The organism is Paenibacillus castaneae, from assembly GCF_002884445.1.
Lineage (GTDB): Bacteria > Bacillota > Bacilli > Paenibacillales > Paenibacillaceae > Pristimantibacillus > Pristimantibacillus castaneae.
The window spans coordinates 2,890,894-3,006,236 of record NZ_KZ614144.1 but is presented as its reverse complement, the minus strand read 5'-3'; the positions used below and the strand labels follow the sequence as shown (position 1 = coordinate 3,006,236).

The following is a 115,343-nucleotide window of genomic DNA, read 5'->3' as shown; positions in this document are numbered from 1 at the left end:
AATCACTTGCTTGCCACTTCGCTACCGAGGGATCCGCTACAACGAATACAAATCGCGATTGCAGTAATTGACGAAGAGCCTGAGGCTCTTCCCACTTTCCTGAAAGATCAATTACTTGAACCATTCCATTAATTAGTCGGACCATTTGTTCATATTTCTGTTCTTGATTTGCTTCGTTGGCCATTTCATGCGGTTTGAGCGCCAGCCAATTCGATTTGCTATTATCGTCCTTGTAATGATCGTAACGCTCATCTATTACCGTTGCTGAATATGGATTAACGACAGCCCTCTTCGTATGCTGAGGAAGCCAGGCATGCCATTCAGGACGAAGTCCCGCATATTCAATTGCAGTAACGGGTACGTCTTGCTTGCTTAACAAAGCAGCCACCGAAAGCGCCAAGAAGGTAGCACCTGAACCTGGTGACAACGACAGAAAGCATACACGGATTTGATGGGATGAATGCAGCTGAGGAGTCTTTAACTGAGTCATCGAAGCATGTTTGTCCTCAGCTGAATGAACGAAGCTTTGCAAGACAGAATCCACCTCCAGCATAGAGCGATAGCGGTACTGCGGATTTGTTTGGAGCATGCGCTCAAGTGCAAGGATGAACGGCTTAGGGACGACTCGCTGCAAAGCTTTAAGAGATTGGTTAGCAGCACCAATTGTCTCATTTGGTCGATAAACTTCTCCGCCGCTTGCTAAATAATAAAGCAAGGCGCCTAGTCCATAGACGTCCGTTCTCTCGTCGCTTTGTCCCCCGCCAGCCTGTTCCGGTGCGGCGTAGCCCACCGTCCCAAGCTGAACGGTATCCTGCTGCTGTCCCTCTTTGAACTGTCTGGATATTCCAAAGTCAATCAACTTGACATGGCCCATATGATCAATCATCACGTTGGATGGCTTCAAATCACGATGAATAATAGGCGGAATCTGGCTGTGCAAATAAATGAGAGCAGAGCAAAGCTGTCTAGCGACCGTTATCATTTCGGGAAAGCTAATGCCCATGCTTCTACTCTCTATCCATTCTTTTAGCGTAAGCCCATTGATATAATCCATTACTAGAACCTCGAAGCTTCCTTCGGAGGGTGGAAAGTAATCAACTATTAATGGCAAATGAGGATGGTTCAGCTTTATTAATGTAGAAGCCTCATCATTATATCTTCCGCTTCTGTCTGGCAATGGAACCGTTACCTTCATTGCTCTTAGTGTTCCCTCCAGCTTCAAGTCCTCGACAGCATAAACAACGCTCATTCCACCGTTTCCCAGCAGCCCTGCAATACGGTAGCGATCGTTATACACCTCGCCTTTCCGAAAAGGAGTAAATGACAAATGTGATGCTTCCATATTATTTCCCCCTACAATATCCTCGTTAACATCCCAATGAACAGAAAAAAGCATCCTGATTCCGCTTGTAAAAAACAAGAAGAATCAGGATGCTTTCCCGAAAAATATGTTATTAGTGAAACTTTAGCACAAGAGCGGCTGTTTCATCAACCATTATTATTAAAATACTCGTTTTTGGGATTTAAGCAGCTCTGCTAAGAAAGCAAGCGCAAGTCCTTGACCCCAGCCTTGTACACGTTTATGTGCTACATCGCGATAACCTTGCAAATCATTCATGACAGCCGTACCAGCTGATACGTTCAGTACAGAGCCGTCTTCCGTAATTTGACTCAAGATGCCATCGATGGAACGTTGAATATATTTATTGTAGAGCGAACCGAAAGCGAACAAACCAGTTGCAATGCCGGCTGAGCCCGAAGTCTCATAATAAGAGGTATCATCATTCAGAACCGTATGCCACAGCCCATTATCCGCTTGCAATCGGACTAGTGTGCTAAGCTGATCACGCATCGATCCTTCTATGATCATAAATGCGGGATGCTGCACAGCGATATGCGGCAAAGCCTTTGCCATTGTGAGCGCAGCCCATGAATTTCCACGCGCCCAGAAGATGGAGGACATATGATTCTGAGCAATATTATCCCAGCCATGATAATACAGGTTCGTTACTGGATCCTGTAAGAAATTCTCATGTCCGTGATACTGCTTTATGCCATCCTCTAAATAATCGTTGCGGTCCAGCAAATGTCCCATACGAACGAGGAAATAGCCAGCCATCATCATCGTATCCACCCAAGCTTGCTCTGGGAAATTATACGTTTCGGAATTCACAGTATGCTGGAATATCCCATCTGCGAAACGTACAGCATCATGCTTTAAGTACTCCGCCATTTGAATAGCAACATCTAAATATTTCTGGTCATTGGTAGCTTTATAGAGCGAGATCAGTGAATGTCCAATCGATACCCCATTAACGGATAGCTTAGGCAGGCCATCCTCCAGCTTCTCATCTATCCATTCCTTAAGCAGATCAATATAGCGCTCATTGCCTGTCGCTTCATAAGCTTCAGCAACACCGTAGAAAGCGACACCGCCCGGCCAGTCCCAACTAAAGTCCATTCTAAATGTACGGTCAACAACACGATCGATTACGTCACGAATATGATTTTCGTCAAATTGAAGCTGCGGCATATCCAAATCCCTCTCCCTCTCTTTGCGATTCTACTATTTTAAACCACTAGTGCTAATTCCTTCAACAATATACTTCTGAAAAGCGAAAAATACACCCAGCACCGGAAGCAAGCTTACAATCGACATCGCGAACATGGCACCCCAGTTCGATACGGTATCACTGTCGAGGAACATCTTAAGTCCCATAGATACCGGGTACAAGCTTGGACGGTTCAAGTATAGCACCGGTCCGAGCAAGTCCTCCCACCGCCAGTAGAATGAGAAAATGGCAGCAGTAGCAAGTGCAGGCACGACCAATGGCAAAATGATTCTAAAAAATAAACGGAATTTTCCGCATCCGTCAATCGTAGCTGCCTCATCAAGCTCTGAAGGGATCGTTCTAATAAACTGAATAAGCAGGAAAATGAAAAATGGGATTCCAAAATATTGCGGAATAACGATAGGCTTAATGGAATTAAGCCAGTGAAGCTTAGCGAACAAAATATATTGCGGAACAAGCACCACATCATGCGGTAGCATGAGTGTAACCATCATAATCCCAAACCAAAACGTTTTGCCCTTGAAATTCAGCCTTGCAAATCCAAAAGCGATGAAAGCTGAAGATAATACCGCTCCGATGGTTGCGATAACGACGATTTCAAGAGAATTCATAATAAAGTGACCAAAGGATTGACCTGCAATTCCAATCCAGCCGATTTTATAATTTTCCCAAACCCAAGGCTGAGGAATAAGGGAATCTGCTGTTGCGAATATAAGATTGCTCTGCTTGAAGGAACTCATTAACAGCCACAATACAGGATAAACCATTCCTATTGCGAGTATAGTAACAAAGGTATGGTAAATCGGCCACTTCAGCTTTTTCATTACCATAATTAATGGCCACCTTTCGACTCGTAATGAACCCATTTCTTAGATGTTGCAAATAGAATGCCTGTTAAAATGGCGACAATGATGAGCATGACCCAAGCCATTGCAGAGGCGTAGCCCATATTGAAATATACGAAGGCTTGCCGGAACAAGTAGAGTGAATAAAGAAGTGTACCGTCTAATGGACCGCCCTCACCCTTGGAAATGATATACGCCGGAACGAAGGTCATAAATGCGCCGATCGTCTGCATGATGGTGTTGAACAAAATAATCGGACTTAGCATCGGCAGCGTAATTTTGAAAAAACGAACGACGGGACCGGCACCATCAACATTGGAAGCTTCATATAATTCAGGCGGAATGTTTTTGAGTCCAGCTAGAAAAATGAGCATTGAAGAACCAAACTGCCAAACAGATAAAGTAATGAGCATCCAAAGCGCGGCTGCAGGTTCTGCAAACCATCTCACGCTATCTAAACCGAGTGCATTCAGAAAAATGTTTATAACTCCTTGATCACCATACAGATTGCGCCACATAATTGAAACTGCAACGCTCCCGCCGATAATGGAAGGAAGATAATAAACGGTCCGATATAACCCGATTGCTTTCGAAGCTGTATTTAAGATCATGGCAATAAACAAGGCAAATGCTAAACGAAGCGGTACACCGATGAATACATACAAAAATGTTACTTTTAGAGAAGTTCCAAACTTGGAATCACTGGTGAACATTGACGTGTAATTTTCCATCCCAATTAAGGAAGGAGTCGATAATAAATCATAATCCGTAATCGAAAAATATAAGGATGCTATCGCAGGTACTAAGGTGAACAATAAAAACCCGATAACAAAAGGCCCGATAAACGTATAACCAATCAAGTTATTTTTAAGTGATTGCGATTTCATCTTATCCAACTCCTATACGAAGTCTTACTTTCCAGGAATGAAAGAGCGATGGCCGATCTAAGGACCAGCCATCGCATCTGCTTAAACAATGTTACTTGTTTTTCTTAAGAATGGAGGTAGCTTCGTCTCTAAATTTCTTAGCTGCGTCTTCAGGCTTAATTTTGTTGTAGTTCATTTGTTCTGCAAGGCTAGTCAATGATTTGAACACTTCAGCTGAACCAATCGGATCTGGTGGATCCATTGGGGAGCTGTTCGTTTCAGCCCATGCAACATAGTCATATACTTGAACTTGAGCTTCTGTGGAAACTTCTTTTAATGCTTCTTTAACTTTAGAGGAAACCGGAACACCCCGATCACCTAGAATCAATTTGTTAGCTTCAATATCGTTAACGAAGAAGCTGATAAATTTAGCTGCCTCTTCTTTTACTTTGGAATGCTCAGAAACAGAGAAGAACATACTTGGCTTCAAGAACAAGCCTTTTGTCATATTCGGACCAACCATTGGAGCGAGTGCAAGCGGACGGTTTGCAACCTGCTGCAAGCCCACATATTGGTTGGACCATTGCCATACGCCGATACCTTGATTTAATACAAGATGGCTGTCTTCAGCGCCTTTAATTTGTGCAAGTACGTCTGGTGAAGGTACTGCGCCATCAATAACTAATTTGGACAGCATACCGAAGAAATCTGTAAATAATTGATCGTCTTCATAACCAAGTCCAGTGCCTTCAGCATTGAACAACGTTTTATCATGAGTACGCAAGTAATATCCGAAGAACACTTCCGCACGCATACCGCTATCGAAGAATAGGCCTGCTGCTTTTGCTTTAGCTGCCATCGCTACATAATCATCCCACGTCCAATTTTCTGGAATGGAGTCGATACCTGCTTTTTTCAGAAGAGCTGGATCATAGTTTAGTCCAAGCGCGTTTACACCAAGGTTGATACCATACAGCTTGTCGCCCATTTTACCGCCGTCGATCGCATTTTGTGCGATATCAGATACGTCAATTTGGTTATTTAAGTAAGGAGTCAGATCAGCCAGCTGATTTCTGCCGGCATATTGGGAGTAGTTCTGAGTATCGATTTGGATAATATCCGGAAGCTCGTTAGCTGCTGCTTGAGGAGCAAGCTTCTTCCAGTAATCATCATAGTTCGCATATTCCATTTCAATCGTTACGTTTGGATTTTTCTCTTTGTACATTTCAATAACCTTCATCGTGTAATCATGGCGCGGCTGTCCACCCCACCATGCGATGCGAAGCGTTACCGGTTTAGCTTCCGCTGGTTTTTCTGTAACTTCTGTACCGGTGTTCGAATTGTTAGGTGTGTTAGTAGCCTTGTCGCTGCTGTTAGAATTCCCGCTTCCGCAAGCGCTTACGAGAACAAGTGCAAAAGCCATGAGCATCAAAAGCATTTTCTTTGGTGCTTTCATTTGTTACGCCCCTTCCAGACTCTTTAATGTTGTTTACAAGGTTTATTATAAGATGGATGTCGAAATGTCGGAATTAAAAAAACCGCTTTCTTTGTTAAAAAAACAGAGGTCGCCATTATGGCGACCTTTTGTATTCGGAGGGCGTAAAGCCCGTATATTTCTTGAATACCTGGCTGAAGTATTGCGGATTATCTCCGAATCCGAGCCTCTCGGCAAGCTCGAACACCTTTACATCACCTGTCTTCTCGATTTCCTCCATCGCTTTTTCCATACGAAGCTTTACAACATAATTAGAAAACTTTTCTCCCGTTTCCTTCTTGAACAGCTTACCTAAATAATCAGCATTCATATATAGGATTTCACTTGCCACCCAGTTGAGCGATAAGTCCGGATTAGAAATATGCTCTTTGATTATTCCAATCATTTTATGTATGATGCATGAATGCTTTTTCGTTTGCATTTGGTAATTATTCAAACAAATCTGCTGCGCATTTTCTGTCACGAACTGCTCTATTGTACGTAGAGTATGAAATTGATCGAAGCTGGCGATTTTCTTTAAATAATCATTTATTTCATCTGGCTTTCCTTGCCTGACAATGGATACATAAAGCGGAATTACATAGGATTTGCTCAAATGAGTATCCATGCGGCTGTCAGCCAGCATTTCGAAATAGTTCCTCAGCTCGGCGCCGACATATTCCCAATCTCCTGATTTGACGTGCATGCAGATCGGTTCTTCATCATAGATAAAGGGCTTAACTATACCAACTTCATCATGCTCGATGTCCTTTTTCGTAATGATGCTGCCTTCGCCTAAATAAAATTGATAGTTCAAGCATTCCAACGTTTCTCGGTACATTTTGCGTGCATGAATAATCTGTCCGGCATCGCTAACGGCAACAGTCGCATCCAGCTTATAATAGGAGGTAAACGTATTTTTAATTTCTTTCAGCTGCGTGAATAATGATTCGGTTTCTGTCTCCTGTGTATCCTTAATGAGCAGCAGCACATGCTTTCCAATCGTTGTGCTAAGCAGCATAATCGATTGCCCCAGCACGTCCTCTGCTATATTCTTAATAGCAAACATATGCTCAAACTCAAACTTCCCTTCAAGCTGAAACAAGAGAAGACGAATTTTATCATTATCGATCGTAATCCGGAAAAGCCGGCCATAATCGTCCCAATCCCGCTGCCCGTAAGTCTTATTCGTTACAAGCTCCTTGAGAAATTGTTCCTTCGCATGAGGCAATACCTTTGACAATTCCTTCTGCATATTATGCATGAAGGTCTCTTGCGAATGACGTTTCTCCAGCTCTTCAATAACTTCGCTCATCGCTTCCGTAATGGAATTTTCGTTGCAAGGCTTTAGCAAATAATGCTTCACGCCAAATTGCATCGCAGTTCGCGCATAATCAAACTCACTGAAGCCAGACAACAGAATAAATGATATATGCGGATATTTCTCATATACCTTCTCGACTAGCTGCAGACCGTTCATACCAGGCATCTTAATATCGGAAATAACGATATCCGGCATATCTCTCTCGATCATAGATAGCGCTTCCAAGCCATGCCTGGCTGTACCAATCAACTCGGTATTATACGCATTCCAGTTTACCGTGCGCGATATGCCCTCCACGATTATTTTCTCATCATCAACTAACAGCACTTTATACATGGATATCCCTCATTTCATAAGGAAGCATCAACGTGACCTTCGTTCCTTTGTTTGGTTCGCTCTCAACCATCAATCCGTAGGCCTCGCCATAAAGGAGCTTAATGCGATCCTCTATATTTTTTAATCCTAGACCAGAGCCTTTCGTCTTCACTTCACCATTCAATAATTGAACAACCATTTGCTGTTCCATGCCTGGTCCATTGTCTTCGACAGAAACGAACAATAGATCATCCTTAATATAAGAATGAATTTTTATCGTGCAGGTGTCAATCATTTGCTCAAGGCCATAATTAATAGCGTTCTCAACAAGAGGCTGCAAGGAAAGCTTAGGAATGCTGCAAAAAAGCACTTTATCCGGCACATCAAGTTGGAAATCGAGCCGTTCATCAAAACGGAATTTTTGTATCGTCACATAATGGCTAATAATGTCCAGCTCTTTGCCAAGTGGAATGAGCGGCTCCTTCAAGTTAATCGATGTCCGGAGCAAAGAACCTAGCGCTTCAACCATTTGAGAAATTCGGGTTTGATTGCTGAGCTTTGCTGTCCAGTTAATCGATTCCAATGTATTGTACAAAAAATGAGGATTAATCTGCGCTTGTAGCGCTTTGAATTCGGTATCGCGAATCGTTAACTGCTTGACGTAATTTTCATGGATTAGCTCATTGATCCGCTCCACCATAATGCGGAAATTACGATGCATCTGGCCAACTTCATCCATGGCTAACGCACGCTCGTTAGGCTCCTCAATATATTCGAAATGGCCAAGCTGAACGCGTTTCATTTTTGAATTCAATCGTTCAATCGGCTCTGTTATTCCATTCGCGAATGAAACTGTAATGAGTAGAATCGAAACGAACAACACAATGAAAATAATAAGAATCGTTTTTTTCACTTTCTCGATTCGTTGAAAAATCTCATCAAACGGGATCAAGGTATAGTACGTCCATTCCATTTTTGGAGAAGCCATAAACGTAACGAAATATTGCTTTCCCTCCGATCGGATGATCTTGTACCCTTCATCACCCTTCAGCTCGGCAAGACGATCAATCGGAAACTCAGACGCTTCAGGGTAAACAGATTGCTTATTTTTCATGATGATCAGCTTTGCGTCATTACTGTTCATTCCTTTGGCGAAATCACTGAACAGCTTCTTCATATCAATACGTATGGCTAAGGTACCGATATAGTCGAGATTAAGCTTCTCGAAGGAGCGCACCTCCCGCGCAGCGATCAAGGAGTTATCCGTCGTATCCGGCGCAATCCACGAATTACCGCCTTTATTTACACTCGTTAACAGCTTGTATTCATTTAACCGCCCTTGATTGACTGTTACCGAGTTTGCGCCCACCGCATATTCATTGTTGTTTACATCGTAAAGCTGAGTAGACAATACATATTTATCAAGTGCTCCGATATTAACCATTCTCTCTCGTACCGTCAGTTGCACCACATAGTTGTCATAATCGGATAAACCGCTTTTGATCGATCTTAAATAATGCTGAATCGTCGAATCGGTCGCGATCATGAATGAAAGCTTCTCCATCTTCATCAATTCATTCTCTATACTGAGCGAGGACAAGCTGAGCGCTTTGGAGGATTGCTCGTAAATTTCCCGGTCATAGAAATCGAATATATACTGCTGCACAATAACGCCCAGCAAAGCAATAACAAGCATAATGATTGAAATGAGTACGAACATTTTGTGTTTGATGCGCAAATTCGTATAAAGCGCTTTCATTTTAAGCATTGCATATGCCCCCATCTCTGAAAAGAGAGCCCTTTCTAATTAGAAAGGGCTGATCGCGTTATTTTTTCTGCAAATAGAGCGTAATTTCCTCGCGGTTATGGAACAGCTGCTTCGCTTTCAGCAGCACAAATTCCGTCGATAATCGAGAAATAACATCTCTAATCGTTTGAAGCGGCTTGCGATGCATAAGCTTAACCGTAATGATCGCCGCAGCACCCTGTTTCAGTGCAGGCTCCAGATCAAGCACCAGTTTGCACATTAGCATCGGACTCCAGCTCATATCGCATACTAATAAGTCGAACGTGTCTGCACCCAATTTAACCTCTGATGCATTCCGCTTTAAATAAGTTAGCGTTGGATATTCCATTAAGGAAGGGTGCAGCTCAGCCGGATCAATTGCAGTAACACGCAATCCTCGTTCCAGCAAAAGCGATGTCCATCCTCCTGGCGCTGCTCCAACATCTAGAGCATTCCGAAACTGTGCATATTGAAGCCCAAACTGACGCTCCGCCTCCAGCAGCTTGAATTTAGCACGAGACACTTGTCCTTCTTCACGCTGGAAACGCACTGCGCCGCCCGGCCAGTCAGATAGCATGTCCGATGGAGTCCCAAACCCGACATATAATTCATTCACAGCCGCGTAAATGGCGATAATAACATCCGGCTGTTGAACGACCGGCTCAGCGCCAATCTCATCCAGCACCGCATCAAGCACCGCTTTCGTATCCGCAGCTGAGTAAACAAACTCCGATTTTGGCGTTCTTCTAATATGAACCGCGACCCGTTTATGTTGAAATGTCAGTACAGCATTGCGAACCATATCTGACAATTGCTCCAAATCATTCGCATTGCCGGTTATTCCAATCATTCGATCAACCGGCTGCACATGCCGTAAAAATATCGGCTCCTGCCCGTGTATAGCCTGCAGCGTCTCTTCACGCCCCTGTGGACTGTTCATCAAAAACACTTCGCCTGCAGATAGCTGTGTGAAGGACACTCCTTCAATAAGACGCCGAAGCTCTTCCATTGCATATGGCGCATAACTTTGATTAGCTGTTCCGATCCATTGACTCACTGTTATGCTCCTTTGATTGGGTGGCGGTTGGGTCCGCCTTGCCCCCATAATATTATCCCCTTGTCCCCTAGGGGACTTTTCACCCAGACCCTTAAGGGCTTTCGAACCCACCCAAACCCTCAAGACATTTACACCCAAGCCCTCAAGGGCGCTCGAACCCACCCATACCCTCAAGGAATTACACCCAGACCCTCAAGGGCGCTCGAACCCACCCAAACCCTCCCTTCCAAGGGAGGGCCCCAAGGGTTGCACCCTCTGGACTCCGGCAATTAAGCCACGTTGCAGTGAAAGAGGCGGGTGTGAGATCCATTTGTTCTAGGCTCGCTTTCGTCCCTTCGGGACACGCTTAAATGTTACACCCAAGCCCTCAAGGAATTACACCCAGACCCTTAAGGGCTTTTCGAACCCACCCAAACCCTCCCTTCCAAGGGAGGGCCCCAAGGGTTGCACCCTCTGGACTCCCGCAATTAAGCCACGTTGCAGTGAAAGAGGCGGGTGTGAGATCCATTCGTTCTAGGCTCGCTTTCGTCCCTTCGGGACACGCTTAACATGCGAGCGTAGTGGTTACTTTGAGAAATTGTTAATATTAACTTCATTACTTGAAATTAATATCACGAAATCAGGCTTTAAGGCACAATTAACTTCATTAATTGAAACTAATCCATGTATTTCCTTGAAACCTAACCGATTACAGCAATTTAGTTTCAAATTGTGAAACTAAACGAACCCATACTTAGAAATAATTCAAATTAGTTTCACAAAATGAAACTAATTGAACGCCACTCTAACTTCCCCCGTCCAACTTCTCTCGTTCGCCTACACGTTTATAACAAACTAGCCTTCTCACATCTCAGCCTACTCAGAATGAATTCTCGGCAATGAAAACGCCAGAATAACGGTGGAGATAGAAAAACGGGTATGAGCTCCATTTGTCTTAGGCTCGTTTGTCCCTTTGGGACACGCTTAAATTTAGAGTGTACTGGTTACTTTGAAACAGTTTGAATTTTAATCTCATTATATGAAATTAAAAGGACGAATGCATTCATTTTCGCTGAATTAGCATCATTTGGTGAAACTAAACTAACTTTTGTATTCATTTATTTCCAATTAAGTCCATTTAATTTCAAATCATGAAACTAAACGCCCCAATTCTAAGAACTAACTCAAATTAGTTTCACTAAATGCAACTAATTGAAAGCTACAATGCTTTCTCCGCCCAACTTCACTCTACCACCCAAAGGTTTCTAACAAACTAGCCTTCTCCGATCTCGCATGAGAGCGTGTCCCAAAGGGACGAAAGCGTTCCCCGTACTCCCAAACTCATGAGCGCCTGTCCAACTGCAACGTTTTTCCAATCGCAGGTGTCCAGAGGGTGCAACCCTTGGGGCCCTCCCTTGGAAGGGAGGGTTTGGGTGGGTTCGAAAGCCCTGAGGGTTTGGGTGGGTTCGTACGCCTTTAGGTTGGGGTTAAAGCCCTTGAGGGTTTGGGTAATGGCCCTTGAGGGTTTGGGTGAAAGCCCTTGAGGGCTTGGGTGTCAAGAAAAATGACTTGCGACCTCCGTTATTACCGCATCCGTCATGGGGCCGTTGAACAGCTTCATATCAGCGGGACCGTTAGTCGAGAGCAAATGATACATTTGCATTCTTCCTGCAATGCTTGATGTGTGGAGATATATTTGCTTTGGGTAACGTCCGGTATCTACAATGTGACGCACAACTTCGTATCCAGTTGGCTCGTTCCAGCCTAAATCATAGTCAAGCGAGAGGATATCAATTGATTCGAGATCAAGAAGCTGCTTGCATTCTTCGGCATTGCTTGCTAGAACGAATCCTTTCGGACACGCTCGGTAATCATCTAAATACACATGAATCATGATTGAACCCTCCGCTCATACTGTAGATTCAAAAGCTGCTTATCACTGTGCCTTCTGGGAGCCAGGGCTTACGAAAGCTTTCCGTCCGGATACATCTATTTTCTCAATCAATTCTCCACTCCGTGAGCTGATTTGACCTTCACGATTATAGACTTGAAAATGGTTGCTATAACCGCCTGTAAACGTATCATCTGCTGCAAAAGGCTGTTCTCCCGCGCCTCCGTGTGAAATCGCTTCCTTTAACACACTATGCATCGAATCATAAAGCCGTTCCCAAGTTTCTTGCTCAATAACAGGAATTTTTGCATCTGGACGCAAGCCTGCGGCATAGCAAATCTCATCCGAATAAACAGTTCCAATTCCCGATATCACATTTTGATCCATTAAGGCTGTTTTGATGGAGCTGCGTTTTTTGGCGAACCGTTCTATGAAATGCTCTAATGTTAAACGTTTCTCAAAGGGGTCTGGTCCAATATTTTTTAATTGATCGATAACTTCTTTTACTGAAAGCAGCTGCAATTCATTAGTTCGCAGCCCAACCAAATATAACACTCGCTCACCAAAGCGGATCTTCACCTGTGCCGCGCGATCTGGTTGATCCTCTTCACTGCCGTTATACAAATAAGCGCCTTGGCTTAAAGTTAGCAAAAGTCGCTTGCCATTATCTAAATGGAAAAGCAAATGCTTCCCACGTCGTTCAACAAACCAAATTATTTTGCCGACAACGTCGCGCTGCAGTTGTTCCTCACCAGCTTGTAATACTTTAATATTGCTTACCTCAATACCGGTAATCTGGGCTCCTGCGAATTGCTCCGCCAACAAAGTCCGATATACGTCTAGCTCCGGCAGTTCATGCATGAAAGCTCTCTTCCTTCCTATGGCTCTCGATTCGTTTATTTTATAAACCGGTACGGTTAGAAATGTACGAACGAAGCTCTTCTAGATGCTTGCAAATGATGTCCGGCTTACAACCGGCCTGTTCCATATAATAATCCATATTTTGTTCGTTTGTGAGTCCTGTCAGAACTAGAATCGTACCACAGCCTGCCGCTTTGCCGAAAGCGATATCCGTTGCCATATTGTCGCCGACCACCCAAGTTTCCTGTGCACTCAAACCGATTTCGCGCAAGGAATAATCCATTAATATGGATGATGGCTTGCCAATCAGCACAGGCTCCTTTCCCCCTGCTGCTTTCAGCATAGCGCCAATTGATCCGGCGCCAGGAATGAGGCCATCACTCGATGGCAGCAGAAGATCTGGGTTTGTCAGAACAAAGAGAGCCCCTCCATGTATAAACCGAACGGCTTTGGTTAATCGCTCATAGGTGAATGAACGATCTATCCCTTGCAATACGTAGTCTGGCTGCTCCTCTGTGAGCTGCAAGCCCGCTTCAAGCACAGCAGACTTAAGTCCAGCTTCTCCGACAACAAACACTGATGCTCCCGGTGATAGATTGGCGATATAGCCTGCTGCAGCCTGTGCGGATGTGCACACATCTCTCGCTTCTGCTGGGATGCCCATGTTCATTAACCGGTCAGCTACTTCATCTGGAGTAGCTGAAGAATTATTAGTCACGAAACGATACGGCAGCTTTGTCTCTTTCAAATAGGAAATAAGAGGCTCTGCCCCTTCGATGACATGCGTGCCGTGATACAATGTTCCATCTAAATCAATGAGTAAACCGCGCATTTCAGGCAGTTTGTCTGACATATGTGTGAACCTCCAAAGCGTAAACAGCATATTCCGTCCTCTTGGCGGGCAGTTTACGTTTCTGTTGTCATCTATTTTCATTCATTTCATTATTGAATTTGCTTCATCGACTTCCGCTTCAGCCTTGCAATTCGATTGCGCAGCGAATCCAGCTCCGCTCGCATCTTTGCATCCCGTCGCTGCAGCATGGAATGGTTCAAAGCATGCTCAAAAGCAGTGCTGGCATGTCCCAATGCTGCATCGAAATCTTTCAGCTTATGCTCATAGTACATAGCTAACTCCACGCTTGCTTCATGTGCTGCTGCTCCAAAATTGGAGGAAGATTGTATAATTGCCTTCTGCCACAATAACACAGCACGCATCCAATTTCCAGCCTTCTTATCATGTGCGGCAAGCATAATTAAAGTAGAGGGTTTAACCTCTTTCGCATTAATCGCCATATCGAACAAAAGCTGGGATAATCCTGTTTTCCCCATACGTTCCAGCCAAAGCCCTGTTCGCACCATTTCCTCAGGCTCATCCGGAAGCGGAATATAATCACGTATATTCTCGTTCAATAAATGTCCGAATCGAATAGCTAAGCAAGCGAGCGAGAGCATATCCGTTTCATTATGTCGAAAAACGCCTTCAAGAGGAGCAGGATCGCCATTCGCCAAATATTGAAAGTAAAGCTGAGGTGCCAGCGATCCCGGCACATCATCCTCACGATGAATTCCAAGTCGTTCCTCTTCCACATGGCTTAATTTACAGGACACTAATGTATTTCTCCATATGGACCTTGCTGGATGAAGGAAATCGAGATGCTTCGGCTCCCAAAGGTTCCGAACAAGCCCATTCATGATGAACCGATTTATTACAAGCGGCCAGTCAAAGGTTTTGCCATTATATGTGGCGAGATACGTATAGTTTTGCAGCTTTTCAGCTAAATAGGCCAGCATGGCTCTCTCTTCAGCTGGATGTCTTATTAATGTCTGCTCGATGACAAATTGATGATTCGACATATATCCTATGCCAACCATGAATGGAATGTTCCCCGTTCCTACACCAAGCCCAGTCGTCTCCAAATCCAGAAACAGCACTTTCTCCGCTGCAGATGATTGCAAAGGGTGAAAAGAAGACAAGCCAGGCGCCGCCGCATGCAGTTCCTCAATTGCATGATGTCCATGTCGGAAATCGCTCGGATAAACGATTTTACGCAGCAGAAAGCTTCCAACATCGTTTTTATGCAGCTTAACGCCAAACGTATCCCATACAGGTGAAATCCACTCCGGATCCGCTTCATCATTAGACTCCTCTTCAATAGAAGTCAAAGCTTCAGCTAGGCTTTCATCCTCATTAGCCCCCTCGGCAAGCGATACTTCAGATTGCTTGTCCTTCTCCCGGCTTTCACCACGCAAACGATTCATGCGATCACGTAATCCGCTCATTGTACACCTCCTGCTTCACAAAACCTCGTCTCATAAATCCTCCAACAACTGAATGCTTTTGATCTTCGCGTTAATTCCCTCAATTTCAGTACCGATACATGAAGGGCAACCGTCTTCACATGGGCATTTGCGTATCAATTTTTTTGCTGCGGCGATCACTTCATCGAATCTTTTAAACACATCTTCAGCTAAACCAATTCCGCCTGGATAATGATCATACATAAAAATAGTCGGTAACTGCGTATGAGCCGCTCTTATTTGAGAAACGACGTGAATATCATTTCTATCGCACATCACATGAATAGGAACAATATGTTTGAGTACATTTGCAATGCCTAATAACAGCTGCTCCAGCGTCTTCGTTCCGATTTCTGAATCAACTTCTTTTAACTCAATCCATGTTGCGCTCGTGTGCAGCTCTTCTTCCGGCAAGGAAATCGGACCATATCCTACATTCTCAAATGTAGTCAGCTTGATTTTCTTGAAAATCGTAGGCAGCATATTTACTGCGACATCTCCGTAATTGACTGCTGTTGTTCTTCTGCTGATCGTCTTGTCGATGACCATAACCTTCAGTTGAACGGCTAGGTTCGCATCGGTATAATACTCCACATCGACTTGTCTTACATATGCTTTCTTATGCTCCCAATCTAGTTTCTCTACTTGGAACTGAACTCCTTCATGCAAATATATAGCTTCATCATGCAGTAGTGTCATCGCACTGAACCGATCCATTTCTCCGATAATTTTCACGTTCGCAACATCGGATTGATCAACAATAACTACATTCTCTTGTGAAGCCGATCGAAGACTAATATTGCTGGCAGGGAAGGATTGATTCGCCCAATAGAACGTATTCTCATGCTGGTGCAAAATCTTCTCTTCAACTAAATACTCCATTATATCTGTTACATCCAAGGGACCGAATTCCTCATCCTTTTGAAATGGTATTTCGTACGCGGCACATCTTAAATGATCCACTAGAATTAATAAGTTTTCAGGGTTAATTCGGGCTGACTCCGGCGATCTATCAAAAAAGTATTCTGGATTTTGAACGATATATTGGTCAATAGGTGTAGAACTCGCAACCATTAATACGAGAGCTTCACCATGTCTTCTGCCAGCTCGTCCAGCTTGCTGCCAAGTACTTGCTACACTGCCAGGGTACCCCGTCATCACACACACCTGCAGTTGACCGATATCAACACCCAGCTCCAAAGCATTTGTACTTACTACGCCAATTATTTCGCCATCACGCAGTCCTTTCTCGATCTCTCTCCGCTGCTTCGGAAGATAACCCCCGCGATAGCCTCTAATGGAGTTTGACCCGATTTCTTTTTTCACCAATTCCTGCAAGTGGCTCAAAATAATTTCAACTCTAACCCGGCTTCGCGCAAATACAATTGTTTGAATTTTGTTTTTCAGAAATTCCATTGCCAAGTTATTTACTTCTACTGTTGCACTTTTTCTTATATTGAGCGGTTTGTTTACAATCGGCGGGTTATAGAAAACAAAATGCTTTCTTCCTCTTGGCGCCCCATTGTCATCTATTAGCCTCATAGGATTACCCGTCAGCTGTTCAGCTAATTCTCTCGGATTCGCAATAGTAGCCGATGTGCAAATAAAAATCGGATTACTTCCATAAAATTTACATATCCTCTTCAAGCGCCGAATGACATTTGCTACATGGCTTCCGAAAACTCCGCGATATGTATGCAGCTCATCGATTACGATATATTTAAGATTTCCGAATAGGCTAACCCATTTTGTATGATGTGGCAGGATGGCTGAATGCAGCATATCTGGATTAGTAATTACGATATGCCCTGCTTTTCGTACAACTTGCCGGATAGCCGGGGAAGTATCTCCGTCATATGTGAAGCTTTTAATATCTATACCCATTTCATTAATAATTTCATTTAATTCGCTCTTCTGGTCTTGTGCCAAGGCTTTAGTTGGGAACAGGTAAAGTGCCCGACACGAGTCGTCTGCGGCTATAGCCTGCAATACTGGCAAATTATAGCACAGCGTTTTCCCTGAAGCTGTAGGAGTAACGGCTACAATGTTTTCACCCTTTTGCAAAGTTTCGTAGGCACTAAACTGGTGAGTATACAATTCCGTTATTCCTCTCTTATGCAAAGCTGATTTGATTCTAGCATCCACGCTTTCCGGGATCGGCTTAGTTTTGGCATCTTGCGGATCTATTTCATGCCAATTAATAATATTCTCATTGGCTTTTAATTGCTGAATCAGCTCTGAAAGTGATTTCTTTTTGAACATCGCGTTTCACCTCTTTGTATGATATTTTAGCGAATATTTGTTCGCTTTACTAGTCCTTACTTCTGGATATTGACAACAAAAATAAACCCCTCTCTTTATGAGTGGATTCGGATTAATGTATGCCCTTTGACAGCTATCAATGGATTACGTTATAGTGAACATGGATTAGATATTTAGGTAATCTTCTAAATATCTTAAACACAGTGGAATGATCTTGAAAGGAAGAAAAATGTGCTCATTGATTTAGCTTTCAAAGCATTAGCAGATCCGACAAGACGCAAAATTCTCGACTTATTGCGGGAGAGCGATTTAACAGCCGGTGGAATCGCTGACCATTTTCAAATGACGAAGCCCAGCATCTCGCATCATCTTAACCTTCTTAAGCAAGGTGAGCTTGTTACTGATGAGCGTAAGGGGCAGCATATATTTTATTCAATAAACACGGATGTTTTTCGAATAATTAGCAAATGGTTTGTTTCCTTCCAGCAAATCAAGCCTGAAGGGGATGAAGGAAATTGAGTACGAATATCATTTCTTGGCTCTTCATTGCCATAGCAGTTGCGGCAACCATAGTTACCTATTCAGACATGCCGGAACAAATGTCGATTCAATGGGATTTAAACAGTGAAGTGAAGGAATATGCCAACAAAGCGTTTGCTGTGTATCTCTTGCCCGGAGTTATGACACTCTTAACGGTTCTTCTTCCCCGTAATCAAAACTATCAGAAATTCAAATCCAGCCTGCTTATTCTTCAAAATGTATTATTACTCGGCTTGCTTAGTCTTCACGGCGTTATCCTAGCTTCAGGCTACGGACTAGAAGTGGATTTGTCAAAAATCGTTCTGCCTATGGTTGGCATCATCTTTGTAACGGTAGGCATTTACATGCCTAAATTTCCGCCTAATAATTATTTCGGCATTAAGACCGTGTATACTGTTAACAATGAAACGGTTTGGAGACTAACACATCGCGCATCAGCTAAATATTTTATCTTAGGTGGCCTGCTTATGATCGGTACAGCATTCATACCTGCCCCCTATCAAATGATTCTCTTTCTAACGATCGTCGTTATCGTAGTATTGACTTCCGTTTATTTGTCTTATCACTTTGCGAAGCATGAGAAGCAAGCATAAACGGCTGCAGCTCTATAGGTAGCTCCGTTTTATAACGATATGAAAAAAGGAGTGCAAACTAGCAATAGTTCTGCACTCCATTTCTGTTTTATTTCACTATGGGATTTTGATTCGCGATCTATCACTCAATTGCTTTTATTTGCTTTAACGTATTCGGATTGTAGTACCAAATAAATTCAAACCAAGGCGGCGCTATCGATTGGAAATGTTCCCAACTGCCAGGCAATGACTCCGAATCATTGCTTTTGACTTCACAAAAGTAATCAAGAACAAACCCTTCTTTTATTAATCCATTCATTATTCTGCTTAACGTTTGCGTATATTCTTTCGGTTCCTGTATTTTACTAAAGGACTGAGACTGGTCATAAACCCATTCCTGGTCAGGATAAGAAGTTACCGATTCATCATTATAAGGAAGCTTTAATAAGTAACCCTCTCCATTCCAATCATTATGCGTTAATCCTGAGAAAAAAGGATTGGCACACATGAGATGATATAATCCACCCTCTCTAATAATGCGAGATACTTCATGAAATACGACTCGTGAATCGGGAATAAAGGTAAGGGAATACGGATGCCAAATAATATCAAACGAATTACTGTCGAAACAAGACAAATCACGCATGTCCCCTTGATACAAACTTATTTCAACTCCATAATGTTCTGCAGCAGCTTTATCCCGTTCCAACTGGGAGGGAGAAATATCAAACACCGATACAACCGCTCCCAGCAAGGCAAATGCAGCAGACTGTTGCCCACCGCCACTTGCCAAACAAAGAACATTTTTCCCAGTTAAATCTGAGCTTACTCCAAACCGGTCCAATTCTAAGTAATCACGAGCTGACTTTTTATCAAGCTCTAGGTTTGGACGTGTGAATAATGCATTTGCTTTAGCCAGCGCTTCCCACCGTGCATAATTATATAAATAGACTTCATCCTTCATCCTTATCACCAGCCTTTTCAGCATTAATATGGATTATATCACCTTATTTACCTAAATTAACGGTAAAAATTTATTATACTAAATGATACCGCTGTTCTTATAACCGTTGTTTGATAGATGCGATCCAAAGTCATCCTGATTCATCGGGATAAATAAAAGTGGCGGTCTGATTGACCGCCACTTTTATTTATTCCTTATTGGGTTCTAATGCAGACGCACGCTTAATCTCAATCATAAGCAAATCTTGTGCGGCTCTCACCGATTCGAAGCTTAGGGCAGCCTCTGCCTCTAAGAGACTTAAATCCTCATTGCTGTAACGTCCGCTGAAATGAGTCATGACCAGCTGCTTTGCCTTCGCTGCTGCTGCTGTTGCTGCCGCTTCTGCCGTTGTGCTATGACCAAATTCATGCGCCTTCTCTTCCATACCCGCAGCGAATGTTGCCTCGTGCACAAGCAAATCAGCCCCTGCTGCCAGCCTTACAGCATTCTCGCAAGGCTTGGTATCACCTAGCACGGTAACAATTCTGCCAACATGAACAGGACCGGTTACATCCTTCGTATGCACGATCGTTCCATCCGGCGCGGCAACCGATTGGCCTTGTTTAAGTTTTCCGTAAAGTGGACCTGCAGCTATTCCCATTTCTTTCAGCTTATGAACAAGCAGCTTGCCCGGCTGATCATGCTCCGTCACGCGGTATCCGAAGCACTGCACGCGATGATCAAGCTCGCCTATCTCCACTTTTAAATGCTCATTATTATAAATTACGCCTTCATTTCCCGTTACTTCATGAATAATCAGCTCGTAGTCCAGATGCGTACCGCTCACAGCAAATACCGTTTCTATATATTGCTTCAAGCCTGCAGGACCAATGAGCTGAACCGGTGTTACGCCGCCATCAAAGGAGCGGCTGCTCAATAGGCCAGGAAGGCCGTAAATATGGTCGCCATGAAGATGAGTAATAAATATTGCTTCGAGCTTGCTGAGCTTCAGCGGCGAATGCATAAGCTGATGCTGGGTTGCCTCCCCTGCATCAAAGAGCCACCAACTGCAGCTAGGCTCAGGAAGCTGCAGCGCAATTGCTGTAACATTTCGATGCTTATTCGGCCTGCCAGCGCCTGTACCCAAAAACCATATATTCATTTGATCGTCCACCTCGCTATTTAGCAGTTTACCCGGCGCAGCCTGAAAAGAAACGAAGAGCCCTCTCCAGCTTGTTGGGACGAATGCTGGAGGGCTCCTCAAAAACCTATTTATAAGCTACAGCTTCTCAACGTTAAAATATTGTGCTTCTGGATGGGCAAATACCATCGCAGAAACGGACGCTTCCGGCTCCATCATGCAGCCTTCAGTTAATTCTACACCAATATCTTGTGGTCTCATTAAATCGAACAGCGGCTCCTGATCCTCCAGATTCGGACATGCAGGGTAGCCAAACGACACGCGAATACCTTGATAACGAGCGCCATGGCGCTGCTTCATCGTCATATCGGCAGGGTCTGGATAACCGCAAATGTCCCGCATCATATGGTGGACACGTTCAGCCATCCCCTCGGCTACTTCAAGCGCAACGGATTGAAGAGCATGAGAGCGCAAGTAATCGCCATTATCCTTCCATTCGTTGGCCAGATCCCTTATGCCGTGACCAGCGGTTACAACAAGGAAGCCTACATAATCCATTATACCGCTATCTACCGACTTCAAGAAATCAGCCAGGCACAAATACGGCTCTACTTGCTGGCGCGGGAATGTAAAACGTTTGATCTCCTGTCTCGGATCGACTGGATTGTAAATAATGACATCGTCACCCGATGACTGCGCAGGGAAGAAACGATACATGCCGTGTGCTTTAACAATTCCTTCTGTCGCTCCCTTGTGCAGAATCTCATCTACAGTCGCCTTAAGCTGAACGGCCTTCTCATTGCCTTCTTTAAGCAGTTCATCTACTTTACCTTTCAAGCCGAGGTGATGACCGAGCAGCATCTGCATATTCACATAAGGAACGATATGCGGAATAGGCACATCGCGAAGCACATGGCGCTCCAAATCCGGCGGTGTGAATACAGGTGCATCAGGCGATATTTTGGAACGGATTGCTCGAGTTAATGTAGGCATAGCCTTCTTCTCTTCCACTTCCATGCTGCCTGAAGCCTTAAAGGCTGCCATTTCCTCTTCCATAGCTGAGCGATGCGTAGGATCCATCAGCTTATTGGCAATATCGAGTCCGTCCATAGCATCCTTCGCATACAGAACAAGTCCGTCATATTCGGGACCGATTCTCGTTTTTGTAAACTTCCGCGTGAGAGCAGCTCCGCCAACTAGAATTGGCGCGTCAATGCCAGCCGTTCTTAAATCCTGCGCTGTAATGACCATCTGCTGCGCAGATTTAACGAGCAGGCCAGACAGTCCAATCGCATCAACCTTCTCATTTCGATAGGCTTCGATCAGCTTCTCAGGCGGTACCTTTATGCCTAAGTTTATAATTTTGTAACCGTTGTTTGACAAAATAATTTCAACTAGGTTTTTGCCAATGTCATGCACATCGCCTTTTACTGTAGCCAAAATAATTTTGCCTTTTACGGATGATTCGTTCTTCTCCATGAACTGCTCCAAATAATTAACGGATGCTTTCATAACTTCGGCGCTTTGAAGCACCTCTGCTACGATTAGCTCATTCCCGTTGAACAGCCGGCCGACTTCTTCCATCCCGCGCATTAGCGGTCCGTTAATAACGTCCATCGCCGAGTATTTCTTAAGAGCCTCGTCCAAATCAGGAATAAGTCCTTCCTTTGTCCCTTCTACTACGTAGGAGCCTAGACGCTCCTCCAGAGAGAGATTCGACAGCTTCTCTTTCTTCTCCACCTTCTTGTCACGGAATGCGGCAACGAAAGCAGCAAGCGTCTCATCTGTTGTATTGTAAATGAGATCTTCCGCTAAACGGCGCTCACTCTCTGGAATAGAAGCATAACGCTCCAGCTTTTCCGTGTTCACAATCGCATAGTCTAGACCCGCTTTGGTAGCGTGATACAAATAAACCGAGTTAAGCACTTCACGGCCAGCGTCTGGCAAGCCGAAGGAAATATTGCTAAGTCCCAGTATGGTTTTGGCAAGCGGGAACTTTTCCTTGATCATGCGAATGCCTTCAAGCGTCTCCACAGCCGAACCAATATATTGTGGATCTCCTGAGCCGACTGGGAACATATTCGGATCAAAAATAATATCCTGAGGGTTCATCTTGTACTTCTCGGTCAGCAGCTTATAAGAGCGCTCTGCTACTTCCATCTTCGCTTGGCGAGTGACTGCTTGCCCTCGCTCATCAATTAGAATCATAACGACAGCAGCGCCATACCGATGGATAAGCGGCAAAATTTGTTCAAACTTAGACTCGCCATCCTCCAAATTTATGGAGTTAATAATCGCTTTGCCTTGTGAATATTTAAGTCCGAGCTCAATAATATGATCATAGGTGGAATCCAGCATTAAAGGCGCTTTAATTTTCTTTACAACCTGAGGCAAAAATTGATGGACGGCATAGGCTTCATCAATATCGGTATCCTGCAGGTTAATATCAATGACATGTGCTCCGCCTTTTACTTGCGCCCTTGCTATTTCGGATGCTTCATCGAACTTTTCTTCCTTCAGAAGCCGTTTGAATTTGCGAGATCCCGAAATGTTCGTACGCTCGCCGATCATGATCGGACGATTCTCGGGCTCAATAAATACCGTTTCTATACCGGATACAGCATCGGGATGCTCTCCCATCTTCGTGCGCGGCGCAAATTTCGCCATCGTTTCAGCCATAACCCTAATATGCTCAGGTGTCGTTCCACAGCAGCCTCCGGCGATATTAAGCCAGCCTTGCTCAGCGAAAGCTGACATTTTCTTCGCAAGCGATTCTGGAGATTCATGATAATGACCATTCTCATCCGGCAATCCGGCATTTGGGTAACAGCTTATTGCGGCATTCGCAATGTCACTTAATGTCCGCAGGTGGTCCCGCATAAATTCCGGTCCTGTAGCGCAGTTCAGACCGATCGAAATTGGCTTCAAATGCTCCAACGAAATATAGAAGGATTCAATCGTTTGACCAGCCAGCGTTGTACCCATCGGTTCAATTGTGCCAGAGATCATGATCGGAAGCTCTTTGCCCAGCTTATCGAACGCATTGCGAATCCCGATGCTGCCCGCTTTGACGTTTAGCGTATCCTGAGACGTCTCCAGCAGCAGCGCATCAACATCCCCTTCAATTAAAGCTAGCGCTTGCTCGTAGTAGCTCTCTACAAGCTCATCAAACGTAACACCGCCGGTAACCGACAGCGTTTTCGTTGTGGGACCCAGAGCACCTGCAACGTAGCGAGGTTTGTCTGGCGTACTGAATTTATCGCAAGCATCGCGTGCCAGCTTGGCTGCTGCTAGATTCAGCTCTCTCGCCTTCTCTGGAATATCATAATCGGCCAATACAACACTGGTTGCACCGAATGTGTTTGTTTCAATAATATCCGCGCCTGCTTCAAGATATTGCTCATGTATAGATTGAATAACGTCAGGACGAGTTAGAACAAGCATTTCATTGCAGCCGTCCAGCTCTACCCCGCCAAAATCTGCTTCATTTAAGTTAGCCTGCTGAATCATAGTACCCATTGCGCCGTCCAAAATAAGAATGCGTTCTTGCAGCGCTTGTTGAATGGTTGTTTTCGACAAGTTGTTACACCCTTCCCCAAAATCATTAACCAATAGTTTATCAGAATGCCTGATGTGTGAAAAGGTAAATCCATCGACAATCCCTTTTTTTTGATTTATAATAATTATATCATTTAATTTCTATAGGAAAAGAGGGAATGTTCATGGCTGAAATAAGAATTCGAAATACTGAGGAACGGATTCAAGGTGAAGACAATGTCCGTGCATTTCTAGAAAAGCAAGAAGTACTGTATGAGCATTGGAATCCAGCTAAGCTGCCTGAGAGCTTACAACAGAAATTTACTCTCTCCGATGAAGAGAAACAACAAATTTTAGCGACATATGATGAAGAAATTCATGATCTTGCTGTGCGTCGCGGCTATAAAACATGGGATATTATCGCATTGTCAGACGCAACACCGAATCTTGATGAGCTGCTCAAAAAATTCGAAAACGTGCATACGCATACCGAAGATGAGGTTCGAGCAATTACAGCTGGCCGCGGCATCTTCATTATTAAAGGTACAGACGATGTTGGCTACTTTGATGTAGAGCTTGAAGCTGGCGATGTCATTTCCGTACCAGAATACAAACCGCATTTCTTCACCCTAATGGATAATCGCCAGATCGTAGCTGTCCGTCTATTCATTGAAACGGAAGGCTGGATTGCGCATCCATTCGCTGATGAGAAATTCGCATCAAACAAAGCGTAGTATTGATTTAAAACAATGCAAGCCCCTCGATAGCAGCAATTGCTGACTACGAGGGGCTTTTTAGCAGCAAGAACGCTTCAGCTGATTGCGCTTCTGCTTTATTTTACGAATCAAGCAGCTGTAGCAGCTCCTCTAAATGCTTAATTTCATAAGCTGGCACAATCTCATCCGTACGTGTTGCACCGTGGCGATTAATCCAAACGGATGTCATGCCAATCGTGTTCGCACCTAGAATATCTGTCGTGAGCTTATCTCCAACCATTATCCCATGATCGGTCTCCACGCCTAAACGGTCAAGCGCATGCTTGAATATAGCAGAAGCAGGCTTACCTTCGCCAAACTCGCCTGAAATAATAATATGATCGAAATAAGGAAGAAGTTCAGGCACCCCGGCAAGCTTTTCTCTTTGCAAATCAGGCGACCCGTTTGTTAATAGCAATAGCTTATATTTTCCTTTCAATGCGTCAAGCACACGGAAAGTTTCTTCGTATACGATAGGACGCGAACGTCTCTCCGCTGGAAATTGTTCAGCAAGCTTCGCTCCAAGCTCCTCGTCATGAATGCCAAGCACTTGAAGGCCTTGCGTCCAAGCCGCTTTACGATAGCCAGGCGCCAGCTTCTCAAGCTTGCGGAATTCGTCCTGCTCGCCTTCGAGAAAATTAGCCCAGAGGCCCTCGAAAGGATTAATTCCAATCATTTTGGTGAATGGGAACGTTTCATACGATTCATAAAGCGCTCTTGCTTCGCGGCGAACCGCTTCTTCAAGCGCAGCTGGATCAACACCAACTGCGTCTGCTGCTGCTTGACAGGTTGCCGCAAAGGCTTCCTTTACACTGCGGTCATCCCACAGCAATGTATCATCGAGATCAAATAATACTGCTTGTTTAGCCATCGTTGTCGGAACTCTCCTGCCTATTATTTTTGCTGAAAAGCAATTCCGTTCGTTTGTGCGAACTGCTTGAGCTTCTCGCCTATTTCTTCTGTTGGATACCTGTTCGTCAATTTGGAGAATACCCAATTGGCGCCTTTTTGCTGCTCTACGATCACATAACCCTTTTGAACAACAATCCCTTTAATCGCAGCTGCCGACAGCTTTTTGTCGCCTGTCATTTTCCGTGTTTGCACGTAATCCTTGCCAATCGTGATATAAGGTCTGCGGAAGAAGAAAACCATAGCAAGCAAAATATAACAGCCTACCGTTATCCAAAACATCGTATCCATTTGGAATCCGGGCGAGTTTTGCATCAGAATGACGTACACCCCGATGAACAAAATTAATAATATCGGAGCAATAAAATTGCGGCCGACGATTTTATCCGATTTTTCACCATTTAAAACCATTTTACCATTACCTTGCTTCTTGCGCTTTTTGTTGACCTCACTCATATTTTTGCGCACTTTGCGCTCCCAAGAACGTGACAAGCTGACACTCCTCCTAATTATAAACCCTACTAAAACGGCCTGCGAAATTTATCGATAAATCGGTTCGGATAATCCTCAGCCAGAGCGCTCACTTCTTCCAGCCGATTCCAAGCCTCGATTGGCATTTCCCAGCCGATGGCACCCATATTGTCTTCAAACTGTTCCAATGTGCTCGCACCAAATATAGGCGAAGTAATGCCTTCACGCTGCAGCAGCCATCTCAGGGCAACTTGAGCAGGTGTTTTTCCAAGCTCTTCTGCCGCTTCAAGCAATGCGTCCAAAATAACAAAGTTTTTGTCCAGCGCGCGATTAACCCATGCACTCTCGCCGACTTTCGAAGTCAATCGACCCTCTTTCGGCTCATTACGGTCATAACGGCCGGTCAAGAATCCTCCGCCAAGCGGAGCCCAAGGAATAATGCCAACCTTCTCCTCTAAACAAAGCGAAAGCATCTCACGATCCATTTGTCGGCTGACCAAGCTGTATTGAGGCTGAATGGATACAAAACGAACATAGCGGTTTGCATCGCTATATGCGAGTGATTTCATCAGCTGCCAAGCAAAAAAGTTGGAACAGCCTATGTAACGCACCTTGCCAGAGGTTACGAGATCATCCAATGTACGGAGAGTCTCTTCAATGGGTGTAGCATGATCCCATACATGCACCTGATATAAATCAATATAATCCGTTTGGAGACGCTTCAGGCTAGCCTCCACGCCGTCCATAATATGCTTGCGGGACAGCCCTACTCCATTGATATCGTCGGAGGTTTTCATTCTAACCTTCGTAGCCAGTACGACCTCCGAGCGTTTATTCTTGATCGCTTTGCCGACAATTTCCTCCGATCGACCGCTTACATATACGTTCGCCGTATCAAGAAAATTGCCTCCGCGATCCACAAAACGATCGATCATGTCGATGGAAGCCTCTTCACTAATAGAGTTTCCAAAAGTCATTGTGCCAAGACAAAGCTCGGAAACAGCCAGTCCACTTTTGCCTAATAGATTATATTTCATCTAATCACCCTTCCCCTGGATATTAAATGAGAGCCTATTGCGTAAATTTAATGCTTCGTTTCTTCGTCACCGTCTACAATTGTAATGGTTTCTAGCTGCTGGCGAAAGTTACCTTTGAAAATATCTAAATATTGGCGCCTGAGCTCCGCTCTTTCCGTGATTTCAGCATCCGTTAAGCCGGATGTTTTATTTTTACGAGAAAGCTCGTTGATTCGCGCTATAATTTTATCCATTTCCATAACTTAGGTTCACTCCTCTCATGCTGAAAAATACTCTAACCTCTACTTTGACATTTCAACCGTTCAGTTGTCAAGATTATGAGAGGTGAAGAGGCTGTCATGGATGCTCTTTCTTCATTATTGCAGAACAACCTGATCGCCTTCCTTCAAGCCTTCCAGCACTTCCGTAAACTCTGCCGTTTCCATTCCAATCTTAATATCCCGGCGCTCATATTGTCCGTTCCCAAGATCAAACATGACAAAATGCTTGTCCTGCTCACGCGATATGGCAAGTGTAGGAACAACCGTAGCCATCTCCTTACGTTCCGTTTCAATAGCACCATTCAGGCTGAGGCCAGCAATCAAATACTCATTCGGCTCCAGTACAATAACAACTTCAAACTGTGCGGCTTGATCCAGGCTATTTTGATCGGAACCCGTTTTGGCGAATTTCGACACCTTAAGCACTTTGCCCGCAAGATTTAATTGCTTCATGGCATTCATCTTTACTTGAACAGACATTCCTTCCTTTATACGGAAAATATCCTGTTCGCCAACTAATGCGATGAATTGCAGCTTGTTCAAATCGACTACCTTACCAACATATTCATTATTTCCAAGCGCTTGTGGACGTTTATTCGGATTATCAAAAAGAAAAATACCTGTCGCTGGGGACCGATAGACAGATTCATTTAACATTTTCTTCTTCTGCTGAAGCTCCTTTGCTTGAATAGAGTTGGTTACTTCATTAAGCTCTTTCGTTATGCGGTTCATTTCCTTCTCTACTAAAGTCCGCTTTCTTTCTTCCTCTGACGTTTCAAGCGCCTTCGAGTCATCATTCAACTGACTCAAATAATCGCTAAGCTCTCCCTCAAGCTTCGCTTTGCGTAGAACAGCTTCCATTTGAGTAATTTCATTCTGGACCGCTCTTTGATCCATTGTAAACAGAATATCGCCCTTCTTTACCTGCTGTCCATCTACTACAGTCCAGCTTGACACCTCTGAGCCATATGGTGCATACACAAGTGTTTCTTGCTCATACAGTGATTTTCCCTTTACCTCTACCTTATTTACTAGTGTTTCTTTTTTCACTTGAAACGTAATGGGCTGGTTATCGGTTGTGATCGCGACAGGTGCTGATGGATTTCCCAATTTATAAAGACCAAAGCTAATTCCAATTAATATTAGACCGATAATAATCCACTTTATTTTCTTCTTCATTATTATTCTCCCTTTTATTTAGTTTCATTAGTCCCGTCTAATAGCCGTCAAAGCATCGGTTTTTGATGCACTGATAGCGGGATAGATACCGGACAATACACCTGTTGCTATAGCGAACAACATGCCAATCGGAATGGTTGTTATTGGAATGAAGATAATAACCGCATCCTGCTCATCGGAGAATGATCGAATCAACCCGTTCATGCCCCATACGATCCAATAGGAGAATAATACGCCGAGCAAGCCACCTAACAGTCCAAGCAGCGCAGCCTCAACGATGAACATATTTCTAATCTGGCCTAAATTAGCCCCAAGTACCTTCATAATCCCTATTTGACGACGGCGTTGATAGGTAGACATGGTCATCGCAACGACGATGGAAATAGAAGCGATAATAAGAATAAACACGCCGATGCCAAGCGCGGCTGCTTTTATGATTTTGAATTCATTCGCAAGTCTTTCCTTTTGATATAAATTCGTTGAAGTGGATACTGACAGCTTCTTGATCTGATTCTCGATCTTCTCGATATATTTCTGATTCTCTACCTTCACAACGATATGATTGTAAGTCTCGTTCTCATCTTCGCCAAGCCGCAGCTCTTTCTTCAGCATTCTCGCTGTTTCAAGCGAAACATAGCCCTTCTTATCATAAAGCAAGTTTTCCTCACTGGCGCCAGTAGGCTTCTTAAGCACGCCGATAACGCGTAGCGGTCTGCTAATTACTTCCCCTGTCGATGAATAATAGCGCAATTGCACCTGCTTCTGATATAAAGCAGTGAGCATCTTATTCAGATTCTTATACTGCTGGTATAAGGCGTCATCATAAGGGTTTGCATTTATTTGCTCTTGCAAGCTCTTTCTTGTCTCTTCATCGATTAGACCCAGCGTTGCGCCGTAGTTAAGAACAATAGCTCCCGTCAGATCAGAAGGGGCTCCTTGCAGAAACTCATTGCCGAAATCAGTGAGTTTATCTAGATCCGTTCCTATAATTTCGGTCTGGAACTGAGAAGTCAGGTTGTCAAGCGTAAACACTTCCATATAATTAAGCTGCAAATAGAGAGCAGCCGCTTGAACATGCTCGATCTGCCGCATAATATTTAGCTTTTGTTCAGTCAGCTTCCCCTGCTTGAGTGTTTCAGAATCAATGGAGGATGAATCCCCGCCCCTTGAAGCCCCATTGCTGGCAGTAACCGTAATTTCATCCATCTTCAAATAACTGTTCATCTGTTTCTCGATATAAAGCTGAGCGGATTCGCCAATGCTCATGGCTACAATAATTGCGGCGCAGCCAATGGATATTCCTGCTACACATAAAGCGGTTACAACCTTTCGCCTTCTCACTTGATCCCATGATAATCGAGTGATATCACTAACTCTCACTATGTATTCCTCCTATTAGTATAGGTTCAGCAGCCGGCCCCTGATCAGTTACCAAGTAACCATCACGCAGCGTAATAATCTTCTGCGTATGGTCAGCTACCTCCCGCTCATGCGTAACGATGATAAAGGTAGTATCCATCGTTTGGTTCAGACGTTTCAGAATCATAATAATTTCTTCCTCTGTCTTGGTGTCCAAATTTCCTGTAGGCTCATCAGCAAAAATAACAGATGGCTCCGTAATTAATGATCTTGCAATACTTACACGCTGCTGTTGGCCGCCGGATAGCTGAGACGGGTACAGTTCCGCTTTGTCGGGAATACCAACCTGCTCCAACAAGGCCAGCGCTTTATGCTTGCGCAATGCAGGATTAATGGATTGAAACACTAGCGGAAGCTCGACATTCTCCCTAACCGTCAAATTAGCGATAAGCTCATACGCTTGAAAAATAAAGCCGATATGCTTGCGTCGAAACTCAGCTAACTGATTCTCATTCATCGATACGATATTATGGCCTGCAATATAAATATTTCCTTCTGTGGGCTTCATCAAGCCAGCCATCAGATTAAGCAAAGTAGACTTTCCAGATCCAGAACTGCCCAGCAATGCGATCATCTCACCCTTATTTACATGAAAGCTGATCTCTTGCAGTACAACGGTTGATTCATTCCCATTCTTAAAAGAATGAGATAATTGTTCTACACGTAACAATATCGCTCTCTCCTCTCAGTACCCCTCTTAATAGACGTTAATTAAGATTGTAAGCCCTGCAGTTCACACAAAAAAACTTTCTAATTTAGATAGATTAATTACAATCTACCTACTTTAGAAAGCTTATATATGGATTTAACTTATTTATTATATTGTAAATTTGTTCTAATTTATATGGCTGGAATAATAATTTTCTGTCCCGGTTTAATATTAACGGATTCCAGGCCGTTTCTATCTTTAATCATAAATATAATATACCTAATATCATGGCTGTCATCGGAATAGCTGCTCTTGGCAATTCCCCAAAGCGTATCACCTGGATTTACAATTACAACACGCTCATCCGCAGAGGCTTCCATAGGATGGCTGCCCAATGCAACTGTTCCCATAATGAGAAAACTGGTAAATAAAAGGACGAACAAGGCAGAGCTAACTATAATCTTAAGAAGATGCCGTTTAATAAACAGCTTAGCATTACGCTTCATATATACGACCTTGTTATCTTCTTGCTTATGGATCGTTCTATAAAAACTTGGACTAGTTATCATTATCCACACCCCAAACGTTTGTTCTGTTTTTAGAATACACGAACAAACGTTTGGTGTCAACAGAAAATACGAACTTCTGTACTGGAGAACTTATGTTTGTACGAACTCCGGTTCTATGTTATAATTTTCTACAAATCTACTAATGGAGTGATCGCAGTGTCGAAGATTTCTAACCGACAACATTCGATTCTTGAATTTATTAAGAATGAAGTCCGGGAGAAAGGCTATCCACCCTCCGTTCGAGAAATCGGCGAGGCTGTTGGATTATTGTCCAGCTCAACCGTTCATGGTCATTTGGACCGATTGGAAAAGAAAGGTCTTATTCGCCGGGATCCAACCAAGCCTCGCGCTATCGAAATTTTAGATCAAGATGGGGTTAATGGAATTATTACACCATCTGTTGCTAATGTACCGATTGTAGGTAAAGTTACGGCCGGTGTTCCTATTACGGCTACTGAAAATATTGAAGAATATTTCCCGCTCCCCTCCCATATCGTAGGTGACAGCAGCGTGTTTATTTTAAGTGTTATGGGCGAGAGCATGATTGATGCCGGCATTCACGATGGAGATTATGTCATCGTACGTCAGCAGCAAACTGCTAATAACGGAGAAATTGTTGTTGCCATGACCGAAGACGATGAAGCAACGGTGAAAACCTTCTATAAAGAAAAGAATCATATTCGTCTACAACCGGAGAACTCCTCCATGCAGCCGATTCTGCTTCAAAATGTAACTATTTTGGGCAAAGTCATTGGACTTTTCCGCGATATTCATTAGTCGACACTTCGTTTATACATAAAGAAAAGGCTGAATCCATGCATAAGCATTCTGGATTTAGCCTTTTTTTTATTTGCTCTGATCATTAATGCTTTTGAATCCACATTAATCATACATAATTGCTCATAATTTCCTGCTTCTATCCCCCGATTTAATAATGATATCAATAAAACCTGATTGACCGCGCATATTCTGATTATCCGACACCTCAATCATTGTCTCAATTATTATTTGCTTGCGCTCTTTTCCGTTCAGCTTAACCTCATATGGAGCATGGTTGTTCATAAGAGAGACCATCGAATTAATATTGCTGGATTGATTCACAAATTCAACCGTAAATTCAACATCATCGCGGCTGTAATTCTCGAAAGGAAGCTTACATACGCCATAGAGCGTATTATTATTGGACATTTCGAAATCGCATTTACTTAAACGCTGCTCATAGGATATGGCATATATGCCAGTTGCGATGGTCTTCTGGTATGCCTGAATTAAGAATGGCGGAAATAAATTCATGATTACGATAGCAAGCAATATGAAACGAACATGATATTTGCTTAACGATCTTGCAAGAAAATAGAAGCTGATTAATAGTAATATTAAAGAAGCAAGCCCGACGTACTGGATTCCATTAACTGATTTAACGGGTATATTAAAAACGGAAGTAAGGGTTTCGCCATAAGGATTGGAGTTCGGAAATGGAAAGTTGAATACTATAACTACAAGGAAAAGAATGATTGCGGTCGATAATGATTGTTTATCTTTTATCAAATGTGAATCACAGCCCTTCCAACGAATTCATTCCGAAAGCATCACAACGCAATTGATCAATCCGTTCAACTATTGTATAATTTTAACACAAGTTTGGTTATCGTGTTCTCTTTAAATTTTGAAAATTCATACGACAAACGCCTCTGCGAAAGCCGCAGAGGCGTTTGTTTGAAGGAGATGAACTAATAAGTCGGCCATCCGGATGAATCCCAATTCAAGTCGCTAATCAATAATTTAGGTGCGCCATTTGCTTGGGCATCGTAAGCATGTCTCGCAATCACGTTATTATTGTATATATCCTGACCACCCGGGCCTTTCCACCTGCTGTTTCCTGCATCTAATATGGTTCCGCCACCATTTAACATATTGACTCCGTTTTTATCTAAATAAGGACCTGTTATGCTAGTTGACCGTCCATAAGCAATTTTGTATGTGCTGTTAACACCTTGACAGCATGAATCGAAAGATGCGAACAAATAGTAATATCCATTTCGATAAGTAATAGAAGGCGCTTCAATTGCTCCATTGTTATTCGGTCTAGAAGCTATGGAATAAATGGTCCCCGTCGGTTTCATTGTTGTTGGATTTAATTGAGTCAATTTAATTCCGCTCCAGAATGAGCCGAAGGCAAGCCATGGGTTTCCAGAAGCATCAATCGTTAAATTCGGATCAATTGCATTATAGTTATTTGCACTCGTCGTTCGAAGCACCAGCCCATCATCTCTCCAAGAGCCTGCACCAATGCTTGTAGCAGAGGCTAAACCAATTGCAGAAGTGTTGGAACCGAACGTGGAGATTGAATAATACAGCCACACCCTGCCGTTATACAGCTGCACGTCAGGCGCCCATATATCATTTTTAGACTGATTAGGGACATACGTGCTCCACCAAGATAGCGGAGACAAGAATATTTGCGGAGCACTAGTCCAATTCAAACCATCATTAGATCTTTTCACCTGAATTCCTTGTCCAGTTGAAAAGGTATACCAAGTGCTCCCCTCCTTAATAATAGAAGGGTCGTGCACACCAATATCACCAGTCAAATTCCAAAATGCAGCATAAACGGTGCCCATCAAAGCGAACGATAGGACAACAGTAAAAAATGTGATTAAGATCCGTTTTTTCCTCATAATTCCCTCCAATTAATTTGGATTTCGAGCGAAATGACAGCGTTTTCAAAAAGGAAACGAAAACAAATTTGCCCAATCAAAATAGGAGCGCTCCTCCTTTCTTTTTCATAAAAAAGTAAGTTATTACATCTTCTATTTTCATGAATTTTCCCCTTATTTGTCAACGATTAAGTGCTATTGCGGTTGTTTTCAAATGATGTTAAATTGAGGATTATTTCTTGTCATTTGGAAGTGCAATCATGATTTCCACGCCTTTTATTCGGTTTAAATATTCACGTTTGGCTTTATTGTCGGTAATAAGCGTATGTATATTTTCGATTTTGACCGAAGTGGCAATCGAACGTCTGCCGAGCTTTGTATAGTCAACTAAAGCAACTGTTCTTCTAGCATTAGCAGCCATCCTTTTTTTCAGCTCTGCTTCGTATAAGCTAAAGTCAGTCATTCCTTCTTCTATACTGATTCCTTCGGCAGAGGTGAAGAACAGGTCGGCATAAATCCCCTCCAGCAAGCCTTTTCCGAGAATGCCTTCTACTGTCTTTGATCCAGAGCGTAGCACGCCTCCTACAATAAGAACGTTTATCCTGGGATTTTGATTCAGAATCATTGCCGCTTCAAGTCCGTTAGTCACTACGGTCAAATAATCGCATTCGATCAGCATCTTGGCAAGCTCAAGCACAGTTGAGCTTGCATCGAGAATAATACATTGCCCCTTTGTGACTAGCCGAGCTGCCTCTTGTCCGATCGCCTGCTTCTCTATGTAATTCAGCTCACTTCGTGTAGCGGTATGCTGCTCACGAAACATTGATTTCTTCCTAGCTAGAACCGCACCTCCATGCGTTCTTTCCACTATTCCTTCTTCCTCGAGCATGCGAAGGTCAGTCCGCAGTGTCCCTTCAGATACATTCATAACTAATGCTAACTCCTTGATTACCAATTGCTCATGCTTCTGCAGCCATTCAACAATCTTGTCTCTTCTTTGAGATGCGAACATAACAAGACTTCCTCTCAGAATTTTATTGGTATCAATAAAATCAGTATACAACGGCAAATAACAACAAAACACAATAAATTTCAATTACAAACGAAGTTCATTCCATTCAACTAGAATAAAAAAACCGTATCGCTAATTCGATACGGTTTTTATCTTTTGTTTTGGTTTTGCCCGCATTGCATCGAAGTCAGGCAGCTCATCCCTTCAAAGCTCCTGCCGTAAGTCCACCCGTAATTTGCCGTTGGTACAGTACATACATCAGGATGACGGGAATCATCGAAATAGCTAAACCCGCAAACAAAGGCCCCCACTCCGTCCTGTACTGCATTTCAGCTTGCATAATCGCGATTCCGACCGGAACGGTATACTTCTCAGGGTCATTAATCAATACAGTGGCCATTATATATTCATTCCAGACCGTTAAAGCGTTCATGATTCCGACTGTAACCAGTCCCGGTTTGGACAACGGCAGCATAATACGGAAGAAAATCCCGTAATTCGAGCTTCCATCTATGGTTGCAGCTTCCTCCAGTTCCCTCGGCAGCGTCTTGTAGAAGCCTACCAAAAAAAAGATAGCGAATGGAAGTATGCCGATCGTACCGACAGAATAAACCAGCATTAGACCAAACAATGAATTGGATAGATGGAGATCGCTCAACAGAAAGAATAACGGAATTAATCCGAGCGTTGTCGGGATCATCATAGACGCTACATATATAAAATAAAGAATCCCTCTTCCTCGGAATGTATATCGAGCCAATATGTATGCTGTCGTCGCGGCTAATATCATTGACACGGCTATACTTCCGACTGTGACCATGATCGAATTAAAAAAATAATCGCCAAAGTGTGCACGGCTCCATACATCTGCGTAATTTCCAAAGCGAAATAGGGTTGGCAAATCCCAAGGCTTCCCCAGCATGACTTGTTGATTATCCTTTAAAGAGGTTAAAAATGTCCAAAGGACAGGGTATATGACAATGATTGTCCAAAGCAAAAGGATAAGACGCACTATAGATTTCGACAGGTATAGCAGCGGCTTTTTGGTTGAAAGCACATTCATTCTTTCACCTCATTACATTTCTATAGTGTCCCGATGAAGAATACGGTTAATAAGCAAAGTTGTGATTAAGGATAATACTAGAATCAGAACACCAATAGTTGCCCCATAACTGAGATGATATTGTTTGAAGCCCATTTGATACAAATAATAGCCTAAAACTTGCGTTTGATTATCGGGACCACCGTCTGTCATGAGCTTCACGATGATGAATGAACCGTTCAAGGTTGTTATGACAATGTGTATAATGGATGTTTTGAACTGCTCCCAAATAAGCGGAAGAGTAACTCCCGTGAACTGTTTCCATTCATTTGCGCCATCAATGCTCGCCGCTTCATACAAGGAGTTGGGAATCCCTAGAATGGATGCAATTATGAGAAGCATATAGAATCCGATTCCAGCCCATACACTTGGAGGAAGAAGCGACCAAATAGCAAGATTGGGCGATCCCAGCCAGTTTATTTCTATTGGATTTTTGGTAAACAGCGATAAGAATGCATTCAGAAAACCAAGCGATGGATTATAAATAAAGCTCCAAAGCACTCCGATAACGACAACAGATATAATGTTCGGAAAGAAAAAAATAATGCGATAAAATCCATATTCCTTGAGCCTGAGCCGAGTTAAAGCTACGGCAAAGAACGTAGCAAGCAGCATGATAAGGATGACCTTCCAGAAGATGAGAAAGTAATCATTCTTGATCGCAGTCGGAATAATGGAATCAGAAAATAACTCCTTATAATTATTAACGCCTATGAAATTCATCGTTTCCGACCCGCCTGACCAATCGAAGAAGCTTAAATATAATCCACGAATTAAAGGATAAATGGTGAATAAAGCAAATAAGGCTAATGTCGGGAGCAGAAAACTAAGTATAAACAGTCTTCGGCTCCATACACTTGTCATGCTCATTTTCTTCTTAATTGAAATCATGTCTATTGCCTCCCTTTAGATTTGAATAACAATCAGAGGAACGAAGTCCCTCTGATTGTCAGTATGAAGAGAGGATAATGATTATCGCGCCTTGGCAGCTGCCTTCTCCATTCGATCGATCCATTCATCAGGTGTAATCGTTTTTTGCAGCAAGGCGATCGTCGCATCATTTTGCGCTTGCTCGAGGTCCGCATTTAATTTGAATACAGGAGCAACAATTGTGTCGCTTCCGTTGAAATAGTTCATCGCTTTTTTGACAACATTGCTTGCTCCGGAGGATTCTAGATCTGCTTTGACATTCATTAAAGCACCTGTAATCTCAGCCCACCGAACAGCGGCTTGCTTCGTGAATATAAATTCGATAAAGGCTTTTGCAGCATCGGGATTTTTTGCTTTCTTTGCGATCGCAATATTGCTTGTATATGGAATCGCTATAAATTTGCCGCCAGCATTTTGCATGACAGAAGGAATAAATCCAAATTTAAAGCCTGCTGGTACATCCTTGCTCATTTCATTCTCCAGCCACAAACCATTAGGAATCATAGCATCCTTATGCTGAAGGAACAGCATTTGCGAATCCGTATGGTTCATTCCGTAAGATGCATTGTCAAAATAACCTTTATCACGCATATCAACCAGCTTGCTTAACGTTTTCTTGACCGCATCATTATTGAAGGAGCCTTCCTTCGCCGCTTCCTGATCCTTCAGAATTTGCGGATTATCGCCATTCTCGGCTACAAATCCCGAATTCAATAGTCCACCAACGATGTAGTAGGGATATTTGCCTGTATGAATATATGGATTAATTCCTGATGCTTTAATTTGTTCACTCGTCGCCATGAAGCTTTCCCAGTCCTGAGGAACAGTCCAGCCTTTGTCTTCGAAGAGGCTGGCATCATAGAACGTCCCCCATGAACCGAATACCAATGGAATCGTATAGTTCTTCCCACCAAAGTCCTGAGGCGCCGCAATTAAATTGCTGACAAGATTTTCACCATCTACATTATTTGCTTGCTTCACCCAATCCGTAATCTCCATCAATTGATCATCCTGGACCATTTGTGTTTCGTTGGAACCCGCGCCGTCGATGTATACGACATCAGGCGGATTTCCTTGAATCCAACGCGGCTTCATTTGTTCGTTGATTTGGGAGCCGGCAGATTGCTTTATTTTCAAGTCGGGATATTTCTCCTGAAATTCACCAATTACTTCTTTCCACCATGCATCGCCATATCCGCCAACGAAATATTGGATTTCGAAATCTCCCGAAATCTTCGGCTCTTCTGCAGGCTTTTCCGATTCCTCAACCTTCGGAGTATCCGTGGGTTTTGTGCTTGGTGGAGTGTTAGTTTCCTTTGCACCACTGCAGCCCGATAACGCTAACAGAACGATAAAAAATACCATCCCCCAAGCCGCTCTTTTCTTGAACTTTTTCCCCATTTCATGTAAGCCTCCCTTATAGTATCGTTACTGCTTCCTATAGTAATTCTCTTTTCTGAATCTGGCTGCATAACATCCATTGTGTTTCCTCATTATAAAGTTGTAACTGTCTATCCACATGATATCTTTTGATGTGAATATGATGTTTTTTGTTCTGATCTTTGTCCCTTGACGACTGAAGAAGTCATCCAGATCGTAAAAAAAGATTGCCATACACTCACCAATGGAGGACAAGGCAATCTCTTATTCATATATGATGCAAATGAGTTTTCATTCCGGATTCTCACCTTATTCCCGGACCTTTGTCTTTCTCTTTCCGATAGGCTACAGGACTCAGCCCTGTTACCTTCTTAAATATTCGGCTGAAATGCTCGGGGTTGACATATCCAACCTTCTCCGCAACATCATAAATTTTAAGTCCATTTTCCAAGCCTTCCTTCGCTTTTTCAATCCTTAGGTTCGTTAAGTAAGCAATAAAGTTAACGCCTGTTTCTTTCACGAATTGCTTACTTAAATAGCTTTCACTTACACCAACAATCTCACTAATATTCGATAAATGAATATCCTCATCGTAATTATTTTCAAGAATAGCTTTTGCTTTCGCTACAATCGGACTGAGCCAAGCTGCATGACATTCTGATTTGGGATGCAGCTTCTCATACAGCATAGCTAGAAACAGCTCGACCCACTGAACAGTTTCATTCCATGTTTCCATATTACGGACATGCTCAACGGGATGAGGAAATTTTTCGTGAAGCTGATCCCAAGACACTCCGCTTTGGTGAATCAATGATCCCGCTTCCCAAATCAAATCACTGAGTGCTGACTTAATGTGATCCGGCGAAGAGGGAAACCATTCAACTAACTGCTCAAAGCCAAGCTGAAGCCTTTGCTTCCATAACGTATGGTCGCTATCCTTCAACGCTCTCAGCAGTTCTGCCTTGAATGGAGCCCATTCTTCTTTCCAATCACCCGCTTCTATACGTATGGGTCTTTCGGCCTCGGGATATAGCAATCGGTCATAGCCATGAAAGAAGCTAAGGATGGACAGCCGCTCAGCATGTCTGAACAATCGATTCCAATGCATAATGCCGCTCGCGATATCGCTGATCCCAATCGATAAGTTAAGGTTCAAAAACTGCCGCAGCCTGATTTTCACGTCGGTCAGCATCATATGGGTCAATCTTCTAATAGCAAGCTCACTGCATTGCTCAGGAAAGGTGAAAAATAGTGTGTAGTGGCGATCATCATGACGGCAAACGGAGCATACTCCTTCATTCCTGTCTCTATTGGTTACCGTTCGAATCGTTTGCAATACCATCCGATGAATATGCTCGAATTGAATCGGCTGTGACATTCTGATTAATGCTACAACCTGATTCTTCTCACCCATATGCTTCAATACAAAGTCGAGGCCATGTTTCAAGTCTTCTTCCTGTTCATAATCCGATAAATCTGAAGCACTTGACAAGGAAAGCCGATGTAATATGGAGCAGACAATGGCTTCTTCGTTGTCTTCCACCGGCTGTATAGAAACGGAGGCGATTTGGCGCCTATTTAATTCATCCACCGTTTTTTGCAGTACTGGCGCGATATAGGTTTCATCTAATTTCGCTTTAAGCATATAATCGAAAGCCCCAAGTACAAATGAATCCCTCACGTAACTGAAATCACCATAAGCACTGAGCATAATGATCAGCGGCTGACGAACAAACAATGCGCTACGAAGAGCCATAAGAAGCTCCACGCCATTCATACGCGGCATTTGAATATCTGCTAATATAATATCAACATCCTTATGTTCCTTTAGAAGGTCTAGCGCTTCCTCCCCATCGCCAGCTTCCCCAACCACTTCAATATCCGTTGAAGCTATTGAAATATACTCCCGAAGTGCCAATCTAGCTAAAGGTTCGTCATCTACGATGAAAGCTTGATATTTCGCCATCATACTTCCCCCTTTTGATCTACCTTTCAACATATAAAGGAACTTACTGATTATTATGAACGTATTGAACTGCCCTGCTCCAATTTTCATTCATATTTTTCACTATTTCGGATACGTCTGCTCCTGCAAATATTTCTTGCGCCATTTTCTTCTCATCATAATGAGCAATGTTTTTCACTTTGATAAATTTCTCATCTAATCCTTGATACATAAATGGTTCGAATGGGTGGCTGCTATTCACTTTATTAAAGAAGGGCAAGGCCGCATCTACATCGGTTAAAGTTGATGAGTTTTGTGAATTGTTAATATAAGCTTGATAGACATTATGACTGAACATCCACTCAAGGAATGCAACGGCTTCTTCGGTGTTCTTAGAATTTTTGTTAATGGCCATATATTGATCAGGAATAGTGACTGCTTGCAGACGTTCTTTTGTTGTTGCTCTCCAAGGCAAGACGAATGCATCAATATCTTCATCGCTATTTACTTTAGACATATGGTCTGAATAATACCATTGTCCAAGCGCGATCATGGCAGCTTGATTGGATTGGAACAACTGCGTGGCCTGATCAAAATTAATGCCAAGCGCATCAGGCCCTGCGAGCTTTTGCTCCGCAATCGTCTTGAGCATATTCGCGGCTTTCTCAAAGCCAGAGCCCTTTCCGAACGGCTCTTCAATCGTTGTCAGATTGGATAAATATTTCTCATCCTCCGTTAAGATAGGAGGACCAAACTCGATAAAAGGATAAAAGGTCCACTCATCCTTGCCTCCAATCGCAATTGGGATATACTTGCCATGTTTTTTTATTTTCTCCAAAACAAGCATAAACTCGCTAAAAGTCTGCGGCACATCGATTCCGACCTCTTGAAAAATACTCGGGTGGTAATAGACATACTCGGAGAAGGATACAAGCGGCAAACCGAGTATTTGATCATCCAGCACTGCTGGATACCTATTTCTACTAGCCGCATTCAATTCGTTCAGAGACAGTAGAGATGCTTTATAAATAAAGAGATGACCTGATTTCAAGTAGAATAGGTCAGGCAAATCATTGGCAGCCAAACGCACTTTTAAATATTGACCGCTGTTATCCGGAATTGTCTCTACTTCAACCGTCACATTCGGTTTAATAATAGAATATTCCTTTACTTTTTCCGTCCAAAATTGGATATCCATCTTGGCTTCCCATATCCCCAATTTTATTTTCACTGGCTGTTTATAATTGAAATCTTGTTTCATTTGCGTATGACTAAAGCTCATTGAATGGATCTGATTATTCATTTCGGAGTGAATATAACCTATATATCCAGCTAGCAGGCCTATAAAAATAAGACTAACAACTAAGGCGGAGCCCATTCCTTTTCTTAATCTCATTCCTCTATCTCCCCATCATGCTTGGATTTAGATTGGTTGGAGCTTCTCATTTAAATGAATTAAATCATTTCTTCATCCCGTTCATTAATTAATGGCAACCGGATCCTCACCCTCGTTCCGTGCGGATTATTGTGTTCATACTTCAATCCGTAACGATCTCCATAGTGAAGCTGTATCCTTCTGTGCACATTCCGGTTTCCCATTCCGCTGAAAGCATAGACAGGCGCCTTGTCATCTGACGGGTTCATTACATCATCCGTCATACCTGCTCCATTATCTGCGATTGTGATGAGCAAATCATTTTCTTCAGCATTAATAGCAATGTTTATTCTTCCCGGGTAAGCCACTTCTTTAAGACCATGGATAATACTATTCTCCAGAACTGGCTGGAGCAGCAGCTTTAACAAATAATGACCGGAAATCTCTTGATCAATGTCCCATTCCGTCTGAATCGACCTGCCAAAGCGAATTTCCATAATATATAAGTAATGCTTCAAATGATCGACTTCTTCTGCGATTGTGATTAATAGTCCGCCCCGATTAAATGAAGAAGCCAATAAATGAGTTAACGCATGTGTCATGCTTCGGATATTGTCAGCTTTGCTGATTAGCGCCATATATTTGATGGAATTTAATGTGTTGATCAGAAAATGAGGGTTGATTTGGGCTTGAAGAGCGGCAAATTCTGCCTTGCGCTTCTCCACCTCCTGCTTCTCATGCTGATCAATTAATTCCCGAACCTGTTCAGTCATCAGATTAAAGGAATGGCCTAGCCTTACCATCTCTAAGCTTCCTGAGCCCGAATACCTTGCGTTCAAGTCCCCTCCGGTAACACGAACCATCTGGCGGAGCAGCTCTCGGATCGGCTCTGTAACATTCGATACAAAATAGAAGGAAATGAGTACAAACGCCAAAATGATCAAAATCGCGAGGAACCATACAAATGTATTTACATTTCGATAGTTTTCTAATAAATCTTTATACGGAATGATTTGAATAATATACCATTTCGTATTATCTACTCTAGCATAGGTAATTAGCTCTCTACTCGCCCCTGTATCGTCCACGAAAGAACCCTTCATGTATTGTCCAATTTCTGCATTCCAATTACTCGGAATTAGACTGCCTCTATCTATAATCGTGTTGGATGCGATAACTTCGCCTTTCTCGCTTACAATATGAAGAATAGATTCTGTATTATTGCGAGATTGCAGAATACGATCGAAGGCGCCGCTTTCAAACGTAAACAAAATCATCTCTAATTTTGAAAAAGGATTGGGGTCACTCGGAGAGAATGCTGCAGCCATGATGTATGGATTATAATTGCCGTATAATAAATTAGGGAGCATCCCTAGAAATCTCACATTGTCGGGCGTGTTGATCGTATCGCGATACCATTCTTGGTCGCGCAAGGTGTTCTCCTCAATCATCATGTTTCTCAGATAAGAGTAAGATACGCCTTTATCAAAAAAAAAGTTGACCGAAAGAACCCGGCCGGAGACTGATGCCGTATATTTCTCAATTAATATTTTCAGTTTATTGCTGGCCAATTGTTTCCCGATACCCGTCTTCTGATGAACATCGAAAACGGTTAATATGACTTCCTGATCAACTCCGATAGAGGCAAATAAGCCTGCCATCCGATTGATTTCCTGACTGACGGAATAAGCGACCGCTTGCGAGGTTTGCAGTGACCTCCCTGTGTTTTGCTGAAGAATATCCCGCTCATATATGTTTAGAATTACGGCACAGATCAAGATGACAGGAACGATAACAATAAGAATAAAAAACAGCCTAAGTATCGTGGACATGCGCAGATTTTTTTGCATAAGGACTCCTTAAAGTGAATTTCAGAGCCTAATCGTTTCCAGTAAACCTTTGATTCGTAAATTTGATTCGTAAAATAATAATATAAGAGAGCTATCGGATAATAGCTTTATCATAGGCGAGTATTCACCATATTTATTTAGCTATTCGCGCGATTATTTGGACAATTCCGTTAAAGAAACTCAACGACCAGAAAATAGTCTATTTTGACTTGCTGATTGGGATATGTGCAACTAAATGTATATCATACAGCTAATTTCCTTGTTATATCAGCTATAAATTGACTTAACTGTATAAGCTACAGCTAATTCGATGATTTTCCACATAATCGGAGCTGCAGCGTGATATTAACAGCAGCATTTACATCTAAAGTAACCAAAACAAGCATAAACGGCAAGATTAGCGGTAGGTTTTACAGTTAGAATACAGTTACAGTTAGAGTTACAGTTAGAGTTACAGTTAGAGTTAGAGTTACAGTTAGAGTTAGAGTTAGAATTAGTGTTAAAGTTCAAATTACAGTTAGATCACAAATAGTGCCTCCTCAAGGGGACTGAATCAGGCACCGATTGACATTCAACCCTATCAAACGGAAAAAGCCGCGTTTCAATGAACGCGGCCTTCTCCAAACGCTATGAATTACTTTATGACTGGACTGCGTTTACGAAACGCGCAGTAATTTCTTTAGGTCGTGTAATCGCACCGCCTACCACTACAGAAGCTGCTCCCAGTTCCAAGCAGCGCTTGTACATTTCAGGCGTTAGCACATTCCCTTCTGCTATGACGGGAAGCGTTACTGCCTGTACAACTTCTCTTAAAAACCGGAAATCATCATCATATAATTTAAATGAAGACGTATAGGGTGTATATCCATGAAGCGTTGTAGACACACAATCAAAGCCCAATTGCTCCGCGATTCTCGCTTCTTCCAATGTAGAAATGTCTGCCATTAATTGTACAGAGGGGTTCTTCTCTCTGCAATACGCAACAAGATCAGATAATGTTTCTCCATTCGGACGATCACGCACCGTGCTGTCCAATGCGATCATTTCGCATCCGCTTTCCAGCAGCTCATCGATCTCCTTGATTGTCGCGGTTATAAAAACTTCACTGTCCGCATAGTCACGCTTCACAATTCCGATGACAGGCAATGATACCTCTTGTTTAATCGCTATAATATCTTCCTTGGAATTAGCTCTTATCCCCACTGCTCCGCCTTCCTTCGCGGCCAAAGCCAACTTCGACATAATAAAAGAACTATGCAAAGGTTCATGATCCAGTGCTTGGCAGGAAACGACGAGTCCACCTTTGATCCGTTCTATCATCTTGGCCTATCCCCTCTACTCGTTTAAATATGCAGCAATGACGGCTTCGATTTCTTGATTCAATGCTGCTAAAGAATCATGATCTTCCACTCTAACAGGCAGTAGAGGGAAACGCGGTTCACCCGTTTCAATGCCTCTAACATGGAGTATATATTTGCAAGCTCCATATAACGATGGATAGCCTAGCAGCTTTTTAATAATACCATTTATTTTAAATTGGAGCACTTGTGCTTCTTCCAACTTATTTTCAACGTAAAGACGATTTAACACGCAAAATAGCTCTGGCATAACACCGTACGTACCGCCGATGCCTCCATCGGCTCCCATAATTCTACCAGCCAAAAATTGCTCATCAGGACCGTTGAATACGAGAAAATCCTCGCCGCCAACCTCTTTAAATTGCTGCAGCTCGAAAGTGCTTTCTCCCGACATTTTTATGCCTATTACTTTATCCTGCTGCGCCATTTTCTTGAATAAAGGCATCGACAAGTTGAAGCCAGTTGTTTGCGGAATATTATAAATAATGAAAGGAAGCTTGGTGCTGTCAATCATTTGCTGCCAGTGGTTTTCTACAGCTGCTTCTGATAAACGATAGTAAATGGCTGGAACAGCGGAAATGACATCCGCACCGACTTCTTCAGCATGCTTGGAGAGGTCAACGCTCTCGCGCGTTGAATTAGCCCCAACGTGAACGATAATAATTAATTCTCCTTTTACCTCTTCCATCGCAGCCTCAAGCACTTGTTTGCGTTCCTCTACTGTTTGCAGAATGCCCTCGCCTGAGCTGCCGCCTACATAAAGTCCTTTGATGCCAGAGGAAACATAATATCTGGCCAGCTTCTTCACACGAGCCGCATCCACATTACCCAAATCATCATAAACCGAGTACATTGCAACATATATGCCTTGATACTTCGTTACCATTTCATTTTTCATTGATTTTCCACTCCATCTCATCTTTATAGTAAGGGTAAACGGCACCGTATAGTGCTGCTTTATTGCCAAGCTCAGCCACTTTCAGCTCAGTCATTGAGAAGTTCAACGGCAAGTAACTGTTCATATGGGCTTTAATTTTATCTAATAAGAAAGCTTTCTGTTCGGAGACGCCACCGCCAATCACAATCATGGAAGGGTCAATATGGAAAATAATTTCAGCCAAGCCTCTTGCAATTTCTTCTGCCCATGCATCAATGACGCTATTGTATGCCTCATTGCCTTCTCTCGCCCGTGCAAACAGCTCATGCCCGTTTCCAGTGAAACCAGACAGCTTCGCTGTTGCTTTGTTCATCAAAGCTGACATGGAGGCTCTTTGTTCATACGTAGTTTGTGTATTCTTGTCGTATAAAGAGTGACCAATTTCACCAGCTCTGAAATGACTCCCAACAACAAGCTTCCCTTCGCAAAATAAAGCGCCGCCAATTCCCGTTCCCAGTGTCATACAAAAGAAATGATCACTGCTGCGAGCTGCTCCCTTCCATTTCTCACCACAGGCTGCAGCATTTACATCATTGGCAACAATCGTATTTAAACCGAACTGCTCTTCAATTCTTTTTTTAAGATTAGTTCCTTTATACTCAGGAATAGTTCCGCCTGCAAACACAATCTCGCCTGTTAATGGATCAACAACTCCTGCCGTGCTAATGCCGACCCCGCCAATATCGCTAAACAATCCCTGCATCCTCAAAATAATGGCAGCAATCTGTTCTGGGATTCTACTATTAGCTGCCCCTATTGGCGTCTTTATCGAATCATGAAAGAGAATCTCTGCATCTGAACCGAACACAGCATATTTAATATCTGTACCGCCAACATCGATACTAATCAAATTCTTCATGCCACGCCCTCGCATTTCCTGTAAGCATTCCAATCATTATTCCTTTACTGCGCCAATTGCAATGCCGCTTGTGAAATATTTCTGGAACATTACAAAGATGATTAACATAGGTATTGCCGCTACCGTTGCACCTGCCATTTTGTATGCGAAGTTAGGATTAAGATCCTGCATCAAGGTGGCTACGCCGACCATTAACGTTTTCATTTCTTTATCCTGGCCAATAACCAATTGCCACAGATAATCATTCCATACTTGAACGAAGTTCAGAATGAATAATGCCCCAATACCTGGTTTGATGATTGGGAGCAATATTTGCAAGAATGTTCTGACTTCTCCTGCGCCATCAATTTTGGCTGCTTCTCGCAAAGCGTCAGGCGCGCTGTCAAAAAATCCTTTTAATAAAAACACGCCAAAAGCGGTTGCGACGTTCGGCCATATCATGCCATATAAGCTGTTGACCATTCCGAGCTCCTGCGTAATCCGAAATAAAGGGACGATCATGACCTCTTTCGGTACCATCAAGCTGGAAACAAAGAAAATGAAGATTACTTGCTTGCCTTTGAATTGAAGCTTGGAGAAGGCATAGGCTGCCATAGAACTGGCTGCTACGACTAATATTGTCGTTAAACCCGCTACGAACAAGCTGTTCATCGTCCAGCGTAATGCGGGCTGGCTGCTGAATACTTCAGAATAATTCGAGAATGTAAAAGTGGAAGGCCACCAGTCCGGAGGCATCTTGAGCACGTCCGAACTATTCTTAAGTGAACTTGTAAACAGCCAATATAATGGAAAAAGATTCAATAGAGCAAATAAAACAATGATACTATTCGAGAATATATCGTACATATCCCTTTTTTTCTTTGTTTTCACTTGTAACATGATTTATCCCTCACTTATCCTTGAACATCGCTCTGAGCTGAGGCACCGACAGCAACAATGTGATGAAGAACATAATTACCCCTACCGCAGAAGCGACGCCGAGCTGATTATACTTGAACGCGTTGTTGTAGAGATAATACATCATAGTTACGGAAGAATTATTCGGTCCTCCGCCAGTCAGCATCTGAATGACGACGAATATTTTCAATACTGCGATAATATTTATGACCGTTATATATATCGTTGTCGGCTTGACAAGTGGAATCAAAATTTTGAAAATAACATCCAATCGACTTGCACCATCCACTTCGGCAGCTTCAAATAAATCCTTGGGTACACCTATCATGGAAGCAATATACAGAATGATGGCTTGGCCAACATTTGTTGCAAAAGTGACGAAAATGATTACCGGCAATACCGTCGTTTTATTACCTAGCAAATTAACAATACTGAAATCCATCTCTTTAGCTGCATAGGAGATGAGGCCGTTCGCAGGGTTAAGCAGAAATCCCCATACCATACTCATAACAACCATCGATACCATAACTGGAATGTAGTAGCTTCCTCTTATAAAAGAAACATATTTTGCGTTTTTATCAAAAACGGCTGAAGCGACAAACAATGCAAAGCCGACCGTTAAGATGACGATAAATACGACGAATATGACCGTGTTGTATATCGATTTAAAAAATACAGGATCGTTGAACAAGGTGATGTAGTTATCCAGACCAACAAACGTTTCTTTCTGATACTGCACCTTATATAAGCTTAATCGTACGCCTTCTAGAATTGGATATACGATAAAAACAAGAAACAATAGGAATTGCGGCAAAATAAACAGATAGCCGGTCACGTTTTCTTTCAAATGATAATTTCGTAGTTTCATGGATATCCGTTACCTTTCTTATTCGTTGCCTTGCTGCCATATAAGCGGCAGCAAGGCAGCGAAACATTTATTCGGTTACAGGTATTTATTTGTTAATCGTTGAATTTTCCTTTGCCTTTTTAATTACGGCATTGCCTTTTGCTTGATAATCCTTCGCAGCTTGTGCAGCTGTCTTTTCTCCAATATAAAGAGCTTGCAGCTCAGGATAAAGCACTTGTCTCAGCTCGCTGTAGCCTGGAACATTCCCTGTAAAGTTGAACATATGGGAAGAATTCGCATCATAAGCGGCGAATAGCGGGAATTGGTCCTTGAACTCAGCTGCGACTGAGCTTCTTACAGGAATACTATTCTTAGATGCTTTGACGAGCTCAGGATCTGTAGAGAAAAATTTGACGAAATCTTTGGCAACTTCTGTTCTTGTTGCATCTCCTGTTTGGAAAACGCTTGCACCTACTACATAAGTAAAGGAAAGTGGATCTCCGCTTTCGGTCGGAATGTTAGCCAGTCTGATGTCGAATTTAGGTGATTTGCCTGCTTCCATATCTGCTTTAGCATTGTTAAACAGAATGGCATTCGTAAAGCTGATGCCGAGCTGCTGATTCTGGAACATAGCATTCGCATCATTGGAAGATACGGATTCCGCACCAGGGTTTGTATAACCTGAGCTATACACTTTCTTAAGCCAATCCATTGCCTTCACGCCGTTCTCATCATCAAGAGTGATGTTGCCTTGATCATCAAAGAACTTGTTGCCGAACATTCTTAGATAAGCAAGATTCCATGTGTCGCCCTGATTATTTAGAGCGTAAAGTCCCATTGGATAAGCATTCGGATATTTGTCCTTAGGCAGCTTTGTTTTTAACGCCTCTAGAATTTGATTGTATTCATCCAAAGTCCATGTTTTGATTTCGTTCTCATTACCGATAAATTTATCCAGGCCTGCAGCTCTGAACATGTCGGCATTATAGGCTAGGGTGCCTGGATTTTGTGAGAACGGATAGAAGTAAATGTCTTTTCCGAAAGTCACATTGTCCCAGTAGCCTTGTGCAATATCTTTCTTCGCTGCATCGTCTACAATATCATTTAGCGGCACCAAGGCTCCGCGATGTGCATAATCTCCCATTGCAAAAACGCTTTCAACAAAAATATCAGGAGGTGTTCCGCCGTTCAGATTAACGTTGAGCAGCTCATCACGCTGATCGCCAGCTATAACTTGAACATTTACTTTCACATTATGCTTGTCATATTGCTTCGCAAACTTGTCTGCAGCGTATTTAAAGAAGCTGTCATAATCTGCATTCTTCTCTGTTGCATCAAATACGCCTTTCCACTGAGGCGTGAGCCACAACGAAATCTCCACTTTATCTTTATTTCCACTGCCCGCTCCGCTGCCATCCTTACTTAGCTCAGTATTAGTTTGATTTCCAGAACACCCTGCAAGTAGAGCAAGAATTAGAATAAACGATGAAAATATTAGTAATTTTCGACTTTTTAACATGCATAAAGCCCCCTCAAGATCGTGTTCAATTTGTTTATTATGTTCAAATACTAAAATAATGCTCGATTAACTTTTACAACAACCTTCCGCACTTCTGAAGCTAACCCTTCTGCCACACATGGACGATGAATGTCTTCAGGCAACAGAACCATAAACATGCCGGGTGTGAGCTTAATCATCGTCTCATTCTCCAGTTCGGTAAATAAGGAAAAATCATCCTCTTGGTTATAGGTTTGAGAAGGCTTACAATTTCCGTCTTGCGATTTCCACCCGATCGTTTCTTCTCCACAAAGCAAATAATGAATATCGAAGAAACTCTCGTGCTTCTCGGCTGGCTGTTCTGCCTTTGGCTTTGTCATCTTAGACATCAGAAGCGCAAACATATCCTCGCCCCAAATCGAATACTTCCCATCTTCCAGCTCATCGAAATCAGTCATTGATAAATAATCGATCGCTTTGCACAATATCGGATTTGCATATTGGCGTTCGGACTCCCAATTTCTCATCGAGCCTACGATCATGCAGCATTCTCCTCCCTAGCTCTTACTCAACCTTCAGATATTACTAGCTGCCCCAGAAGGTTTATAAGCAAATTATAGCTTTGGAAACGCTATCATCACAGGAACGAAATTTATGTATTTTGTTCAACATTTTTTGAAAATGAACATTTATTCACTTTATTTTGTTTAATTATTCATTATTTTTAGATTTTTATGAAAAAAAATCCCCCCACAAGGATGGGGAGATTAAGATTACTAAAGCGTTTTCTTCTGATATTGAGCTCGATATTTCTGTGGGCTGACTCCTTTAAACTTTTTGAAAATACGACCAAAATAATTAATGTTCTCATAACCGACCTGCTCTGCAATTAAGTAGCTTGGGAGATTCGTATCAACAAGAAATCTTGCAGCATGATCAATTCGAAGTAAATTAATCCAATCGGTAAAACCTAAGCCGGTTTCTTTTTTGAAAATAGTGCTTAAATAGCTTTCGCTCATATTAATCATTTCCGCAGCATCTTTTAGCGAAATATCGTGAGTAAAGTTCGCACTCATATAATCAAGCAATAATTTAATATCATCGCGCGTTGTTTCACGTACTCCTTGATCTATAATTAACGATTTCGCTTTCAAATAAAAGCTGCGGACTTCCTCCCAATCATGAAGAGAACCGCTTACTTCTGCCCGAAGCGAAATGCCAAGCAAATGGCTGGATGTGCTGATCAGGTTGTTTATTGCCATTTCTAATTGTGAATTTTTGTCCTCCGATATCGTTAGTAGTACAACCATTTCCCTATTACCGACGGAAACAGGATTGCTATCCAGTATCGTGTCTAATTCTGATTGAATCAAATGCTTAAGCAATTCAATGGACGAAGGCTCCATCCCGCCTTCACGTACATGCCGCACATGAAGAACAAGAAGAATACTGTTTGGCCTCAGCTCCAGCATTTCGGAGGCAGCAATGGATTCTCCTTGCAAGCGCAGCTCCAACTGACGGGTTAAGGCATCTATTCTTGTATCCTGCTGCTCTGCTTGATCAGTTTGCACAGTATGCTGAGCCTGTCCTCCCGAAATCTTGCCTGCCGCTTCAATCAGAAGGTCCAGCAGCTCTGCTGGCTTCATTGAGGTCTTCAACAAGTAGTCTTCTACACCAAGCTTCATTGCCTTCCGAACATACTCGAATTCATTATGACTGCTAAGAACGATAATAAGCATATTAGGATATTTTTGTTTAACAATCTCAATTAGCTGAAGACCGTTCATACGAGGCATCACAATATCAGTCAACAAAATATCTGGTACTCTGTTCTCCATAAGCTCCAGCGCCTTCTCGCCGTCAGAAGCATCTCCGATAAATTCAAAATTATGTTTTTCCCAGTCAATTAGCGATTTAACCCCTAAACGTACCAATAGCTCGTCGTCAACCAACATCACCTTTAGCTTCATCTATTGTTCCTTTCTGAACTTTTTTGATGGGCAGCACGTACTCGACTTTCGTTCCTTCATTCGGTTTACTGGATAAGCAAATGCCGAATGGCTCACCGTACTGCAGCTTTATTCGATCATGCACATTTTTTACTCCAATTCTTTCTGGTGGAGGCTCTGATGGTCCTGCAGCCAATCGACTTTGAATTTCTTCAACCCGATTTTGATCGATGCCAGCACCATTATCCCATACCTTCAGAACAAAGCATTCTTCCTCATTCCGCGCGCTTATCACGATGCGTCCAATTCCATTAATCGATTCGATGCCATGTACCAGACAATTCTCGATAATGGGCTGAAGCATAATTTTAATCACTTCCTGATCCATAAGCTCATCTGGGACATCCATCTCGAAAGACAGCTTTTCTTGATATTTCATTTTCATTAGACCGATATAGTTCTCAATGTAGTCGAGCTCCTGCCTTAGCGGAATTAGACTAGCCCCTCTACCGATACTGCCCTCAAGTATGCCGCCTAAATTAGAAAGCATATCCCCGACTTCAGCGTCATTTCGTATATAAGCCATCCATTTAATATTGTTAAGTGTATTAAGAATGAAATGGGGATTGATCTGAGCTTGCAGCGCACGGAAGCGCATATCTTCCTTTTGCTCATATTCGTCCTTGACCTTATGCAGCAGTCCGCGAATCTCTTTCACCATTTTGTTGTACGTTTGTATGAGAGACGAAATCTCCTCTGGTCCAGTTATCGAAATAGCTGAATAAAATTGTTTTTCTTCCAGCTCCTGCATTCTCTTTTTCAGCAATTTAAGCGGTTTGGAAATACCGTATGAAATGGATAGCGTAATGATGGAGAAGATAATAAATATGATGATGAATATAATAATATTAGCTTTGCGAATATCGAAAATTTGCTTAAAAACGGTGTCGTACGGAACCAGCTGCACGATTTTCCAACCGTTAAGATGGACCGTGTCATAATTGACTATCCACTTTTGACCGTCCTTCTTGATAATCTCCTGCCCCTTTGTATTCTTCCAAATACTCGGCATATATTTTTGTTCCGCAACGCTTTCACCGATCATTTCCTTGGTTTGGCTGGAAACAACCTTACCACTTGCATCAATAAGATAAATTTCTCCTTCTAGCCCCGTCAAATATTTGCGTATATCCTTCTCCGCTACACTAAATGCAACCATTCCTATATTTTGAGAAGACTGTAGATCCGTTATCGTCTTGACCAACGTTATTATCGGCTTACGATCCATATACATCAGCTTTTTATCGTTAAACATCCATTTTATTTGGTACGGCTTACTCATCATCGCTTTATACCAATCAGAAGCCGTGTACTCCTGATACAAGCCTTCACCCATATAGCTCGTGCTATGCGAGTTGCCATAACGGTCAAATAAAGTAACATACGTATTCGTAAAATAAGAACTGAACAGCCTGTTTAATTCCGTATCATTCAATCGCAGCTTCTCATATTCGCTGATGGAATTAGGATCCTTGAGCATATTAGCAACATCTGGGTTAATCGTAATATTGACTGCGGATTGAAGCATATCCAGCAAAAATAATTCAATATTGAAATTGACCAAATACAGCGCATCCTGCGTTGCGCTGCCTATTTTTTGTTCAATTACTTTTTCCAGCGGCTTGTCCATGAAATAGAATGTTAGAAGAAAGGGGATAATTAAGAAAAGCAGGATAGAGAAAAAAATTTTGTTCCGAATGGAGTTCCATCGACCGAAAATACGATTAAAATAGCTCATGCCATTCCTTCCTCTCGAGTCCCATATGCACGTTCATTTTACACAAAGTATTAGGAAACATAAGGATGAACCATCTATTTCAATTTTACAATGTTTTTTTTCAAACGATACTTTTATTTATTTCCATTTTATACCGATAATCTACGTGGTTGACGTTATATTCATGTATTGATACTGTTTATGTAAGAGGTTAGTTAAATCAAATAAAACCGGTTTAGTTAATCCACACTATACATATCAATACGAGGCGGTGAATGTCTTGTGGAAGCCCGACCGTTCGATGAAAATCCCGCTATACCAACAAATTGCGGATAACATGGAACAAAGAATTTCATACGGTGAGTTTCCTCCTGGCAGCTTACTTCCTTCCGAGCGCAAGCTGGCAGAGCAATTAGAAGTAAATAGAAGCACTATTATTCTTGCATATGAGGAGCTTCGAGCAGCTGGCATAATTGAAAGCCGTTCTGGGGGCGGGACTAGAGTTAGCAAGCACAAATGGGGAGCAACACCGAAGCATACACCGAATTGGAATCGTTATGTCAAGGGGGGGAATTTTCTACCTAGCGTACCCTTCTTGCGCCGCATCAGAGAAGCGCTTCAGCAGAATCAATCGCTCATTGATTTCGCGAGCGGAGAACTATCGTCTGATTTATCACCGAATAAGGAAATCAAGCTCATATTAAATGAACACCCCTTCACCGAACATTTGGGTTATGACAACCCGCAGGGATACATGCCTTTAAGAAAGGCGCTTGTTCAATTTCTGAATGATTACCGTGATATTCATACAACAGCATCTTCAATTCTGATTACTTCCGGTTCACAGCAGTCCTTGTATTTAATTACGCAATGTTTGCTCGCACCGGGCGATGCAGTCGCAATAGAAGATCCATCCTATTGTTATTCACTGCCTATGTTTCAATCAGCAGGCTTGCGTTTATTTAGATTGCCGGTGGATGACAAGGGGATACAACCAAAGGATATTATTGCGCTGTACAAAAAAAATCGTATCAAAATGATATTCATCAATCCAAATTTCCACAATCCTACCGGCACTTGCATGGATCAAGAACGGCGAAACCAACTGCTGGAGGCTGCAGGAAGCCTTGGCATTCCTATCGTAGAGGATGATCCCTTTAGTTTAACCTCGTATAATGGGCTCCCTCCTAGGCCGTTGAAATCGGATGATGAGCATGGTTCCATCATCCATATCGGTTCACTTTCGAAAACAATCGCTTCTGGACTTCGGATAGGCTGGATGGTTGCACCACATTCCGTTGTCAGCAGACTTGCTGATGCGAGGCTGCAAATGGATTTTGGTCTAAGTGTTGTTCCGCAGCGAATCGCGACACAGTTTCTTCAATCTCCTTATGTGGAGCCGCATTTAGACCGCTTGCGGATGAATTTGCTGTTCAAAAGAGATCTGCTTATTGAAGCGCTGCGAAAGGAGCTTCCAGACCTGGTTACGTTCACGATTCCTGAAGGCGGTCTTCATCTCTGGTGCAGGATCATTCCAGAGGTCAATGAATCCCGCCTGTTGGAAGAATGTATCCGCAGAGGCGTTGTGTACGTTCCTGGAAGTGTATATGGTTCTGATGCTGATTACGTCCGTTTCACCTTTGCACGTGCGAAGGCTGAAGAAATCAACATCGGAATCAGCAAGTTTGCTGAAGCCCTTCGTTCAATACTCGACTAAAAAATGCAGGAAAGCAGTGTCCCAATTGAACATTGCTTTCCTGCATTTTCATCCTGCTATATCACTGACCATCGATACGATCATCATGGTCTTCCCATCTTTTCGAATACGCTTTATTCGTGATCCAAATCGTCATCCATACCAATATGACAATAATGACAGCCGTTACAACCCATATACCCATAGGAACTTGCATCGTAACTATCCCCTCTCTCTATCAACACTTACAGCTTAAGCGTAACGTTGAATTTCGATTTTGTAACCGTCCATTCCAAATGGAAATACCCCATCCAATTTGCTAAGCGGCCTTACTTGTAGGTGCTTCCATGTTCTCACCCAGCCACTTCATAACAAACAATCCGACCGCAAGGCTCCAGATAGGCGCTGATATTCCCAAAAAATCAACATTCGACACCGCAATAACGAAAGTGAACACCGTCGAATAGCTGTATCGCTGCTTGGAGAATGCAGATTGCATGCTTTGAATAAAAATGCCTATTAACGAGAATCCAGTAATAATGAGAATGAAGGCTAACGGTAAAATTTTAATAAATGCAATTACCTTCCAAGCAAACAGTCCAAACAGTGCAACAATCAATCCTGAGATGACGGCTGAATAATATCTCTTTTCTTTGGGGCCTGCCTCTTCACTGCTGCAAAGCATGCTCATCATCCCGCCAACCGTTACGGCATGACCGCCGAACCAGCCTATAAGAGCAGTTGCAATTCCAGTTATCGTAATTGTTTTAACCGCTGAAGGCTCATAACCATTTTTTCTTATAGCAGCCAAAGCCACGAATAGGTCATTGCTTAATACAAGCAGAGCGAGCGGCACCGCCAAAGAAATAAAGCTGTTCCATGAGAATACAGGAGTTATGAGCTGAGGCATTGCGAATGCGATGTGCTCAGCTGCAGGAAAATCATAGCTGAACCAAAGCGCCAGCAGCCCCATACAAATGACGCCTATGATTGGCGGACATTTCTTAAACAACTTTGGAAACATAAAGAATCCAACCAACGCCATCAAGCCGATAATAGGGTTATCCTTAAAGGCTGGCACAATTTTCACGATATGGGTGAATATGAGACCTGACAGCATTGCATCCATTAACGGTTTGGGGAGGAAAGCCAGCAGCTTGTCCGCCAAGCCTGACAAACCAAATACAGCAATAATCAATCCTGCCATTATGGCAGCGCCAGCTAATTCCCCAATGGAGAAATGAATGACAGAAGCAGCAAGAAATGCAGCTGCCGTAATGGAATGTGCCCCACCAAATGGAATCTTATAATAGATGGACAAAGCTGCATTTAACAGTCCTCCAAAAAAATAAACGGAAAACAACCATGAGATAAGCTCGTAATTTGTAAATCCCGCATTCTGAGCGCTGCTTACAATAAGGACGGCCCCTCCCGTACATGCAAGTAAAGCGGATAAGAATCCGGTCAAGATCTGTTCGGATTGAAGCTTCATTCTGTTGTTCCTTTCACTTAAGCTGAATATAAGAATAAGGCGATTCAGGCTGTTACGTCAACCGTTGTCATATAAATAACACTTATCTAAACATTTATTACTGCCTCGCGAGACAAACACCCAATCATGACACTTGATTCATGCATAATCTACAACGTACTCAACACGTAAGGAGGTGCATTGAAAAATGTCAGGTTACGTTGGTGGTGCTTTCAATAATTTAGGTACTATTCTCGTTCTCTTTATTCTGCTCGTTATTATCGCTTGTAGTTGCGGCTTCTGGGGCGGCTACTAACATTCAACCATTAAATCCCTTTAATATGTCCCACAGAAAAGACCCTTCACTGGGTCTTTTCTTGTGTTTCGTCCATATACATGAATCTCTTTCTATAGATTCAAATAGAAGCATATCGTTTAAATATATGAAGAAAGCTTGAAAGGAGTTGAGAGCATGACCGTAAGCAAAATCATACGCAGCCTTTCCTTTGGCTTTATTTTTGGAATATTAGCCATTGGACTTCTTCCGTTTCTTATTGTATTCAATTGGGCCGAGATGCTTAATTTTACCGAGCTTGAAGCCTCACCCTTATTTTTAGTTGCAACTCGATTCATTAACGGATCATGGAAAAGCAGAACAAGTAAACCATCTAAACAAAATGTAGATTCAAACGAGTGAAACTCAGTCGAATATAAATAGATACTTATTCCATAGACCACAAAAGCAAAACAGCCGAACAGGTGAGAAACCCTGATCGGCTGTTTTATTAATGTTATATTAGTGGATACTCGATAAGGTCTTATTAAAACAAGACTGAACGCGAGATGATAACAAGAAGGATAAATAATACAAGAATGATTCCGAAGGTGCCGCCGAAACCACAACCGCCGTAGCCTTGTACGCCGCCTACATGTTCACAACCGCCGCCATAACCTTGTGACACGCCAGCTACGTTAGTGCCGCCATATCCTCCATGACTGACTCCGCCTACATTTCCTACTCCATAACCCATGTGTTCATCTCCTTTTCTTAGGTACAAAATAGCATATGTTTGCATGGGTATTTGGCTTGGGCAGAGCCCCAATATAGACTATAGTCTACTTCTGATTGTTATAAAAAAATCCCTCAGCACGCAGGGCGCTAAGGGATGAATAATTCGGGTTTTTAATAAAGTGTCAAATACTGATCGCGTTCCCATTGGTGAACCTGCGTCCTGTACATATCCCACTCAATTTCTTTCAATTCATAGAAATGGGCAAGAGCATGATCGCCAAGCGCTTCACATACGATGTCGTTTCTTAGCATCTCGTCCAGCGCTTCCTTCAAATCAAGCGGCAAGCTTGGAATTCCTGAATCCTCACGCTCTTCATCAGTCATGATGTAGATGTTCCGGTCCGTAGGAGCAGGTAATGGAAGCTTGTTCTTAATACCGTCTAGACCCGCTTTAAGCATAACTGCAAGCGCTAAATAAGGATTAGCTGCCGGGTCAGGATTACGCACCTCTACACGCGTGCTGAGGCCGCGTGAGGCCGGGATCCGAATCATTGGCGAACGATTGCTTGCTGACCACGCAACATAACAAGGAGCCTCATAGCCAGGCACAAGACGCTTATAGGAGTTGATCGTTGGATTCGTAATGGCTGCCATCGCACGAGCATGCATAAGTATGCCTGCCATGTATTGACGCGCAGTAGCACTGAGTCCCAGTTTATCCTTCTCATCATAGAATACGTTGGTGTCGCCTTGGAATAACGATTGGTGGCAGTGCATGCCGGAACCATTCACTCCGAATAATGGCTTTGGCATGAACGAAGCATGCAAGCCATGCTCGCGAGCAACGGTTTTGACAACCAGCTTGAATGTTTGAATTTGATCGGCAGCTTTAATAGCATCCGCATATTTGAAGTCAATCTCATGCTGTCCAGGAGCTACCTCATGATGCGATGCTTCGATTTCAAAGCCCATTTCTTCCAAAGTTAACACGATTTCACGACGGCAATTCTCGCCCATATCCATTGGAGCCAAATCAAAGTAGCCGCCTTGGTCATTCAATTCAGTAGTCGGCTCACCGCGCTCATCTGTTTTGAACAGGAAAAATTCCGGCTCAGGTCCAACATTCATTGCTGTATATCCAAGCTCCTCAGCTTCCTTGAGCGCACGCTTCAGAATTCCGCGCGGATCACCAGCAAACGGCGTGCCGTCCGGCATGTAAATGTCGCAAATCAAGCGAGCAACGCGATCCTGCGTTACCCAAGGGAATACGACCCAAGTATCTAGGTCAGGGTATAAGTACATGTCAGATTCTTCAATCCGCACATATCCTTCTATGGATGAGCCGTCAAACATCATCTTGTTATCAAGTGCTTTATCAAGCTGGCTTACCGGAATTTCTACATTTTTGATCGTTCCGAGCAAATCTGTAAATTGCAAACGAATAAAACGAACATTTTTTTCCTGTGTTATACGTTTAATATCCTCTTTAGTAAAACCCATGGAATCATCTCCTTAGTTTGCTAAGCATTTGATGTTATAGCCGTACTAGCGCTTATGCAAGAAACGTGTTAATTGTCCTTGAATAAGAGACGCTTGTCCCGGTCTTTTCTCTAGAAGCTGTTGTTTCAGCAGACGATGAAGCTGTTGATCAGAGAGCTCTCTGCGCTTCACTTCTGATTGCTCACTAACGATTGTGGCGTCATCCGATTCTTTCGATACCGGATTCATCACTTGCTTAATGCCCGCGATGTTAACGCCTTTCTCAATCAATGATTTAATTTCCAAAAGCCGTTCTACGTCATTAAAAGAAAATAACCGTTGGTTTCCTGCAGTCCTTGCAGGCACGATTAGTTCATGCTGTTCATAATATCGGATTTGACGGGCGGTTAGATCCGTCAACTTCATTACAATACCTATAGGGAATAAGGCCATATTTCTGCGAATCTCATCAGCCATGTCGCATCAACCTTCCAGTCGCTCATTTACTATGTTCATTTTAAACGTTATACCGCAAATGTGTCAAGTCGTGTGAGGTTTGGTTACAATTAAACCACTGTCGACAAGTCGATATAAAGCAGTCAAAACACCGTATTTGGCATGTGAATAGGTTAGGCCGCCTTGCATATACGCAATATAGGGTTCACGGATCGGAGCATCCGCCGAAAGCTCCAAGCTCCCGCCTTGAATGAATGTTCCTGCTGCCATGATAACAGCATTCTCGTAGCCAGGCATATCCCACGGCTCTGGCATGACATGAGAATCCACTGCTGCCGCCTGTTGGATGCCTTGAACGAAAGCAATTAGCTGCTCCGCTTCTGCGAACCGAACTGCTTGAATAAGATCTGTTCGCGGCTCATTCCAGCGCGGCTTTGTTACAAAACCAAGCTCCTCAAACATAGCAGCTGCCAGTACACTGCCCTTGACCGCTTGTCCAACGATATGTGGTGCCAGAAAAAGCCCTTGGTAAATCGCCCGCAGCGTTCCAAGCATTGCACCCACTTCTCCGCCAATCCCGGGCGCCGTCAATCGATAAGCAGCTGCCTCAACTGCAGAAGCGGTCCCTGCAATATATCCGCCAGTCTCAGCTAGGCCGCCGCCGGGGTTCTTGATTAGAGAACCTGCCATCAAATCAACACCAACCTCAGTCGGCTCAAGCAGCTCCGTAAATTCACCATAGCAATTATCTACAAAAACAAGCACATCCTGTTTGATCGCCTTCACTCGCTTCACCATGAGCTCAATCTCGGCTACTGAGAATGAGGCGCGCCAATCGTAACCGCGCGACCGTTGAATACCGATAACCTTCGTACTCGGCGTTATGGCTTGCTCAATCCGCTCCCAATTCAAGCTTCCATCCCCTTGAAGCGGGACCTCCGAGTATTTAATGCCAAAGTCCTGCAACGAACCGGTGCCGTCCCCAGGCTTACCGATTACCTTATGCAGCGTATCATAGGGTCTTCCAGTTATATAAAGAAGCTCATCGCCCGGTCTAAGCACACCGAATAATGCACAGCTGATCGTGTGCGTGCCAGAAACAAAATGCGGCCTTACGATTGCAGCTTCCGCACCCATCACATCCGCATAGACCAAATCCATAATTTCACGGCCCCGGTCATTGTAGCCGTACCCCGTAGAGCCGTTGAAATGAAAATCGCTTACCTTGTGGCGCTGGAACGCTTGAATGACCTTCCAATGATTGCGCTCTGCTATCTTATCGACAGACCGGAAGGCCTCTGCAGCCAGCTGTTCAGCCTCGGCTGCCAGACCCTCAAGCTTCTCCCATAGCTTCTGATTCTCATGCTGTATACTCACTTTAAATCTTCTCCCCTTCTGCATTGCAAACCTTAGTTCAAAACCATTTACTCGATATATTGCTGCAAACGATGCCCATGCTGTTCATATTGCTGCCTGCTCACTTGTACCGTCAGTCGCAGCGTTTCCTCGTTAACCTCTTGATTGATAACTTCTCCGCTCCGGTAAGCCAGAGCAATTAAATCTCCTCGCTCGGCAGGCACATTGAAGGTTAGTGTATCACCGCTTAGCTTGTCTTGAATCGTTTGCCTAAGAAGCTCAAGGTCATCTGCCTCGTAAGCGCTGATAACCAGATTATCACCGCCGGTCATGGGCAGGTCAGATAATGTCCCGCTTACGCTAACTAAATCCTTCTTGTTAAAAACCATAACAGTAGGCTTGTCGGCTGCGCCAAGATCACCCATGATTTTGTTAACAACCGCTATTTGTTCATCGCGCATAACTGAACTGCTGTCGATTACATGCAGCACAAGATCAGCCTCACAAACCTCTTCTAACGTAGCACGGAAAGCAGCTACGAGATCATGGGGCAGATTCTGAATGAAGCCTACCGTATCAGTCAGCACCACTTCCCTGCCATTAGGCAGCTCAAGTGCGCGTGAGGTCGGATCAAGCGTAGCAAATAGTTGATTCTCTACATAAACATCTGCTTGAGTCAATTCCCTCAGCAGAGTCGACTTGCCGGCATTCGTATAGCCTACCAAAGCGACTTGGATAGCCCCAGATTTTTTCCGGCGCTCCCTATGCAGCTTCCGATGGCGAACGAGCTCATCAAGCACAGTTTTCAGATCAAATATACGATCCCGAATATGGCGACGATCGGTTTCCAGCTTCGTCTCCCCCGGTCCGCGCGTTCCGATTCCCCCGCCAAGCCGCGACAAGTTTTTGCTTTGGCCGGACAGACGAGGCAGCAAGTAGCTCAGTTGGGCAAGCTCGACCTGTATAATCCCTTCGCGCGTTTTTGCTCGCCCAGCGAAAATATCCAGAATCAGCTGCGTTCTGTCCACGATCTTCAAATCAAGCGACTCTTCCAAATTTCTAACCTGTGCGCCTGAAAGCTCTTGGTCAAATATGGCAGTCGTAGCCCCAAGCTCATCCGCCAGCGCTTTAACCTCCTGCACCTTGCCTTTGCCGATAAACCATTTGGAGTCGGCAGTCTCTTTATTTTGCGTAATGGTAGTAAGAACCTCAACGCCAGCTGTTTCTGTAAGCTGCACCAGCTCCTGCAAGGAATGCTCGGGGTCTCCGCCATGTCGCTTGTCATTAGAGGTAACTAGGCTGATTAATATTGCTTTTTCAATCATATTTGGATTTGTATCGAATGTTTTCTCGCTCATCATATACTCCTTCTATACTTCTAAGTCATTATGTTTTCGTATCCCATCTTAAATCATCCGGCCGGATTGTCATAAGCTCCTGCTTTGGCGGAACAGAGCTAGCATATTGAGTAAGCAGACGCACCGCCTGATATCTAATCGCCTTCTCAATCGAGTTTCTAACATATCTTGCATTGCTGAAAGCGAACATCGAATTCAGCTTCTCCTGCATCAAATGCTGCCTTAATTTAAAGATGGTCTGAGGCATCATAATATAATCACGATCTTTGGCCATGAGCTCGCTAATTTGAATCAATTGATCCACGTTGTAATCCGGAAATTCAATTTGAATCGGAAACCGTGACGGCAAGCCGGGATTCGTAAGCAAGAAATCGTCGATTTCGGCCGGGTAGCCCGCCAAGATAAGTACAAATTGATTGCGATTATCTTCCATAGCCTTTACAAGTGTATCAATAGCTTCTTTGCCGAAATCTTTCTCTCCGCCACGCGCAAGACTATAAGCTTCGTCAATAAATAAGACCCCGCCAATCGCTTTTCGCACCAATTCACGCGTCTTTTGAGCCGTATGACCGATATATTCGCCTACAAGATCAGCCCGTTCAACCTCAATCATATGCCCCTTCGTAAGCACGCCCATCTTCTGAAACAGCTTAGCAACAATGCGAGCTATAGTTGTCTTGCCCGTTCCCGGGTTTCCTTTAAAAATCATATGGTACACATGAGAACCGCCGAATAATCCGGCTTCCGAACGCATTCGGCTGATATAGAGCAAGGCATATATTTCATAAACCAATGATTTCACATTGTCCATGCCGATCATCGGCTCAAGCTCTTTCTGAATATCCGCATAATGATCGACGCTCGGCAGCGGCTTTACTGCTGGAAGCGGTTCTACATCCAGCGCATGCGCCGATGCCCCGCTTTGAAATGTTTCCTGGCTTCTTAGTACCACATTAATTTGGCGGGAAGGCCTTGCGGAGCCATTACCGGGTCCTGATATGACGTTTCCATTCATCTGTCGCATCACCTATCCTTTGCATCTAGAGCTGTAGCGGCTAACCGCACTACAAGTTTATTCTACTTTGCAGTTGCATATTAGCAGATTCACAGCACCTAAACAGAAGAGCGGATTCCTAATGTGAGAAGAAGCCAATCAAGCTTCCATTTCGTGAAAGCAAGCACCTCGCGCGTTTCATTGTATACCGGATTTAACACCTTTGATTTCGTAGCAGCAACTTGAAAATGCTTGAAATCCAGCTGTTTCGCTATTTCCTTCGATCTAGCCGCATGATAGTCATGGGTAATCACAACGAGCTGAGTAAGCTTCTGCTGGTCGGCTATTTTTTTGCTGAACAATAAATTTTCATAGGTGCTGGTCGATTCGTTTTCTAGCAACAGCTTGTCAGCTGATATACCTTTTGCAATGAGATAGTCGCGCATGCCCTCAGCTTCCGTTTTGGTAGCTTTATTGTGATCCAGCCCTCCGGATAAGATCAGCTTGTCCACTCCGCCTTCGTTATATAATGTGACTGCCAATTCTAATCGTTCCTTCAATGCGGGGCTAGGCACATCATTCCACAATGCCGCTCCCAGCACAATGCCGGCATCCGCTTTGGCAACCGGCTTGTCGGTTGGGTATCCGTTTATGAGCCATAATAGATATCCGCACCAGAACACGCCTGCACAAACAAGCCAGGCAGCAACACGAAACAGGAGCAGCCACGAACGATTTTTTTTCGAACGTTTACGCGGTCTGCTCCTTCTGACTGTACTGGTTCTCATGATTCGCTTAACTCTCCCGTACGTTCAAGCAAGCTCTTGCGATGCTTGAGGCTAAGTGTGAAGTAACGAAACCTTCCATTGCGAATGCTGGAGAGCAATCTGCCAGCTGTTTTCTTCGCCAGCGCAACATCCTTGCCATTGACATCGCCTTGTCTGTGCGCGTCCTCCAGCTCATCCTCATCCATTAGAAAAACTTCCCCGCTCGGAAGCACAACCACATCCAAGTATAGGTCATCGAACCATGGCACCTGCTGATCCGTTAAGCCTTGCGTCTTGCATACATCAATATACCACTGTACAACGCGTCCCTTGTCATCAAACATCGTCGTTACTACAAAATGCTCGCCCTTTGGAAAATGCTGCATCCATAAGTATCCTCGATCAGCCAGGCAAAGCTTGCGTCCGTTATATTCCTTCCATAACGGCTCACGTAATTCTAATATCCGATAAAACGTAACGAGACCTTTGAACTCCTCGCCGTCAAGCGCTAGGCATGAATAGCTTTTGCGCAAGATACGCCGCCAGTTGGCCCGGTCTGAAAATTTTCTCTTCATACGGAACGTACCTTTCCGGTCATTCGGGAAAAACCCGTTACTGCAAACGAATGCACCTCTTAGTTTTGGTCAAGCAACATCCGGCAAGCGACGATCGACTGTTGAAAACTTCCTATAAAAAAAGATTACCATATCTTAACGTCCATCTCCAGCAGACAACGAAAATAAACCAAGCATTCTTGTCCAAACATGCAGAAAGGAGTGTCGTCCACTTCTTTAAAAAGCATTCACATCGAATAGATAAACAAAAAAACCGCCGTCCCCTGAGGGACGACGATTCGCATTAAGATTGTTCTATTGTGATCGATTCAATGATAATCTTCTCAGCAGGCAGATCTTTGACAATAGGCGTTCTAGAAATTTCCTTCACAACATCCATTCCCTTTTCCACTTTGCCGAAAATCGTGTAATTAGGCTCACGATTTAAATTAGCTGCATCTGGGCCTGTACAAATAAAAAATTGGCTCCCGCCGGTGTTCGGCTGACTAAAGTTAGCCATGGCTACTATTCCATCTTCGTACTTTATGTCTGAACTAAGCTCATCTGGAATGGAATAGCCCGGTGTGCCTTTCCCTGTCCCGAAAGGATCACCTGTTTGAATCATAAAGGATTCAATGATGCGATGAAAGGACAGTCCATCATAAAATCCAGCACGGACTAGAAATACAAAATTATTCACCGTTACCGGTGCTTCATCCGCGAACAGCTTGACTGTAAAGTCGCCTTTAGTAGTATGAAACTTCGCTGAATACGATTTGTCGAGATCAATTTGCATTTCAGGCATCTTGGTCCAGCTCATCGTTTTCGGAGAAGCCTCTACGCTGCTTCCGGTTAATAGTCCCGCATCATGCTTGCCTCCACAGCCCGCGATAAGCGAAACTGCAGCGACAAGCAATATACAGAGCAGGAAACGCGCACTCTTTCTATCCGCCATTACTAACCACCCGTTCTTTACGTATTGCCGCCGGTACCCGTGTTTCCTAAACCTTTAGTGGCAGTCCCATTGTCTGTGCCCTCATTAGGGTTGGGCGTTGCGCCCGGACCGCCTGTTCCATTGCCTGCTCCCGAATCTGGGTTTCCTTCTGGTGGAAGCGTAGGAATGCCTGGATCGATTGATCCATCACCGCCATCACCGTCTATTGGCGGCGTCGGTTCTCCGCCACTCGGATCCGTTGGTACGGGCTCCATAGGAATGTCTGGAATGTAATCCGTTTCTGGAATGACCACTTTCATCTTTGGAGATGGTGAGCTTTCCTTATCATTCACAGCATCATAAGCGAGTACGTAATACTCATAGGTCTGACCAGGGAATACACTCATATCGTCAACCCCAGTCGTTGTAAGCGAGTCTACGAATCGTATATAACTACTTTCCGAAGCTTCCTTGCGGAACACCTGATAAGTTACTTCTCCGTCTTGAATAGGGTCCCATGAAAGATGAACCTTCATCTCCTCCGGAATGAATACAGCATTAAAGTTTTTAATTGTTGCCGGCGGCTTATCTTCTTTAATGCCTTGAGGTTTATTAAAGCTTGACTTCGGCACATTCTTAAGAGCAGACTTCATTACTTTTGAGAATAATACGGCCGATTGCACACTGCCTGTCTTCAAGATGTGATCCTTATCGGTCTTATCGTATCCCATCCATACGGCTGCTGTCCACTCCGGCGTATAGCCAACGAACCATGCATCACGTATTCCATTGCCCTTATAATCCGGAAGACCATGCTGTGTCGTGCCCGTTTTGCCCGCCAAAGGACGGTCAACAGCAGCCTTAACGCCAGTACCGCCTTTTTCTACAACGGTCTCCATCATTTGAGTTAAATACCACGCTGTTTCAGCAGACATTAGCTGCTTCACAGGCGGTGCTTTATAAGTGAGAGAGTAATTATTTTTCCCTTCAATCTTCAAGATCGTATGCGGATCGACTGACTTCCCTCCGTTTGCAAATACACTATAAGCAGTAGCCATTTGCAGAGGTGTAGCACCTTTCGTCAGCCCTCCGAGAGCAGCTGTCAGGTTCCGGTCTTCCTTCTCCAGATCAAAGCCTAATTTATTTGCAAACTCGAAGCCTTTACTTAATCCGATTTGATTCAGCATCCAGACTGAAGCAAGGTTTCGAGAGTCCTTAATCGCTTGCGTCATCGATACAGGAGTCGCCCCCCATCGATCAGTTGGACAATAGTTGCTATAGCATTTCTTATCATTGGCCAGTATCGTCCATGGGAAATATTTGCCCGTTTCTAGAGCAGGCCCATAGGAGATAATCGGCTTGAACGCTGAACCAGGCTGGCGCTGAAGCCCCACTCGGTTGAGACCCTTCTTCTTGTAATCCCGACCGCCGGACAGAGCTTTAATGGTGCCGTCACGGTGATCGATGATAATCATTGCCGCTTGAACTTGTCTTTCATCTTTGCTTTTCTCAAAATTATCATCGTCATCGAATTGCTTGTCCATCGCATCCTGAGCTTCTGTGTTCAACGAGGTATAGATCCGATAGCCGCCAATTCGCAGCTCTTCCTCAGAAAGATTCGTCACATCAATCGCTTCTTTGACGACAAAATCGACAAAAGCAGGATATTTCTCAATTTGATTGATTTCATGATCCTCAGGCACCTCATATACAACAGCCTTCGCTTGCTCCATCTCCGCATTCGTAATGTAGCCCTGCTCATTCATCAGCTTCAAAACGATCGCACGGCGATTCATGGAGTCCTCCGGACTGTTAATCGGGTTATATCGGCTTGGCGCCTTCGGAATACCAGCCAACGTTGCAGCCTGCCAAAGCTCCAGCTTATCCAGGTCAGTGCCAAAATAAAATTGAGCAGCCGCTTTGGCTCCATACACGCCTTTCCCGAAATAAATCCGGTTGAGGTACATCGTTAATATTTGCTGCTTGGACATTTGATGCTCCAGCGCAACAGCTATTGAAGCTTCCGTTGCTTTCCGGAAAAATGTTTTGTCTGCCGTTAGGAAGACGTTCTTGGCGAGCTGCTGTGTTATCGTGCTGCCGCCCTCTACCGCACTGCGTGCGATAACGTCCTTCACAACTGCACGGCCGATCGAGAAGAAATCGATGCCTGAATGCGTATAGAAGCGCTGATCCTCAGTGGCTACTACCGCTTCCATCAGATGTGCGGGAATTTCCGAAAACTCCGCAACCTCTCGGTTATGTCCATCTGCACTCAAGCGTGCTATTTCATTCTCGCTCGCATCATAAATAATCGACGCTTCTCCGAAATCAAGCTGGTCTCCTTTTTCGGCCAAAATCCGCTCACCGTTCAGAATGATAAGCAAATACCCGATGATGCCGCAAACGATTGCGATAACTGCCGTGAAGAACAAGCCGTAAAACCATTTCTTTCCTGATATTTTCTTTTTCCTTTTCTTTGTTTGTTTCGGTGCTGCTTTAGGTGATGTCTTGTTGCTTGGTCGCTCAGCCATTGCCGAATCCCCTCCTGTTGATCCAAATATCTCTCTTTTCTATCTTTTCCACGAAACGTAAAGAGCAACCCGCCATGGAGCGGGTTGCTCTTGCATGCCGCTATCTAGTTAAACGAAACGTGTTATTAGAAAGTTTCATAAATGTCCACGATTACGAGTCAGAGCTGCCCTGATCCTGCTGCATAAGTGAGACATTTCGCTGCGGAGTGAACGTAGAAATCGCATGTTTATACACCATTTGTTGACGTCCTTCACTGTCAATGATGATGGTGAAGTTATCAAACGCTTTAATAACGCCCCGAATTTGAAATCCGTTCATTAAGAAAACCGTAACAGGTATATTATCTTTGCGCAGCTGATTCAGAAACGTATCTTGAATATTGATCGACTTGTTCATTGGACGTTACCCCCGTCTTAAAAAGATTGATTAGAAGTATATTCAAGATTAACTTGAAACTTTCCTGCTATTATATCATGAATGGTTATTAAATTGTTGTGAAAATTTTGTTCCATGTCGATCCAGTGTATATCTTTCATATGGCGAAACCAAGATAATTGACGCTTGGCAAACCGGCGAGTATCTCTCTTTAGCAGCTCTACAGCAGCCTCCAGCGTACAATTGCCGCGCAAATACTCCGCTATTTCCTTGTATCCGAGACCCTGCATAGCAACCGCCTGCGGCGGAAGATTCCGCTCAAGCAGCTCTTTCACCTCATCCACTAAGCCTTGCTCCATCATCAGGTCAATGCGCTCTTCTATTCTACGATACAGCTTTGCGCGGTCCATAGTCAAACCAATGATGCAAAGCTCATACGGTGATTCCTTCGATTGACCTGCTTGCTGGTCGGAGAAGGTTTCGCCCGTCATATGAAATACTTCAAGCGCTCTAATGACTCGGCGCAAATCATTGGGATGCAGCCGCTTGCCTGCCGCTGGATCAATCGCTGCCAATCGTGCATGCAGCGCCTCTGCGCCATGCTCAGCCGCATAACGCTCCTGCTCTAAGCGAAATGCTTCATCGGAGCCGATATCCGCAAATTGAAAGCCATAGCAGACTGATTCTACGTATAAGCCTGTTCCTCCAACGATAAAAGGAAGCTTGCCGCGTTCAGCGATATCTGCAATCGCTTGAGTCGCATTCGTTTGGAAATCGGCTGCAGAATACGAATATTCCGGTTCGCATATATCGATAAGATGATGCGCGATACCCTCACGCTCATCCATAGCAATCTTAGCTGTGCCGATATCCATGCCTCTGTACACCTGCATGGAGTCGCCAGAGATGATTTCCGCATTCCATGCTTTGGCCAAATCCAGGCTCATGCGCGTCTTGCCTACTGCCGTAGGTCCGATAAGGACGAGCAGCGGCTGCTTGCGCCCAGCAGATCCGTTAGAAGCTGTCTGCTCGATATTCGGTCGTTCTTTTTCATTCAAAGCTCTATCACTCCATATGCTATTTTCGACGTATTGACATGCCGCCGCTGGAATCCAAGGCGCGCAAATTCGGAGCTTGCCTGGTGTTCCTTAAGCACGACGCTTTTCCTTGCGACACGCTTCGCCTGATCGATAACTTCACTCGTTAAGGCGTCCATATTCGCAATCCCGCGAAGCGGCTCCATCGAGCTCGACTCATGGATCGGCTTTCGGAACATGGGATCGAAATAAACGATATCGGCGCTCTTATCTTGCAGTGACTTTAAATAATCCAAATGATGGATACAGTGCATTTGAATCCTTCTCATCGCTTGATTGACGTCGTTAAGACCGGTCTCATATTGCGCCAGCCCCTCGCGCACGAGCGCACAAAGCACGGGCTCGCTCTCAATAGCAGTTACACGGCCATTCTCTCCGGCAGCATATGAGAATACAAGCGAGTCAGAAGCGAGGCCTGCGGTGCAATCAATGACATGATCCCCCAAAGAACAGCCTGAGAGCTGGATTAAAGGATCGGTTTCACCGCGCCGCAGACGCTTTACTCTTACAAAAGCCATGCTTGGATGGAAATACAGCGGAGCCTCCGATATTCCATCATAATACCTCACCTCTTGCTCGGTAACCACAAGCAGCCGCTTATCTGTTGAGAGAGTGAGCAGTTTGTTGACCGTTAAATTCCCACGCGATTTAAGCGTACAATCCAGCTCAGCCGCAAGCCTGGCTGCTTGCTCCGCAGCCCTTTCAGACGGCTTTGCTGTAGTAGTAACAATCACGACATCACCCGCTTAAACATTTTCTCAAGCTGATAAATCGATAGATGAACGATAATAGGACGCCCATGCGGGCAAGTATAAGGCTGTTTGCAACTCGCTAATCTGGCAAGCAAGGAATCGCCTTCCTCGCGATTCATTCGATCATTGGCTTTAATCGATGCTTTGCATGAGCACATGATGGCTGCTTTTTCCCGCAGCTTACCGATATTAATCGACTTTCGCTCTGTAATGATCAGCTCCGCCATCTCCTCGAGAATGGCTTTTTCTTCACCCTGCGGCATCCATTCCGGATAGGAGCGGACGAGAAAGGTCTGCGCGCCGAATGCTTCCAGCTCAACTCCAGCTCCTTCAAACAACGGCAGAAGCTCCCTTAGCTGAGAAGCTTCGCCTGATGTGAATTCGAGCGTTAGCGGAACAAGAAGCTGCTGGCTTGCTGCTTCTGGATTGCCGAATTTCTCGAAATAATACTCATAGTTAATGCGCTCATGGGCTGCATGCTGATCGATCAAATATAGGCCATCCTCCGCTTGTGCAACAATGTACGTTCCATGATGCTGCCCAATCCAGTGAAGCTCAGGAAAGACCGGCTGAGCAGGCTCCTCCTCTTCGGATTGATATGGCGCAGGCGCCGCTCCGCCTTGAATCGGCTGCTGAGAGGTTTGCTGCTCCTCTAAGGATTGGAGATTCGCGGCTGATTGCCATTCATTCTCCACAGAACGCTCGCTTTCAACTGCAGATGCTGCCGCCTGAGTCCACGGCGCAGCGACCTCATGGACAGCTAGCGACTCTGCTTGCGCATGAGCTGGCGGAGCGTACAGCTTCTCCGCTGCTCCCCGCGGAACATACTCGCGTTCATGCTGCGGCGGTTGGTATGGCTTGAAGCTCTCCCCTGCCGGCTCGGGACGATGAAAGGAAATTGCATCCTGTACAAACAGCGGCTTTGAGCGCTCCTGCTTGCTGCTAGATTCTGGTCCTGGAATGTGACGCTGAGTTTTGAGGATCGCTTTCACTGCATCCTCGATTAATGTACGCAGCTCCGGCTCTTTACTGAATCTCACTTCCATTTTGGAAGGATGAACGTTCACATCCAGCAAGCTGGGATGCATTCCCAGCTCGATGACGGCAAGCGGATAACGATTAATGGGTAGAAGCGTATGATAGGCCTGCAGCAGAGATTGATTAATCGTATGGCTGCGAATATACCGTCCGTTGACGATAGCTGTAATGCCGTTTCGGTTCGCACGTGTAAGCTCAGGCTTCGAAATATAGCCTCTCAGCTCGTAATCTGCTGATTCTGCTTCAACAGGAAGCATTACTTTAGCTGTATTCGAGCCGTAGACAGCAGCAATAACCTGCAGACGGTCGCCTGTACCCAATGTCCGCAGCAGTACATTGCCGTTATGCATGAATGTAAAAGCAATTCCTGGATGCGCGAGCGCGATTCGGTTTATATAATCTGAAATATGTCCAAGCTCGGTTTGAATAGCTTTCATATATTTAAGCCGTGCCGGGGTGTTATAGAATAAATCGCGAACGACGACGTCCGTTCCTTGCGGCGCATTTGCAGGCTCGTCCAGCGTCACCTTGCCGCCTTCAATAACGATGCGGCGTGCTAGTCCTGTCGATGTCTCCGAGGAAATGCACTGCAGCCGCGATACGGCAGCGATACTGGGCAGCGCTTCTCCGCGAAAGCCTAAGCTGGCTATGCGGAACAGATCGCTGCTCGTTGCGATTTTGCTCGTTGCATGGCGTTGAAATGCGGTAACGATATCAGCGGCTTCAATTCCGTAGCCGTTGTCCAGAACACGGATTAAAGACAAGCCGCCTTCTTCAATTGAAATATCGACTGTCGTGCTGCCAGCATCCACTGCATTCTCGACCAGCTCCTTCACAACGGAAGCTGGCCGCTCAACAACTTCGCCGGCAGCGATTTGGTTGGCAAGCTGTTCATCCAACACATTAATTTTGGCCATAACGTTACCGTTCTCCTTCCAGCTTAGCTAGTCGTTTAGTTTGCTCTTCATATCATTCAGCCACTGCATTGCCTGCATTGGCGTCAAATTAAACAAATCAAGCTTGCGAAGACCTTCTGCAAGCTGCTCAGCCTTTGGACTCGCTTTGCGGCGCGCCGGCTCCGCTTCTTTGGCTGCTGCCGGTTCATCGAAGATCGAAAGCTGCACGATTGCCTGCTGCTCAATCAGCTTGTCGGCATGCGCTTTAGGCTCCACAAACACGGATGGCGCTGCTGCATATGCTTCCTCGAATGAAGCCTTGGATGAGGACGCTGCTTTCTGGCCAGTTTGAACGGAAGCTTGCTCCACAGTGTCGTCCAGCAGCTCATATGCTCTCCCGATAATCGATTCAGGCAGTCCAGCCAATTGAGCGCAATAAATGCCGTAGCTCGTGCTGGCTGCTCCCGCAATCAGCTTCCTAAGGAACGTTACATTATCGCCGCTTTCCTCGACCGCCATACGCGCATTCGTAAGAGACGGCAATGATTCCTCCAAATGCGCAAGCTCATGGAAATGCGTGGATACAAGCGCTTTGCAGCCAATATGATGGTGAACATACTCGATGACTGCCTGCGCAATTGCCATCCCTTCACCGGTTGAAGTACCGCGCCCGAGCTCGTCAATAATTACGAGACTATTGGCAGTAGCCTTCTCGGTCATCACTTGAATGTCCTTCATTTCGACCATGAATGTGCTTTGCCCGCCGATTAAGTCGTCAGCCGCTCCGATTCGAGTGAAAATGCGATCAATAAGCGGAACAACCGCTGCTTTCGCGGGAACAAAGCAGCCTATTTGCGCCATAATGCAAATGAGCGCAACTTGACGCATATAAGTGCTTTTGCCTGCCATATTCGGTCCGGTAATGAGCAGCATCCACTGCTCGTCCTTCCTAAGCTCAGTGCCATTCGATATGAACGGTGTTCCATCCATCATCGCCTCAACGACGGGATGCTTTCCGTCTTCAATGCGCAGATCATATTCTTCCGTTACCCGCGGCCGCGCGAATCGGCGCTCCGCACTGACCGTAGCTAGCGATTGGTATACATCAAGCTCGGCAATAATAGCAGCGGCCTTCTGAAGCCGATGAAGGTGAAGCGCAAGATGGTCACGAAGCTCGATAAAGCGTTCATATTCCAAATCGACCATTTTATCCTCAGCTTCGAGAATGAGCCTTTCCTTCTCTTTCAGCTCAGGTGTTACAAACCGCTCAGCGTTCGCCAGAGTTTGCTTCCGCTCATATCTTCCTTCCGGCAGATTAGCCAGATTTCCTTTGGAAACCTCCAAGTAATAGCCAAAAATCCGGTTGTAACCGATTTTCAGATTTTTAATTCCGGTTGCCTCGCGCTCTTGACGCTCCAGCTCCGCCAGCCATTTTTTGCCGTTCGTGCTGGCCTCTCGAAGCTGATCCAGATAATCATCGTAACCCGCGCGAATAAGTCCGCCCTCGCGAATGGTTACCGGAGGCTCGTCTACCAGCACGGTCTCGATCAGATCCGCCAAATCAGCGCATTGATCTGCATCTTCGACTAGTTCCTGCAGCACCCTTGAGCCGGATTGCTGGCAGAGCGCCGTCAAATTAGGTATGCGACGAATGGAGCTTCGCAGAGCATTCAGATCGCGGCCGTTCGCATTACCAAATGCGACCCTGCCCACAAGGCGCTCCAAGTCATAAATAGGCTGAAGCTCCGCGCGAATATCATCACGAAGAATCAGGTTGCGATAAAGAACCTCTACGGCATCCAGACGTGCTTCAACAGCAGCTCTGCTAAGCAGCGGCTTATCGATCCATCGGCGCAGCATACGTCCGCCCATAGAGGTTTGCGTGCGATCAAGCAGCCACAGAAGCGAACCTTTCTTACTCCGATCGCGAACCGTTTCCGTAAGCTCTAAATTTCTTCTTGTATAGTGATCCAGAATCATATATTGATTCGGCTCATAGGCTGCGATAGAGCGGACATGTCCAAGAGAACGCTTCTGTGTCTCATCCAAATAGCCGGTTAAAACGCTGACAGCCTGAAGCCGGGCGCCCGACAATTTGCTTAATTCTGCTTCTCCGTACTGCTCGGTCAGCTTGTCCGCTGCCATTGGCTCGCGGGGCGTGAGCAGCAGCTGCTTGTTCCACGCAGCTGTCATCTGAACTCGGTTAAGCAGCTCCCCGTCTCCAACAACCTCGGACGGCTGATAGACGTTTATTTCATCGATGAGCGCCTCGATTTGCTCGGGGAATGAGGTAACATACAGCTCCCCCGTCGATAAATCACAAGCAGAGAGACCGATCATGCCTCCTACCCGAACAGCTGCAGCAATAAAGTTATTGGCTTTGCCTTCAAGTGATTTGGATTCCATGACGGTACCGGGCGTAATAATCCGCACAATTTCTCGGCGAACAACGCCCTTCGCTGCTGCCGGATCCTCTACCTGCTCGCATATAGCTACCTTGTAGCCTTTGTCTACCAATCTGCTTATATAGTTCTCGGCGGAGTGATAGGGAACACCGCACATCGGAATTTTCTGCTCTGCTCCACCTTCTCTGCCCGTTAGCGTAATTTCAAGCTCACGGGAAGCCTGTATAGCATCCTCAAAAAACATTTCATAAAAATCGCCTAGGCGAAAAAACAAAAAAGCATCCTTCGCTTCTTCTTTAATCGCAAGATATTGCAAAATCATTGGAGTATATCCAGCCATTCCGATCCTCCTCAACATATCTGATAAAGCGAAACCTCGTCCGCCATTCAATACTTAATTCCATTAAATAAATTCCAGTATTGTACTGATCATTAGCTTGCCATGCTGTAAACATCAGATATCTATTATAACAAGCGGAGCCGACACGCGCCATAAGCAAGAAGGAGGTGTTCCAATAGTGAGTAAAACGACTACTAGAGAACAATAAAACAGCCGAGCATGGTTTCTACACCTGTTCGGCTGCTTTGCTTGCTGAATGCATCATGAGGAATATGATTTAACATCAGAATATGAAATTAATAGAGAAAATTGATGTGGATAGAACGGTTTAGTGTTAAAAAATGAAATTATACGCTGCTTTCTCAGCAGTTTATTGGAAAATATATGAGTTAATTCCAAAAACTGAAACTAATGATCACCATTGACTCCGTACGCGGACTGTAACATCAAATGCTGAAACGAACTCAGCACCTAACTCTGTGAGATAACAATGCAGCACTCGATTTACAGCCCCTCATCCCTTATTTCGTCATCGGTATTCGCCATTTCACCCGAATATCGGTGCTTTCATCCCAAGTGTGCCCGCTTCTGGCCGCTTGGAACAGCGGCTCGATATAGGGCGCTAATTCCTCGTAGCTGGCGGCAGCGGAGATAGACGACGCGATGCCGTCCAAGCAGCCGGCAAGCTCGGCGCGGTCGCCGGCGTAATAAGCTGCTGCATACCGCTCTTCCAGAGCAGGTATGTAATGGAGATGCTCCGCCTCGCGGGCGCACAGCAGCGCCAGCGCGAAGGCGGCTTTGGCCGCTGCCGGCGAGATCAGCCAGCTCGGCAGCGTGCGGTACTCGAACCCGCCGTGCGGCTGCTGGCGGAAGTCCCCGAGCGTACCGTAACGGGGACGTCGAGCCCGCCCAGCGGGGTCCTCTACGAGAGCGAGCGGGAAAGCCGCGCAGCTGTCGAGCAGGCGGAGCAAGCGGCTGGTAAGCGGCGCTCCGCTTAGGTGGATGTGCCCGCCGAGCGCCAGCCCCGGCACGGGCATTGCTCCAGCGGCCCAGCGCAAAGCGGGGTCGCTGATACGGTCGGCGGCGCGCAGCAGCAGGCGCCGCACATTCGCGGCGAGCGCGGCCGGGTCCTCGGCCGGCTCAGGCCGCAGCTCGGCGACGGGATAAAGCAGCCGTCGCCCGATGAGCACGGCGTCGGCTCCTGCTGCGCCGCCGACGCCAGCTCCGAAGAAACGTGACGCCGACGCTACCTTTCCAGCCGGCGTCACAAGCACAAACTCCGGATCGGCGCCGATGAGCAGCGGCCCCCTATCCGCAGCCTCCGCTCCCGCCGCGGCATGCCACACCGCGAATCGCCGCAGCATCACGGCCTCCAGCCTCGTATCCCTCAGCATCGGCCAAGCTGCCCGGACGGCAGTCCGCCCGTCCCCGCCGAGCGCGACCTCGGCCTCGCCGATATCGAGGCCAAGCGCGTAAAGCGCTTGTACGGCGGTACGTACCACCCGCCGCAATGCTTGGTCCTCCGGCCATTGCCCGATACTGTGTACGTTCGCTGGCTCCGCTCGAACAATCGGCTTTCCGTTAGACACTTTGCCGGAAGCGTCAATACGAAGCATCTCCACCGGTTCCAAATGAACCACGCTTACTCGGTAATAACGCTCGTTGTCAAGACGATTGCCCCCAAACAAACCCGTTCTGCGCCAAATTCGCTGCTTCTCCTCATCCGTCATCCGTTCAACCAATTGCCCATTAACGTTAAGCAGCCATACACCTTTAAACCGGCTGCTCTCTATCGCACGGGCAGCTGAACACGCAATAACCGCATCACCCGGCAGCACATTCGTCCAAGGCTGCGCATGAATCGGCGTCCCGCTTCTCTCTCCTGACGTATGAAGAGCTCGCTCATCATACGTTACCTTCTCTAATCGATCATAGCTGCCACGCCAAATCCACGTCGAAGCCATCCTATTTCCCGCCTTTTTTTCATCATGAGCCCTTTTTTACAATTCAAAAAAAAGAGAGGGCTTTCGCCCTCGAATTTGCCGCTTGCGCAGCATATGATACCTAAACAGCAAAGCTTCCCTGCTTGCTTAAAGCTCGTCGTCCAGCAAATCTGGATCCAAGTCCTCATAATCGTCATCGCCGAGGCTGAATTCCAAATCTTTGCCGTCCAGGTCGCTGCAGCCTCCTGGAAGTACGGCTACACAAACTTTAGTCTCGGCAACTAATTCCACTGAAAACTCACGCTCTACGCGCACCACAACACCGGAGCCATTCGTCGAAATATTAGCTTCGATGCAGTTCGGTTCCTGGATTACATCGGCAGACACCTCTACCGTAGATGGCCGATGCTTCGGATCTACATAAGACAGGTTGACATGCTCAACGTAACTGACGGATTCTTTAGCTACGTCTGTTTGTGAGTTTTTGCTGTACGAATACCAGATATTGATATCGTAAGTACCAATTACCTCAATTCCGTCTCCCGAACGAACCGCTTCATATTGATGATTGATAATCCATGCACCAAGAATACTGGTAGGATGATGAGGCGGTGTTACGGTATGGGTTACAGTGGAAAACTTACGACCTTTGCCGCAGACAGCCTTAGTAATTATTTCTCTGTACTGGAGCTGTTTATCTGCAATAGTCATTGATTTAACCTCCTCCATACAATCATTCAATTAAAGTGTATGCTGGACGTAGGCGTTTGTTGATTAAACAAGTCTGATCGAACAAATTTATTTTGCAAACGCCTTTAAAACAAAGCCTTTTCGCGCCTTTTCAGCAATCTACGTATGTATGAGAGTAATTGAAATGCTGCCTAAAAGCATTTATTGAAGAAATGAATAAGAAATAAAGCTTTTTTAGTTTATTCTGGTAGGATGGCGATTATGACCTATCTGATGTAAAGCAGCCGCTGGATTTCCACATATTCAATAAAAAGAAGGCCAGGCTGACTCCTGCACCTTCTATTTAGTTAGCATTGGGGCTATTCAAAAAAATATTTCATAGAGACCAATGCTGATAAGCATCAGCCCGCCAATAATATTTGAGTACTTGCCTAACCATGTTCTGGCAATCAGATAGCCAATTCTTTCCCCAATAGCAACCGTGATGAGCGAGAAAACACCAATCGAGATTGTTGTCATTAAAGGCTGGGTACCTGTCACTCCAGCTCCGAAGCCCATTGCCATTCCATTTATGGAAAGAGCAAATCCAAGAGAAATGGACTGTTTCCACGAGATAACGTGAACCGGATTCAGATTTCCAGCCCACAGCTTCTCAAATGGTGCAAACGATTCTTTCTTGCAAGCCTTCCTAAATTTAGCTGCGCGTCTTGATTCAGCCCTAGGCTTGAAGCTCCATATTCCCAATCCGATAATGATGATGCCGCCGATTACATTTGCATACTCTTTCGGGAAATATCCGGATATGAACCCTCCCATTGTAATCGATGCATAAGCTGCAACCATTGCGAGAATAGCAATAAATAAGTTTGATAGAATTGGAATCCTTAATGATCGTGCGCCATACGATACACCGATCCCTAAGTTATCAATGTTTGAAGCCATCCCTATTAATATAATCGAAATCCAATGCATATTTTTACCCCCAATCTATCATTTCATAGCACATCATATGCTAGAGAAAGTAGATTGGCTTGTACCATCAACCATTGGATATTTATCGTATGTTTTTTGAGTTGTTCCGGGCATGGAGTCATTCTGCCCTCTTCCACGCAATGGCCAATCGCACAAAAAAAAGAGCATCCAACGATGCTCCATTGTTCGATAAATGAACTTCTCCTCCCCGACTACTAACAGGAAAAGCTCCATGCTTTTAGGCAACTACAGCAGGCACCTACTGCTTGTCCGACTGACGCTCTGCAGAGTCATTGCTTCTTTTTTTCAAGCGTTTGGCAACGCTCATAAACCGCTGCAACTCATGCAGGAGCATGAGCAGGGCTGCGCGCACCTCGAATTCTTCACGAGTTTGCGGCAGCGGCATCGTTTGGAATAACTGTGACAATTCATTCAGACGTTCATCTACGATTCCTCGATATACATCAGATTTCACATCGCTGGACAGCTGATCAAGCAGCTCGGCAACCAACACCGCTTGTGGAAACCTAGCATATATAAGCGCCATCTCCGCAAGCATCTGCTGAACCGATTCCAGCTGCTGCCGCCTCATCTCGAAATAAGTCGGCCAGTATGGCTCATGTCCCCATATGCGATTTTCCAAATTTCGCACAGAGGATTGAGCGCCCTTCTCGATCGCATTATACGCTGTTAAAATCTCTTCGCCATTCCATATATGTGAAGGATTGCGAAGGGTCAAAGACATCTCTTGAAATATGACGCCAAAGCTTTGCTCAATTAGATGCCGCTGCGAGCTTAGATGTTGCTCATCCTTCGGCATATAGATCATGTTAAGAAATGTTGCCCAGCCAAGCCCTGCAATGAGCAGCAGGATTTCATTGCCGATAATGTCCCATGAAACTTGTCCATAATTGAACAAATGAAAAACGATAACCGAGCTTGTCACTATTCCGTTCTTTAATTGAAACTGGGAGAGCACCGGAAATGTAAGCAAAATAAATACAGCAACCACCCATATATGAAATCCTAATAATGTAAAAATGAGCGATGCGAAGAACAGCCCCAGCACAGAAGCGATGAAACGAACCGCTGCACCCTTAAGCCCTTTCGCCCGCGTCACTTCAACGCCGAGTATAGCAAGAATACCGGCGCTGAGCGGCGGTTCAAGTCCAAAATAAGCAGCGGTATAAATAGCTGCTATAGCGGCAAGCGCCGTTTTGATAATACGAATGCCCATCTCGTTACCTCGCAAGTGGTAGAATTTTATTTCCTATCCTACCGTTCACGCCAGCCTGCCGTCAACCGCTTCTCAAGCAAGGCTACAAGCTGATACATTATTGTAGCAACGACAGCGATGACAATTAAGCTTGATAAGACCAGCGTGAAATTAAATACTTGGAAGCCGTATATGATCAGATAGCCGAGCCCCATATTTGCAACGAGGAACTCGCCGACCATGACCCCGACCCACGCCAGCCCGACATTGACCTTAAGCGTCGAAATAATAACGGGGAATGAGCCAGGCAATATGACAAGTCGAAACAGCTGTGAGCGCGTAGCGCCAAGCAGTCTAACCACCTTAATATAGCCGCTGTCAATTTCTGCGAATCGATTGTAAATATTTAAAGTAGTAATAATTACAGTCACAGATAATGTTATCGCCACAATTGACATAAATCCCGAGCCTAACCCGACGATAAAGATCGGCCCAAGCGCAACCTTCGGCATGCTGTTGAGCACAACCAAGTAGGGATCTAATACACGGGATAGAAAAGGAAACCACCACAGCGTTGCTGCAATAGCTGTGCCAATAAGTGTGCCAAGTGCAAAGCCAGCTACAGTCTCTGCTACCGTTACTCCGACGTGAGGCCAGATGGAGCCGTCAGCCATTGTCTTCCAAAGCTGTGCAAACAGCTTGGATGGAAAGCTGAATAATAACGGATCAATCCAATTGTTTCGCCCTGCTGCTTCCCATATCCCAACAAACAATACGAGGATAACCGCTTGCGTCATCAACACCGCTGTCGTCAAGCGACGCTTGCGCTGCTTATATGCAATATGAAGATCGTTCATCCAGTCATTACGATCCTCCTGAGCACCAGATAAAACCGCTATATTCTGATTCTGCTGAGCTTCAGCCAATCGATCCTGCTTGATCTCATTACGATCATCCATTCGGTCCCCTCCCTTCATCCTCCTCCTCTAGCTCCTCCCATAGGCGCTCGAATATGTCTTGGAAGCCAGGCAGCTTGCGAGCCTCCATAGGTGCTGCAAACCTTATTTCCTGCGGTATTTCCAGCTCGCACCGAATATGGCCCGGATTGCGTCCAAGCACAATAACACGATCACTCATCGCGACTGCCTCCGCGAGGTCATGCGTGACAAGTACAGCCGTTTTGCCCAGCCTCGCAAGTGTTTGCTGCACCAAGTCCTCCAGTTGAAGTTTGATGTGCAAATCAAGAGCGGAGAAGGGCTCATCAAGCAGGAGCACCTCCGGTTCTGTAGCAAGCGTTCTAGCTAGTGCCACTCGCTGTCTCATCCCGCCCGACAGCTCATGCGGGTATCTGCTGCCTGCTCCCGGCAATCCAAGCTCGGCCAGCAAATGATCAACTTCCTTCAAAGCTTGAGCTGTCTTATGACCATTAATTTCCAGTCCGACAGCAGCATTATCTCTAATGGTGCGCCAAGGAAATAAATAATCCTGCTGCAGCATATAGCCTACCTTTGGCGAGGGTCCTGTGACCAGCTCGCCATTCAGCAGCACACGGCCTTTCGTCGGAGCAAACAACCCGGCGAGCAAGCTGAGCAGCGTCGTCTTGCCGCAGCCGCTAGGTCCAACAAGGCTAACAAATTCACCTCGCGAGACGCTCAGCCCAATCTCCTCAACCGCGAGCGAGGCTCCTTTTTCATTCACATAAACATGAGACAGCTGCTGAAGCTCTAGCACAGGATCATGGTTCATGCTTATAACCTCACTTCCTTACCAGCGTTTATTTCAACGCTTCTATAGCCTTCTCAGCAAAGCTAGTGTCGACCAGCTCTTTGTGCTCTGTTCGTTTTTGCAATTCACCAGCAGTTGTAATAACATCCAGCAAGTTATTCCATTCTCCCTCATCGATGATCGGATCCGTTGCGAAAGATCCCTGCGCTTTGTAGCGGTCGATAGAGCTTACGAGAATATCGCTGTCCACATTGTCGAAATAAGGTTTTACAACATCCGCAATCGCTTTTGCATCATGGCTATCTACCCATTTCTGAGCTTTATACACGGCATTTGTGAACGATTGAATCGTTTTTTTGTTTTTGTTTATATAGCTTTGCTTCGCCATAAATACGGTATAAGGCAAGTGTCCGCTCTCTGTACCGAAGGATGCGACAACGTGGCCTTTGCCTTCCTTCTCAAAAATCGAAGCTGTCGGCTCGAACAGCTGCACATAATCGCCTGTTCCCGATGCAAAGGCTGCTGATATGTTGGCAAAATCCACGTTTTGGATTAGCTCCAAATCCGTTTTCGGATCTATCCCGTGCTTCTTCAGTGCAAATTCGCCAGCCATTTGCGGCATACCGCCTTTTCTTTGACCGAGGAAGGTGCTGCCTTTCAGCTTGTTCCAGTCAAAGCTTTCATCCGCTTTTCTTGCTACTAGAAACGTGCCGTCCGTTTGCGTTAGCTGTGCGAAGTTAATAATTGGATCATCCGAGCCTTGCTGATACACATAGATCGATGTTTCCGAGCCCACTAGCGCAACATCGATCGTATTCGAGAGCAAAGCTGTCATCGTTTTGTCGCCGCCCGGTGTCGTCGTCAATTCAATATCCAAGCCTTCATCTGCAAAAAAACCTTTCGCTACAGCTACATACTCCGGTGCATAGAACAGCGATCTTGTTACTTCGCCTATTCGTACCTTCACCTTATCCGAATCTCCTTTACTGCAGCCTGCCAGCGCGGCTGATGCAAAAAGCACCAGCGAAAGCAGCAGTGAATAGAAAATACGTGTTTTCATGGTAGTCCCTCCTGTATTTTTGCATAAAATAGATGATATCAGCCTATGCGCAGGAGTGACTGGCGGTGAATGAGCAGACAAAAAGAAGAAGGCTGCTCCTGTATCGTCATGGGACGATCGGACAGCCTTCTCAAAAATATGCTTTTGTATTTGTCTAGCTACAGCTGCAATTTATAAATGTCGGAATATTTTTTCGTTAAATAAGCGACCAAATGCTGCGGATCAAGCGGTTTGCCCGTCACGCTCTGAATTAGCTCAGATGGAGTTCTAAGCTTGCCGTATTTGTAAATGCGTTCTGTGAGCCACTGCTTGATTGGCAGCAGATCTCCATCTCCAACCAGCGTCCAGAACCCTTGCAGCTCCCGCTCCATTGTGTCGGCTATCTGTGCTGCGTACATATTGCCCAGCGAATAAGATGGGAAGTAGCCGAAAGCGCCGCCTGACCAATGCACATCCTGTAGAATTCCCTCCGCATTGTTAGACGGTGTCACGCCTAAATATTGTTTGTACTTCTCATTCCATATAGCTGGCAAATCTGCCGCCTTCGCACCTTCATTGAAAATAAACTTCTCCATTTCATAACGGATAATAATATGCAGATTATACGTCAGCTCATCTGCTTCAATGCGTATAAGAGAAGGCTGCACGACATTGTTGCCGCGGTAGAACGTATCAACAGGCACATCAAGCTGGCCTGGAAAACGCTTCTGAAGCTCGCCGAAATAGCGGTCCCAAAACGGTCTGCTGCGGCCGATCACATTTTCCCAGAAACGGGACTGTGATTCATGAATGCCCATCGAGGTTCCCGTGCAAAGTGTCGTGCCAATAAGCTCCGGCATAATATTTTGCTCATAAAGCGCATGGCCGCCCTCATGTATGGTTCCAAATAAAGCACTCGTCACATCATCCTCTAAATAACGGGTTGTGATGCGAACGTCGCCTGGATTTAATCCGGTTGCAAAAGGATGAACACTCTCATCTAGGCGTCCCGCCTCAAAGTTATAGCCCATCTGTTCTAATATGTACAAGCTGAAAGCCTTCTGAGCCTGCTTATCGTACTTTTGTTTTAAGAAGCTGGCATCAGGCTGATGCGGCGAGCTTGCAATGGCAGCAGACAAAGGAACGAGCTGTGAACGAAGTCCTCCAAATACACGGTCAAGCTCCGCTACTGTCATGCCCGGCTCATACTGATCAAGCAATGTATCATATCGAGTAGCCTTTGGGCCCCATAGGTCAATAAACTGATTCGTATAAGAAATTACTTTTTCCAAATAAGGCTGGAAGCTGGCATAATCATTATTTTCCTTAGCTTCTTCCCACTTGGATTCAGATTGGGAGGATAAAACCACATATTCCTGGTATAGCTTGGGCGGAATTTTGACGCTGCGGTCATATTCCTTGCGCGTTTCCTTAATGAGCCGCTGATCAATCTCCGAAAGCTCCGAGAAAACGGAGCCATCCTCAAGCGTTGAAAGCCATTCGCCCAGCTGCGGCGAAGTGGATAGCTTGAACATATCTCCAGATAGAGAGCCGATAACTTCTGAGCGGTTATCCATTCCTTTGCGAGGGGCGCCTGTGCGTAAATCCCAATAAAGAACACCTAACGCTTCCCCATATCCGCTAATTTTGCGAATCGTTTCCTTAAAGCTCTGCAGCGCTTCATCATGTTTAGTTGGCATCGTTGAACCGCCTTTCTATTTCTTGGTAAATTTAAGTCCCTTTCTTCGGGACTTAACTTGATCTTACTTATTCCTATCCTTATAATCAACTTAAACCTGCTTAATACCCGCATGGGGCAGATAGAAAGTGAGGAACTACATATGCATATTACGTTTTCCAAATCAGCCGTGGAACGTATATCCCCTTACCTAGAGGATGGAACGAAGAAGCTTAAGCTTCTCCATGATACAGAAGGCTGCGGCTGCGTTGTAAGCGGCGTGCCTGCGATTCAGCTCATCGATAGCCCTTCCGTAGATGACGTGCAATCTCAAGGCGATCCCTTCCCTTTCTGGTACGAAACGCGACATTCGGTTTATTATGAACCGCAAATGAAAATTGATTATGATGTCGATCGGCACAGCTTCAGCCTGAAGAGCGATAATCAGATTTATACGACGCATCTTCGCTTTCTGACCGAGACGGATTAATTTTTTTTGCTAAAATAAAATCAGCTGTTTCACCATTTTTATAGGAAGAAGAGTGCAACGTGAACAAACTCGAGGACATATTAACCTATAACAAGAATTTTGTTGAAAACCATGAATATGAAATCTATTCAACAAGCAAATATCCTGACAAACGCATGGTCATTGTGACATGCATGGATACAAGGTTGACCGAAATGCTGCCGAAAGCAATGAACCTCAAAAACGGCGACGCCAAAATCATTAAAAATGCAGGCGCGATTGTAACCCAGCCCTTCGGAAACATTATGCGAAGCATTCTTGTTGCCTTATATGAGCTTCAAGCAGACGAAGTATTCGTCATCGGCCATCATAACTGCGGCATGACGGGACTTAATCCAGAGCTCATCATACAGCATATGGTGGAACGCGGCGTAGCTAACGAGACGATTACAACGCTTAAGCATTCCGGCCTCAATCTCATGCGCTGGCTGACCGGCTTCGATAACGTTAGGGACAGCGTTGTTAATAGTGTCAGCATTATCCGCAATCACCCATTGCTGCCAGCTAATATACTTGTCCACGGATTAATTATTGATCCAGATACGGGTGAATTAGAAGTTGTTGATCCTGCAAATAAAGAAGCTTAATGATAACAAAAGGAAGCATGTGTCGGCCTCAGATTTCGCCGCTATGCTCCCTTTTTTTACTCCTATATGCCCTCTGCCTAGCAGCAATAACGTCAGAACGATCTCTAAGCGTATGCCGGTGGATAATGGAATCATTATGCAGCGGACTTGGCGCCAACCATTCTAAGCCCCGTTCTTCACATTGCTGGAGACAAAGCGCAAGCAGCTCGCTATCTATGATAGACATGTTGATATCTGTATAAGGAGATTTCTCGTTAGCGTGTAGGGCAGCTATTCGCTCTCCTATTTGAATTAATAAATGCTGCTGATCTATGCCAATCCGCTCTAATGGAGCCGCCGATAGCCTTCGTTCAGCCTGAACATACATCTTGTTGGCACCGCGCAAATTTCCTCTTCGTTCATGATAAAGCGCTACTGCTAGTTGAATAAGGCCCACCCAAGTGTCTGCAAGAGAGTCATCTAGATGCTCCTTCCAATATTCTTCAAGCAGCTCATGACATTCGAAATAGTCTCGTGATGCATGAAATTCCACCATGTAGCATACGTAAGCTTTAGGAAAATCTGTCATACCATTCCCCCATCTTTATATCAAATAAATAAATTTAAACAAATAACCGTTTTACTTTCATACATTTAACCAATCCTATATAAATAAAATGAAACCTTTATCTATATTAGACGTATTTATTGGGGTTAGCAATGCTCACAGCATCCACAACAGGAGGAGAATTGACAGATGAAAAAGGGACTCATGGTCATAATGGCTCTAACTCTATTTTTTACAATCGGGTTTGGTCAATATGCAGACGCAAAACCAAGGGGCGGCGGCTTTAAATCGCCAAAACAAAGCTTCACACAAACACCTAAAAAAACAGACAATGCTAGTCAAACTAGCTCCGGTACGAAAACAAGCCCCAAAGCCGGAACAACCAAAACCGGAGCATTCAGCGGCGGCGGACTTATGAAGGGCTTAATGATCGGCGGCTTGGCTGGCCTGATGTTCGGCAGCTTGTTCGCAGGCATGGGCGCTTTCGGTAATATTCTTGGGCTTATGGTTAACCTGCTTGCTATCTTCGCGCTTATTATGCTCATTCGTGTTGCGTTCGTTTATTTGCTCAGCAAGCGTAACCAGTCAAACCAAAGGAGACGGTACTAATCGTGCGTATCTATACCGATGAGATCATTAATGCTATTTGTCTTAACATGGCTGATCGCAGAGGTGTGAAGCCCACAGACGTCGAAGTACAGCTTTCATGGGAAGAAGAATATGGGTATACAGCCGAGGTATGGGTAAGCGGCCGAAGCCAATATATTATAGAAGCAAATATCCTTGAAGCGATCGAGCAATATATGTTGAAACAATATGATCGCCGTGTTTTCCGCTCTAACATTACACTGGACGCGGACGAGGAATTTTGGGCAGAAATAACCGATTAATAGGATGAAAGCAAAGCATTCAAGGGCTGACCTTATCTTAGATGATAAGCAGCTCTTGAATGCTTTTTTTGCGTCTAGCAACCTCTCCCCTATTTATGCGTCTAATAGATAGATTGAGAGAGGAGCGTGTAAAAGAAGCTTATGAGAAGAAAAGTAAGCACGGTGCTGCTGATGTTGTTTTTCTGCCAAACGATCATGACGGGAGCCGTCAATCGTGCAGATGCAGCAACAGCGCAAATGATGACCCAGTACCGCGTATATCAAAATGACAAAGCACTTCGAGAATTTCCGACAGAGGCGAAAGCAATCGCTTACGCCGCCAATTTCGAATACAGCCACGTCGAGAAAATAGCTGACCGAGGCTGGGTATGGGACAACTTCCCCCGCTACAAGGTATATCAGAATGGCCAATCCAATATGAAATGGGAATTCCGAACGTATGAGCAAGCATTGTCTGTCGCGAAGAAACTAACTAATGTACATATTCGCGATCTCGAAAATATTGGCTGGAAATATCAATCCTATGCTAAGTTTCAGCTGTATCAAGGAGATAAAACTCAGGCGAGCTGGTCCTTCCTAACACTTGCAGATGCGAAGCAGGAAGCCAAGAAATGGGGCAATGCCCACATTATCGATTTGACATCGAATAAATGGGTTTGGGGCAATTTGACCGAAGCTCAAGTGAAAGCTCAGCGCGAAACCGCACCCGTCTACCAAATCATAGTAGATGGTGAGCCCGTAGAGGAGCAATCCCCCTACTCCTTCCTTATGGATGCAAAAAACAGCTCAGCAGCAATTGCAGGCAGTGAGGTGCTTAATACAGCAACTGGTCAAATCATTCATTCTAACGTTCCTGCTTATACCGTTCAACAAAATAGCACCATTGTGCAATCCTTCGTGAGTCTTGACGCTGCGGTACAGCTGGCTGCTAAAACACCGAACGCTGAAGTTATTTATAAGGATGCCGTCTTATGGTCGGGTATCCCCTATTTGCAAGTTAACCAGGGTGACAAAAAGCTTAGAGTCTTTAATACGAGAAACGGTGCTATCACCTTTGCCAAAGGTTATGCGAACAGCACGGTGCTTACAACAGAAGGACGAGCCATTTGGAGCAATACGAAGAACCTGGTCTATCTGGGCTGGAACGGCAGCTCTACAAGCACGACGGTACTGAATCATGTAGCGAATACGCAAGGATTATCGATTGATTCACCTACTTGGTTCGAGCTTTCTGCTGCAGACGGCTCCATCAAAGATACATCTGATCCAGCTGTTGTAACGGCGCTCAAAGAAAAAGGCGTTCAGGTCATGCCACTTGTTAATAACCAGTTTAACCGCAAGATGACTACTGAATTTCTGAAAAGCGCAACCGCTCAGCAAGCTTTTATCCAAAAGCTCGTTGGAAAAATCGTTGACCTCGGTGCTGCTGGTATTAACTTAGACTTTGAGGAGGTTGCAGGAAGCGACCGAGCTGCCTACACCTCCTTCGTAACCCAGCTAGCCAAAGCAGTTCAAGCAAAGGGCTTGCAAATATCCATTGATCTTCCGCGAGGAAGCCTGAGCTGGAATCAAGTGACCGCTTATGATCATTCAGCGCTTGCTGAAGTAGTCGATACCATCATCATTATGGCTTATGACGAGCATTGGAGCGGGAGTGATACTCCGGGCTCAGTAGCGGGTCTGCAGTGGGTCGAGGAAGGCGTTAATCAATTCCTTAGCTACGGAATTCCACGCAGCAAGCTGATGCTAGGCATACCTTTCTACGTAAGAGAATGGAAGCTTGACAGCGCAGGCAAGCTTGTTGGAAACCGTGCAATTTATATGAGTGAATTACCGAAGCTGATTGCGGATACGAATGCGCAAGGCACATTGGATCCCGAATCTGGACAGATGAAGTACAAGTATGTGAAAGAAGGCTTTACGTACTTGTTCTGGGCAGAAACCGAGGATACTGTCAAAGCTCGCATCAACATCGCGAAGAAATATGATCTAGCAGGCGTTGCCGCTTGGCGCCTTGGCTATGAAAGCAATGATTTGTGGACGATGATGCTTCGCATGAAGTAATAAATTAAAGCGGTTGCTTCAAAAATAGAAATCTATTTGGTTTCCTAATAAGAAAAAGGTGTTCTGCTGCCCTCCGGGAAGGGCAATCGGAACACCTTTTTTGTTTTACCAAAAGATTAAGACGCTTGCTCCAGCATACGGGCGATAATGACCGCCGCCTGAGCACGATTGGCTATGCCCTTCGGTCCAAATGTTTTGGCATCCATACCGCTAATAATTCCTGCATTAGTCAGCTGAGCGACAGCTTCCTGCGCGAAGGAGGCGATATTGGACTTGTCCGCAAACTTGCTGAGCGCTGCACTGTTGCTATCTAACTGTACTTGCTGCTTTTTCAGGGCATTTGCGATCATAATTGCCATTTCTTCACGGGTAGTTTCACGGCCAGGTTCGAACAAGCCGTTTCCGGAACCTTTTACAATCCCGGCATTATCCGCAATTGTGATAGCATCCGTGTACCATACGCCTTGTTTAATGTCCTTGAATTGGCTGACTGCCCCGGAATCTGTCAAATTCAGAGCGCGAACCAGCATGGTGATGAATTCAGCACGGGACACATATTTGTTCGGCGCGAAGTTGTTCCCATCAATGCCTTTTATAATACCTTTTGCAGCCAAAGTCTCAATCGCTTCTTTTGCCCAAGCAACTTTATCCAGGTCCTTGAATTCCAGTACTGGAATTGGAGTAGGCGTTGGAGTCGGGCTAGGCGTTGGCGTTGGCGTTGGTATTGGTGTTGGCGCCGGGTTCGGATCGGTCGTCGTAGACGGAACTCCTTCATTGTTTATAATGCGCCCTTCATTTGCGGCATTGATTTCTCCGCCCTTGAACATCTTCACGATGTAATCATAGAACACATCCAGGTCAATAGGTCCAGCTATGGAAGCACTGGCTTCAGTCAGGATTGTGTAGTTATCTCCACCTGCTGCCATAAAGTTGTTGACAACAGCCGTATAACTTTTGCTCATGTCAATCGGAGTCCCATCAACAAGTGTGAGGCTGGTGATGCGCTCTGCTGCCGGAAGACCCATGTAGGCTGTGTATTTTAAGCCGGCGATTTGCAGTGTTTTGGTGTCTGCCGTTCCGTCGGCTTTTACATTCCACTGCTGTTGAAGCAAGGTCTTGATTTGCGCTCCAGTCAGCGTCAGCTTCACCAGCGTGTTGCCGAACGGCTGAATTTTCGTCAGATCACCGAACGTAACATCGCCTTTCGGAAGGTCTGCGCGAATGCCGCCTGGGTTCATAAAGCCGAAGTCTGCAGCACCTTCACCGTCTCCGAAATCTGCGCCGCGCATGGCGTCGGCAATCAGATTCCCAAGAGCAGCCTCATTGTTGTAAGCATCCGTACGGGTAATCGTTCCGTCCGTCGTGCCTACAGGTTTAGTCAGCTCCGGATGCAAAGCGAAATACTTGTTAACTAGAGCAACAGTATCCGCATCCAGTGTTTTACCTTCTTGGAAGGTGCTGGAAACAACTGCAGACTTGCTCTTTACATCGCCTGTCTTAGGGTCAATGACAAGCTTGATGTCCTCAATTGCCGTACCGTAAGAATAAGCCTGTACAATCAATTTATTGTTTACAACAGCGTTTGCATATGCGTGGTCATCACCTGCTACGATAACATCAACCGGAGAATCTGCCGGAAGCGCGTTAGCCAGATCGACTGCTTCGCCTTTTGTCACCTCGACACCTGTTGTCGCATCTTTTTTGGTCGATGCTGGATCATGTGCGAGCACAATGATCGTTTGTACGCCATTGTCTTGAAGCTCTTTTGCATATTTATTAACGGCTTGGACTTCTTCATCAGCGGACAAGAACCGCACGCCAGCCCAGCTGGAAGGTGAAACTTTGCTCGGCGTGGCTTTTGTCACCAAACCGATAAATCCGATCTTCACTCCGCCTACTTCTTTGATAACGTAAGGATTAATAATCGGGTTACCGGTTGTTGCGTCAACAGCATTGGCGTTGACGTAATCAAAGTCTGAGCCAGCATGATTTACTTTGGCATTTTTGGGATCAATTCCGCCGTAAAGCTGTGTTTTCAGCGCCTCGACGCCCTGGTCAAATTCATGGTTGCCCAGTGAACCAACGTCAAACTTCATCATGTTCATCCACTCATGGGTCGGCTCGTCGCGCTCCAGCGATGATATTGGAGCCGATGCGCCAACGGAGTCCCCGTTATGGAAAAGCAGTGAGTTTTCATATTTTGCACGAGTTTCTTTCAAGTAAGTCGCGAGAATCGCTGCAGTACCTGCAGTCTTGCCGCTTACGTTAGAAACAGTATCCAGCTGCCCGTGAAAGTCATTGATACCAATAAGGTGAACTTCTACGTCTTGAGTAGGAGCTGGAACATGCTGCTTCAGGTCCAGATTGAATATACCGAATCCGAGACTGTTCTGTTCACCGGTATAAGAAATATTCGATGGCATAACATCCGCTGCAAGAGGCGTCGTCGTAAACGTGACATTGACATTTCCCTTGATCGGAGCCAGGGACCAATTGCCGTCTGCGGCTGGATCGATCGTCTTCACTTCGCTGATGTAGTCCATCAGAATTTGGCGGTTTTCGTCCTGGGAATCCACCACCAACTCGGAACCTGAAACACCCGGGAAGTTGCCGCCGCCGCTGGCGCGGTAGTTGTTCGTGACAACGATGAAGTCCTGATCCAGATCCAGAGGCTCATCGTTGTACGTCACTTCCGTTACACGGCTTGCCGCTGCATCGTTAATCGTGCCGTCCGGTTTGTACTTCGCGTTTTTTGTCACATCAATTTTATACTTGATGCCGTCAATAACATCGAAGTTGTAAACCGCAAATTTCGAGTTCAGCAGGGCTTGCGGAGTTGAGATGGCAGGCTTGATGCGGTTAAATGCGCCTGCGCTCATTTCCAACCATTCCTTTACGACAGAGCCTTTGACTTTGATAGCTTTCAGCGTATTGTCGTACAGATAAAGGTCGCTCGCGCTGCGAATAGTCAGCGGTCCTTGTTTAATATCTGTGTATTCGGAAGGGCCATTGCGACCCGCTTTGAAGGGAGCGCCCGCACTGAGAATCGGCAAGTCCTTGTACTTTTCGGGAAGATTATTCTGAACGAACCATCTCTGGGCATTCGCAACAATCTGGACAGTTGGATCGTCGTGGACCATAGCGAAGTAGCTGTTCATCGGAGCCGTTGTTTGTCCAAGCTCTTGCCCGGTGTAGGCAATGGTAGCCTCATGGACGGCTTTGACAGCCGCATCTACAGCCGGATCAGGCGCTACGTTGGCAATGTTGACCTTGTTCTCCGTCCTGTAAATGGAACGGGTCGAAGCAACAGAATTCTCCTTATCCACCTTCCAGTGTCCGCTGCCGTCCGGTACGACAGTGAGGTCGATCAGCCCCAGATAAGCGCCACCGTAGCCGGCTTGTACGGCTGGAGTGCTATTAATGCGGCCGTTCACATTATCAACGATAGCTACTCCGGGTGTTTGGTATGGTTGCTTTGTTGCCGGATCCTTGAACGAAGCGTCCAGTGTTTCGTTGTTCCCCGTTGGGAAGGCCTTGTGCGTATGGGAGAACGTAATGGCATCAATTCCCGGAACCTTACTCAACGCATTGATGTCGTTTTCGGAGCCATCTCCTTCAATGGCATTTGCATCAAAACCGGTGTGGGCCATGGCCACGATGATATCCGCGCCGGCATTCCGCATTTCACCAACGTACTTGCGTGCAGTTGCGGCGATATCTTTTGTTTTTACTTTGCCTTCCAGATTAACCTTGTCCCACTCCATGATTTGCGGGGTTACAAGACCGAGAAGGCCAACCTTAATTACCTGATCGTTGCCATTGCTGTCCTTTACCGTCTTGTCCACAATCTTATAAGGGGTAAAAGCGTTTACATCATTGCTGTCGTCATTATCGTTATCATCGATATAAACGTTCGCATTCACATAAGGGAAATTTGCACCAGTATTCTCACTTCCACTACCTTCTACTGTACGCTTTAAGTAGTCCAGCCCGTAGTTGAATTCGTGGTTCCCGTAAGTTGCTGCGTCATACTTCATAATATTCATGACTTCCATCATCGGATGAATGCTCTCTTGCGAAGTCATCAGATCGGATTTTTTCGCCATGTAAGTACCCATCGGGGTTCCTTGAATCAAATCCCCGTTGTCGAGCAAGAGGTTATTCGGATTTTCTTCTCTTGCATAAGTAACCAATGTTGCAGTTCGGTCGAGTCCGACAGTTATCGAAGGTTCATTCTTAAAGTAATCCCATCCGTTGACATTCGTGTGTACATCCGTCGTACTCATCAAACGGAGCTTTACTGAAGCAGCGGCTGAAGCGGCTGCAACAGTCTCTGCCTTGCCTGTACCCAGAATGCCTCCGCTCAGCATTTGTGCAGACAGCACGGCGGCTGCCAGTACAGTAGCGATCGGCTTTTTCCATTGTTGCTTAAATCTCATAATATTATTATTCCTCCTTTATGATTTCGTCCTTCGACATTATAGCACACAAATAAAATCGAAAATCAATAAAATCATAAATTATACATTAATGTTATGTAAGGAAATGTTAAAACTAACTTTTTAAATACGAGTTTTATAAATTTTATTATATCCAATACATCAGCTCTTACAGGATCTCTTCAGCGGAGAAAAACAAAAATGCACCAATGCGAAGAATGGTAAAATGGAAGTTTTCGAACCGCCATTAAACCAACAACGCAAGGTGCATTTTACAAGTATTTCGCATCACAATTTTAAATTCACCATCAGATCAGACTTTCCATAATCTCTTTATTTCGAGCAGCTCTTCGTCATTAAATTCCATCCTATATACATCTGGCTTTGATGTCTGCATTAAAAACTCATAGCCATATTTGCTATCGAAATAATTTATCATGAGTGTCATAACAAGTCCATGAGTACCTATTGCTATTTTATTCCCAATAAACTTCTTTAATATTTCATTAAAAACTAACATTGACCGAGTTTGACATTCCGAAATGGATTCCCCTCCGTGTAAGGAAAAAAGAGGATCTATAAACATCTTTTCAACGATTGGGTACAAGTCTTTATCCGGTATAATCATATCTTCATTCGAAAATCTTGTTTCTTTCAATTCTTCGTAGATTAAAATTTCTTTACCACAAAGCTGAGCCAATTCCTTGATTGTCAACACAGCTCTGTGATATGGGCTTGAAATAAATGTATCGATTTCTTCATTCTTTAATAATTCAGTTATTGTGTGTGAATCCAACTTACCTTTATTAGTTAAGCCACGTGTCCTTTCATTCCCTTCTGTTTTAATTGATTCCCCATGCCTAACCATGTAAATGATAGTATTCATAATTCCTCCATGAGTTGTAATTCAATAATCTTATTTAAAAAACTCACAGCATCAATTTTCGTTCAAACCGAATTTAATACTTAATAATTTCTTCTTATTAAAGATTCTCGACTCCAGTTACTTCTTCAGCGGTCAGATTTTTAGGTAATATTTGCAAAATGCTGAACTGATAGCTTTTGAATCGATCAAGGAAGTTGTTCATCTTTTATCTTCCCAATGATTGTTCCCAAATCGCCCCATAATCCAAATCGACGATCGGTTCATTTTGGATCAGACGTTCTCGAATTTCTGCTGCAAGTTGCTTTTCAATTTTATTTTCTTTTGCTGAAAGGTCAAATTTCTTATTAATAACGCCGTATAACGTATAATCACGTAGGTTCAGGAACATCGGCAAGCGCTCTACCCATTCACGGGATATCCCTCTGACACTCATATAGCCTCTCAAGAAATGTGTCAATATTTCTTTTCCAACTGTGGAACGGGTTTCAAGCGTTTCTTTGCGGTATTTCTGCCAAATGGAATAATACAGTGGAATGGCAATGTCGCTAGCAAAATAAAAATACATGGTATCGTCGAAATCAAATATGTGGATATCACCTTCGTGATAAAAGAAATTACCCTGGTGGATGTCTGAGTGGATCAAACCGAACGTCTCTTTCGTTTGCGGCAGCTGCTGTAAGGATACGACAAGCTGCCGGTTCCCTTCAACAATGGCTTTGTCTTCAACAGGATCAATATAATTGTCCAACTCGATTAAATCATCTTCATCCCAGCGCAGACGCTGTGTTTCTGTTGCATCATATTCTTCCGTAGCCAAGTGCAAGCGAGCAGTTGTTGCGCCCCATTTCTCAAACAACTCTGGACCAAACTCCGGACTGTTCATTTGGACGGAACTTCCCGGTGCCTTATCGAACAAGCAAACATAAAAGTTGGAATCGCTCACAGGCACCACTTCCACGAGTTCGCCATTTACGGATTCATGAACCAGTGACACATGGATTCCACGGCCATTCAGAAAATTAATCCATTTCAGTTCGCCTTCCACTTCTTCCTTTAAGCGGTGGGACGAGTGGGTCAACCTTAGGATATACCCCTTTCCATCACGTTCTACTTCATACACATAATTCTCAAAATCCCCAAGCTTTTTGGCATTGGAAGCGTCTGCCTTGTATCGTAAGGCAGCTTCATTCAGCACTTCTTTCGAAAATAAATTTTCTACCCATTGTTCCATAATTACTTCCCCCTTGAATGATATCTGTTAAACCGAGAGCATGGTTTCTACCTTTAGTTACTGTACCCGTTAGATTCATGATTTGTATAAATGTCATTTTTAAGTAATGAGTAGACGTAAGTATCATAAGGGATACCGTTTTGATACATATAGTCCCTCAAAACCCCCTCTTTTTGAAAACCCATTTTAGTTAGTAATTTATTGGATGCTTCATTCTCAATAAATACAACAGCACCAATACGGGTTAAATCCATAACATCAAAGCCATATGCAAGAACTTTAGACAATGCTTCAGAAGTATAACCTCTCCTCGACTGATTTGGATGAATTTCATAACCTATTTCTGCGCGTTTATGTTTGGGTGACCAAGCATTAAAGCCAATTGTTCCAATTATCCCTTTAGTCTCTTTTCTTTCAATTCCCCAGCGTATACCTCTTTTTTCATTGTAGTTATTTGAAAAGAAATCAACGAATTTCTCTGCTTGTTCTATATTTTGTAATGTTTCTTGTCCATAATAACGTGTTACATTATCGTTAGAAAAACAAGCAAAAATACCTTCTGCATCGTCTTTTGTTATTTCTCTTAATTTTAGTCTTTCTGTCTCTAAAATTGGAAACATTTAATCTCTCCCTCTTTTTATGACCAAATAAATTTTAGATTGATATCCCTGTTTTAAGACTGAGCCCCCAACCAAATATAACTTCCTGATTTGTAATTTCTGCTCGGATTGTATTCAAACCAATTGTCCATCGTATCGGAACAGCCACAAAATCATAACGAATCCTGCCATCGCTTTCAGGAGGATTCCATTTCCAAATGCCTTGGTAAACCTCTTCCTCATTAATCCATAAACGAAGTTGATCACTAAAACCGAAATTTAATACGGATTCTGTTTCTTCAGAGATATAAACTGTACTCCTTGCTTGAACTGAAATATCCTTTGCGGACGGATAGAGTCTATTTAAATTTAATGTTCCATTTTCCTCGACATCTACTTTAGTCCAATCGGTCTCGATCAATTGAGTGTTATCACAGTAAGGTTTCGAAACAATCCATTCTGTCACAAACCCCTCTCTCGCCAACTGTTCCAATCTGACCCATTCGCCTGAAACATATGGAGCAGATGCCTGATAATCCGGACCATTGTAAATTTGCCAAGTAGTTGAGCCATTCATAACGGGATCGTACTGAATTCCCCCTAAACCATCGCCTGCTCCTGGTGATAGGTAGATAAGTTCATAATTATTCATATCTTTTGCTCCGAAGACTAGACCGACAAAACCAACTGCCTCCGGAATGGCAACGTCAGCTTGTAGACGATAAGATTTGAAATGAATATCATCATTTAGCAAAACGGCAACACCGCTCTTATTAAGATATAATGCTTTAGTGTCCTTCCACTCCGCTAGATGCGCACCAGATTCACTTATATCGAAATTTTTCAAATCATCCACCAGACTCCAATTTAACTTCATTGTTTCATTCATATCCTCACCGTCAATGTATAATATTTACATTAATGATAAAGAACGTTTGTTCTTGTGTCAACGACATATCAGTCTTTATTTGAATATTACATTAGGTAGAGAAACAAAAAAAATGACTCCTCATCTATACGAGGAATCATCTTTTTTTAAATTAAAGCTTTACTTGATGCTTCACTATTGCGCTCTTATGAATTTCCAGTGTATCGCGGTATTCCACTGTTCCAATATTGCAATTAGCACCAATAACTACATGATCGCCTCTTACCATATCAGCCTTCGTATGCTGGAGCTCGATATTGTCACCTTCGATCAGTCCAGCTTTCAACATTACGTCACCCTTAAATTTCATCAGCTTTAACAATCGTCCGGCTTTGCTTCTTTTGATTCTAATCCTGCTGCCCCCAATCTCCATGGCGCAGCTTGGACCGTACAGACTAACATCTAGATTCTCTGCGCTCAGCAATCCATCTATATTGAAGGCACCCGAAAGCTGAATCTCCTCTGCTTCACATTCACCTTTCACATCTAGATTTCCAGTGAATTTAATGCTGTCTATCCGAAGCCCAGCAGTTGTCTTCAGCTCCCCCCGCCCTCGCAGGGAAAGGCCGTCAATGCCGCCATTGGCAACACATTCACCCGTTATTTTAATCTCTTTCGCTCGAAGGCTTCCAGCAATCCTCGCTTCCCCTGTCAAGCTCATCTTCAGGCAATCCACATCGCCGTTAAACTGGCACTCCCCTGTAATATTCACATTTTGATAATATCCGCCTGCTGACGTTGTTGAGCCCAATATTTTCAAAGGATTTCGGATCAGTTCATTCACTAATCTTCTCCTCCTTCATTATCCTGACACCAGGATATACAGTTAACTTCGAGCGATATTCTACACGCCCAATGGAACAGCCTGGACCGATCATAACAACATTGCCCCTTACAATATCCGCAATCGTATTTTCCAAATCAATGTAATCGCCCTCAATAATCCCGACGCGCAGCTCTGGTTTTAATTTCGGAATCATTCCGCTCCATAATTTACTCCATACCCCTTTGTTTTCTTGCCGGATGACAAGGCTCTCCACACCTATTTCATTAGCTTTACTTTGACCTTGAAGGCAGAATTCCACTTTGCCCGCACTGAGAAGACCGCCAACCGTAAATCCTCCCCGTCCTGTTAAATTCTCAAGCTCACAATCGCCCTTTACATTGATCATTCCATTAAGTGCACAGCTCTCACCACTAAGCCCGCCCTTGATCGTTAGCAATCCGTCAGCCTTCATATTTCCAAAGCGCAGACTGCCCTTCACATTCATTATCCCATTGCATTCAACTTCAATCGCTTTAACATCATCATTCAAATGCACATGTCCGTTACCTTTAAAGCTGCGCGCCTCTATCGCGCCATTCACTTTACCGACTCCGTCTATTCTGACGTTATCGTAGGTTCCTCCGCCAGCTCCGCTTACCCCGTTTATGATCAAATCAGACAACGGCATTTTTTCCATCATTCTTCCCTCCATTAAGAAAGCTTGCCTTTTAATTGTTCTAACAAATCACCTAGACTTAATTTATTAACCAGTCGCACGCCTTCATCAAATACTAATTCAGATGGCGATAACGCTAGAATGAAGGAAGTAACACCCATTTTCCTTACGAAATAGAGATCCCAGCTCTTCCCCTCGAATTTCGCTGCCGTTTCAACTAGCGTTTGAGAGAGAAGTTCTGCTTCCTCCAAACTCATTTCTCCACTACTAAGTAAATAATCAACGGTGTATAAAATAATAAGCTGTTCAAAGGAATATGCTGATTGTCCGCTCGTCAGATTGCCAAACTTGTTCAATGTCATCTGTGACACAATGTTACGTGATACAATATCCTCAGCTGTTAGTGCAGTACTGTTCAAAGAGGACATATCCGATAATTTATCTGCCAGTTCATCTAATGAAAGACCGTCCTTCATATTGATGATGTTATGGATGCGGGCTAGAATAGTTTGTTTTGGAAAGAACGTTTCTTGACCCGTAAAGGTTGATTTACGAATAAACCAGTCCTCCGGAATAAGTTTCTTTCGTTTCCATCGATACAATTGTCCATACGAGATACCGGTTAAATCCAATAGCTCCTTCTTAGATATTAAATCCTTATCCAATACAATCACCTCATACATTGATCGTAACATAACACTGTTACGTTGTAAATGCGAGTTCATGTATTTTCTGTAAAAAAAGCTTGTATTGTAGTTTGCCCACAAAAAAACGCCTGGAAAACCAAGCGTTAAAGAAATAATTATGAAGAAAAATGCGAGGGCGTATCCCTTAATACAACTGCCTCACCAGGAGCAAGAATATGAAGGCGGGTATCCGAACGGCTGTTCTATTCCCCCATTTTTCTTGTTATAACATCAAAAGTTGAAACTAACAACAAGTTTTAAAGTCGATCACTGTGCTGTAATTCATTTAAATAGGATTATGCAGCTACTTTACCATTGATGATTTCTTCTTAATGATTATAATATATATAAAACCTAATATTGGAATTAGTGGGAGATGAGATTCTAAGTGCTGCCAAATGAAGTTAAAAGTGACGACTTTGCTTTTGCTAAAGCTGCGATTGGTATGGCTCTTATTTCAATAGATGGAAAGCTTCTGAATATGAATGCTTCATTACATAATCTCCTGGGTTGTGATCAGTACGAGTTATTTTCGCCATCACAACCATCCCTTACCATTCAAGCAAAAGTTGTTGAACAAATTCCATTCAAAGATTGTATTCAAACCATGGATAGCAATCAGCAACTATTCGATCAAGAATATTTCCTTCCTTCCGGATATAGATTGACGCTTGGAATCAGCATTTCACTTATTAGGGATAGCAATAGTTCACCCTTATATTACTTCGCCCAATTTGAGAATAAGACCGTGATGAGGCAGATGGAGGAACGTCTTGAGCTAGCGGAAACCATTTTGCGGGAGAAGGAGGACTCTTTCCAACAAGTGCTAGAGGGACTTCCACTCTCTGTCATCATTACCAAGCATGGAATTATAAAATATGCGAATCCAGCGAGTTTACGATTAATCCATGCGGCAAGTATGGATGAATTGGTGGGGCTGCCCACAAACCAGATTGTAGATACTTCCAATCATACCGTGCTTGCCGAACGAAGAACGAACTATTATAGTAATAAAACGATAGGCTCCGTTTGCTACCTGATCCACTGTTTAAATGGCCAACAGAAATATGTGGACGGGTTTTCATTACCGATATCCTACAAAGGCGAAAGTGCCGTCGTTGGAATATTCAAAGATATCTCTGAGCAAAAGCTCGAAGAAGAACGGATCATGCAATCAGAGAAGTTATCCACTGCAGGGCAATTAGCAGCAGGAATCGCCCATGAAATTCGGAACCCGCTTACAGCCATCGTTGGCTTTTTGAAGCTGCTTCGTTCTTCCGAGCAAAAAAATGATCACTATTTCTCTATTATCGAGTCTGAATTGAAACGAATTGAATTCATCGTCAACGAGCTTCTAGTTTTATCCAAGCCCCAAGCTGCGCATACCAGCAAGCCTTTGGACTGTTTGCCTTTACTGGAACAAGTTATCACATTAATGAATGGACAAGCAGTTTTAAGAAATATCGAGATTGTTCCTCTCTTTTCCGAACAATCTATTTGGATCAATGGCGAAGCTAACCAGCTGAAGCAGGTGTTTATTAATTTACTTAAAAATGCGATGGAAGCAATGAACAACGGAGGCAGCATTTATATTCATGTTCAAGCAAGTGAATACGAAGCTCGGATTAGCGTACAGGATGAGGGCTGCGGCATGACAGATGAGCAGATTAAAGAGCTTGGAAGACCTTTTTTAACGACAAAAGATACGGGAACAGGCCTTGGATTTATTATTACGCATAATATTGTACATAATCATGGCGGAGCGATCACCATCAAGAGCTTACCTCATCAAGGCACAACCTTCACCGTCGTCCTTCCCCTCATTGTAGAGCCGAAGCATGCTAATATGTAGAAAGCCCAGTGACATGGGCTCATTTCGTTTACTAGGCCTAGACATCCTCAATGACAAATAAACGATTTCTTTACGGTTATCCTGTTACATTACAGTACTTGATTATCTCTTCCCAAGTCATAGCAATGCGGCGTTTATCATCTTCCAATAAATTTTTCCCTATCTGGATTTCGATATATTCAAGTGGACTAATGGCTTTCACCGCATGCTTGGCGCCGAGTGGAATTTGAACAACATCTCCAGTCTGAATGGAGTATTTTGTCCCTTCCAATATAAATTCACCGGAGCCGGAAATAATCGTCCAGTATTCGCTTCTATTCTGATGCAAGTGATAGCTCGTATTTTTTCCCGGCAGTAATTCTACCTTCCTCGTAATAGTTCCTATTTCTGTTTCTATTGTCGAATAATCGATTACCTGATACCTTCCCCATCTTTTTTCCTCATACATGGGAGTCCGCCATTCTTTCACAATTTCTTTTATTTGATTGGATTCATCTTTATTAGCGACAATAATACCATCGGGACTAGCTGCTACAATTATATTAGACAAACCAATGACATGTATGGGATACATAAGCTCGTTGATGATATGGGAATGGAAAGAATCATTTGAAATATGCCCTTTTCCGATGACATGATTTCCTAGATAATTCGGAAGTATCCTCCAATCGCCAAGATCCTGCCAAGCTTTGTCGTAAGGGACCACCACACATTGTTGTGTTTTCTCTACGACTTCTTCATCGAAGCTTGTTACGGGAAACAACTCATAACGTTTTATTAGTTGTTCATAATCAACCGGCAAGCCTTTGCTTGTTAAACAAGAAAGCATGAACCGCAATGAAAAAGCGAATACACCGCAATTCCATAAAGCATTCTCGCTGATCAAGCTGGCTGCAATCTTTTCATTAGGTTTTTCTACAAATTTAGACACATTGAGATAGTCCTTCCTCCCGCTTTCCTTGGGTACAATATAGCCATATTGAGTGGAAGGATGGTTAGGTACCGTCCCAATTAAGGCTAAATTAGAGCACGATTGTGCTAGAACTTCTGGTAATTGACGAAGCAGCTTATAAAAGTCCGATTCTACGAATAAATCAACGGGAATGACACAAATCGTTTCATCCAAATCCATTTGCAATTTGGAATATAAATAACTTGCAGCTAAACCAACTGCCATGAAGGTTCCTCTCTTATAGGGCTCTCCGAGTATAGGTATCTGATCGCCAACGTGATTCTGAGTCAGCTCTATTTGGCTGTGATGAGTTACGATAGAAATAGAAGAAAGAAGTCCAGCTTGTTCTAGCTGTCTGCAAACTCTTTGAATCATCGATTCTCTTCTATTATCTCCAGTGGGCAGAAGCTTAAGAAATATTTTGGAGCGAATCTCGTTGGATAAAGGCCAGAGCCTTTTTCCGGATCCTCCGCTTAGTAGAATAATACGCAAGTTCATGCCTCCTTGGGAGAACTGATTACTCGGGGTTGTAATTTATACCGAACGAACGCCAGTATTTCTCGTATACTCTTTACGTTTGTGGAATGAAATTGATCTGTATTTTTTCGAAAGCGTCATGAGCCTATTCGGTGTGACCTGTCGGATATTTTCATGCATCCCTAAATTTAGCGCCTTCTTAAGAAGAACACTATTTCGATTATTGGAATAAAGAAAGTTTCCGTAAGTTTCGAACTCTGAGAACGCGAATTGCTTCGATTTGTCCATTTTACTAATAATCGCATTGTACCAGGTCAGTTGATGTTTCGCTGCTATCGTTCTTTTCAACTGTGCCAGCTTGGATTTATTAAATAACATATAATGAGTAACGAAGGAGGAAGGTGCAGCAGTTGTTTTTCCTAGAAGCTTTCTATAGGTGTTGAAGTACTCGGGCTGGCTCCAATTGCGGCAATAAAACAATGTTTTACTGCCTTGTTTAAACACATGCGGACGAATCAATACCGTATCAGCGTCTATAGCCAGAAAGTATTCCGATTTACATAAACGATCCCCGCTCATTTTCAACAATTGCTGAAACAGCCATCCGGATCTCTCCCATTTCTTCGAGCGGTAGTGTATGTTTTTTTTGGTGATAGGGAGAACGGTATTCTCGTTAACAAATTTACAGTTTTTCATTCTACAAAGCTCCATTATTCTTCTTCGCTTCGGAGCAACGATATAAATCTGTCCGATAGGATGCTTCACTTGTTTCCTCACGGCATCAATAACATAGGGCAGCGTTACTAAATCCTTCTCAATTGCGGGTATCAGAATATCTATTTTTGTTCTGCTTGATAGACTTTTGATCATTACGGCCACAGCTTCAACTCCTTAAGTTAGAGGTACTTAGTTATGATATGCCGGTAATGAACAAAAGGAATGGTCATCTATCTACTAGTAGAAATCCCTATGCAGCGCTTCAATTTCACAAGTTCATATAAAGAAAAAAGACGACTTTTCATCCATTTTGAATGAAAAATCGTCTTAATTTTTTTTCCATACATTTAATATTGTTGAATGATGGACTAGCTTATAGAAAAGCGGACACAAGCTTGTTAACTGCTCGCTCAGAATCAACTTCCATACAAACCGAAATCTCTTTGCCTTCCGAAGGTTTTGTGCGGAAATCTGCAACTACCATGCCCGCACAAAGCTCCCCTTCTGTTTCAATACTAGCGTGCACCGTCTGCATTCGAACCAGACTTGGATCTACAGCGACCATTATCGTCAATGGATCATGAAGCGGGCACATGCCAATGAAATTGTCGACGCTTTGATAAAATTGGAAATAATACTGCAGCGCATTCTGGATATAATCAACAACATGACGGCTTGCTTCACTGCAATAACGATCCAACATATCCAAGTGATTCTGTGTAAGGCGAGTCTTCATCGTTACATCAAGACCAACCATTGTTATATTCAAACCGGATGCAAACACCATGCTGACTGCTTCCGGATCACCGCGAAAATTCGCTTCACAAACCGGAGTTACATTTCCTGGAGCATGCACGGTTCCACCCATAATGACAACACGTTTAATTTTACGAGGCAGCTCAGCATCTTTCTGAAGCGCCAGAGCCAGGTTCGTTAATCGGCCTGTCGTTACCAGAATCAATTCACCATCAAGCTCATTTGCTTTTCTAATGATAAAATCTGCAGCCGTTTCATTCAGTGGAAGCTGATCAGATGCAGGCAAATCCACGTTACCAATTCCGTTGTCGCCATGAACATGAGAAACGGGACCAGACCATTCCCCGATTAACGGCTTAGCAGCACCCTCCACAACAGGAACATCATATCCTGCATTAGCTAGCTTCACAATACGAAGCGTATTTTCTGTAGCTTGTTCAACACTAGCATTACCGAACACCGTGCTAATTCCTTCTACCTTAACACCCGGTGTTTTCAATGCGTAAATAATAGCCAAAGAATCGTCTATTCCAGTGTCACAATCCATCACAATTTTTTTCAATTCGTTCATATATCCTTCCTCCTATGCGCTTGTCCGTATTTTTTTGTAGGATCTTTTGCGTAATGCATAAACAACTAGAGCGATGATCGTTACGGTATAAGGAACCATCTTAATAAGTTGGCTTGGTACAGCATTTCCCGGTGCAGTTTCTATAACAAGCGTAACTGCTTGTGCTAAGGCAAATACGAGTGAGCCGAACAGGATTCCGAATGGATTCTTATTCCCAAAAATAACAACAGCTAGAGCCAAGAAACCGGTACCTGCCGTCATATCTCTTACAAACATACTTGTCATTCCCATTGATAAATAGGCACCTGCCAGCCCCGAGAAAAATCCGCTCCATATAAGTGCTGAATATTGGATACGCTCGACACGAATTCCGAGTGATCTTGCAGCTGACGGCTCTTCTCCGGTTGCACGCAGATGGAACCCATATGGCGTATGATAAATAATGAAATAACAGAAAACGACAGCAAGTATAGAAATCCAGACCATCAAATTATGGCCGCTTAGCAATTTCCCAATAACGGGTATTTGATCAATGAAAGGGATTACGATTGCTGGGATGCTCACAGGGGTCGCGGGAATATAATTACCATGCGAGCCGAACAAAATGCTCATTAGCAATACCGTGATACCTGCTCCAAAAATATTGACCGCAAATCCAATAACAATAATATCTACTTTCATCTTCAAATTGAAAAATGCCATAGCGTAACTAACCAGCATGGAAGCAGCAGTACCGCCCACTACACCTAAGAACCAATTATTTGTCCATGCGCCAATTGCAATTGAGGAGAATGCTGATACCAGCATTAGTCCCTCTATTCCGATGTTGATAACACCCGCTCGGTCTGTCATGAGCCCGCCTAGTGCTCCAAGCAATATTGGAGGCAGCATCCGCAGAACAATCACGATCAAACTTAAATTAATGAACTGTTCCCAAATACTACTTAGCAATGCTAGCACCTCCCGTTCTCGATGCTTTTCTTTGCTTTAAATAGTTGAATATCGCTTGGGATGATACAAATACTACAAGAATCGCCTGGATAATAATCGCTAAATCACGAGGAACATCACTATTAGCTTGCATCGTTTGACCGCCGATTTGTAAATAAGCGTAGAAGAAAGCTGTAATAATGACCGCAACCGGATGATTTCTTGCGAGAAGAGATACGATAATTCCGTCAAACCCCAGACCAGCAGAGAAATTATCCTTCAAAGCGCCATGTACACCCATCACTTCAACAGCGCCGCCTAATCCCGCAAGCGCACCGCTGATTGTTATGCTTAGTACGATTACTTTTTTAGTTTTTATTCCACCATATTGTGCAAATAACGGATTTTTCCCTACCAGTCTCAGCTCATAGCCAGTCCTTGTTTTGTAAAGCAATAAATAAACAACGGCCACAGCTAGGAGCGCAATGATAAATCCATAATGAGTAGGGAATCCAGGGATAATCTGAAATAGCTTTGCACTGTCCTGAATATAAGGTGTGCGAGCAAATCCACCGCTGCTAGCATCCTTAAACACATTATTGAGCAAATAAGAAACGAATAAGACCGCAATAAAGTTGAACATCAAGGTTGATACGATCTCATCTGCCTTGAAATATGCTTTCAGAAGTCCCGGCAGCATGCCGAACAATCCGCCGCCAACGATGGAGCATAGAATAACCAAAGGAATATGAAGCCAAGGTGAAAGTCCTGGAATATAAACTGCGGCTAACGCCCCTGTCAAGGCACCAATATACAATTGGCCTTCTGCTCCCATACTGAATACGCCGCTCTGAAAAACGACAACAATCGCAAGACCTGTGAATACTAAGGGCACCATCCGATTCAGAACGGACCCAAGCGTGAATGCGTTCGTCAACGGCTCGACCAAGAAAGCATGAATCGCGGAAATCGGCTCATTACTCACGCAGAAGATTATGATTATTCCGATTACCAAAGCTGCAAGGACAGCTCCGATAATTCCTATCACATCTAGATATATTGCACTTCTGTTCTTCATGATGTAACCGCCTTCTTTTCTCCCTTTTTCACACCCAACATATAGAAGCCTATCTCTTCTTCTGTTAAGTCCTCGGAATTTTCTAATACAGCCACGAGCTCTCCGTTGTAAAGAACGCCAATGCGGTCACTTAAGCTCATCACTTCCGTCAATTCCGCCGATACGAGCAAGACCGCTGTCCCTTCGTCCCGTTTCTTTACGATTTCCTTATGAATAAATTCAATTGAACCGATATCAACGCCTCGCGTTGGTTGTGCTGCAATAAGAAGCTTAGGACTCTTCGAAACCTCTCGTGCGACAACTATTTTTTGAATATTGCCTCCTGAAAGTGAGCCTGCTAACGTATCCTCGCTTGTCGTACGGATATCAAATTGTTCAATTAATCGCTTCGCATGCGTTCTGATCTTTCTCTGATTAAGAAAAGGCCCTCTTCTAAACTGCTTATCTTGATACAAATCAAGAATTAAATTTTCCTTAACAGAAGAAGTAAGACAAGCACCCTTGGTCTGTCTGTCCTCGGGAATATGACCAATTCCGATATCACGGATTTCTTTAATCGTTTTTCCGGATAACGCCTCATTCAGAAAATGAACGCTGCCTTCATAGGTTTTGCTGAAGCCCGTTATAGCGTTGATCAATTCCGTTTGACCATTGCCCTCAACTCCTGCAATTCCTAATATTTCACCAGCGCGAAGCTCAAACGATACATCTTTCAAAATCGCTTTTCCCGTCTCCGTGAAGTCGCTTAACTTACGAACCGACAGCACCGTTTCTTTCGGTTTGGCCGGACCCTTCTCCACTCGTAGAAGAACATCCCTACCTACCATCAGACGCGATATTTCCTCTTTACTCGTTGCTGCCGTATCAAGTGTAGATATCGTCTTTCCTGCTCGCAGAACCGTAATGCGATCCGAGATTTCCATAACTTCATTCAATTTATGAGTTATAAAAATGATCGTATACCCTTGGTTAACCAGTTTTCTTAATGATTGGAACAATTCTACTGTTTCCTGCGGAGTCAAGACTGCTGTCGGCTCATCAAGAATGATGAGCCGGGCACCCCGGTACAGAACCTTTAAAATTTCAACCCGCTGCTTAAGCCCGACCGAAATATGTTCCACCTTCGCTTGCGGATCCACCTGAAGTCCAAATTCTTGGATAAGCTTGTCCGTTTCAGCAATGGCTCGTTTATGGTCAGCAAGGGAGGACAATGCTCCTTTACGTGGTTCAGAGCCGAGAACGATATTTTGCGCTACTGTGAAGGATGGGACAAGCATAAAATGCTGATGCACCATACCTATTTCATATTTGATAGCATCCTTAGGGCTTTTTAGAACAATTTTCTCTCCATTGTAATAAATATCGCCCTCTGTTGGTGCTTCTAATCCAAATAATATTTTCATTAGCGTTGATTTACCGGCACCGTTCTCCCCAACTAAAGCATGAATTTCTCCCTTCCTTACGGAAAAAGATACACCTTTATTCGCTTTTGTCCCATTCGGATATACCTTATGAATATTTCTCATTTCCAACAGGTCGTACATACGGTACCTCCTATTTTACTTTAATCTCTCCCGAGATAAGTTTTGCCCGAATGTCTTCAATCTTATCTTGAATGGATTGCGGGACATATTTCTTGTACAAATCATCAGTTGCCAGGCCTACTCCGCCTTCTACAAAGCCTAGCGCTTCATTCGAACCGAATTTCAGTTCACCTTTGCTGAGTAAATCTACTGCCCGGAAGATGGAGTTGTCTACGTTCTTTAACATGGAAGTCAAAACGCTTCCTGGTTGAATCGCATTCTGGTTGCTGTTGACACCGATCGAATATTTACCTGCGCTTTTACCAGCTTCCAATACGCCAATTCCTGCTGGACCTGCGACGTTGAAGATGATGTCAGCATTCTGGGAGTTATATTGTGCCAGTGCCAATTCCTTGCCCTTAGGAGCATTGCTGAAATCGCCGACGAAAGAAGCAATAACTTTTACTTCAGGATCAACAAATGCTGCACCTTGTTCATAACCCGCTTTAAAGTCATTAATAATCGGAATATCCATACCGCCAACAAAACCGATTACTTTCTCGGGATTTGCACCAGTCAGCTCTTTGCTCGTTGTAACCAATGCAGCGAATGCACCAGCAAGGAAGGAGCCTTCTCTTTGGTCATATTTCACTGAATATATATTTGGAATATCCACGATTGTCTCATCAAAGTAAATAAATTTCTCTTTCGGATAACGCTTAGCCAAATCGATGGTCGTATCTTTCATTTGACTTGTACCTACTACGATAGCGTCATACTTGCCGCTTGAAACCATCGATTCCAATCCAACAGGCCAATCTGATTGGTTAGTGCCGCCTTGCACCGTTTTTACGGTTACGCCAAGCTCAGCTTCCGCGCGGTCCAAGCCTGCTTTGGCAGAGTCAAAAAATCCACTATCGCCCAAATTACCGTTCACATAATAGCCAATGGAAAGCTTTTCGCCCTTATTATTTGTCGTATCGTCTTTACTTCCACCATTTTTTGCGCCGCAGCCTGAAAGAACTAAAGTAATGGCTAGTATAAACAAGCTTAGTTTGCCGAAAGAACGTTTCATAATTGAGTGTCCCCCTAAAGTGTGTTTGTTCGAATTCATAGATGGTTTAACAGAGCGATGCTGCAAAAGTTTCTACCTCTTCAAAAGTAGGCATTCCTTCTTGTGCACCGAATTTGGTTACTGCAAGAGCGGAAACCTGACTGGCGAATTTGATCGCCTGATGCAATTCATTACCTGTTGCCAGAGCGTATGCCAGACCAGCATTGAAAGCATCTCCTGCACCTGTCGTATCAACGACCGGAACACGGTGAGAAGGAAGCGCTGCCATCTCTTTCCCAAATGCTTTGTAAGCGGCTCCATCTTCTCCCAAAGTAGTTACGACATGCTTAGGTCCTTGAGCAAGCAGTGCTTCCATGGCTTCCTTCAGATGTCCCTTGGAAGTATCGTAACCGGTTAGAAGCTCTAGCTCTGATCGGTTTGGGGTAATAACATCAACACAATTCAACAGCAATGGAGATAGCTTCTGAGCAGGAGCAGGATTGAGAATAACTAGTTTATTGTGCTTCCTCGCTAACACTGCTGCTGCCTCAACTGTTTCTATCGGGATCTCCAATTGCAGAAGCACGATATCTGTGTCTTTGATCACGCTTTCAAGCTGTTCAATGTTAGAAGGAAGATATAAAGCATTAGCACCAGGCACAACAATAATCATGTTGTCGTCTGAAGTAAGCATAACACTCGCTACTCCTGTAGCTGCTTCATCAATAACCTTCACCTTATCAACAGAGATGTTATTGACCTGCAATGATTCAAGCAGCGTACTGCCGAATGCATCATTCCCCACAGCGCCGATCATTGTTGTTTGTGCTCCTAAACGGGCAGCCGCTACTGCTTGGTTGGCACCTTTACCGCCGGGTATGAAATGCACCTCCTCTCCCGTCAAGGTTTCACCGGCTTGCGGGAATCGGGAGGTCTTCGTGACGATGTCCATATTCAGACTCCCTATGACCACAATTTTCGGTTGTTTCATACTTGTATTTTCCTTTCTGTAGAGCCTCTTGATAGTAAGGTCACATCAAATTCATGTGTTTGATCTTCTTCCATCAAACCTTCAATTTTTTTAATTAACAATCGAGTTGCCATCATGCCAATCTCATAGGTCGGTTGAGCGATTGTGGTCAGCTCCGGATCTGCTATCTTAGTCAAATGAATGCCGTCGAATCCGCATATTGCAACTTGATCAGGAACATGAATGCCCATTTGCTTAAGCTTTTTCATTGCTCCTAATGCCATAAGATCATTGCCGATAAATATGCCGTCAATATCAGGATGGCGACTCATCAGCAGCTCGACCGCTATTCCTCCGCCATCGATGGTGAAATCTCCCTGCACCATTAAACTAGGCGAGAACCAATCAAACTCTCTAGCTAATTGTTCATAACCCATCAGTCGTTCTTTGGCAGTAGCTAATTCTTGCGGTCCATAGATATGAGCGATTTTACGGCAGCCCACCTCTTGCAGATGCTGAAAAGCAATTTGAGCACCTTCGAAGTTTTTGGAGCGGACAACGGAACATTCTACCTCAGCCGGGACTCTATCCAACACAACAAAAGGTATGTTGTTTTTCTTCATAAGCCCAACTTCTTCAGCTCCCAATGTATGGGAGGCAAATAGAATGCCATCAATGTACCGCTGCTTCAACACATGAATGTAGCCCTTTTCTTTATTCACCTGATTGTCAGAATTGCAAAGGATGACTGTGTAACCGTATGTCCTTGCCACATCCTCCACTGCTCTGGCTAATTCCGGGAAAAAGGGGTTCGATATATCTGGCAATATAAGCGCGATCGTCTCTGTTTTCTTCGTAGCAAGACCTCTTGCCATCGCATTTCGCTCATATTGGAGTTTATCGATTGCTTGCTCTACCCGAAGCTTAGTCTCTTCATTTACATATCCATTTTTGTTAATAAACCGTGAAACCGTTGCCACAGATACTCCTGCTAATTTTGCTACGTCTTTAATTGTAGCCACATCTCATCCCACCTCCACAATCAATACACTGCTTGATGAATTTAACTATGTGTAATCAGTTACATACTCATTTCACAAGATTAACTTGTCGATAGACCCCATAATCTGGGTATAAATTAATCATTTTGTGATATGATGTGTAACCGGTTACATGTTTGTTTGTTTTTTCATATTACATCGTTTGTCGAACTCTGTCAATATTTAAATATAACTGTTTATGACTTTGGAACTAGCGGGTTCCTATCTGATTACTCATTTGGTTTTCGTTTTTTTAATTTCACAAGGAATGCTCAAGAGTAATTTTACAAAGGATAGTACAGTAAACATACGCATGGAGGTGACTGAATTGGCAAACAATAGTGAAGACATCCAAATGAAAATTTATAAATGCGGCGATGAAGCAGCGAAGCTTTTACCTGTATCTTTTGATGAATGGGAAAAACGAGCGAAAGAGCTTCTTGCAGCCGCTCCCTTTGGTTATGTCTACGGAGCAGCCGGCGCAGGGCATACACATCAGGCCAATGTCGATGCCTTTCAAAAATATCGGCTGCGGCCAAGAATTTGCTGCGATATTTCCAAATGCGATATTTCAACCACCATATTCGGAAGTAAATTACCTGCTCCATTCTTGTTGGCCCCGATAGGTGTCAATACGATTCTTCATCACGATGGCGAAATAGCTCCAGCAAAAGCTGCTGCGAAGTCCGGGATCCCTTATATTCTGAGCAATGTGTCAAGCATACCTTTAGAAAAGGTCGCTGAAGCAATGGAAGACAGCGTAAGATGGTTTCAACTATACCCGCCCAAAAATCACGACCTAACCAAAAGCTTTCTGCAGCGTGCTGAAGCAGCAGGTTATTCTGCTATTGTTGTCACCGTAGATTCCACCCTTCTTGGTTGGCGGGAAACGGATTTACGAAACGCTTATCTACCTTTTCTAACTGGGCAAGGAATGGGAAATTATTTCACCGATCCTATATTTTGCTCCATGCTAGACAAATCGCCAGAAAAGGACCTAAAAAAAGCAGTATTGACAGCTCTGGAAGAAGGAAATAATACTTGTTTCACATGGAAGGAGTTCGATTTCATACGTGAACATACTAAACTACCCGTCTTGATCAAAGGAATTACGCATCCTGATGATGCTATTTTGGCATTAGAGCATGGTGTAGATGGAATCATCGTTTCAAATCACGGAGGGCGCCAGCTTGATGGAGCTATGGCCACATTAGATTCACTGCCTTTGATTAGCGAAGTAATAAAGGGGAAAATTCCTATTCTGCTTGATAGTGGCGTTCGCAGGGGAGCAGATGTTATTAAAGCTATCGCGTTAGGAGCTTCTGCCGTACTGATTGGCAGGCCCTATGCCTATGCACTCGCTGTCGCGGGTGAGTCAGGAGTGAAAGAAGTGATTAATAATTTGATAGCTGAAACGGAATTACAATTAGCTATTTCCGGTAGAAGCTCAATACCCGATATCGATCAATCTCTTGTATGTAAAATGAGATGATTCCGAGGGCAACCTAATTTTAAAAATGAAGCTTTATTTCAATAAATTAGCCGATCAAGGTTTCTACACCTGTTCGGCTGTTTTCTTCTTTGGTCTTATTGCCGCCTGATTCCAGATTCCAGCCTAATCAAGCAGCTTGTCAATTACAAGCCAACAACTATATGTTTGAATTTCTCAATATCGCAAATCAAAATCTTTCTTTTTATCGATTTCAATCAAATTCTGATTTTCCTCTAGAAACACATTCAATCCTTTGTCATACGTTCTTGTCATGAAAAGTGACGCAACCATTTTTAGCTCTTCTAGCTCTAACTATTGAAAAAAAGGAAATTCTCTCAAGAAAACGAGCTTTTCTTCCATATCAAAACCGCCTTTTCCTTTCTGTTATAATTAAACTAAGAATACTCTGGCATAATTCAATACTTGTATTAAAACAACAAAAAGAAACCGCTCTTAAGTTATGGAGGTGCATCCCACCATTTACGAAAGAACGGTTATCTTATAAGCTATTAGATCGAAATTATGACTTGAAGAAGCAGGTCGTTACCAATCTGCCATCCCAAGGTTTAACTGCCACTCCACACCAAACTTATCCGTTAAAGAGCCATATAGTTTGCTGAAAAATGTTTCCTGCAGCTCCATGCCTACTTTACCGCCAACTTTAAGTTTATCAAAAAACGATCTAATTTCGTCTTTGTTGTCACTTACAATTGCTAAAGTTATGTTGTTGCCGACAACAAAAGGCATACCAGGAAAAACATCTGAAAACATCACATTGCTTCCATTAATGTTAAGGCGTGTGTGCATGATTAAACTTTTAGCTTCCTCTGGCAGTGGATATTCCGGATTAGGCGGCGCTTCACCAAATGTCATCATTTTTGGTTCTTCCGTTTCAAACACCTGAGCATAAAACTCGACTGCTTCACGGCAATTACCATTAAAATTCATATACACATCAACAGACATCTACACCACTCCTTCAGATTACTTGTCTTACAAGGTATTCCATTTATCATTATATCCTTTACTCGAAATAATTCAAATGATTTACGGAACTAGACTTAAAAAATGCTTTTTCGAACCCATACTTCGTTTGGAAATATTAATGCATTTTATTTTACTTGAAAAGTTTGTTTTAATAGTAATAGGAAATTAATAAAATTGCGGAGTAAAGGAGTTCATAACAATGCAAATATCTTCTTTTTTATTACCGAAGGAGCAGGTTGCCTATATTACGTCCTCCGTATCCATGCTTGAAGCAATGGAGCAGTTGGAGCATCATCATTATACGGCAATCCCCATCATTGACAGTGCTGGAAAGTATATAGGAACTCTATCTGAAGGCGATCTATTGTGGAAGCTTAAAAACACACCTGGCTTGCACTTTGGCAATTTGCATGAGATATCCGTAAGTGAAATTCAAAACCGTGTTCGGAATGAGTCTGTTTCCATTAATGCACAAATGGAGGATATGCTCACACTGGCTGCTGATCAGAATTTCGTTCCGGTCGTTGACGATGCGTGTATTTTTATTGGAATTATTCGTCGAAAAGATATAATCGCATACTACACAAGAAATATTACCGATTAATTAGAAATAAGGGACTAGCCTTTGCCTAAGAGTGTTCACTCATAAGCAGATGCCAGTCCCTTATTTATGTTTATTGCTCTAATCCAAGCTTAATTATGGAAATTCAGTCCTGAAGTAACCGCTTCTACATATCCGCTTCGGATAACAAAATCTCCAAAATGCTCATTAGCTTGGCGCTCCTTCGCGTAGCGATGAATAATCGGCTCCAGTGTTTCCACAATTTCGTTCTCACCGATGTTTTCACGGTATAGCTTATTCAGCCTGTCACCGACAAAGCCTGCACCCAAATACATATTATACTTGCCTGGTGATTTTCCAATAAACGAAATCTCACCTAAAGCCGGCCGTGCACAGCCATTAGGACAGCCAGTCATACGAATAACTATTTCCTCATCACGCAATCCTGCTTCATCCAAAATCGGCTCCAGCTTATCAATCAAGGTTGGCAAGTAACGTTCTGCTTCAGCCATAGCAAGACCACATGTTGGCAGTGCAACACAAGATAATGAGCTTCTGCGCAATGCAGAATGATGCGAACCAGCATTCAGTCCGTACTGCTCCAGCAATTCAATTACTTTACGTTTCTTCTGCGCAGTTACATTGGCAATAACAAGATTCTGGTTTGGCGTAAGACGGAAGTCTCCTGTATGAATCTTAGCGATTTCACGCAATCCAGTCATCAGCTTATAATCGCCTTCATCGTGAATACGGCCGCTTTGAATATAAAGCGTCAAATTCCATTTGCCGTTGCTTCCCTTAACCCAGCCATAGCGATCACCGTTATGGTCGAAATGGTACGAACGCGCTGCTTCAAGCTTCCAGCCCAATCTGTTCTGAAGCTCTTCAATAAAC

At 44.0% G+C, this 115,343-nt stretch carries 102 protein-coding genes (2 of these 102 only partly in view); 15 read left to right on the top strand and 87 right to left on the bottom strand.

The genetic code is table 11. From position 1 onward, the window contains the following. The 13 genes from CEF13_RS13285 to CEF13_RS13225 form a co-directional block, all read right to left on the bottom strand. On the bottom strand, positions 1 to 1,342 hold the 5' portion of the coding sequence (locus CEF13_RS13285) for a serine/threonine protein kinase (RefSeq protein ID WP_166742780.1). It extends 278 nt beyond the left edge of the window; the window shows 1,342 of its 1,620 coding nt (coding positions 1–1,342); it begins with the start codon at positions 1,340 to 1,342; its stop codon lies beyond the left edge, outside the window. A gap of 159 nt (positions 1,343 to 1,501) precedes the next feature. Then, positions 1,502 to 2,533 (bottom strand): glycoside hydrolase family 88/105 protein, encoded by a 1,032-nt coding sequence (locus tag CEF13_RS13280; RefSeq protein ID WP_102711131.1) that lies wholly within the window; start codon positions 2,531 to 2,533, stop codon positions 1,502 to 1,504. A gap of 33 nt (positions 2,534 to 2,566) precedes the next feature. Continuing rightward, positions 2,567 to 3,403 (bottom strand): carbohydrate ABC transporter permease, encoded by an 837-nt coding sequence (locus tag CEF13_RS13275; protein ID WP_102711130.1) that lies wholly within the window; start codon positions 3,401 to 3,403, stop codon positions 2,567 to 2,569. A gap of 2 nt (positions 3,404 to 3,405) precedes the next feature. Further along, positions 3,406 to 4,314 carry a carbohydrate ABC transporter permease gene (locus CEF13_RS13270; protein WP_424991958.1) on the bottom strand — a complete coding sequence of 303 codons (909 nt, stop codon included), beginning with the start codon at positions 4,312 to 4,314 and terminating at the stop codon, positions 3,406 to 3,408. Positions 4,315 to 4,396: 82 nt separating this feature from the next. Beyond that, complete coding sequence (locus CEF13_RS13265; RefSeq protein ID WP_243864452.1) at positions 4,397 to 5,740, bottom strand: ABC transporter substrate-binding protein; 1,344 nt, start codon at positions 5,738 to 5,740, stop codon at positions 4,397 to 4,399. A 115-nt stretch (positions 5,741 to 5,855) separates the two neighbouring features. Next, positions 5,856 to 7,418, bottom strand: a complete 1,563-nt coding sequence (locus CEF13_RS13260; protein ID WP_102711128.1) for a response regulator transcription factor — start codon at positions 7,416 to 7,418, stop codon at positions 5,856 to 5,858. After that, positions 7,411 to 9,165, bottom strand: coding sequence for a sensor histidine kinase (locus CEF13_RS13255; RefSeq protein ID WP_166742779.1), 1,755 nt, complete (start codon positions 9,163 to 9,165; stop codon positions 7,411 to 7,413). The genes CEF13_RS13260 and CEF13_RS13255 overlap by 8 nt, the downstream gene beginning before the upstream one ends. Positions 9,166 to 9,223: 58 nt before the next feature. Next, complete coding sequence (locus CEF13_RS13250; RefSeq protein WP_244917076.1) at positions 9,224 to 10,240, bottom strand: 23S rRNA (cytidine(2498)-2'-O)-methyltransferase RlmM; 1,017 nt, start codon at positions 10,238 to 10,240, stop codon at positions 9,224 to 9,226. A 1,534-nt stretch (positions 10,241 to 11,774) separates the two neighbouring features. Beyond that, positions 11,775 to 12,113, bottom strand: a complete 339-nt coding sequence (locus CEF13_RS13245; protein WP_102711125.1) for a cyclic-phosphate processing receiver domain-containing protein — start codon at positions 12,111 to 12,113, stop codon at positions 11,775 to 11,777. Between the two features lie 42 nt (positions 12,114 to 12,155). Continuing rightward, complete coding sequence (locus tag CEF13_RS13240) at positions 12,156 to 12,971, bottom strand: Fpg/Nei family DNA glycosylase (protein ID WP_102711124.1); 816 nt, start codon at positions 12,969 to 12,971, stop codon at positions 12,156 to 12,158. Positions 12,972 to 13,011: 40 nt separating this feature from the next. Continuing rightward, positions 13,012 to 13,824, bottom strand: coding sequence for a TIGR01457 family HAD-type hydrolase (locus CEF13_RS13235; RefSeq protein ID WP_208414459.1), 813 nt, complete (start codon positions 13,822 to 13,824; stop codon positions 13,012 to 13,014). An 89-nt stretch (positions 13,825 to 13,913) separates the two neighbouring features. After that, positions 13,914 to 15,251 (bottom strand): ribonuclease H-like domain-containing protein, encoded by a 1,338-nt coding sequence (locus CEF13_RS13230; protein WP_102711123.1) that lies wholly within the window; start codon positions 15,249 to 15,251, stop codon positions 13,914 to 13,916. A 30-nt stretch (positions 15,252 to 15,281) separates the two neighbouring features. Continuing rightward, positions 15,282 to 17,531 carry a DEAD/DEAH box helicase gene (locus CEF13_RS13225; RefSeq protein WP_102711122.1) on the bottom strand — a complete coding sequence of 750 codons (2,250 nt, stop codon included), beginning with the start codon at positions 17,529 to 17,531 and terminating at the stop codon, positions 15,282 to 15,284. Positions 17,532 to 17,768: 237 nt separating this feature from the next. Between CEF13_RS13225 and CEF13_RS13220 the strand changes: the two genes are divergently transcribed. Both CEF13_RS13220 and CEF13_RS13215 read left to right on the top strand, forming a co-directional pair. Next, complete coding sequence (locus tag CEF13_RS13220; protein WP_211297059.1) at positions 17,769 to 18,050, top strand: autorepressor SdpR family transcription factor; 282 nt, start codon at positions 17,769 to 17,771, stop codon at positions 18,048 to 18,050. After that, positions 18,047 to 18,664 (top strand): SdpI family protein, encoded by a 618-nt coding sequence (locus tag CEF13_RS13215; RefSeq protein WP_102711120.1) that lies wholly within the window; start codon positions 18,047 to 18,049, stop codon positions 18,662 to 18,664. The genes CEF13_RS13220 and CEF13_RS13215 overlap by 4 nt, the downstream gene beginning before the upstream one ends. 121 nt (positions 18,665 to 18,785) lie before the next feature. Here CEF13_RS13215 and CEF13_RS13210 read toward each other — a convergent pair whose 3' ends face one another. The 3 genes from CEF13_RS13210 to metH form a co-directional block, all read right to left on the bottom strand. Continuing rightward, on the bottom strand, positions 18,786 to 19,607 hold the full coding sequence (locus CEF13_RS13210) for a class I SAM-dependent methyltransferase (RefSeq protein ID WP_166742778.1): 822 nt from the start codon (positions 19,605 to 19,607) through the stop codon (positions 18,786 to 18,788). Between the two features lie 187 nt (positions 19,608 to 19,794). Then, the gene (gene rnz / locus CEF13_RS13205) at positions 19,795 to 20,748 is read right to left on the bottom strand and encodes a ribonuclease Z (RefSeq protein WP_102711118.1); all 954 of its coding nucleotides are present in this window, start codon (positions 20,746 to 20,748) and stop codon (positions 19,795 to 19,797) included. Positions 20,749 to 20,865: 117 nt separating this feature from the next. Further along, a complete protein-coding gene (metH, locus tag CEF13_RS13200; protein WP_424991959.1) occupies positions 20,866 to 24,246 on the bottom strand; it encodes a methionine synthase in 3,381 nt (1,126 codons plus the stop codon). Between the two features lie 203 nt (positions 24,247 to 24,449). Between metH and CEF13_RS13195 the strand changes: the two genes are divergently transcribed. Then, positions 24,450 to 24,998: a 1,2-dihydroxy-3-keto-5-methylthiopentene dioxygenase gene (locus tag CEF13_RS13195; protein WP_102711116.1), complete on the top strand. Its 549-nt coding sequence runs from the start codon at positions 24,450 to 24,452 to the stop codon at positions 24,996 to 24,998. Between the two features lie 103 nt (positions 24,999 to 25,101). Here CEF13_RS13195 and CEF13_RS13190 read toward each other — a convergent pair whose 3' ends face one another. The 8 genes from CEF13_RS13190 to CEF13_RS13155 all read right to left on the bottom strand — a co-directional run bounded on the left by CEF13_RS13190 (position 25,102) and on the right by CEF13_RS13155 (position 31,512). Next, on the bottom strand, positions 25,102 to 25,890 hold the full coding sequence (locus tag CEF13_RS13190; RefSeq protein ID WP_102711115.1) for an HAD family hydrolase: 789 nt from the start codon (positions 25,888 to 25,890) through the stop codon (positions 25,102 to 25,104). A 23-nt stretch (positions 25,891 to 25,913) separates the two neighbouring features. After that, positions 25,914 to 26,420, bottom strand: a complete 507-nt coding sequence (locus tag CEF13_RS13185; protein ID WP_102711114.1) for a hypothetical protein — start codon at positions 26,418 to 26,420, stop codon at positions 25,914 to 25,916. Positions 26,421 to 26,449: 29 nt separating this feature from the next. Then, complete coding sequence (locus tag CEF13_RS13180; RefSeq protein ID WP_102711113.1) at positions 26,450 to 27,436, bottom strand: aldo/keto reductase; 987 nt, start codon at positions 27,434 to 27,436, stop codon at positions 26,450 to 26,452. Between the two features lie 47 nt (positions 27,437 to 27,483). Next, positions 27,484 to 27,675, bottom strand: a complete 192-nt coding sequence (locus CEF13_RS13175; protein WP_102711112.1) for a DUF896 domain-containing protein — start codon at positions 27,673 to 27,675, stop codon at positions 27,484 to 27,486. A gap of 117 nt (positions 27,676 to 27,792) precedes the next feature. Further along, a complete protein-coding gene (locus CEF13_RS13170) occupies positions 27,793 to 28,875 on the bottom strand; it encodes an efflux RND transporter periplasmic adaptor subunit (RefSeq protein ID WP_102711111.1) in 1,083 nt (360 codons plus the stop codon). A 27-nt stretch (positions 28,876 to 28,902) separates the two neighbouring features. Further along, entirely contained in the window at positions 28,903 to 30,255 is a 1,353-nt protein-coding gene (locus CEF13_RS13165) for an ABC transporter permease (protein WP_102711110.1), read from the bottom strand. Next, positions 30,245 to 30,964 carry an ABC transporter ATP-binding protein gene (locus CEF13_RS13160; protein WP_102711109.1) on the bottom strand — a complete coding sequence of 240 codons (720 nt, stop codon included), beginning with the start codon at positions 30,962 to 30,964 and terminating at the stop codon, positions 30,245 to 30,247. The genes CEF13_RS13165 and CEF13_RS13160 overlap by 11 nt, the downstream gene beginning before the upstream one ends. A 170-nt stretch (positions 30,965 to 31,134) precedes the next feature. Then, positions 31,135 to 31,512, bottom strand: a complete 378-nt coding sequence (locus CEF13_RS13155; RefSeq protein ID WP_102711108.1) for a LysM peptidoglycan-binding domain-containing protein — start codon at positions 31,510 to 31,512, stop codon at positions 31,135 to 31,137. 156 nt (positions 31,513 to 31,668) lie between these two features. Here CEF13_RS13155 and lexA point away from each other — a divergent pair, with 156 nt between their 5' ends. Then, positions 31,669 to 32,289: a transcriptional repressor LexA gene (gene lexA / locus CEF13_RS13150; protein ID WP_102711107.1), complete on the top strand. Its 621-nt coding sequence runs from the start codon at positions 31,669 to 31,671 to the stop codon at positions 32,287 to 32,289. Positions 32,290 to 32,412: 123 nt separating this feature from the next. Here lexA and CEF13_RS13145 read toward each other — a convergent pair whose 3' ends face one another. The 18 genes from CEF13_RS13145 to CEF13_RS13060 all read right to left on the bottom strand — a co-directional run bounded on the left by CEF13_RS13145 (position 32,413) and on the right by CEF13_RS13060 (position 53,906). Continuing rightward, positions 32,413 to 33,060, bottom strand: coding sequence for a hypothetical protein (locus CEF13_RS13145; RefSeq protein WP_102711106.1), 648 nt, complete (start codon positions 33,058 to 33,060; stop codon positions 32,413 to 32,415). A 182-nt stretch (positions 33,061 to 33,242) separates the two neighbouring features. Further along, on the bottom strand, positions 33,243 to 34,190 hold the full coding sequence (abnA, locus tag CEF13_RS13140; protein WP_102711105.1) for an arabinan endo-1,5-alpha-L-arabinosidase AbnA: 948 nt from the start codon (positions 34,188 to 34,190) through the stop codon (positions 33,243 to 33,245). A 211-nt stretch (positions 34,191 to 34,401) separates the two neighbouring features. Continuing rightward, on the bottom strand, positions 34,402 to 35,181 hold the full coding sequence (locus CEF13_RS13135) for a DeoR/GlpR family DNA-binding transcription regulator (protein WP_102711104.1): 780 nt from the start codon (positions 35,179 to 35,181) through the stop codon (positions 34,402 to 34,404). 196 nt (positions 35,182 to 35,377) lie between these two features. Then, complete coding sequence (locus CEF13_RS13130; protein ID WP_102711103.1) at positions 35,378 to 36,244, bottom strand: carbohydrate ABC transporter permease; 867 nt, start codon at positions 36,242 to 36,244, stop codon at positions 35,378 to 35,380. A gap of 12 nt (positions 36,245 to 36,256) precedes the next feature. Then, entirely contained in the window at positions 36,257 to 37,174 is a 918-nt protein-coding gene (locus CEF13_RS13125) for a carbohydrate ABC transporter permease (RefSeq protein ID WP_243864450.1), read from the bottom strand. 81 nt (positions 37,175 to 37,255) lie between these two features. Beyond that, on the bottom strand, positions 37,256 to 38,614 hold the full coding sequence (locus CEF13_RS13120; RefSeq protein ID WP_102711102.1) for an extracellular solute-binding protein: 1,359 nt from the start codon (positions 38,612 to 38,614) through the stop codon (positions 37,256 to 37,258). Positions 38,615 to 38,897: 283 nt separating this feature from the next. After that, positions 38,898 to 40,559, bottom strand: coding sequence for a response regulator (locus tag CEF13_RS13115; protein WP_166742777.1), 1,662 nt, complete (start codon positions 40,557 to 40,559; stop codon positions 38,898 to 38,900). 43 nt (positions 40,560 to 40,602) lie between these two features. Beyond that, positions 40,603 to 41,934, bottom strand: coding sequence for an ABC transporter substrate-binding protein (locus CEF13_RS13110; protein WP_102711100.1), 1,332 nt, complete (start codon positions 41,932 to 41,934; stop codon positions 40,603 to 40,605). Between the two features lie 59 nt (positions 41,935 to 41,993). Then, positions 41,994 to 43,763 carry a sensor histidine kinase gene (locus CEF13_RS13105; RefSeq protein ID WP_102711099.1) on the bottom strand — a complete coding sequence of 590 codons (1,770 nt, stop codon included), beginning with the start codon at positions 43,761 to 43,763 and terminating at the stop codon, positions 41,994 to 41,996. A gap of 639 nt (positions 43,764 to 44,402) precedes the next feature. Continuing rightward, positions 44,403 to 45,083 carry an N-acetylmannosamine-6-phosphate 2-epimerase gene (locus tag CEF13_RS13100; protein WP_102711098.1) on the bottom strand — a complete coding sequence of 227 codons (681 nt, stop codon included), beginning with the start codon at positions 45,081 to 45,083 and terminating at the stop codon, positions 44,403 to 44,405. 15 nt (positions 45,084 to 45,098) lie between these two features. Continuing rightward, the gene (locus CEF13_RS13095) at positions 45,099 to 46,019 is read right to left on the bottom strand and encodes a dihydrodipicolinate synthase family protein (protein WP_102711097.1); all 921 of its coding nucleotides are present in this window, start codon (positions 46,017 to 46,019) and stop codon (positions 45,099 to 45,101) included. Continuing rightward, positions 46,009 to 46,917 carry an ROK family protein gene (locus CEF13_RS13090; RefSeq protein ID WP_166742776.1) on the bottom strand — a complete coding sequence of 303 codons (909 nt, stop codon included), beginning with the start codon at positions 46,915 to 46,917 and terminating at the stop codon, positions 46,009 to 46,011. The genes CEF13_RS13095 and CEF13_RS13090 overlap by 11 nt, the downstream gene beginning before the upstream one ends. 36 nt (positions 46,918 to 46,953) lie before the next feature. After that, positions 46,954 to 47,796, bottom strand: coding sequence for a carbohydrate ABC transporter permease (locus CEF13_RS13085; RefSeq protein ID WP_102711095.1), 843 nt, complete (start codon positions 47,794 to 47,796; stop codon positions 46,954 to 46,956). A 10-nt stretch (positions 47,797 to 47,806) separates the two neighbouring features. Beyond that, a complete protein-coding gene (locus CEF13_RS13080; protein ID WP_102711094.1) occupies positions 47,807 to 48,682 on the bottom strand; it encodes a carbohydrate ABC transporter permease in 876 nt (291 codons plus the stop codon). Between the two features lie 85 nt (positions 48,683 to 48,767). After that, the gene (locus CEF13_RS13075; RefSeq protein WP_102711093.1) at positions 48,768 to 50,180 is read right to left on the bottom strand and encodes an ABC transporter substrate-binding protein; all 1,413 of its coding nucleotides are present in this window, start codon (positions 50,178 to 50,180) and stop codon (positions 48,768 to 48,770) included. A 50-nt stretch (positions 50,181 to 50,230) separates the two neighbouring features. Beyond that, positions 50,231 to 50,701: a NanQ anomerase/TabA/YiaL family protein gene (locus CEF13_RS13070; protein WP_102711092.1), complete on the bottom strand. Its 471-nt coding sequence runs from the start codon at positions 50,699 to 50,701 to the stop codon at positions 50,231 to 50,233. A gap of 234 nt (positions 50,702 to 50,935) precedes the next feature. After that, entirely contained in the window at positions 50,936 to 52,129 is a 1,194-nt protein-coding gene (locus tag CEF13_RS13065) for a response regulator transcription factor (RefSeq protein WP_102711091.1), read from the bottom strand. Next, positions 52,104 to 53,906: a sensor histidine kinase gene (locus CEF13_RS13060; RefSeq protein ID WP_102711090.1), complete on the bottom strand. Its 1,803-nt coding sequence runs from the start codon at positions 53,904 to 53,906 to the stop codon at positions 52,104 to 52,106. Before CEF13_RS13060 ends, CEF13_RS13065 begins: the two co-directional genes overlap by 26 nt. A gap of 259 nt (positions 53,907 to 54,165) precedes the next feature. Between CEF13_RS13060 and pdxR the strand changes: the two genes are divergently transcribed. Beyond that, the gene (gene pdxR / locus CEF13_RS13055; RefSeq protein WP_208414455.1) at positions 54,166 to 55,602 is read left to right on the top strand and encodes a MocR-like pyridoxine biosynthesis transcription factor PdxR; all 1,437 of its coding nucleotides are present in this window, start codon (positions 54,166 to 54,168) and stop codon (positions 55,600 to 55,602) included. Between the two features lie 61 nt (positions 55,603 to 55,663). Here pdxR and CEF13_RS29475 read toward each other — a convergent pair whose 3' ends face one another. After that, complete coding sequence (locus tag CEF13_RS29475) at positions 55,664 to 55,798, bottom strand: hypothetical protein (RefSeq protein ID WP_279588859.1); 135 nt, start codon at positions 55,796 to 55,798, stop codon at positions 55,664 to 55,666. A 102-nt stretch (positions 55,799 to 55,900) separates the two neighbouring features. After that, entirely contained in the window at positions 55,901 to 57,073 is a 1,173-nt protein-coding gene (locus tag CEF13_RS13050) for a benzoate/H(+) symporter BenE family transporter (protein ID WP_102711089.1), read from the bottom strand. 187 nt (positions 57,074 to 57,260) lie between these two features. Here CEF13_RS13050 and CEF13_RS29020 point away from each other — a divergent pair, with 187 nt between their 5' ends. Together CEF13_RS29020 and CEF13_RS13045 are read left to right on the top strand one after the other, a co-directional pair. Further along, positions 57,261 to 57,368 carry a YjcZ family sporulation protein gene (locus tag CEF13_RS29020; protein ID WP_208414453.1) on the top strand — a complete coding sequence of 36 codons (108 nt, stop codon included), beginning with the start codon at positions 57,261 to 57,263 and terminating at the stop codon, positions 57,366 to 57,368. 156 nt (positions 57,369 to 57,524) lie between these two features. Continuing rightward, positions 57,525 to 57,749, top strand: coding sequence for a hypothetical protein (locus tag CEF13_RS13045; protein ID WP_102711088.1), 225 nt, complete (start codon positions 57,525 to 57,527; stop codon positions 57,747 to 57,749). Between the two features lie 124 nt (positions 57,750 to 57,873). Here CEF13_RS13045 and CEF13_RS13040 read toward each other — a convergent pair whose 3' ends face one another. The 23 genes from CEF13_RS13040 to CEF13_RS12930 all read right to left on the bottom strand — a co-directional run bounded on the left by CEF13_RS13040 (position 57,874) and on the right by CEF13_RS12930 (position 84,682). After that, complete coding sequence (locus tag CEF13_RS13040; protein WP_102711087.1) at positions 57,874 to 58,083, bottom strand: YjcZ family sporulation protein; 210 nt, start codon at positions 58,081 to 58,083, stop codon at positions 57,874 to 57,876. A 152-nt stretch (positions 58,084 to 58,235) separates the two neighbouring features. Then, positions 58,236 to 59,564, bottom strand: a complete 1,329-nt coding sequence (gene glnA, locus CEF13_RS13035; protein WP_102711086.1) for a type I glutamate--ammonia ligase — start codon at positions 59,562 to 59,564, stop codon at positions 58,236 to 58,238. A gap of 45 nt (positions 59,565 to 59,609) precedes the next feature. Then, on the bottom strand, positions 59,610 to 60,020 hold the full coding sequence (locus CEF13_RS13030) for a MerR family transcriptional regulator (protein WP_102711085.1): 411 nt from the start codon (positions 60,018 to 60,020) through the stop codon (positions 59,610 to 59,612). 63 nt (positions 60,021 to 60,083) lie between these two features. After that, on the bottom strand, positions 60,084 to 61,376 hold the full coding sequence (locus CEF13_RS13025) for a methionine gamma-lyase family protein (protein ID WP_424991957.1): 1,293 nt from the start codon (positions 61,374 to 61,376) through the stop codon (positions 60,084 to 60,086). 47 nt (positions 61,377 to 61,423) lie between these two features. Continuing rightward, positions 61,424 to 62,713 carry a GTPase HflX gene (gene hflX, locus CEF13_RS13020; RefSeq protein ID WP_102711083.1) on the bottom strand — a complete coding sequence of 430 codons (1,290 nt, stop codon included), beginning with the start codon at positions 62,711 to 62,713 and terminating at the stop codon, positions 61,424 to 61,426. Between the two features lie 28 nt (positions 62,714 to 62,741). Next, a complete protein-coding gene (locus tag CEF13_RS13015) occupies positions 62,742 to 63,728 on the bottom strand; it encodes an AAA family ATPase (RefSeq protein ID WP_102711082.1) in 987 nt (328 codons plus the stop codon). Positions 63,729 to 63,826: 98 nt separating this feature from the next. After that, complete coding sequence (locus CEF13_RS13010) at positions 63,827 to 64,495, bottom strand: YdcF family protein (protein ID WP_102711081.1); 669 nt, start codon at positions 64,493 to 64,495, stop codon at positions 63,827 to 63,829. Then, positions 64,492 to 65,049, bottom strand: coding sequence for a ribonuclease FAU-1 family protein (locus CEF13_RS13005; protein WP_102711080.1), 558 nt, complete (start codon positions 65,047 to 65,049; stop codon positions 64,492 to 64,494). The genes CEF13_RS13010 and CEF13_RS13005 overlap by 4 nt, the downstream gene beginning before the upstream one ends. Positions 65,050 to 65,332: 283 nt before the next feature. Continuing rightward, on the bottom strand, positions 65,333 to 65,983 hold the full coding sequence (locus CEF13_RS13000) for a peptidylprolyl isomerase (RefSeq protein WP_102711079.1): 651 nt from the start codon (positions 65,981 to 65,983) through the stop codon (positions 65,333 to 65,335). A 17-nt stretch (positions 65,984 to 66,000) separates the two neighbouring features. Further along, complete coding sequence (locus CEF13_RS12995; RefSeq protein WP_102711078.1) at positions 66,001 to 68,493, bottom strand: transglycosylase domain-containing protein; 2,493 nt, start codon at positions 68,491 to 68,493, stop codon at positions 66,001 to 66,003. 151 nt (positions 68,494 to 68,644) lie between these two features. After that, complete coding sequence (hfq, locus tag CEF13_RS12990; protein WP_102711077.1) at positions 68,645 to 68,890, bottom strand: RNA chaperone Hfq; 246 nt, start codon at positions 68,888 to 68,890, stop codon at positions 68,645 to 68,647. A 17-nt stretch (positions 68,891 to 68,907) separates the two neighbouring features. Beyond that, the gene (miaA, locus tag CEF13_RS12985; RefSeq protein WP_424991956.1) at positions 68,908 to 69,927 is read right to left on the bottom strand and encodes a tRNA (adenosine(37)-N6)-dimethylallyltransferase MiaA; all 1,020 of its coding nucleotides are present in this window, start codon (positions 69,925 to 69,927) and stop codon (positions 68,908 to 68,910) included. Next, positions 69,924 to 70,700, bottom strand: coding sequence for a class I SAM-dependent methyltransferase (locus CEF13_RS12980; RefSeq protein WP_102711076.1), 777 nt, complete (start codon positions 70,698 to 70,700; stop codon positions 69,924 to 69,926). The genes miaA and CEF13_RS12980 overlap by 4 nt, the downstream gene beginning before the upstream one ends. Then, positions 70,697 to 72,673, bottom strand: a complete 1,977-nt coding sequence (gene mutL, locus CEF13_RS12975; protein ID WP_102711075.1) for a DNA mismatch repair endonuclease MutL — start codon at positions 72,671 to 72,673, stop codon at positions 70,697 to 70,699. Before mutL ends, CEF13_RS12980 begins: the two co-directional genes overlap by 4 nt. 27 nt (positions 72,674 to 72,700) lie before the next feature. Beyond that, entirely contained in the window at positions 72,701 to 75,397 is a 2,697-nt protein-coding gene (mutS, locus tag CEF13_RS12970) for a DNA mismatch repair protein MutS (protein WP_102711074.1), read from the bottom strand. A 521-nt stretch (positions 75,398 to 75,918) separates the two neighbouring features. Beyond that, on the bottom strand, positions 75,919 to 77,361 hold the full coding sequence (locus CEF13_RS12965; protein WP_102711073.1) for a putative amidoligase domain-containing protein: 1,443 nt from the start codon (positions 77,359 to 77,361) through the stop codon (positions 75,919 to 75,921). A 126-nt stretch (positions 77,362 to 77,487) separates the two neighbouring features. Beyond that, on the bottom strand, positions 77,488 to 78,051 hold the full coding sequence (locus CEF13_RS12960) for an outer spore coat protein CotE (protein ID WP_102711072.1): 564 nt from the start codon (positions 78,049 to 78,051) through the stop codon (positions 77,488 to 77,490). A gap of 342 nt (positions 78,052 to 78,393) precedes the next feature. Further along, the gene (locus tag CEF13_RS12955; protein WP_102711071.1) at positions 78,394 to 79,002 is read right to left on the bottom strand and encodes a manganese efflux pump; all 609 of its coding nucleotides are present in this window, start codon (positions 79,000 to 79,002) and stop codon (positions 78,394 to 78,396) included. Positions 79,003 to 79,261: 259 nt separating this feature from the next. After that, positions 79,262 to 80,239 carry an aromatic acid exporter family protein gene (locus CEF13_RS12950; RefSeq protein ID WP_102711070.1) on the bottom strand — a complete coding sequence of 326 codons (978 nt, stop codon included), beginning with the start codon at positions 80,237 to 80,239 and terminating at the stop codon, positions 79,262 to 79,264. Positions 80,240 to 80,277: 38 nt separating this feature from the next. Next, a complete protein-coding gene (locus CEF13_RS12945; protein ID WP_208414448.1) occupies positions 80,278 to 81,177 on the bottom strand; it encodes an ABC transporter permease in 900 nt (299 codons plus the stop codon). After that, entirely contained in the window at positions 81,170 to 81,964 is a 795-nt protein-coding gene (locus tag CEF13_RS12940) for an ABC transporter ATP-binding protein (RefSeq protein WP_102711069.1), read from the bottom strand. The genes CEF13_RS12945 and CEF13_RS12940 overlap by 8 nt, the downstream gene beginning before the upstream one ends. A gap of 28 nt (positions 81,965 to 81,992) precedes the next feature. Next, positions 81,993 to 83,003 (bottom strand): ABC transporter substrate-binding protein, encoded by a 1,011-nt coding sequence (locus tag CEF13_RS12935; protein ID WP_102711068.1) that lies wholly within the window; start codon positions 83,001 to 83,003, stop codon positions 81,993 to 81,995. A gap of 158 nt (positions 83,004 to 83,161) precedes the next feature. After that, entirely contained in the window at positions 83,162 to 84,682 is a 1,521-nt protein-coding gene (locus CEF13_RS12930) for a carboxypeptidase M32 (protein WP_102711067.1), read from the bottom strand. A gap of 141 nt (positions 84,683 to 84,823) precedes the next feature. Between CEF13_RS12930 and CEF13_RS12925 the strand changes: the two genes are divergently transcribed. Continuing rightward, positions 84,824 to 85,150 carry an iron-sulfur cluster biosynthesis family protein gene (locus tag CEF13_RS12925; protein ID WP_102711066.1) on the top strand — a complete coding sequence of 109 codons (327 nt, stop codon included), beginning with the start codon at positions 84,824 to 84,826 and terminating at the stop codon, positions 85,148 to 85,150. Between the two features lie 59 nt (positions 85,151 to 85,209). Continuing rightward, positions 85,210 to 85,776 carry a beta-class carbonic anhydrase gene (locus CEF13_RS12920; protein WP_211297042.1) on the top strand — a complete coding sequence of 189 codons (567 nt, stop codon included), beginning with the start codon at positions 85,210 to 85,212 and terminating at the stop codon, positions 85,774 to 85,776. A gap of 28 nt (positions 85,777 to 85,804) precedes the next feature. On the opposite strand, the gene CEF13_RS12915 is transcribed toward CEF13_RS12920, so the two are convergent. Further along, entirely contained in the window at positions 85,805 to 86,344 is a 540-nt protein-coding gene (locus tag CEF13_RS12915) for a DUF309 domain-containing protein (RefSeq protein ID WP_102711065.1), read from the bottom strand. Between the two features lie 168 nt (positions 86,345 to 86,512). On the opposite strand from CEF13_RS12915, the gene CEF13_RS12910 reads away from it, so the two are divergent. The 3 genes from CEF13_RS12910 (at position 86,513) to CEF13_RS12900 (ending at position 89,277) form a co-directional block, all read left to right on the top strand. Beyond that, the gene (locus CEF13_RS12910) at positions 86,513 to 86,932 is read left to right on the top strand and encodes a hypothetical protein (protein WP_102711064.1); all 420 of its coding nucleotides are present in this window, start codon (positions 86,513 to 86,515) and stop codon (positions 86,930 to 86,932) included. Positions 86,933 to 86,934: 2 nt separating this feature from the next. Further along, a complete protein-coding gene (locus CEF13_RS12905; protein ID WP_166742775.1) occupies positions 86,935 to 87,213 on the top strand; it encodes a YxcD family protein in 279 nt (92 codons plus the stop codon). Positions 87,214 to 87,354: 141 nt separating this feature from the next. Then, entirely contained in the window at positions 87,355 to 89,277 is a 1,923-nt protein-coding gene (locus tag CEF13_RS12900) for a glycosyl hydrolase family 18 protein (protein WP_102711062.1), read from the top strand. 116 nt (positions 89,278 to 89,393) lie between these two features. On the opposite strand, the gene CEF13_RS12895 is transcribed toward CEF13_RS12900, so the two are convergent. The 8 genes from CEF13_RS12895 to CEF13_RS12860 form a co-directional block, all read right to left on the bottom strand. Next, entirely contained in the window at positions 89,394 to 93,716 is a 4,323-nt protein-coding gene (locus tag CEF13_RS12895) for a bifunctional 2',3'-cyclic-nucleotide 2'-phosphodiesterase/3'-nucleotidase (protein ID WP_102711061.1), read from the bottom strand. 313 nt (positions 93,717 to 94,029) lie between these two features. Next, positions 94,030 to 94,602, bottom strand: coding sequence for a histidine phosphatase family protein (locus CEF13_RS12890; protein ID WP_102711060.1), 573 nt, complete (start codon positions 94,600 to 94,602; stop codon positions 94,030 to 94,032). Between the two features lie 205 nt (positions 94,603 to 94,807). Further along, positions 94,808 to 95,833: a phosphotransferase enzyme family protein gene (locus CEF13_RS12885; protein WP_102711059.1), complete on the bottom strand. Its 1,026-nt coding sequence runs from the start codon at positions 95,831 to 95,833 to the stop codon at positions 94,808 to 94,810. 53 nt (positions 95,834 to 95,886) lie between these two features. Continuing rightward, positions 95,887 to 96,453 (bottom strand): GNAT family N-acetyltransferase, encoded by a 567-nt coding sequence (locus tag CEF13_RS12880; RefSeq protein WP_102711058.1) that lies wholly within the window; start codon positions 96,451 to 96,453, stop codon positions 95,887 to 95,889. A gap of 34 nt (positions 96,454 to 96,487) precedes the next feature. After that, a complete protein-coding gene (locus CEF13_RS12875) occupies positions 96,488 to 97,321 on the bottom strand; it encodes a hypothetical protein (protein WP_146022711.1) in 834 nt (277 codons plus the stop codon). 151 nt (positions 97,322 to 97,472) lie between these two features. Then, positions 97,473 to 98,144 carry a hypothetical protein gene (locus tag CEF13_RS12870; RefSeq protein WP_102711056.1) on the bottom strand — a complete coding sequence of 224 codons (672 nt, stop codon included), beginning with the start codon at positions 98,142 to 98,144 and terminating at the stop codon, positions 97,473 to 97,475. Then, the gene (locus CEF13_RS12865; RefSeq protein ID WP_166742774.1) at positions 98,137 to 98,826 is read right to left on the bottom strand and encodes a hypothetical protein; all 690 of its coding nucleotides are present in this window, start codon (positions 98,824 to 98,826) and stop codon (positions 98,137 to 98,139) included. Before CEF13_RS12865 ends, CEF13_RS12870 begins: the two co-directional genes overlap by 8 nt. A gap of 11 nt (positions 98,827 to 98,837) precedes the next feature. Beyond that, complete coding sequence (locus CEF13_RS12860) at positions 98,838 to 99,476, bottom strand: YhbD family protein (protein WP_341806287.1); 639 nt, start codon at positions 99,474 to 99,476, stop codon at positions 98,838 to 98,840. A 400-nt stretch (positions 99,477 to 99,876) separates the two neighbouring features. Here CEF13_RS12860 and CEF13_RS12855 point away from each other — a divergent pair, with 400 nt between their 5' ends. After that, entirely contained in the window at positions 99,877 to 101,340 is a 1,464-nt protein-coding gene (locus tag CEF13_RS12855; protein WP_244917075.1) for an ATP-binding protein, read from the top strand. 76 nt (positions 101,341 to 101,416) lie between these two features. On the opposite strand, the gene CEF13_RS12850 is transcribed toward CEF13_RS12855, so the two are convergent. The 9 genes from CEF13_RS12850 to CEF13_RS12810 form a co-directional block, all read right to left on the bottom strand. Next, positions 101,417 to 102,784, bottom strand: coding sequence for a sugar phosphate nucleotidyltransferase (locus tag CEF13_RS12850; protein ID WP_102711053.1), 1,368 nt, complete (start codon positions 102,782 to 102,784; stop codon positions 101,417 to 101,419). A gap of 42 nt (positions 102,785 to 102,826) precedes the next feature. Then, positions 102,827 to 103,639 carry a DUF6492 family protein gene (locus CEF13_RS12845; protein WP_102716362.1) on the bottom strand — a complete coding sequence of 271 codons (813 nt, stop codon included), beginning with the start codon at positions 103,637 to 103,639 and terminating at the stop codon, positions 102,827 to 102,829. A gap of 220 nt (positions 103,640 to 103,859) precedes the next feature. Further along, positions 103,860 to 104,813, bottom strand: coding sequence for a nucleoside hydrolase (locus tag CEF13_RS12840; protein ID WP_102711052.1), 954 nt, complete (start codon positions 104,811 to 104,813; stop codon positions 103,860 to 103,862). A 12-nt stretch (positions 104,814 to 104,825) separates the two neighbouring features. Beyond that, on the bottom strand, positions 104,826 to 105,764 hold the full coding sequence (locus tag CEF13_RS12835; protein ID WP_102711051.1) for an ABC transporter permease: 939 nt from the start codon (positions 105,762 to 105,764) through the stop codon (positions 104,826 to 104,828). Beyond that, positions 105,754 to 106,821 carry an ABC transporter permease gene (locus tag CEF13_RS12830; protein ID WP_102711050.1) on the bottom strand — a complete coding sequence of 356 codons (1,068 nt, stop codon included), beginning with the start codon at positions 106,819 to 106,821 and terminating at the stop codon, positions 105,754 to 105,756. Before CEF13_RS12830 ends, CEF13_RS12835 begins: the two co-directional genes overlap by 11 nt. Further along, on the bottom strand, positions 106,818 to 108,365 hold the full coding sequence (locus CEF13_RS12825; RefSeq protein ID WP_102711049.1) for an ABC transporter ATP-binding protein: 1,548 nt from the start codon (positions 108,363 to 108,365) through the stop codon (positions 106,818 to 106,820). Before CEF13_RS12825 ends, CEF13_RS12830 begins: the two co-directional genes overlap by 4 nt. A gap of 10 nt (positions 108,366 to 108,375) precedes the next feature. Beyond that, positions 108,376 to 109,419 carry a BMP family lipoprotein gene (locus tag CEF13_RS12820; protein ID WP_102711048.1) on the bottom strand — a complete coding sequence of 348 codons (1,044 nt, stop codon included), beginning with the start codon at positions 109,417 to 109,419 and terminating at the stop codon, positions 108,376 to 108,378. Positions 109,420 to 109,465: 46 nt separating this feature from the next. Continuing rightward, positions 109,466 to 110,389: a ribokinase gene (gene rbsK, locus CEF13_RS12815; protein WP_102711047.1), complete on the bottom strand. Its 924-nt coding sequence runs from the start codon at positions 110,387 to 110,389 to the stop codon at positions 109,466 to 109,468. Continuing rightward, positions 110,386 to 111,390, bottom strand: coding sequence for a LacI family DNA-binding transcriptional regulator (locus tag CEF13_RS12810; protein ID WP_102711046.1), 1,005 nt, complete (start codon positions 111,388 to 111,390; stop codon positions 110,386 to 110,388). Before CEF13_RS12810 ends, rbsK begins: the two co-directional genes overlap by 4 nt. A 373-nt stretch (positions 111,391 to 111,763) precedes the next feature. On the opposite strand from CEF13_RS12810, the gene CEF13_RS12805 reads away from it, so the two are divergent. Next, a complete protein-coding gene (locus tag CEF13_RS12805; protein ID WP_166742794.1) occupies positions 111,764 to 112,900 on the top strand; it encodes an alpha-hydroxy-acid oxidizing protein in 1,137 nt (378 codons plus the stop codon). Between the two features lie 543 nt (positions 112,901 to 113,443). Here CEF13_RS12805 and CEF13_RS12800 read toward each other — a convergent pair. Further along, on the bottom strand, positions 113,444 to 113,866 hold the full coding sequence (locus tag CEF13_RS12800; protein ID WP_102711044.1) for a VOC family protein: 423 nt from the start codon (positions 113,864 to 113,866) through the stop codon (positions 113,444 to 113,446). Between the two features lie 220 nt (positions 113,867 to 114,086). Here CEF13_RS12800 and CEF13_RS12795 point away from each other — a divergent pair, with 220 nt between their 5' ends. Then, the gene (locus tag CEF13_RS12795) at positions 114,087 to 114,491 is read left to right on the top strand and encodes a CBS domain-containing protein (protein WP_102711043.1); all 405 of its coding nucleotides are present in this window, start codon (positions 114,087 to 114,089) and stop codon (positions 114,489 to 114,491) included. Between the two features lie 89 nt (positions 114,492 to 114,580). Here the strand turns inward: CEF13_RS12795 and cysI are convergent, their stop codons facing one another. Further along, positions 114,581 to 115,343, bottom strand: the 3' portion of a protein-coding gene (cysI, locus tag CEF13_RS12790; protein WP_102711042.1) for an assimilatory sulfite reductase (NADPH) hemoprotein subunit. 962 nt of this gene lie beyond the right edge of the window; only the last 763 of its 1,725 coding nucleotides appear in the window; its start codon lies beyond the right edge, outside the window — the gene reads right to left on this strand; its stop codon occupies positions 114,581 to 114,583.

Coding starts and splice junctions, on each gene's coding strand:
- CEF13_RS13115 (WP_166742777.1), bottom strand. CDS start 40,559: ATGGCGAAATATCAAGCTTTCATCGTAGATGACGAACCTTTAGCTAGA.
- CEF13_RS13170 (WP_102711111.1), bottom strand. CDS start 28,875: ATGAAGAAGAAAATAAAGTGGATTATTATCGGTCTAATATTAATTGGA.
- CEF13_RS13180 (WP_102711113.1), bottom strand. CDS start 27,436: ATGAAATATAATCTATTAGGCAAAAGTGGACTGGCTGTTTCCGAGCTT.
- CEF13_RS12800 (WP_102711044.1), bottom strand. CDS start 113,866: ATGTCTGTTGATGTGTATATGAATTTTAATGGTAATTGCCGTGAAGCA.
- mutS (WP_102711074.1), bottom strand. CDS start 75,397: ATGGCTGGATATACTCCAATGATTTTGCAATATCTTGCGATTAAAGAA.
- CEF13_RS13015 (WP_102711082.1), bottom strand. CDS start 63,728: ATGAATGGAAACGTCATATCAGGACCCGGTAATGGCTCCGCAAGGCCT.
- hfq (WP_102711077.1), bottom strand. CDS start 68,890: ATGAACAAGTCGATCAATATTCAAGATACGTTTCTGAATCAGCTGCGC.
- CEF13_RS13120 (WP_102711102.1), bottom strand. CDS start 38,614: ATGGGGAAAAAGTTCAAGAAAAGAGCGGCTTGGGGGATGGTATTTTTT.
- hflX (WP_102711083.1), bottom strand. CDS start 62,713: ATGAGCGAGAAAACATTCGATACAAATCCAAATATGATTGAAAAAGCA.
- CEF13_RS13130 (WP_102711103.1), bottom strand. CDS start 36,244: ATGAATGTGCTTTCAACCAAAAAGCCGCTGCTATACCTGTCGAAATCT.
- CEF13_RS13080 (WP_102711094.1), bottom strand. CDS start 48,682: ATGAAACTACGAAATTATCATTTGAAAGAAAACGTGACCGGCTATCTG.
- CEF13_RS13265 (WP_243864452.1), bottom strand. CDS start 5,740: ATGAAAGCACCAAAGAAAATGCTTTTGATGCTCATGGCTTTTGCACTT.
- glnA (WP_102711086.1), bottom strand. CDS start 59,564: ATGGGTTTTACTAAAGAGGATATTAAACGTATAACACAGGAAAAAAAT.
- CEF13_RS13235 (WP_208414459.1), bottom strand. CDS start 13,824: ATGTCAGACAAACTGCCTGAAATGCGCGGTTTACTCATTGATTTAGAT.
- CEF13_RS12865 (WP_166742774.1), bottom strand. CDS start 98,826: ATGATGGAAAAAATGCCGTTGTCTGATTTGATCATAAACGGGGTAAGC.
- CEF13_RS12950 (WP_102711070.1), bottom strand. CDS start 80,239: ATGGGCATTCGTATTATCAAAACGGCGCTTGCCGCTATAGCAGCTATT.
- CEF13_RS13260 (WP_102711128.1), bottom strand. CDS start 7,418: ATGTATAAAGTGCTGTTAGTTGATGATGAGAAAATAATCGTGGAGGGC.
- CEF13_RS12890 (WP_102711060.1), bottom strand. CDS start 94,602: ATGAATACTATCATTTACATGGTTAGGCATGGGGAATCAATTAAAACA.
- CEF13_RS12845 (WP_102716362.1), bottom strand. CDS start 103,639: ATGATCAAAAGTCTATCAAGCAGAACAAAAATAGATATTCTGATACCC.
- CEF13_RS13195 (WP_102711116.1), top strand. CDS start 24,450: ATGGCTGAAATAAGAATTCGAAATACTGAGGAACGGATTCAAGGTGAA.
- abnA (WP_102711105.1), bottom strand. CDS start 34,190: ATGAGGAAAAAACGGATCTTAATCACATTTTTTACTGTTGTCCTATCG.
- CEF13_RS13245 (WP_102711125.1), bottom strand. CDS start 12,113: ATGATTCATGTGTATTTAGATGATTACCGAGCGTGTCCGAAAGGATTC.
- CEF13_RS13240 (WP_102711124.1), bottom strand. CDS start 12,971: ATGCATGAACTGCCGGAGCTAGACGTATATCGGACTTTGTTGGCGGAG.
- CEF13_RS13275 (WP_102711130.1), bottom strand. CDS start 3,403: ATGGTAATGAAAAAGCTGAAGTGGCCGATTTACCATACCTTTGTTACT.
- CEF13_RS12900 (WP_102711062.1), top strand. CDS start 87,355: ATGAGAAGAAAAGTAAGCACGGTGCTGCTGATGTTGTTTTTCTGCCAA.
- CEF13_RS13075 (WP_102711093.1), bottom strand. CDS start 50,180: ATGTTAAAAAGTCGAAAATTACTAATATTTTCATCGTTTATTCTAATT.
- CEF13_RS12915 (WP_102711065.1), bottom strand. CDS start 86,344: ATGACAGATTTTCCTAAAGCTTACGTATGCTACATGGTGGAATTTCAT.
- CEF13_RS13095 (WP_102711097.1), bottom strand. CDS start 46,019: ATGAAAAATGAAATGGTAACGAAGTATCAAGGCATATATGTTGCAATG.
- CEF13_RS12895 (WP_102711061.1), bottom strand. CDS start 93,716: ATGAGATTTAAGCAACAATGGAAAAAGCCGATCGCTACTGTACTGGCA.
- CEF13_RS13110 (WP_102711100.1), bottom strand. CDS start 41,934: ATGAGATTAAGAAAAGGAATGGGCTCCGCCTTAGTTGTTAGTCTTATT.
- rbsK (WP_102711047.1), bottom strand. CDS start 110,389: ATGAAACAACCGAAAATTGTGGTCATAGGGAGTCTGAATATGGACATC.
- CEF13_RS13230 (WP_102711123.1), bottom strand. CDS start 15,251: ATGAGCGGATTACGTGATCGCATGAATCGTTTGCGTGGTGAAAGCCGG.
- CEF13_RS13280 (WP_102711131.1), bottom strand. CDS start 2,533: ATGCCGCAGCTTCAATTTGACGAAAATCATATTCGTGACGTAATCGAT.
- rnz (WP_102711118.1), bottom strand. CDS start 20,748: ATGAATATATGGTTTTTGGGTACAGGCGCTGGCAGGCCGAATAAGCAT.
- CEF13_RS12825 (WP_102711049.1), bottom strand. CDS start 108,365: ATGTACGACCTGTTGGAAATGAGAAATATTCATAAGGTATATCCGAAT.
- CEF13_RS12935 (WP_102711068.1), bottom strand. CDS start 83,003: ATGAAAACACGTATTTTCTATTCACTGCTGCTTTCGCTGGTGCTTTTT.
- CEF13_RS13135 (WP_102711104.1), bottom strand. CDS start 35,181: ATGTTCGCATCTCAAAGAAGAGACAAGATTGTTGAATGGCTGCAGAAG.
- CEF13_RS12880 (WP_102711058.1), bottom strand. CDS start 96,453: ATGTTTCCAATTTTAGAGACAGAAAGACTAAAATTAAGAGAAATAACA.
- CEF13_RS13070 (WP_102711092.1), bottom strand. CDS start 50,701: ATGATCGTAGGCTCGATGAGAAATTGGGAGTCCGAACGCCAATATGCA.
- CEF13_RS13100 (WP_102711098.1), bottom strand. CDS start 45,083: ATGATAGAACGGATCAAAGGTGGACTCGTCGTTTCCTGCCAAGCACTG.
- CEF13_RS13090 (WP_166742776.1), bottom strand. CDS start 46,917: ATGAAGAATTTGATTAGTATCGATGTTGGCGGTACAGATATTAAATAT.
- CEF13_RS13030 (WP_102711085.1), bottom strand. CDS start 60,020: ATGGCTGATGAGATTCGCAGAAATATGGCCTTATTCCCTATAGGTATT.
- mutL (WP_102711075.1), bottom strand. CDS start 72,673: ATGGCCAAAATTAATGTGTTGGATGAACAGCTTGCCAACCAAATCGCT.
- CEF13_RS12955 (WP_102711071.1), bottom strand. CDS start 79,002: ATGCATTGGATTTCGATTATATTAATAGGGATGGCTTCAAACATTGAT.
- CEF13_RS13155 (WP_102711108.1), bottom strand. CDS start 31,512: ATGATAACTAGTCCAAGTTTTTATAGAACGATCCATAAGCAAGAAGAT.
- CEF13_RS12960 (WP_102711072.1), bottom strand. CDS start 78,051: ATGACTATTGCAGATAAACAGCTCCAGTACAGAGAAATAATTACTAAG.
- CEF13_RS13065 (WP_102711091.1), bottom strand. CDS start 52,129: ATGAAGCTAAAGGTGATGTTGGTTGACGACGAGCTATTGGTACGTTTA.
- CEF13_RS12885 (WP_102711059.1), bottom strand. CDS start 95,833: ATGGAACAATGGGTAGAAAATTTATTTTCGAAAGAAGTGCTGAATGAA.
- CEF13_RS13005 (WP_102711080.1), bottom strand. CDS start 65,049: ATGAAGAGAAAATTTTCAGACCGGGCCAACTGGCGGCGTATCTTGCGC.
- CEF13_RS13060 (WP_102711090.1), bottom strand. CDS start 53,906: ATGAGCTATTTTAATCGTATTTTCGGTCGATGGAACTCCATTCGGAAC.
- CEF13_RS12940 (WP_102711069.1), bottom strand. CDS start 81,964: ATGAACCATGATCCTGTGCTAGAGCTTCAGCAGCTGTCTCATGTTTAT.
- CEF13_RS13050 (WP_102711089.1), bottom strand. CDS start 57,073: ATGAAGCTTCAATCCGAACAGATCTTGACCGGATTCTTATCCGCTTTA.
- CEF13_RS13210 (WP_166742778.1), bottom strand. CDS start 19,607: ATGAAGGATGAAGTCTATTTATATAATTATGCACGGTGGGAAGCGCTG.
- CEF13_RS12925 (WP_102711066.1), top strand. CDS start 84,824: ATGCATATTACGTTTTCCAAATCAGCCGTGGAACGTATATCCCCTTAC.
- CEF13_RS29475 (WP_279588859.1), bottom strand. CDS start 55,798: ATGCAAGTTCCTATGGGTATATGGGTTGTAACGGCTGTCATTATTGTC.
- CEF13_RS12795 (WP_102711043.1), top strand. CDS start 114,087: ATGCAAATATCTTCTTTTTTATTACCGAAGGAGCAGGTTGCCTATATT.
- CEF13_RS13010 (WP_102711081.1), bottom strand. CDS start 64,495: ATGAGAACCAGTACAGTCAGAAGGAGCAGACCGCGTAAACGTTCGAAA.
- CEF13_RS12840 (WP_102711052.1), bottom strand. CDS start 104,813: ATGAACGAATTGAAAAAAATTGTGATGGATTGTGACACTGGAATAGAC.
- CEF13_RS13040 (WP_102711087.1), bottom strand. CDS start 58,083: ATGGGTTATGGAGTAGGAAATGTAGGCGGAGTCAGTCATGGAGGATAT.
- CEF13_RS12805 (WP_166742794.1), top strand. CDS start 111,764: ATGAAAATTTATAAATGCGGCGATGAAGCAGCGAAGCTTTTACCTGTA.
- CEF13_RS12910 (WP_102711064.1), top strand. CDS start 86,513: ATGAAAAAGGGACTCATGGTCATAATGGCTCTAACTCTATTTTTTACA.
- CEF13_RS12930 (WP_102711067.1), bottom strand. CDS start 84,682: ATGCCAACTAAACATGATGAAGCGCTGCAGAGCTTTAAGGAAACGATT.
- CEF13_RS13085 (WP_102711095.1), bottom strand. CDS start 47,796: ATGTTACAAGTGAAAACAAAGAAAAAAAGGGATATGTACGATATATTC.
- CEF13_RS12965 (WP_102711073.1), bottom strand. CDS start 77,361: ATGGCTTCGACGTGGATTTGGCGTGGCAGCTATGATCGATTAGAGAAG.
- CEF13_RS12875 (WP_146022711.1), bottom strand. CDS start 97,321: ATGAATGAAACAATGAAGTTAAATTGGAGTCTGGTGGATGATTTGAAA.
- CEF13_RS29020 (WP_208414453.1), top strand. CDS start 57,261: ATGTCAGGTTACGTTGGTGGTGCTTTCAATAATTTAGGTACTATTCTC.
- CEF13_RS12995 (WP_102711078.1), bottom strand. CDS start 68,493: ATGGCTGAGCGACCAAGCAACAAGACATCACCTAAAGCAGCACCGAAA.
- CEF13_RS13190 (WP_102711115.1), bottom strand. CDS start 25,890: ATGGCTAAACAAGCAGTATTATTTGATCTCGATGATACATTGCTGTGG.
- CEF13_RS12945 (WP_208414448.1), bottom strand. CDS start 81,177: ATGGATGATCGTAATGAGATCAAGCAGGATCGATTGGCTGAAGCTCAG.
- CEF13_RS13225 (WP_102711122.1), bottom strand. CDS start 17,531: ATGTTCAAAAAGAAATCACTTTCAGAGCTGATTCAGCAATTAAAAGCC.
- CEF13_RS13255 (WP_166742779.1), bottom strand. CDS start 9,165: ATGCTTAAAATGAAAGCGCTTTATACGAATTTGCGCATCAAACACAAA.
- CEF13_RS12830 (WP_102711050.1), bottom strand. CDS start 106,821: ATGAAGAACAGAAGTGCAATATATCTAGATGTGATAGGAATTATCGGA.
- CEF13_RS13000 (WP_102711079.1), bottom strand. CDS start 65,983: ATGGCGGATAGAAAGAGTGCGCGTTTCCTGCTCTGTATATTGCTTGTC.
- CEF13_RS13175 (WP_102711112.1), bottom strand. CDS start 27,675: ATGGAAATGGATAAAATTATAGCGCGAATCAACGAGCTTTCTCGTAAA.
- CEF13_RS13125 (WP_243864450.1), bottom strand. CDS start 37,174: ATGATTTCAATTAAGAAGAAAATGAGCATGACAAGTGTATGGAGCCGA.
- CEF13_RS13105 (WP_102711099.1), bottom strand. CDS start 43,763: ATGCAAAAAAATCTGCGCATGTCCACGATACTTAGGCTGTTTTTTATT.
- metH (WP_424991959.1), bottom strand. CDS start 24,246: ATGGGTACTATGATTCAGCAGGCTAACTTAAATGAAGCAGATTTTGGC.
- CEF13_RS12820 (WP_102711048.1), bottom strand. CDS start 109,419: ATGAAACGTTCTTTCGGCAAACTAAGCTTGTTTATACTAGCCATTACT.
- CEF13_RS13045 (WP_102711088.1), top strand. CDS start 57,525: ATGACCGTAAGCAAAATCATACGCAGCCTTTCCTTTGGCTTTATTTTT.